This is a genomic window from Pyxidicoccus sp. M15 (assembly GCF_056858435.1).
This window is the reverse complement of sequence record NZ_CM166495.1, coordinates 7,850,431-7,965,062: the sequence shown is the minus strand read 5'-3', so window position 1 is coordinate 7,965,062 and position 114,632 is coordinate 7,850,431. Positions and strand designations below refer to the sequence as shown.

Sequence of the window (114,632 nt, the reverse complement as noted above, 5' to 3'; positions counted from 1 at the left end):
CCTCGCGCACACAGGGCGAGGCCCTCCGCCACCGCCTCCCGGTCCTCCCCGGTGCGGCACACCAGGCAGTCCGCGGCGCCCAGGAGCACCTCCAGGTCCTCCGGCGCCAGCTTCAGGGCCTGTCCGTAGGCACGGCCGGCCTCCTCCAGCCGGCCCAGCTCCACCAGGGCCGCCGCCCGGAAGTGCAGGGCCTCGGGGAGCTCGGGGGCATCCGCCAGCAGCCCCTCCGCTCCGGCCAGGGCCGCCTCGAAGTCGCCCGCCTCGAAGGCGTCCGCCACCGCGTCCAGCCGAGCCTCCATCCCCGCCACCCCCTCTCGCTTCGCGGTCCGCTTCCCCATGGGCCGGCACATATGAAGGCACAGCAAGCGTTGTCAACGACGGCCACGGCTGTTAGCTTCCGCCCCCCGTCCACGAGCGACGGAACGTCCCGTGAACATCCTTGTCGTCGACGACGATCTCGAGCTGTGCACCATGCTCTCTCGCTTCCTGGAGATGCATGGGTACACCGTGTACTCGGCGGCGGATGCCTTGCAGGCGCTCGACATCCTGGAGCGCAACCAGGTGGGCATGGTCATCACCGACTACCTCATGCCCCACCTGGACGGCATCCACTTCACGGAAATGCTCAAGGCGGACCCCCGCTTCCAGGCCGTGCCCGTCCTCCTGATGACGGGCAGCACGGAGGAGGGCATCACCGACCGCGGCCTGCGCAAGGGCGTCGCGCTGACGCTCCGCAAGCCCCTGGACATGGGGCAGCTGCTCACCCTCGTGCGCTTCGCCGAGTAGCCCGGCGGAGAGCCCCGCGCCAGCCTGCCCCGGGGGCCTCTGGCCGCGTCCGCTCGCCCACAGGCCCGCCCTTCCTGGTTGACATCGTTGGGCTGGCCCTTATGTTGGCGCTCGCCAGGGCCGAGTGCTAACGGCCTGTGTTGAATCAACAAAATCCCCCAGTAAATTCAGGAGGTTGCGATGGCAGCGAAGGAGATTTTCTTCCACCAGTCCGCGCGTGAGGCCATCCTGCGCGGTGTCCGGATTCTGTCGGACGCTGTCGCGGTGACCCTCGGCCCCAAGGGCCGCAATGTCGTCATCGAGAAGAGCTTCGGCTCGCCCACCATCACCAAGGACGGCGTCACCGTCGCCAAGGAGATCGACCTCGACAACAAGTTCGAGAACATGGGCGCGCAGATGGTGAAGGAGGTCGCGTCCAAGACCTCCGACAAGGCCGGCGACGGCACCACCACCGCGACGGTGCTGGCGCGCGCCATCTACGAGGAGGGCCTCAAGCTGGTGGCCGCCGGCCACAACCCCATGGACCTCAAGCGCGGCATCGACAAGGCCGTCGAAGTCGTCGTGGCGGAGCTGAAGAAGCTGTCCAAGCCCACCGCCGACAAGAAGGCCATCACCCAGGTGGGGACCATCTCCGCCAACGGCGATGAGACCATCGGCGCCATCATCGCGGACGCGATGGAGAAGGTGGGCAAGGAGGGCGTCATCACCGTCGAGGAGGCCAAGGGCCTGGAGACCAACCTCGACGTGGTGGAGGGCATGCAGTTCGACCGCGGGTACGTCTCTCCGTACTTCGTGACGAACCGCGAGCGCATGGAGGTCGTCGTCGACGACCCCTACATCCTCATCAGCGAGAAGAAGATCTCCTCGATGCAGGACATGATTCCCATCCTCGAGCAGGTGGCCCGCTCCGGCAAGCCGCTGCTCATCATCGCCGACGACATCGAGGGCGAGGCGCTGGCCACCCTGGTGGTGAACAAGATCCGCGGCGTGCTGAACGTGGCCGCGGTGAAGGCCCCGGGCTTCGGTGACCGCCGCAAGGAGATGCTGAAGGACATCGCCACCCTGACGGGCGGCATGGTCGTCAGCGAGGAGCTCGGCCACAAGTACGAGAACCTCACGCTCAACGACCTGGGCCGCGCCAAGCGCATCACGGTGGACAAGGACAACACCACCATCGTCGACGGCGCCGGTGCCAAGGCGGAGATCGAGGGCCGCATCAAGCTCATCCGCTCGCAGATCGACACCGTCACCAGCGACTACGACCGCGAGAAGCTCCAGGAGCGGCTGGCCAAGCTGGTGGGCGGCGTGGCCGTCATCAACGTGGGCGCCGCGACCGAGACGGAGATGAAGGAGAAGAAGGCCCGCGTGGAGGACGCGCTGCACGCGACTCGCGCGGCCGTCGAGGAGGGCATCGTCCCTGGCGGCGGCGTGGCCTACCTGCGCACGCTGCCCGCGCTGGAGAAGCTGAAGCTGGGCGGTGAGCAGGACTTCGGCGTGGACATCATCCGCCGCGCGCTCCAGGAGCCGCTGCGCAAGATTGCTTCCAACGCCGGCGTCGAGGGCGCGGTGGTCATCAACAAGGTCCGCGAGGGCCAGGGCGCGTTCGGCTACAACGCCCGCACCGAGGTGTACGAGGACCTGGAGAAGGCCGGCGTCATCGACCCGACGAAGGTCGAGCGCACCGCGCTGCAGAACGCCGCGTCCGTGGCCTCGCTGCTGCTGACCACCGAGGCGATGATTGCCGACCGCCCCGCGAAGAAGAAGGGCAAGAACGGCGGCGGCGGCGGCGGGATGCCGGACTACGGCGGCGACGACATGGAGTACTGAGCCGCCTCCAGCGGCCCGGGGCCAGGCGCCTCGGGTCCGCCGGGTCGGTGACGGATTCTTGATGGGAAGACGCGGCCCCGGATGCCTCCTCGCGAGGCGCCGGGGCCGTGGCTTTTTTCCGGGGCAGGGGAGGGGGTTGCGTCGTGCTTCAGGGCACCCGGCCCACCGCGCCCCCGGTGCCGCTCTCCTGCGAGGTGTAGAGGAGCGTCTCGCCGTCCACCAGCAGGCCGCCCGGGCCCGTGCCCACGGGGCCCACCGGGTCCGACGTGCCGGGCGCGCAGGGGCGCACGCGGCGCAGGAAGTCCGCGCTGCCGGCGCGGGACTCCTTGAAGTAGACGGTTCCGTCCAGCTCCACCGGGAACATGGGGCCCTGGAGCCCTCCGGCGAGGACCTCGGCCGTGCCTCCGCCGCGTGGCAGCTTGAGGACGCGGCCGGTGCCGCCGCTCCCTTCGGTGATGAGGAAGTGCGTGGGTGTCACTTCCAGGGAGCTGCCCTGCGTCGCCGTCGCATCCCGGCGTTCCGCGGGGGCGCTGCCGTCCAGCGGGACGCGGTAGAGGCCGGGCGCGGCGCCTCCGGTGACGAGGAACCACACGTCCGTGCCGACCACCCGCGCGCCTCGCACCTGGGCCGCTCCCGGGCCGGCGTACAGCTCCTGGCGATTGCTCCCATCCGTGTCCAGGCGGACCAGCCACCGCCTGCCGGTGGCAACCACCAGCACGTCGCGGCCGGAGAGGGTGGCGCGCAGCACGTCGGTGCCTCCGCTGGTGACGTTGCGGTCGGTCGCGTCGATGGGCAGGTCGCCCCGCTTCCCCGTCGCCTTGTCCACGCGCCAGAGCCCGTCCAGGTCGAGCACGTAGACGCTCGTCGCATCCACTGCGATGGCATTGGGTGCGCGGAAGCCCGTGGCAAACGGCGTGGCCGCGCCTCCCGCGCGGGAGCGCTTGAGCACCTGGCCCGCCCCCGGCGGCTTCTGCTCGGTGCTCAGCGAGTGCGACTCGGAGATGTAGAGGTCCGTCTCATCCATCGCGAGCCGGCGGGGCGTGTTCAACCCCGTGGCCAGCTCCGTTCCGGGTTGCGCGGTGGGCGCCTCGCAGGCGCCACCGTCGGCCGTGCCCGCATCCGTGAGTCCACCGTCCACGCCGGTGCCCGCGTCGGAAGGCTCCGTGCCTCCGTCGGGGCCGGTGCCTCCGTCCGGCTCCGTGCCTCCGTCCGCCGTGACGCCCGCGTCGTCGTCGCCGCCCGTCCCGGAGTCCACCGTCCCGCCCGCGTCCGGCCGTCCCGGCTGCGGTGACGACCCCGAGGAGCAGGCCACCGCTAGCATCAGGACGGACAGGAGCGCGCGTTTCATGGGACTTCTCTCTTGAAGGCACGGCTCAGCTCGCGGCTGAGGGCCGTGATGTCGGACAGCAGCTTGGGCAGACACGCGGCGGCACCGGCGCGCAGCGACTCCAGCGCCGTTTCCATCGTGAGGTGCTCGGCCAGCACGACGAAGGGCGCGCCCTGCGCCAGCGCCTTGCCCAGCTCCAGCGCCTTGCGCCCGTACGCCGGCGCGAAGTCCCAGCTCACCACCACGCCCGCCGGCTTCTCCATCGCCATCAGCTCGGCCGAGGGAAGGATGCGCGCCTCCAGCCCCACCAGCGCCAGCGCCTCGGTGATGAGCCGCGCCGTCGTCGGGTTGTCCTCCAGCACGTCCACCCGTCGCACCTCGGACGCGGTCCTCGACGCGAGCGGGGTCGACTGCGCCGACAGCGCAGTGCGCAGGAGCGTGCGCACCTCCCGGATGTCGTCGAAGGGCTTGAGCATGTAGTCCACCACGCCCAGCTCCAACGCCTGCTGCGTCGTCACCAGCGACGGGTAGCCCGTCATCAGGATGACGCGCGAGTTGGAGTAGAGCCGCCGCGCCTGCTGCGCCAGCTCCAGCCCGGACAGCCCCGGCAGGTTCTTGTCCGTGACGATGAGGTCCACCGGCGCCTGGCGCAGCAGGTCCAGCGCCTCCTCGCCACTGGCCGCCTCGATGACCTCGCACTCCTTGCCCATCAGGTCGCGGAAGACCATGCGGATGATGGTCTCGTCGTCCACCACCAGCAGCCGCTGGCGCCGCACGGCCGGCGCGTCCGACGCCGGGAAGAGCACCCGGAACACGGTGGCCGGCGGCGGCACGTCGCGGATGACGCCCGGGGCCGCCAGTCCCACCTGCGCGCGGTGCTCCTGGGCGATGCGCCGGCACACCGCCAGCCCCAGCCCCGTGCCCCGCTTGTTGGCGGTGACGTAGGGCTCGAAGATGCGCTCGCGCAATTCCTCGGGGATGCCCGGGCCCCAGTCCGCCACGTACAGCACCGGCGACGAGCCCTCGCGTGCCAGCACCACCTTCACGCGGCCTCGCCCGGCCATGGCGTCGCGCGCGTTGTTCAGGAGGTTGAGCGTCAGCTGCTCGATGAGCCGCGCGTTGCCCTGGATGGTGATGTCCTCGGGCGCCTCCACCTCCAGGGAGATGCGCGCGGAGTCCGGGTTGATGCTGAAGAGCTTCGCCGCCGCCCAGATGGGGGCGGCCAGGGACAGGCTCTGCTGGGGCGCGGGTCGCTCGCTGGCCAGGCGGATGTAGTCGGAGACGATCTGCTCCATCCGCTCCACCTGCGCCAGCAGGAGCCGCAGCGGGCCGGAGGGGCCGCCGTCCTCGGCCAGCAGCTGTGCGTAGGCCTTCACGCCCAGCAGCGGCTGGCGCAGCTCGTGGAGCACCTCCGCGGCGAGCTGGGTCGATTGGGCGCCCGCACGTTGCAGCGCCGCCGCCGCCGCGCGCGCGGCTGGCAGGTCCCCCGCCTCCAGGGCCTGGAGCAGTTGGGAGAGCGGCGCGGGTGTTTCCATTCCCTGAGCATGGCGGACGTAGCGGCTTCTACGCAACGCGGCCGGAGGGATTCCGTTGACCGGGGCCCCGGGGGGCGCGGATGCTCGCCCGCGTTTCTCGCGCCCGGCCTCGGGAGGGCCTCCATGCCGCAGACCAACCCGTTCCACTCGCTCGTGCCCCGCAAGATGACGGACACCGAGCTGGCTCGCTCCATCCGGTTGAACATCGAGGCGGAGCTGGACGCCATCAACCTCTACGCGGCGCACATCGACGCCACCGACAACGAGGACGCCAAGGCCATCCTCCGCCACGTCATGGACGAGGAGCGCGAGCACGCCGCCCTCTTCTGGCAGCTCATCGCCCGGTTGGATCCTGAGCAGGCCCAGCACGATCGCGAGGCGAACGAGAAGTACCGGCTCATCACCTCGGGCGCGTCGCACGAGGCGGTGGAGTCTGTGGGCAAGGAGGGCGGGGACGCGCGCTCCGTCGAGGAGCCCAGCCTCGTGAAGCAGCTCACCGTGGGCAGCCTGCGCCGCTAGCTACGCACCGGTGCCGCCCTGCCGGCGCTCCGCTGGTGGGGCCTCCAGGTCCATGGCCGCCATGTAGACGACGTTCCGGGTGCCGCGCTTGCCCCGGTACATGGCCCGGTCGGACAAGTCCAGCAGCGTGGCCTTGTCCCGGGCGTGCTCGGGGAAGCTGGCCACGCCGATGCAGGTGGTGATGCCCAGCGACAGCCCCTCGCGCGAGAGGAAGCGGTGCGTCTCCATGGTGCGGCGGATGCGCTCCGCCACCTTGAGGGCCCCGCCCGAGTCGGTGTTGCGCAGCAGCACCACATACTCGTCGCCGCCGTAGCGGGCCACCACGTCCGGGTCTCTCACGCAGCCCTTCACCACGCGCGCCGTCTCCACCAGCAGCTTGGAGCCCACCAGGTGGCCGTGCGTGTCGTTGATGGACTTGAAGTGGTCCAGGTCCAGGAAGAGCAGGCTGAAGGGGCGCTGCGTCTGGAGCGAGTCCTGGACCTCGCGGTCCAGCACCATGTGCAGGTAGCGCGTGTTGAACAGGCGGGTGAGGTCGTCGACGTACGCCAGGTCCTCCACCGCCGCGAAGCGCCCGAGGTTGCGCAGCGCCAGCGCCCAGTTGCGCACCAGGTAGCCGGCCGTCTCGCCCGTCCACTCTGCGCCGGTGCCGCTGAAGAAGAGCACCGCGTGCCCCAGCACCGCCTCGCCCTCCACGGCGGGGATGGAGAGGGCTCGCGGGAAGGACGCGTCCAGCCCCTCGAGCTCGCGAGGGGCTCGCGCGTCCGCCAGGCGGGAGATGAGCGTGGCGACCAGGGACTGCTCCACCTCGGAGGGCAGCCCGCGCGTGCCCTGGAGCCGCAGCCCGGAGGCATCCCGCTCCAGCAGCACCACGGCGGTGGCGGCGGCCATGCCCTGCAGCGCGCTCGCGGTGGCGGTGGCCAGTTTCTCCCGGTCCAGCGTGGTGGCGATGCGCTGCCCGGCCTCCAGCATGGCGACGTGCCGGCGCAGGGACGCGTTCTCCTGCATCAAGTCCCGGGTGGTGAGGGCGCGGCGGACGGCGTGCTGGAGGGCCTCCGGGGCCACGGGCTTGACGAGGTACTCGGCCGCGCCGCTCTTGATGGCGCGCACGGCGGGGTCCACCTTCTCCAGGCCGGTGATGACCACCACCTCCACGCCGGGGTGGCGCTCGCGCACATAGCGCAGCACCTCCATGCCGTCGCCGCCGGGGAGGATGAGGTCCGTCACCACCGCATCGAAGCGGTCCGCCGCGAGGACCTCCCGGGCGTCCTGCAGCGAGCCCACCGCCGTGACGGCGTGCCCCACGGCCGTGAGGTAGTCGCCGTAGAGGGTGCGGGCGATCTTTTCGTCGTCGACGAGGAGAATTCGCGCCATCTGAGAAGGGCTTAGCACCAAGGGATGGAAGGCTGCTAGGGTAGGGCCGTGTCACCCTTCGAAAGCGGACGCCGGCTCTGCCTGCTCGTCGAGGCAGGAGAGACGCGCTACGCGGTGGAGGCCACCTCCGTCATGGAGGTGGCCATGCCCGGTGCCAACGGCGGCAGCCTCCGTGGCGTGCTGGAGGTGAAGGACCTGTCCGCCCTGCTCGGCGGCCCTCCAGAGGAGGGAGCGGGCATGGTGGTGGTGCTCGACGTCAGCCCGACGCTGGCCGTCCGGGTGCGCTCCGTCGTGGAGGTGGCCGACGTCGCCCGCGCGCCCTTCTTCCTTTTGCCGCCTGGACTGGCGGACTCGCTGGCGCCCCTGAGCCGCGGCGCGGTGCTGCACAAGGAGCGGCTCTACCTGGAGCTCATCGCGGAGGCGCTGCCCCACCGGGTGGGCCCCCACCTGTCGCCCGCCCCCCTGCGCCCCGTGCACTGGGCCGAGGCCGCGCCCGAGCGCGCGCTCATCTTCGAGTCCCAGGGGCGCCTGTTCGGCGTGCCGCTGGGCCTGGTGTCGCAGGTGGTGGAGCGGGGGGATGCCTTCAGTGTCCTGCCCGTGCAGAGCGGCCCGGTGGCCGGTATCTTTCCGCATGTCCAGGTGCTCTGGCCCATCTGCTCCGTCCCCGCGCTGCTGGGCGCGGCCCCGGCCGCCGAGTCCTTCTTCATCCTCACCGAGCTGGCCGGCCGGAACGTGGGGCTGACGGCCACCCGGGTGCTTGGCGTGCTGCACCGCTTCGAGCCGGACGAGGCCGTGGGCTCCTTTCGCGCCCCCGGTCTGCCCGGCCCCGTGTTGTTCCTGGACCTGCAGCGCATGTTTTCTTGATCGTCCTGGAGCGCGAACCGTAAGCTGCCCCGCTTGATAGAGTGCCGCGACCTGGCTTTAGCGGCATGAATCCCCAACGAATTCAGAGGGGTAGACGCCCTCCCGAGGCCCGAACCGATGCCCAAGAATCTGCTGGTCGCCGATGACTCGCTCACCATCCGCAAGGTGATCGGGATGATCTTCGCGACCGAGGACTTTCAGGTGACCGCGGTGGACAACGGGCTCGACGCCATCTCCCGTGTCCGCGAGCTGCGCCCGGACGTCGTCCTCGCCGACGTGATGATGCCGGGCAAGAGCGGCTACGAGGTCTGCGAGGCGCTCAAGAGCGACCCGGCCACCCAGGGCATCCCCGTGGTGCTGCTGGCGGGCACCTTCGAGGCGTTCGACGAGAATCGCGCCCGCGCCGCCCGCGCGGATGACCACATCGCCAAGCCCTTCGAGAGCCAGGTGCTGCTCGACAAGGTGAAGGCGCTGGTGGGCCAGAAGTCCAACACCATGCCGGCCTCCATGGCCACGCGGGTGATGCCGCCGTCGGCCCAGCCCGCGGCCCCCGCGCCGACGGCCCAGCCCGCGCCGACCGCGGCCGCCCGTCCGGCGGGGATTCCGCAGGGCACCCAGGGTGGCTTCCCGCGTCCTCCGGGGCCGGGCATGCCGCCGGGGGCTCCGGGCGCGCCGCGTCCTCCGGGCCCCGGCGCTCCGCCTCCGGGCATGGCCCGTCCTCCCGGGCCGGGCATGCCGCCGGGTGCTCCGGGCGCGCCGCGTCCTCCGGGGCCGGGCATGCCTCCGGGCCCCATGGCCCGTCCTCCCGGGCCGGGCATGCCTCCGGGCGCGCCGCGTCCTCCGGGGCCGGGCATGCCGCCTCCGGGCGCCGCCGCGCGTCCGGGCGTGCCGCCTCCGCCGGGGGCTCCCGCGCCGGGCATGCCGCCGCGTCCGGGCGTGCCTCCCGGGCCGGGAGCGCAGCCTCCGGGCATGGCCCGTCCGGGGATTCCGCAGGGCACCCAGTCGGGCTTCCCGCGTCCTCCCCCGGGGGGCGCGCCGCTGCCTCCCGCTCCGGCCGCCGCGCCACAGCCGGCCGCCCGGGCGAGGGATCCATTCGGCCTGGGGGCTCCCGCCGCGCCGCCGGCCGCCGCCCAGCCGTCCATCAGCATCGAGGACTCGCTGCCGGACACCCAGGGCGCTGAAGAAATCTCCCTCGACATGGGGACTCCTCCGGCGCCCGCTCCGGTCGCCGCCCGTCCCACCGCCGCCCCGACCGCGGCGCGCCCCACCGCTTCCGATGGGGGCGAGGCGCAGCTGCGCGAGGCGCTGTCGAAGGCCTCCCGTGAGGTCATCGAGAAGATTGCCTGGGAGGTCGTACCGCAGCTGGCGGAGACCATCATCCGTGAGGAGCTCGAGCGGCTCATCAAGGACCGAGAGACGCAGCACTGAGGCGTTCTACGCCGTACCCTCCTGACCCTCCCGCCGGCCCCGTCCCCGGGGCTGGCCGTCTGCAATGACCGACACCACTGAACTGTCCAAGGCCTACGAGCCGACCGAGGTCGAGGCCCGCTGCTACGCCTTCTGGCTGGAGAAGAACTACTTCCGCGCCGAGGCGACCTCCGACAAGCCGGCCTTCTCCATCGTCCTGCCGCCGCCCAACGTCACGGGCAGCCTGCACATCGGCCACGCGCTCACCGCCACCATCCAGGACATCCTCACCCGCTGGAAGCGGATGAGCGGCTTCAATGCCCTGTGGCTCCCCGGCACGGACCACGCCGGCATCGCCACGCAGATGGTGGTGGAGAAGGAGCTGAAGAAGACCGAGGGCAAGAGCCGGCACGACCTGGGCCGCGCGAAGTTCCTCGAGCGCGTCTGGGAGTGGAAGGGCAAGTACGGCGCCCGCATCGGCGAGCAGCACCGCTACCTGGGCGCGTCCCTGGACTGGAGCCGCGAGCGCTTCACCATGGACGAGCAGTCCTCGGCCGCGGTGCGCGAGGTCTTCGTCCGCCTGTACGAAGAGGGCCTGATGTACCGGGCCCAGAAGCTCATCAACTGGTGCCCCTCGTGCCGCACCGCCCTCAGTGACTTGGAGGTGGAGCACGAGGAGAAGAACGGCTCCATCTGGCACATCCGCTACCCCGTGAAGGACAGCGACCGCACGCTCACCGTGGCCACCACGCGCCCGGAGACGATGCTGGGCGACACCGCGGTGGCCATCCACCCGGAGGACGAGCGCTACACGGGCCTGGCCGGGCAGACGGTGAAGCTGCCGCTGACGGACCGCGAGATTCCCATCATCGCGGACGCGGAGCTGGTGGACCCGAAGTTCGGCACCGGCGTGGTGAAGGTGACGCCCGCGCACGACTTCAATGACTACCAGACGGGCCTGCGGCACAAGCTGCCCATGCTCACCATCCTGGACGACGCGGCCCGGATGACGAAGGACACCGGGAAGTACTCCGGCATGGACCGCTTCGAGGCGCGCAAGCAGGTGCTCGCGGACCTCACGGAGATGGGGCTGCTGGAGAAGGAGGAGCCGCACAAGCTCTCCGTCGGCACCTGCCAGCGCTGCGCCACCGTGGTGGAGCCGCGCCTGTCGCCGCAGTGGTTCGTGAAGATTGAACCGCTCGCGAAGCCGGCGATTGAGGCGGTGGAGCAGGGCCGCACGAAGTTCGTCCCCGAGGCGTGGACGAACACGTACTTCCACTGGATGCGCAACATCCACGACTGGTGCGTCAGCCGCCAGCTGTGGTGGGGCCACCAGATTCCCGCGTACTACTGCACCTCGTGCAGCCCCCGGCAGGGTGATGACACGGACCTGCCGCTGGACGCGCCCACGGTGAAGGTGGGCGGGGTGGACTTCGCGCGCGCGGAGCCCATCGTCGCTCGCGAGCAGCCGAAGTCCTGCCCGAAGTGCGGCGGCACGTCGTTCATCCAGGACTCGGACGTGCTGGACACGTGGTTCTCGTCCGCGCTGTGGCCGTTCTCCACGCTGGGCTGGCCGCGCGAGACGCCCGAGCTGAAGACCTTCTACCCGACGTCCGTCATGGAGACGGGCAGCGACATCATCTTCTTCTGGGTCGCCCGGATGATGATGATGGGCCTGCACTTCATGGGGGATGTGCCCTTCCGCACCGTCTACCTGCACGCGATGGTGCGCGACGAGAAGGGCGAGAAGATGTCCAAGGTGAAGGGGAACGTCATCGATCCCCTGGACATCGTCCTCGGCGCCACGGCAGACAAGCTCCAGCCGACGCTGAAGAACAAGTTCCCCCAGGGCATGCCGCCGTTCGGCGCGGACGCGCTGCGCTTCACGCTCGCGACGCTCACCCAGCAGGGCCGGGACATCAAGCTGTCCATGGACCGGCTGGCTGGCTACAAGGCCTTCTGCAACAAGCTGTGGAACGCCAGCCGCTTCGCCCTGATGAACATGGGCGACTTCCAGCTCGACGCGCGAGCGCTGACGGAGCGCAAGCTGACGCTGGCGGACCGGTGGATTCTCTCCCGGCTGCAGCGCGCCACCACCGAGACGCACAAGGCGCTGGAGGAGTTCGGCTTCGCCGAGGCCGCGTCCACGCTGTACCAGTTCCTCTGGGCCGAGTTCTGCGACTGGTACATCGAGCTGGCCAAGGGCTCGCTGTACGGCGAGGACGCAGAGGCCAAGGACTCCACGCGCGCGGTGCTGGTCTACAGCCTGGACCGCATCCTGCGGCTCCTGCACCCGTTCATGCCGTTCATCACCGAGGAGATCTGGCAGAAGCTGCCGATGTCCCGGCCGACGGACAGCATCATGATTGCCCCGTTCCCGGAGCCGGACGCGGCGCTGGTGGACGAGGCGGCCGAGGCGGAGATGGCGCCCGTCATCGCCGCCATCGAAGGCCTTCGCACCATCCGCGGCGAGAGCAACCTGCCGCCCGCCACGAAGGTGAAGGCGGTGGTGCAGAGCCCGGACGCGCGCACGCGCGAGCTGCTGGAGCGGTGGCGTGCCTACCTCATGCCGCTGGCCGGCCTCTCCGAGGTGCAGGTGGGGGCGCCGGGCGCGAAGCCGCCGCAGGCCGCCGCCTTCGTGGGCCAGAACCTGGAGATCTACGTCCCGCTGGCGGGCCTCGTCGACCTGGACGCGGAGCGCGAGCGGTTGAAGAAGGAGATTGCCCGCGCCGAGCAGGAAGTGGCCGGCGTGCTGCGCAAGCTGGAGAACCCCAACTTCGTGGCCAAGGCGCCGCCGGACGTGGTGGAGAAGGACCGCGCCCGCGTCGAGGAGTTGAAGGAGCGCAAGGCCAAGCTTCAGGACCACCTGCAGCGGATTGCCCCGGAGCCCGCGATGCCCGAGAACACGCCGTCCGAGAGCACCACGTCGTCGTCCCAGGAGACCGTCTCCCCCTCCGCCCCGGCCCAGGTGAAGGCCGCCCCGACGCAGGAAGAGAAGGGCGGTGTGGACCTGGGCCAGGAGTTGAAGGGTGAGATGGGTGAATCGGACGGCGCGCCCGAGGCCGCGGACCCGCAGGTCCAGGACGCGCTCGCGAAGCTGCGCGAGCGCACCAAGGAGGGCCTGTCCGCGGCGGACCACCAGGACCTCGGCGTCGCGTACATGAGCATGGGGCTCGTGGACGACGCGATGCGCGAGTTCAACCGGGCCAAGGAGGGCGCCGCCGAGGCTCCGGCCACCGGCACGGACGAGGACTCCGCTCCGGCGAAGGCGCAGGGCGACAAGCTTGCGAAGCAGGTGCCGGCGGCGAAGCCCGAGCGTCCGGCCTCCGCGAAGAAGACGCCGTCCGCTCCGGCGAAGGTGCAGGGCGACAAGCTGGCGAAGCAGGCCGCGCCCCCGGCGGCTCCGGTGAAGACCGCCGCGGCCCCGGCGAAGAAGGCCCCGGCGCCCGCGAAGAAGGCGGCCCCGGCAAAGAAGGCCGCGGCGCCCGCGAAGAAGGCGGCCCCGGCAAAGAAGGCCCCGGCGTCCGCGAAGAAGGCGGCGGCGAAGAAGGCCCCCGCGAAGAAGGCGGCGGGCAAGGCTCCGGCGAAGAAGGCCGTGGCGAAGAAGGCCCCCGCGAAGAAGGCGGCGGCGAAGAAGGCGGCGGGTCGCAAGGCTCCCGCGAAGAAGGCCTCCGCGAAGAAGGCGGCGGCGAAGAAGGCCACCCGGGCGAAGCCCACGGCACGGGCGAAGGCCCGGCGGTAACTGGAGGCGACGTGCAGCAGGATTACCTCGACCGTCTCATCGCGCTCGCCCTCGATGAGGACCTGGGGGCGGCGGGAGACGTCACCTCGCAGGCCCTCATTCCTCCCGACGCGGAGGGCAGCGCGGAGCTGGTCGCCAAGGAGCAGCTGGTGCTCGCGGGGATGGAGGCCTTCATCCGCGTGTTCCACAAGGTGGACCCCGACGTCGAGGTGGAGCTGATCCGCCGCGACGGCGAGGAAATCAAACCCAAGGTGGTCGCCGCGCGCTGCCACGGGCGGCTGCGCTCGCTGCTCGTGGCGGAGCGCACCGCGCTCAACCTCGTCCAGCGCGCCGCGGGCATCGCCACCCTGGCGCAGCAGGCGATGACGTCCGTGCGGGGGTCCAAGCTGAAGGTGCTGGACACCCGCAAGACGCCTCCGGGCATGCGCACGCTGGCCAAGGACGCCGTCCGCATGGGCGGCGCCTCCAACCACCGCTTCGGCCTCTTCGATGGCGTCCTCATCAAGGACAACCACATCGCGGCGGTGGGCGGCTCCATCTCCGAGGCCCTCCGCCTCGCGAAGCTGCACGGGCCCCGGCTGTGCAAGATTGAAATCGAGGTCACCAACCTCAAGCAGCTCGCCGAGGCCATTGAGCACGGCGCCGACGTGGTGATGCTCGACAACATGGACGACGCGCAGATTCGCGAGGCGGTGAAGCTCACGAATGGCCGCGTTCCGCTCGAGGTCTCCGGCGGCGTCACCCTGGACCGGCTGCCCCGCCTGGCGAAGCTGGGCGTGGACTTCGTGTCCATGGGCGCGCTGACGCACTCCGCGCGAGCCATGGACCTGTCGCTGGAAATCACCGGCACGGCGAAGAAGCCGCGCACCAAGGCGAAGCCAGCGTAGAGCGCATGCGAGGGCGGGGGCCTTGTCCCCCGCCTGACGCGCCCTGTACGCGGCGCAGCTCCTGACGGAAGCATTGCCGAGCGTCCTGTAGCTACGTTGTGATAGTAGCCCGCTCGACACCTTCACGAAATTCAGGAGTTGCAATGAAAGCGATGCTTCGCGGTGCCCTGCTGTGCTCCCTGTTCGTCGTCGTGGGCTGCAAGACGGGGACGGGTGGCACCCGGCCGACGCCTCCTCCCGAGGAGACGGCGCCGTCCGTCGTCGAGTCCTGCGACGAGACGCAGAAGGCCCTCTCCAAGGAGGCGGACACGCGCGCCAGCCCCTACGGCATCGACCAGCACGTCGAGAAGAACTTCAAGGACCGCAAGGTGGCGTGGCTGATGCCGGACGCCATCTACCAGAAGTTCATCGTGCAGACGGGCGCGAAGAACTTCGGCCGGTGCAACGACAGCGGCTGCTTCCAGTTCGCGGCCCCCGCGGCCACCATCCAGGATGCCGTCACGAAGTCGATGGTGGATGGGAAGCATGACCCCGCGGTCATCGGTCAGGCGCTCGGGCTGCCCGCGAAGAACTTCGAGGGCCCGCTGCGGATGGTGACGCTGGACCTGGCGGCAACGAAGTCCTGCGCCCGCCTGCCCGTGGATGAGGACCCGGGCGTGTGGAAGTGCCAGACCCCCGAGGACACGGACTGCTTCAAGTTCGGCGGGTACACCTCCGGCGGCATCCCCGAAATCATGGTCATCAACGCGCCCGTGGACCAGGCCAGCATCTCGGAAGTCCCGTGAGCGACGAGGAGGTGCTCATCCAGAGCCCGCTCCTCTACCGGTTGGTGCGGGCTCCGGATGGGACGCTGATTCTCGAGGTCGTGGTGGGCGGCATCGCCATGTACGAGGTCCGCGTGCGCCTCACTCCGGACGAGGCGGAGTCCTACGCTCGGGAGGGGCGCGCCTTCGCGGACCGCATGGCCCAGGCCATCATGGCCAATCCTCCCTTCGGAGGGCGCTCGGTGCGGAGCACGGAGTCGTGAGCTGACGCGGTCTCCGCCCCTTGCTGCTTCACCGCCTGGAGAGGGGCCCGAATTGGCGCCCCTCTCCGGCTCGGCTCACGGCGAGAAGCGGCCCAGGTAGACGTCCTTGCCACCCGCGCTCGTCTGGCCGGGCAGGGTGCCCATCGTCCCACCCACCAGGTACACGCCGTTGCCAGTCAGCGTGGCCGCGCCCAGCGCCACCTCGTCCGTGGCGGAGCCCAGGTGCTGCGTCCAGCCACGCGTGCCGTCGCTGGTGTAGCGGGTGAGGTACGCGTCGAAGCCGCCCGCGTAACCCGGAGCCAGCGCGCCGGTGCTGGAGCCGGCCAGGTACACGGTGCCCGTGGAGTCGGTGGCCACGCCGTAGCCGAACTCCTCCGCGGCGGTGCCGACCTGCCGGGCCCACTGGCGGTCCCCCGCGCTCGTCCAGCGCGACACGAAGGCATCCGAGCCCCCCTGGTTGTCGTACGCCAGCGCGCCCGTGGTGGAGCCGCCCACGAGGATGGCGCCCGTGCCGTCCACCTCCACGTCCTGCGCCACGTCATTGCCAGGGCTGCCCCACTGGCGCAGCCACGTCAGCGTGCCCGCGGCGCTGTACTTCGCGAGGAACACGTCCTGGCCGCCGCTGCTCGCGGCCCCCTGCATGGCGCCGCCGGTGACGCCCGTCACGTAGACGTTGCCGCCGGAGTCCGCCGCCACGCCGTAGGCGACGTCGTCCGAGGCCGTGCCCAGCATGCGCACCCAGAGGAGGGCGCCCGCCGCGCTGTACTTCGCCACGAAGGCGTCCTTCGCCCCGGCGTTGGTGGCCTGGAGCGAGCCCGTGGTGTAGCCCGCGACGAAGAAGCTGGTTCCGTCCGTGGCCACCGCCCGCACCGAGTCCTCGGCGGCCGTGCCCAGCATGCGCACCCACTCGCGCGTCCCCAGCGAGTTGTACTTCGCGACGAAGCCGTCGGAGGTGCCTCCGAGATACGCCTCATCCGCGAGGGCGCTGCCCGCGTTGCCGCCCATGACGACGGCCGTGGTGGTGGCTGCCACGCCGTAGGCGTGCTCGTCACCCGAGGCGCCCAGCTGCCGGCCCCAGTCCCGACTGCCCGAGGCGCTGTAGTGCCGCAGCACCGCGTCGCGGCCGCCCTGGTTGTCGTAGTCGAACGCGCCCAGCGAGTAGCCCACCACGTAGGCGCCGCCGTTCGGGTCCGCCGTCACCGCATAGCCGTACTCGTCCGAGGACGTGCCGGTCTGCTGCTGCCACAGCAAGTCCCCACCCGTGGGGGGCGGAGTCGTCGTCGTGCAGCGCTCCAGCGCGCCCTTGTCCGGCCCGCTGCCGCAGAAGGTGGCGCCCGTGTTGTTCAGCGCGCTGTCCACCGCGGGCGACGTCGACTGGAGCGTCAGGTCGCCCGCGGACTCCAGCGTGAAGGCCGGTGCCGCCATGGAGCTGGTCGGGTCTCTCAGCGTCAGGCCGCCAATGGCGCACGCGCTGCTGCGCCAGCCGCTCAGGTCCTTGTCCCCCTGGGAGAAGTCACAGGCGAGGTGCGCGGCGGAGCCGTCCGCATGGGAGTAGAGGTTCCCATCGGACTCGAAGTCCACCAGGTAGCGGCCATCCGTCACCAGCCACCGCGAGCCGGCCGCGGACAGCGAGATGACGTTGTTCCAGAAGTCCATGTTGCGCACCGTCCACCCCGCGCCGGAGATGACAACGCCCATGCGGCCCGCCTGGGAGATGGTGTTGTGGAAGAAGTCGCCACCATCCAGCTTCTGGAGGTACATGGCGGTGCCGGAGGTGCTGTTGCTGCCGCAGCCCTTCTCGCCCCAGTACAGGTGGTGGAAGCGGGTGCGGGCGACGACGATGTTGGCCACCGGGTCCGTGGCGCTGTTGCCCACGCCCAGGCCCATGCAGGCGTCGGAGATTTCGGAGTCCTCCACGCGGATGCCCTGGGCGCTGAAGTGGAAGATGGCGGTGCCTCCGCCCCGGAGCGTGCCGCTGGAGTCCTTCGCGGCGCGGAAGCCGTGGTAGCGCTCGCGGCGCATCGTGATGAAGTCGCAGTCCTTGATGTCCGTGGCCTCCTCCACGACGCCCTGGTTGGCGGGGCTGGTGAACATGTCGTTGTCCTCCAGCGTGATGTCCGCGGGCCGCGCTCCGGGCGTGTAGCCGTAGAGGGGACCGGCGCACTGGAGCCCGTCGCCGGTGTTGTCGTGGATGGTGTTGCCCTTCACCAGCACGGAGTGCGAGTCGGACAGGACGACGATGGCGTGGCCGTCATCGCGCTCGCGGCAGTAGCGGCGCAGGACGTTGGACGCGTCGTACTCGGGCTTGCAGAAGCTGCCGGCGGAGCAGTTCGCGTGCGTGGTGCAGGCCACGCCTCGTGCGCTGCCCGCGGTGTGCTCGAAGGTGTTGCGCAGCTCGTTGCCCTGGATGAGGACGTGCTGAGCCTGCACGTTGAGCGCGTCCAGCGAGGCGTCACGCACCAGGCTGTTGCGCAGCGTCAGGTGGTCCGAGCGGAAGAGCACCGCGTGCGTCCGCGCATAGCGGCCGTCCAGCTCCAGGCCGTCGAGAATCCAGTACCGCCGGTTGAGGCGGAAGATGGGTGCGCTGCCGTTGCTCTTGAGCACCGGCTTCGCCTCGCCGGGGGCGCCGCGAATCGTGAGGGGGGCGGCGGCCGTGCCGTCCAGCGCCGAAGCGGAAGCCAGGTCCACCTGCACCGCGTCGTAGGTGCCCGCGTGGACGTAGACGGTGAAGCCGGCAGGCAGGCCGCGCACCGCCCGCACCACCGAGCGCCAGGGTTTTGCCGCGCTGCCGTCGCCGGTGGAGTCGCTACCAGAGACGCTGACGTGGACCACCTTGTCGGCGGGTGACACGTAGTTGGCATAGGCGTTCTGTGACTGCACCGTGGCCGCACTGCGACGGTCCCCGGCCACGATGTCCTTGCTCACGGCCGCAGGGGCCTGGGAGGCAAGGGCCAGCACCGCGAGCGCGAAACTCCGCGCCACATTCCCACGCATTCGGAACTCCCGTTCGTTTTGTTAACTGGAGGATGAAGCGCGGCCAGGGTCGCACTGACCCACTCGGAAATTCCATGTAGGGACCGGGGAGGCAGAGAAGCGCTCGATGGCTCGGGCGGGGGGATGGCGCACACATGGAGAAGGCCTTGATCCACTGGTCCAAGGCTGTCGCCACGTGGATGGAGCGCGCGCTCGCGCTCGCCATCCTCGTCGCGGTCACCGCGTTCGCCTGGCACAGCGCGGGCGCCGTGGTGAGCACGGACTGGGAGAGCGCGGATGCGCTCTACGACGTCATCTACCGCGTGCTCCTGATGGTCATCGGCATCGAGCTGGCGCGCACCCTCATCACCCATGACCTCATGGCCATCCTCGAGCTCCTCGCGTTCGTCATCGCGCGCAAGATGCTCAAGCCCGACCTTCCGGCCCTCGACATCCTCTTGAGTGCGGTGGGCTTCATCTGCCTGCTGGCCGCGCGCCGCTACTTCTCCGCGCCTGCCGCCCCCACGGCACCGCCCGCATCAGGCGGGCCGCGGCGGAGCGCGCCTCCGGATTGATGCGCTGGCTGGGATTCCTGCAATCCGATGGCACCTGAAGCTCACTTGCCGGTGAGCACCTCGGCGCGCGGCTTGCCCTCCGCAGACGCGGGCATGCCCATCTCCATCAGCGCCGCCAGGGTGGGCGCCACGTCGACGGGGTCCATCTCCTCCATGTACACGCCCGGCTTGATGCCCTTGCCCGCGAACACCACGGGCACCTGCGAGTCATACGCGTACGGCGTGCCGTGGCTCGTGCCTTCCGGGGCCGTGTAGAGCAGGGCGAAGGGCTTGAGCATGTACAGCACGTCCCCGCCGCGCTCCGGGTAGTAGCCCTTGCGCAGCGGCCCGAGATGGCCCCCCACGTCCGGCGCGGTGAAGAGGTCGTCCCGCGCCACCGCCAGCACCACCGCCGGCTGCTTCGCCAGCCAGGCCGCCGCCGCGCGCCGCACCGCCGCACCGTCCGTCTTGCCTCCCTCCAACGACTTGCCGGAGAGGTACACGTCCAGCTCCTCCAGCGTGGCCGTCACGTCGCCGCCGAACTGCTTGCGCAGCTCCTGCGTCAGCGCCTGGGCCAGCACCGTCGGGCTGATGCGCTGCGCCGGCAGCCCCTGCGCCGCCCACTGCTCCGGAGGCGCCGCGCCGCCATGGTCCGCCGACAGCGCGATGACCAGGTTGGCCCGGCCTCCCGCCGCGCGCTCGGCCGCGGCGATGAGGTCTCCCAGCGCCTTGTCCAGCCGCAGCACCGAGTCCTGCATCTCCCACGAGTACGGGCCGAACTCGTGGAACACCAGGTCCGTCCCGCTGACGCTCACCGCGAGCAGGTCCGGCACGTCATCCTTGCCCAGTCCCTCGCCGACAATCGCCGCCTTCGCCGCCTCCACCAGCACGTCATGGGCGTCGGGGGACACGCCGAACGCCCGGTAGAAGGTCAGCCCCGGCGACGGCAGCCCTCCGTCCATCGGGTGCGGGAAGGTGCGGCCCAGGCCGTACGCATTCACCTCGTGGGGGCGGTCGTCCTCGCCCACGTACTCCGTGCGCGGCCGCGACAGCTCCCACTTCTTGCCGAAGAAGGACTCCGGCAGCTTCCGCGCGTTCAGCTCCTTCACCCACGCGGGGAACTCCTTCGTGTACCAGGTGCCCGTGACGAACTTCCCCACGCCGTCGTCGAACCACCACGCCTGGCCCAGGCGCCCGGCCAGGGCGATGGCCGCACGGGACTTGAGCGACACCGCCACCGCCTTGCCCCGCTCCTGCGTCGCCACCCGGAGCCGGTCCGCCAGCGTCTCCACCATGAGGTTCGCCGGGCTGGCGTCCTGCCCCGGCGCCAGCGGCACCTCCAGCACCGGGTGCGCCGGGTCCACGAAGGAGTTCACCGGCTTGCCCGTGGCGCGGTCCACCCAGCGGTTGTCGATGATGCCGTGCCGCCATGGGTTGGCGCCCGTGGAGAGGGTGGCGTGGCCGGGCGCGGTGCGGCACTCCGCGTAGCCGTAGCGCGCGTACGGGTAGAAGGCGCCCGCGTTGAGCAATTGCCCCAGGCCCCCCTGGAGCCGGGGCCGGTTGCGCAGCAGCACGTCGCTGCCGAGCGCATCCACGGTGATGAACAGCGTGAGCCGCGGCGGACGGGCCGAGGCGGGCAGGGCGGCCAGGGCCGTCATCAACAGGAGTGCTCGAATCATACGTCGTAGAAGCTGCCCTGGTGCGGTGGTGGGAAGCAACCAACATCCCACGCGACTGCTTGGACGCAGAACACCGCCCTGTTACGGTCGGCGCCCTCATGGTCGAGGCCCGGCTTCGCGTCATCTACGGCGACACCGATCAGATGGGTGTCGTCTACTACGCGAACTATTTCCGCTACTTCGAGTTCGCCCGCAGCGAGTACTTCCGCGCGAAGGGCGGCAGCTATGCCGAGTTGGAGCGCTCCGGCACGCAATTGCCCGTCGCGGAGGCGAGCTGCCAGTACCGCGCCCCCGCCCGTTACGACGACCTGATTGTCATCCGCGTCACGGTGGGCGAGTTGCGCCGCGCGTCCATCGTGTTCACCTACGAGCTTTTCCGCGACGGCGAGCCACGCACGCTGCTGTGCACTGGCCGTACCCTGCATGCCTGCGTGGGGCGCGACGGCAAGCCGGTCCGGATGCCGGACGCCATCGTCCGACTGCTGAAACCCTCGGAGCCGAAGCCGGGCTCCCCCACTTCCACCTGAACCTTCAGGGACACTCAAGGAGCACACACATGGATCGCAACCTGGCAATGGAGGTCGTGCGCGTCACCGAGATGGCGGCCATCGCCTCCGCGCGACTGATGGGCCGCGGCAACAAGGACGAGTCGGACCAGGCCGCCGTGGACGCCATGCGCAAGGCCTTCGACGCGCTGCACATCGACGGCACCGTCGTCATCGGCGAGGGCGAGCGCGACGAGGCGCCCATGCTCTATATCGGCGAGAAGGTGGGCAAGCGAAGCGAGGGCGCTCCCGAGGTGGACATCGCCCTGGACCCGCTCGAGGGCACCAACCTGTGCGCCTACGGCCGGCCGGGCTCCATCTCCGTGGTGGCCATGGCCGGCAAGGGCGGCCTGCTCAACGCGCCCGACACGTACATGGAGAAGATCGCCGTGGGCCCCCGCGCCCGCGGCGCCATCGACCTGCGCAAGTCCCCCACGGAGAACCTGCGCAACATCGCGGAGAAGATGAAGGTCTACGTGGAGGACCTCACCGTGGTGGTGCTGGACCGCGAGCGGCACGCCGACCTCATCAAGGAGGTCCGCGCCGCGGGCGCCCGCATCCGCCTCATCGAGGACGGTGACGTGGCCGGCGCCATCGCCACCTGCTTCGACGACACGGGCGTGGAGGTGCTGATGGGCATCGGTGGAGCCCCCGAGGGCGTCATCGCCGCGGCCGCCATCCGCGCCACCGGCGGCGACATGCAGGGCCGGCTCGTCCCCCGCAACCAGGGCGAAATCGAGCGCGCGAAGAAGATGGGCATCACCGACATGTCCAAGATCTACACGGCCGAGGAGCTGGCGAAGGGCGAGGTGATGTTCGCCGCCTCCGGCGTCACCACCGGCGACTTCCTCAAGGGCGTGCGCTTCTTCGGCGGCGGCTGCGAGACGCACTCGGTGGTGATGCGCAGCAAGACGGGCACCGTGCGCTTCATCCAGTCCCTGCACAAGTTCGACAAGAAGCCGGGGTACGCTTTCTAGGCCACACCCCCACGCTGTCACCTGGAGACGGAGTCACCCATGCCTGGCGCCACGCGGACCATCGTCATCAACGCTCCCGTCGAGAAGGTCTTCGACATCATCACCCAGTACGAGCGCTACCCGGAGTTCCTGCCGGAGGTGAAGGAGGTCCGCGCCGCCAACCGGCAGGGCAACACGCTGGAGCTCCACTACAAGGTCGATGTGATGAAGACGGTGCGCTACTCCATCCGCGTCACGGAGGAGCGCCCCCGCCGCATGGCCTGGACCTTCATCGAGGGTGAGATGATGAAGGACAACAAGGGCAGCTGGGTGCTGGAGCCCGAGGGCGAGGGCAAGACGCGCGCGACCTACAACGTGGAGATGGCCCTGGGCCTGCTGGTGCCCAAGGCCGTCGTCAACGCCCTGGTGGACACCTCGCTCCCCAAGATGCTGGAGGCTTTCAAGCGCCGCGCCGAGGGTGCCTGAGGACCCTTCCAGGTCCCCAAAGACGTCTGACGCAGGCCGTCATGTCCGCCATGAGCAGGCGGGCAGGCGGCCCCCGCGGGCGGGTGCCTTGCCGCCCGAATGCCCCGGGTCTGCCCATGGGTTGGACCGCTTGCGGGCCAATTCGAGGGCATTAGAATGAACATCGTCCCAGGCGGTATTTCGCCCTCCCTGACATTTGCGCCACGGTCGCCCTGGCCTGGATGTCGGGTGGCGGACGAGCAACCGTGCGAGATGGCTGCGACGTACCCGTTCCGGAACCGGGGTTCTTAATTTGCATCTGAGACAGGTGGAAGTGGTATTGGGGCGGGACGGCGGGCGTACATCGGGGTACGTAGGCTGAGGGAGACGGAAGACCCATGCTCGACGCCTTCATCATCGAAGAAATCAAGCGACGTGAGCGCCGCCGGGAGGACCATGAGAGGCCGGTGGTGGAGCTGCCGCTGCCCGCTCCTGACGACCGCCCCCGGCGCCGCACGGAAACCGAGGACGAGAAGCCGCAGCGGGGCGTGGTGGTCATCGACCTGCTGTCCTGATTCCAACGCGCGGCCCGGCGGCCGCGACGTGTGTCACCGAGCCCGCGGTGGGAGTCCTCCCTGAGAGGACAGCCCCCCGCGGGCTTCGCACATCCAGGGCCTGGAGACGGGCACTGCGCCCTCGCGGGCCCGGCCTCCTCACACCGCGGCGAGCGCCAGCAGGTGCCTCGGGTGGTACACGTCCCAGAGGGGGCCCTTCACCGTGGACATCGCCTCCAGCACGCCCTTGCGCCACTCGGCGGGGAGCGCCTCCTCGCCGTGGAAGGCGCCCACCAGCGCACCGGTGATGGCCGCGTGGGCCTCCGTGTCGCCCCCCCGGTGGACGACGTCCAGCAGCGCGGCCTCGGCGCTCGGGGCGTGGAGCAACTCCCAGAAGGCCAGCCGGAAGGCGACGCGCACGGCGTGCAGCGGCCGGTGCAGGTGCAATTCCGGGCCGTAGAGGCACGGGTCCTCCTGGCGGGCCAGCACCAGGTCCTCGCGCAGGAGGGCGGCGGCATGCGTCACCTCCTGCACGTAGTCGCTGGCGGAGCGCCCGAGCGCGGCGCCCGCCACGAGCAGGCCGGACTCCGCGGCGACGAGGAGGTCCTCGGGCTTGAGCTCCGCGCCGCTGGTGACGGCGCGTGCCAGGGCCGCGTTGAAGGCGGCGCAGGCGAGCTGGCAGCGCGGGTCGAAGTGGGTGAGGGCGGAGTCCTCCAGCGAGGCCTGGGTGCGCGCGGCGGTGTCGCCCGCCAGGTACACGCCCAGGGGCGCGGTGCGTGCCAGGCTCCCCGCGCCCGCGGGCTGGCGGAAGGCGCGCAGCCACACGCGGCGGCCGGCGCCCAGCGGCAGGCCCTGCTGACATTCCTCCAGCACGTCCTTCATCGGCTCGCTGACGTCGAAGGCGTGGGGCTGCCAGGCGCGGTAGCGGCGGAGCGCGTCCGCGGCGTCATAGCGCCTCAAATCCCTGAGGCTGTGGGACAGGCAGCAGGCCAGCTGCACCTCCTCCGTCACCTGGCCCTTGCGCAGCTCGTGTGGCCCCCCGCCCAACAGCTTGAGGTAGGGGCCCTCGGCGCGCGCGGGGAAGGGCACCGCCATGAAGGGCCGGTGCGCGGTGGGCACGGAGAGGGCGTTGCCCACGGCCAGGCCCAGCAGCGCGCCCCGGCGACGCTGGGCAAGGAGGGGGTCGGGCCCCTTGGGGGCATTGCGGCGGTTGGGCGGCATTCGACGGGTGGACACTGTAGCAGTGACGGATGCGAGCATGCTTGCCCGCTCCGGAGCCCTCCTCTAGAAAAGCCCGCCTATGACCGAGATTGCTCAGATTCTTGCGCGTGAAGTGCTCGACTCCCGTGGCAACCCCACCGTGGAGGCCGAAGTCCACCTGACGGGCGGCTCGCGCGGCCGCGCGGCGGTGCCCTCCGGGGCATCCACCGGCGAGCACGAAGCCATTGAACTGCGTGACGGCGACAAGGGCCGCTACCTGGGCAAGGGCGTGCGCAAGGCCGTGAAGAACGTCATGGACGTGCTGGCCCCGGCCCTGGTGGGCATGGACGCGGCGGACCAGTTCGCCGTGGACCAGAAGATGCTGGAGCTGGACGGCACGCCCACCAAGGGCAAGCTGGGCGCCAACGCCATCCTCGCGGTGTCCATGGCCTGCGCCCGCGCCGCGGCGGACGCGCACGGCATGCCGCTGTACCGGTACGTGGGCGGCGCCCAGGCGCGCACCCTGCCGGTGCCGCTGATAAACATCCTCAACGGCGGCGCGCACGCGGACACCCGCGTGGACGTGCAGGAGTTCATGGTGGTGCCCGCGGGCGCCACGACGTTCGCCGAGGGACTGCGCTGGGGCGCCGAGGTCTTCCACGCGCTGAAGAAGATCCTCAAGGGCCGCAAGCTGGCCACGGGCGTGGGCGACGAGGGCGGCTATGCCCCGGACCTGCCGGCCAACGAGGAGGCCCTCAAGCTCATCATGGAGGCCATCGACGCCGCGGGCTTCAAGGCCGGCGAGCAGCTGTTCCTCGCGCTGGACGTGGCGGCCAGCGAGTTCTTCGACAAGGGCTCGAAGAAGTACAAGCTCAAGGGCGAGGGCAAGGAGTTCGACTCGTCCGGGATGCTCGACTACTACCGCGGCCTGTCCGAGCGCTACCCCATCATCTCCATCGAAGACGGCATGGCGGAGGATGACTGGGACGGCTGGAAGAAGCTCACCGACGCGCTGGGCAACAAGCTGCAGCTGGTGGGCGACGACCTCTTCGTCACCAACGTGGAGCGGCTGGGGCGCGGCATCGACGGCGGCATCGCCAACTCCATCCTGGTGAAGGTGAACCAGATTGGCTCGCTGACGGAGACGTTCGACGCCGTGCGCATGGCGCACAAGGCGGGCTACACGTCGGTGATGAGCCACCGCTCCGGTGAGACGGAGGACACCACCATCGCGGACCTGTCCGTGGCGCTGGACTGCGGGCAGATCAAGACGGGCTCGGCGTCGCGCTCGGACCGCATCGCCAAGTACAACCAGCTGCTGCGCATCGAGCAGGAGCTGGGCGCGTCCGCGCGCTACGCCGGCCGCTCGGTCTTCCGCTCCCTGGCGCAGAAGAAGTGAGCCCGTGAGCGACAAGCAACCGCGCATCCTCGTCTCCAACGACGACGGCTACTTCTCCGAGGGCCTCAAGGCCCTCGTGGACGCCGTGACACCGCTGGGCGAGGTGTGGGTGGTGGCGCCCGACCGCGAGCAGAGCGCCGCCTCGCACGCCATCTCCCTGCACCGGCCGCTGCGCATCAAGGAGGTGCGCGAGCGGTGGTTCGCCGTGGACGGCACCCCCGCGGACAGCGCTTATCTGGCGATCAACCACCTCCTGAAGGATGATCGCCCGGCTCTCATGGTTTCCGGCATCAACCACGGCGCGAATCTGGCCGAAGACGTCATGTACTCCGGCACGGTGGCGGCGGCGATGGAAGGGGCAATCCTCGGGGTTCCCGCCATCGCCTTCAGCCTCGTGGCCCGGGGGCAGTTCGACTTCGGCCCGGCGGCCCGCTTCGCCCGCTCGCTGGTGGCGAGCGCGCTGGCGCGTCCGCTGCCACCGAGGATGCTCCTCAACGTGAACATCCCCGGTGGGGTGGAGCCGGACGGCTACGTGGTGACGCGCCAGGGCCGGCACACCTACGGGTACGAGGTGGTGGAGAAGGTGGACCCGCGGGGCCGCAAGTACTACTGGATTGGCGGCAGCGAGTACCAGCACGAGGACATCCCGGGCAGTGACTGCAATGCGGTGCACCTGGACCGGCGCATCTCCGTGACGCCGCTGCACTTCGAGCTGACGGACCACGGGCGGCTGGGTGAGCTCGCGGGCTGGACGCTCGAGGGCTACGCGCGGCACGAACCGGACGGTGCCTAGCGTTGAAGTCCTCCGTGGCCAGCCGAGCGGGTGGGGCGCTCCGGGTATTCCTCGTGGCCGTGCTGTTCGCCGGCTGCGCGGGAACCCGGGCGGCCGCTCCCGGTCCGGACACGGCGTGGGCCCCGGCGGAGGACGTGAAGGGCGCGGCGCCCGCCGGGACATCCTCCGGGACGGTGTCGACGGGGAAGGGGGGTGCATTCCCCTTCGCCCTGAGGTCCGCGCACGCGGAGCCGGAGTTGGTGTCCATGCGCCATCGCGTGGCGGCGGGCGAGACGATGTACCGCATCGCGAAGACGTACGGCCTCTCAGTGGAGGAGCTGGGGTCGGCCAACGGCATCAAGGCGCCGTGGACGCTCGCGGTGGGGCAGGAGTTGACCGTCCCCGGGGTGGCGCGGAGTGCCCCGGTGGAGGCGCACGAGGTGCTGGCCGAGGCGGACTCGGAGCCGGTGCGGACGTCCTCGGATGGCGGGTCCCGGCGCAGTGTGGTGGCTCGCCGCGAGGAGCCGCCGTCGCGCTCGCGTCCGGCACCGCGTCCGGGCGTGGGCTCGCGGCCGCGGGTGGCCACGCAGGGCATGTTGGACTGGCCGCTGAGGGGCGTGCTGTACGGGCGGTTCGGGAAGAAGGGCAAGGAGCCGCACGACGGCATCGACCTGGCCGCGCCCGCGGGGAGCCCGGTGAAGACCGCGAAGGAGGGCACGGTGCTCTACGCGGGCGAGCAGCGCGGCTATGGCAACATCGTCATCGTCGAGCACTCGGACCGGCTGATTACGCTGTATGCGCACAACCGGGAGCTGCGCGTGCGCACGGGTCAGCGGGTGCTTCCGGGACAGGTGATTGCCACGGTGGGCGAGTCGGGGAAGACGTCCGGACCGCACCTGCACTTCGAGGTCCGCCTGGACGGCAAGCCGATGGACCCGCTCGACTACCTTGGCCCGATGCCGTCCTCTTGAGGCCGGTGGCGGTGCGCACGTGAGGGGCCGTGCGCTGCTGATCGCCCTGCTGCTCTGCACGGGCTGTGGCCATGCGCGACGTGCGGTGGAGGCTCGGACCTATGTCATCTCCGACGATGCACAGGGAGTCGGCGGCTCTGGAGCTCGGGACTGCCATCAAGAGCAGATCCAGTGTTCCATACCCCCATCGCAAGGGAGATGGTTGGCACCACGCCTACTGCACCCGGACCTGCCGGGAGGCCTACGTACAGTGCGTCCAGGAGCAGGAGCAAGAGGAGCGGAACAGGCCTCGCCATACCCTGGAGTTCCCGGATGTAGACAGGGCGCTTTCGTGGTTGGGGGAGCACAAGGCCGAAGTTGCAGTCGGCACTGTCGTCATCGTTGCGGGTGTCGCCTTCATCGTGGCTACTGGAGGCAGCGGTGCGCTGCTCCTGGTGCCGCTTGCGCTGTGACAGGTGGAAGATGGCCTACGACCCAGATTTCGATGTGGATGCCATCATCCGCATCATCGGCACCATCAACGAGAAATACCCGGATGGCTCTTTGGAGGACGAAGCCCTCCACATCGCCGCGGGGGCGCTGGTCTACCTTCGGGACGGCCAGAAGTTGGATGAGTACCGAGCGTACTTCCGGAAGTACTTCGCTCCCGCTACCAGCGTGGCACTCGTCGCTCAGTCGTTCACGTCCCGAGCAGAGGCCGACGCCTGGCTTGCGAGCGGAGCGGCTCCGGATGGCGCGCTCGTAAGCATCGCGGGTGAGGGCTTCACCGTCGTAAGCCTGCCGGGCCGGTGGGAGTTCCTGCGAACCCCTCTTCCCGAAGAGCTGAGCCCACCCGATTAGCTCGGAGCCCGTGCTCGCGTGTGTCGCGTGGGCGTGCGGACGGCAGCCAGCCTGCCTGCCCGGCGATTTTCGGGAGACCGGCTGAAGTCCGCCTCCTCCCTCTCCGTGGGAGGCCCGGGTAGGGATAGAGTCTCGCGCCGTGCCGCGCTCCCTCACGCTGCTTGTCTCCACCTTCCTCCTCCTGACCACGGCTGCCCGTGCTCAGACTCCGTCCGCCGAGGTCAGTGCCCCGCCCGCGCCCGCCGCCGAGGCGCCGGCTCCCGCGCCGGCCCCGGTGACGCCGCCCGCGGTGGAGACACCGGCCCCCACTCCCGCGCCGCAGCCCGAGCAGGAAGCCCTCGTCGTCGCGGTGCTGACGCTCGAGTCCAACGCGTCCGCCCGTGACTCCGCACCCGGCGTCACCTCCCTCATCGCCTCGCGCCTCGCCGAGTCCCAGCGCCTGCGCGTCCTCTCCCAGCGCGACATCGAGACCGTGCTCGACGCCGAGCGCCAGCGGCAGCTCCTCGGCATCAAGTCCTGCGACCGGGGCGCGTGCCTCCAGGAACTGTCCTCCATCACCGGCGCCCGTTACATCATCACCGGCCGCCTGGACCGCTTCGGCGACCAGTACCTCCTCACCGCCAGCCTCGTGGACACCATCGGCGGCCGCAGCCTCGCCAAGCCCCGCGCCGAGGCCCCCGAGGCCGACACCCTCCTGCGCACCGCCGAGGCCGTCGCCGACGAGCTCCTCGCCGCGCTCGTCCACCCCGAGGAGGCCATTTCGGGCCGGCCCCTGCTGGGCGGCCCCAGGACGGGCGGCGGCGGCTTCGTGCTCGGCCTGCGCATCAACAACAACTTCATCGACAACCTCGCCACCCTCAACCCGGGCGGCGACCTGGAAATCGGCTACTGGTTCCACCCCGAGTGGGTCGGCTTCGCGCAGATTGGCTTCAGCTACGTGCGCTCCAACACCGAGGGCGCCAAGGGCGGCCTCAACGTCCTCCCCAGCCTCGTGGGCCTCCGCCACTACCACAACGTGGCGAAGCCCCTCCGCCCCTACTGGGGCTTCGGCCTGGGCGTGCAGCTGTCCTTCGGCGACTTCGGCATCTTCCAGTCCACCGGCCCGCTGCCCACCGTCGTCGGCTTCGGGGGCCTCGAGTACCTCATCGCCGGACACGTGGGCGTCCAGCTCGAGGTCGGCACCAACGTCGCGCAGGCGGTGATGGGCCTCGCCGAGTCCAAGCTCGGTGACGGCCTCAACCTGGACCTCAACGCGGGCATCGCCTACCACTTCTGAGAGTCGGAGCCTCCATGTCCCCGCGCCTGCGCGTCCTGCCCCTGCTCGTCCTGCTCGCCGCCGCGTGTGACGACGGCCCTCCGCGCGTCAACCCCAAGGACCATGCCGAGGGGCTCTACCTCAAGGGCACCGCCGAGTACCTCCAGGGACAGTTCGAGGCCTCCCTCGCCTCCTTCGAGGCGATGAAGCAGATCCTCCCCAATGACCCGCGCCTGCCCGCCGCCCGGGGCGAGGTCTACCTCTCCATGGGCCGCATCAACGAGGCGGCCACCGAGTTCGAGGCCGCCATCAAGCTGGACCCCAAGCGCTCCACCAACTGGAGCCGCCTGGGCTTCATCCAGGCCCAGCTCGGCAAGGTGCCCGAGGCCCAGAGCTCCCTGCGCAAGGCCATCGCCCTCTACCCGAACGACTACAACGCGCTCGAGTCCCTCGGCGAGCTGCACCTCAAGCAGGGCGAGAAGGACGAGGCCGTGCGCCACTTCATGCTCGCCTCGGCCGCCGCGTTCGGTGAGACGAAGTCCCTGCTCGTGATGCGCGCGCTGGACGTGCTCACGCAGCAGGGGAAGAACGACGAGGTGCTGGCGCTCGCCCACCGCGCGGTGGGCGAGGGCGTGCGCACGGCCGAGGTGCTGTCCACGCTGGGGGATGCCCTCGTCCGCGCGGGCAAGCTCCCCGAGGCCGCCGCGGCCTACAAGGACGCCGCGAGCCGCTCGCGCACGGACCCGACCCTCTGGGAGCTCGTCGGGGAAATCCACATGCGGCTGGACAAGCCCGGTGACGCCATCGCCGCCTACAAGGAGTCGCTCAAAATCAAGAACCGGGCCGTGGTGCATGTCGCGCTCGCGCGCATCCACCTCGCCATGCAGGACCGGCCGGGTGCGCTGGACGAGCTGGACGCGGCCCTGGAGTCCGTCTCCGGCAAGGACACCCGCGAGCTGCGCGAGCTGGCCGACCTGCTCGCGGACCTGGACCGCAAGCCGGACGCGCTGCGAATCCTCGCCAGCCTCAGCTCGGAGCAGGAGCACGTGAAGGACGCCGAGCTGCAGCTCACCACCGCCCGCCTGGCGCGGGAGCTGAAGGACGCCGCCGTGCTCCAGGCCGCGTGCGCCCGCGCCACCTCGGCCGATGCCGGGGTGAAGAAGTGTCCGTGAGCCGCGCGGCACGGAAGCGGCCGGCCACGGTACGAAGCGCCCGGCGCTTCCCGGCGCCATTCGCACGGGGCCTGGAGGCGGCCGCGCACGACACGCGGCGCCCGGCCGCCCTCGACGTTATCCGGACGGTGGCCCTCGCGGGCCGTGTCCCTGGAGAACACCCTTGAAGTCCTCGACTCTTCGGCGCGGCCTCGCCCGCGCGGCCCGCTGGACGGGGGCGCTGGTGGCCCTCGCGCTGGTCGGCACCCTCGCCAGCGCCTGGACGGCCTTCGGTGGCCGTGCGGACGGCGCGCGCCGTGCGCGGATGGAGCGCTCACCGCAGTGGCAGGACGGCGCCTTCGAGAACCCGCAGCCGCTCTACAACGACTTCAAGCGCTCCCTCTCGGCCATGTTCAACGCGAGCCCCGTCGCGAGCCCCACCGAGTTGCCGCTCGCCACCGCCTCCGTCGACCCCCGCCTGTGGCAGACGCCTCCGGCCACGGGCCTGCGCGTCACCTGGTTCGGCCACTCCTCGACGCTCATCGAAGTGGACGGCGCCCGCGTGCTCACGGACCCCATCTGGAGTGACAGGGCCTCGCCGCTCACCTGGGCCGGCCCCAAGCGGTGGTACGCGCCGCCCGTCGCCCTGGAGGCGCTGCCGAAAATCGACGCCGTGGTCATCTCCCATGACCACTACGACCACCTGGACCACCGCACCGTCGTGGCCATGAAGGACTGGGACACCACCTTCATCGTCCCGCTCGGCGTCGGCGCGCACCTCGAGTCCTGGGGCGTGCCGCCCGCGCGCATCGTCGAGCTGGACTGGTGGGAGCGCACGCAGGTGGCCGGGCTCGACATCGTCTGCACGCCGTCCCGGCACGCCTCGGGGCGCACGGGCATCGACAAGGACGCCACGCTGTGGGCCGGCTTCGCGCTGCTCGGCCCGAAGCACCGCGCCTACTACTCGGGGGACACGGGGCTGTTCCCCGCGATGAAGGACATCGGCGCCCGCCTGGGGCCCTTCGACGTCACCCTCATCGAGGTGGGGCAGTACCACAGCGCCTGGCCGGACTGGCACATCGGCCCCGAGCAGGCGGTGCTCGCCCACCAGCAGCTGCGGGGGAAGGTGCTCCTGCCCGTGCACTGGGGGCTGTTCAGCCTCGCGCCCCACGGCTGGACGGAGCCGATGGAGCGCGTGCTCGCGGCCGCCGGCAGGGCCGGTCAGCAGGTGCTCGTCCCGAAGCCGGGGGAGAGCGTGGAGCCGGAGGCACCTCCGGCCCTGTCGCCCTGGTGGCCCTCGCTGCCGTGGCACACGGCGGACGAGGACCCCATCGTCTCCACGAAGCTGGACTGACGCGCTAGACGCGCCCGCCCTGCAGCTTGCGGTACACGCCCACCACCTGGCCCAGAATCATCGTGGACCGGAACTCCGCCCGGCTCACGTAGATGGGCTGCATGGTGGCGTTGGCCGGCTGGAAGCGGATGCGGTCCCCTTCCGGGTAGTAGCGCTTCACCGTGGCCTCGTCCTCGATGAGGGCCACGACGATTTCGCCCGGCTGCGCCGACGGCGTCTTCTTCACGAAGAGGTAGTCGCCGTCGTGGATGCCGTCGTCAATCATCGACTGCCCCTTCACGCGCAGGGCGAAGACCTCGCGGCCATTCACGCCCCCCAAGAGGAAGCTGTCGATCTTGACCGAGTCCTCCATGTGCTCCTGCGCGAGCAGGGGCGCGCCGGCGGCGACCTTGCCCAGCAGGGGCACCTCCACCATGCCGGCTTCCTTCTTGGCGCCCAGGCCGAGCGCCAGCCGCGCCCGCTTGGTGGGCACCAGCGAGCGGCTCTGCTGCTCGCCCCGGTTCAGGTAGCCCTTGCGCTCCAGGGCCTTGAGGTGGTCGTTCACCCCGTTGGTCGAGCGGATGTCCATCTGCTCGCCGATTTCGCGAATGGTCGGCGGGAAGCCCCGCGTCTCCGTCTCCTTGACGATGAAGCTGAGAATCTCGCGCTGGCGTTCCGTGAGCTCTTCCATGCGCTCCCTCCCTCGGCTGTCGTCCTGCCAGGGGCACGGACGTCCAGGCAACAGGCTTTCAGTATCCACTCTCCCTGAACATACGTGTAGAGTCAATTCGTTCAGTGTCCCCCTACGCACCCACCGTGCGTGCTGAGCAGTCGTCTTTCTCACACCTTGAGGCAGGACGGCGATCTCTGCGTACAATTCCGCCCGCTTTGTCCGAGCCCCGCCACACGCTGCTGTTCGTCGATGACGAGGCCGACGTCCTGGACATCCTCACGCGGATGTTCCAGCGCCGGTACCGGGTCCTGACCGCCCCCAACGGGTCGGCTGCGCTCGAAATCCTCCGGCGCGAGACGGTGGACGTGCTCATCACGGACCAGCGGATGCCGGAGATGTCGGGCATCGAGCTGGTGGCCACGGTGCGCGCGGAGGGCTTCGACGTCACCGCGCTGCTGCTCACCGGGTACACGGACCCGGAGGACATCATCGCGGCCATCAACCGCGGCCAGGTGTACCGGTACATCACCAAGCCGTGGGACGTGAACGACCTGGTCATCACCGTGAAGAACGCGGTGGAGTTCACCCAGCTGCGGCGGGACAAGGAGCGGCTCATCCGCCAGCTCCACCAGCGCGTGGAGGCCCTCTTCGTCCTGTACGAGGTGAGCCGCGCCTCCGCCAATGACCCGGCCAGCTACGACAACATCATCGACCGGGTGCTCATCGCCGTGGCGCGGGTGCTGCCGTACGACTGCGGCGCGGCGCTCATCGCCCCGGACTCGTCGGGCAGCGTCACGCTGCGCCTGCGCTGCCACGGCACGGTGGGGGAGGAGGCGCTCCTGGGCGTGAAGGAGTCCATGCTCGGCGCGTACCGCAAGAGCAGCGGCCTGTTGTTGCCGGAGGACCGCGTCATCACCCGCGTGGCCGGCACCACCACCAAGGACGCGGCGGCCACCACCGTCTACCCCAGCCAGCTCACCGTGAACCTGGTGGCCGGCGGGCGCCCGGTGGGCATGCTGTCGCTGTTCAGCCAGAAGCCGGACGCCTTCACCGAGGACGACGGCGTGCTGCTGGACGTGCTCGCCAACCAGACGGCGGACGCCATCCAGTCCCTGCGCTCGGCGGAGGAAGAGGCCCGCCACCGCATGGAGCGGATGGTGGAGTCCATGGCGGACGGCGTGGTCCTCACCGACGAGAAGAACGACATCGTGGTGATGAACCCCGCCGCGCGCCGCCTGCTCCAGGCGGGGGACGATGCGGAGGCGCACACCACGCGGATGATGGAGGAGCGGCTGGGCTTCCAGCCCTTCCACCTGGTGCGCGGCTGGGAGTACAGCGGCAACCAGGTGCTGCGCGAGGAGGTGAAGCTCTTCGATCGCCACGTGCAGGTCACTGTCACGCCGGTGAGCGACGCGCGCGGCACGCTGCGCGGGGTGTGCGTGGTGCTGCGCGACATCACCGAGCAGAAGCGCCTGGAGGAGCGCAAGGACGAGTTCGTCTCCATGGTGAGCCACGAGCTGCGCACGCCGCTCACGTCCATGTCCGGCGCGCTGGACCTGGTGCTCAACTTCATGGCCGGCGACATCAACGAGCGGCAGCGCCGCTACCTGTCGCTGGCGAAGGACTCCACCGAGAAGCTCAACGCCATCGTCGACGACCTGCTCGACTTGTCGAAGTTCGCCAAGGGCCGGCTGCGGATGAACTTCGAGGTGGCGTATCTCGACGAGGTGATTCAGCGCGTCGTCGAGAAGTACCAGCCCGCCTTCGGCGAGAAGCGCATCCTGGTGAAGTCGATTCTGCCGCGGCACCCGCTGCGGGCCATGGCGGACCCCAACCGGTTGAACCAGGTCCTCAACAACCTGCTCAACAACGCGGTGAAGTTCACCCCGGAGGGCGGCGACGTGCGGGTGGAGCTGCACGCCACCTCCAGCCTGCCCGGCTACGTGGTGATTTCCTGCTGGAACAGCGGGGACCCCATCGCCGAGGAGAGCCTGGAGCGCATCTTCGACCGCTTCGAGCAGGCGCGCACCAAGGCCAACCGCACCGTGCGCGGCACCGGCCTGGGCCTGGCCATCTGCCGCAACATCGTGGAGGCCCACGGCGGCCGCATCTGGTGCGAGCCCTGCACGGACGGCGTGCGCTTCATGGCGGTGCTGCCCACCGAGCCGCCACCGGAGCTGCGGGGCGACGACGGGGCGGAGAGCGTGCCGGTGCAGCCGCGCCGCAAGGAGAGCCGGGGCCGGGTGCTGGTCATCGAGGGCGAGCCCGAGGTGGGCTACATCGCCAAGGCCCTGATGATGGGGCGCGGCTACGACGTGCGCCTGGCCTTCAACGCCGAGGAGGGCCTGGCGTCCGCGCGCACCTACCACCCGGACATGCTGCTGGTCTCCGTGCGGCTGCCGGACGTGGACGGGCTGCGGCTGGCGGAAATCCTCCGGCACGACCCGGAGACGCGCCGCGCGCCGCTGCTGGTGACGTCCGCCTTCGACGAGCGCCAGCGCGCCTTCCGCGCCGGGGCGGACGCCTTCCTGGTGCGCCCGCTGGCGCCGGACAAGCTGATGGCCACGGTGGACTCGCTGGTGCGCGGCCGCTCGGGTCCCGCCCACGGGCGCGTGCTGGTGGTGGACGACGACGCGAAGATTGCCGCCATCTGCCGCGAGGTGCTGGAGAACATCGGCTTCGACGTGGCCACCGCGGGCTCCATCGAGGAAGGGCGCCGCTCCCTGCGCGAGCGCCGGCCGGACGTCGTCCTGCTGGACGTGACGCTGCCGGACGGCGACGGCTTCGTCTTCCTGGAGGAGATCAAGGCCGAGCGCGCCAGCGGCCACATCTCCGTCATCTTCATCTCCGCGCGCGCGGAGACGTCCTCCAAGGTGCGCGCCCTCAAGCTGGGCGGCGACGACTACCTCACCAAGCCCTTCGACGCGCTGGAGCTGGGGGCGCGCGTGGAGAGCGTGATGCGGCGCAAGGAGCAGGAGCTGTCCGCGTCGCCCACCACGCAGCTGCCGGGCTCCACCGCGATTGAGCGCGAGGTGCAGCGGCGACTGGTGGCGCGGCGGCCGTTCGCCTTCTGCTACCTCGACCTGGACAACCTCAAGGCCTACAACGACTACTACGGCTTCGCGAAGGCGGACGGCGTGGTGCGCCAGACGGGCGACCTGATGCGCGAAATCTTCGCGCAGGACGGCGTGCCCGGGGACTTCCTGGGCCACGTGGCCGGTGACGACTTCGTGTTCATCACCTCCACGGAGTCGGTGGACCGCATCTGCCAGAAGGCGATTGAGACCTTCGACCGCATCATCCCGCTCTACTACGACAGGCAGGACCGGGAGCGCGGGCACATCGAGGCGGAGGACCGCTTCGGGGAGAAGCGGCACTTCCCCATCATGAGCGTGTCCGTGGTGGCGGTGATGACGGACGGCTCGCAGGACCACGCGGAGCTGGCGCGGCGCGCGGCGGACATGAAGAAGCGGGCCAAGGCGATTGCCGGCTCCGTCTTCCTGCGCAGTGACAGGGAGCGGGTGGTACGCTCCGTGGCCGGATGAGGCTCTACCAACAGCTCGTCCTCTTCATGCTGGCCGCGACGGTGCTTCCCCTCGCCGCGGTGGGCTTCCTGTTGCTTTCGCGCGCCGAGGCCGAGCTGGCCGCCCGCATCGACGCGGAGCAGCGCGCCCAGGCCAGCGCCACCGCGGAGGCGGTGGGCACCTCGCTGATGGAGGTGGTGGACGCGCTGGCCCGCTCGGCGGAGCTGTTCGACTGGCAGACCGCCACCGACGCGGAGACGGCGGGCGGCCTGCGCCTGCTCTACGGCCAGTCCCCGGCGGTGAGCGCGGTGCTGAAGCTGGACGCGGAGGGCCGGCCGGTGGGCACGCCCGTCTTCCGGGCGCAGGCGGCGGATGGACACCCCGCGTTCCAGGCCGAGGGGCTGGAGCGACTGGTGCGCTCGGTGCCGGTGCAGCCGCTGCGCGGCGGCGGCAAGGGCCAGGCGGCGGTGGGCAGCGCGTACCTCCATGGCGACGACGGGCTCGCGGCGGTGGCCGTGGTGGTGAAGCTGGCGGAAGGCGAGGGCGCGCCGTACGCGCTGGCGGAGGTGGTCTTCACGCAGCTGGAGGCGGTGCTGAAGCGCCGCGCGGCCGGGGGCCTGGGGCGCATCGACCTGGTGGACGAGGACCGGCGCGTGCTGGCCAGCTCGGAGCCCCAGCGGCGGATGCAGGTGCTGGCGCCGGAGCTGACCGCGCACCTCGTCACGCCCTCCGCGCCGCTGCCGGACCCCGTGCGCAGCTTCCGCGTGGAGCCGCCCGCGCGGCGGGTGAGCGTGGCGCGGGTGCCGCAGGGCCTGCGCTTCGACGTGGTGGTGGAGGTGGACGAGGCCACCGCCCTGGCGCCGGTGAGCGCCATGCGGCGCACGGTGCTGCTCTCCATCGGCGCGACGTTCATCGTGCTGCTCGGGCTGGGGGCCCTCTTCACCCGCCGCCTCAACCGCCGGCTCGCGGACGTGGTGGAGGGCGCCGAGGCCTACGGGCGCGGCGAGCTGGACAGGCGCGTGACGGTGCGGGGCCAGGACGAGCTGAGCGAGCTGGCCACGACGTTCAACCGCATGGGCGCCGAGCTGGAGTCGGCCCGCGCCCGGCTGATGCGGTGGAACGACGACCTGCGCACCCGCGTGGACGAGGCCACCTCCGACCTGAAGGCCGCCCAGGCCCAGCTGCTGGAGGCGCAGAAGCTGGCGGCGGTGGGGCAGCTCGGCGCGGGCGTGGCGCATGAAATCAACAACCCGCTGGCCGGCATCCTCGGCAACGTGCAGCTGTTGATGCTGGACCGCGGCGCGTCCGACCCGGACCTCGGCACGCTCCAGAAAATCGAGCAGAGCGCCAAGCGCTGCAAGGAAATCACCCAGAACCTGCTGCGCTTCTCCCAGCAGCGCGAGCGCGCGGAGCTGCGGCCGGTGGACCTGAACGCGGTGGTGCGCGACGCGCTCAGCCTCACGGAGCACCAGACGCGCGGCGAGGGCATCACCCTCGTCACGGAGCTGACGCAGGGGCTGGGCCGCGTGCGCGCGGACCCCGGGCACCTGTCCCAGGTGGTGCTGGCGCTCCTGTCCAACGCGCGCACGGCGATGCTGAAGACGCCCGTCAAGCGCCTCACCCTGCGCACCGGCGAGCGCGACGGCCGCGCCTTCGTCGAGGTGGAGGACACGGGCAAGGGCATCTCCCCGGACATCCGCCCGCGCATCTTCGAGCCCTTCTTCACCACCAAGGACGTGTGGTCCAACGTGGGGTTGGGGCTGAGCGTGGTGTGGCGCGTGGTGACGGAGGCCCAGGGCACCATCGACGTGCGCTCGGAAGCAGGGCAGGGAGCCTGTTTCACCGTGACGCTGCCGAAGGCGTGAGCCCCCCATGGGGCTGTGATAGCTAGCGAGGCTGCCCATGGCCCAACCCCGCCGCCAGACGCCCTTCCTCGTCGGCCTCGTGCTGATTCTCGCGGCGTTGCCGGTGGGGTGGTTCATCTTCCTGCGCCAGCCGCCGCCTCCTCCGCCGCCGCCCGGGCCGCCGCCCGCCGTCGTGACGGCTCCGGCCGCGAAGAAGCCGCTGGAGCTGGAAATCACCGAGGTGTCCGGCACCGTGGAGGTGCAGGGCGCGGACGGCCTGTGGCACCCGGCGACGGTGGGGACGGCCCTGCGCCGCAACGAGAAGGTGCGCACCGAGGACGGCTCGTACGCCATGCTCATCGGCGGCGAGGCCGTGGAGGTGCGCATGGACCCCGGCACCGAAATCTCCGTGGAGGAGCTGACGGAGTCCGTGTCCCGCATCCTGCTCGGCAGCGGCATGGCGACGGCCATCGTCCGTCCCGGCCAGCGCCACACCTTCGAGGTGAAGGCGGCCAACGCGGACGCGAAGGCCACCCTCGAGCAGGCCGGCGCCTTCACCATGAGCAACAACGGCAAGGGCACCGTGGCGGTGGGCACGCGCGAGGGCGAGGTGACGCTGCTCGGGCAGGGCAAGGTCGTCATCGTCCGCGCGGGCCAGCAGGCCGTCATCCGCCCCGGCCAGGCCCCGTCCGAGCCCGCGACGGTGCCCAGCAGCCTCCTGCTCAAGGTGGACTGGCCGGCGGACCGCACGCGGCGCGAGCGCGAGCTGCTCGTGCGCGGCCAGACGGCCCCCGGCAGCCGCGTGGAGGTGGACGGCGTCTCGGTGACGCCGGACGCCCAGGGCCACTTCGAGCGCAAGGTGGCGCTGCGCGAGGGCCGCAACACCGTGGACGTCCGCGCCGTCGGAGTGGGAGCGGTCGGAGTGAAGCGTATTGAACAGAGGGACAGGCAGGACGTGGTGGTGGACACCACACCGCCCCCTCTGAAGACGGACACTCAGGACATCTGGAATCAAGCAAACAACGATTCCCGGTAGAAGACCGTGCGGGCAGACGTCCGATCGCCTTGACCCCTGGTGAGACGGCTCCCTAGACTCCTCCGCAGTCGTTCCTGTTCAAGGGCAATCCAGGGCGAAAGTCCTGGTGCGCAAAGCCGCGGGGCCTGAAGTACGGCCGGCCGTGACCGCCGTGGGAAGCCAGTACCGGATATGCCGGGTCCCGTGTGCCTTGTGCAGGCGAGGGTCGTCGTCTCGGTCTCTCCGGGAGGTCGTTTCCGATGCTGCGGACACTGGCCCTGGTTTCTTCGCTGCTCCCCGCGCTGTCTCCCGCCTTTGCGCAGATGGAGGCGCGCCCCATCACCGGCACGCCGAAGGTCGTCAATGGTGGACCGGGGGACCAGACGGACCCCCACGTCAGCGGCGCGCTGGTCGCCTACACGAACGAGGTCCGCGGCACGAGCGAGATTCGCTACCACGACCTGCGGACGGAGCAGGACGCGGCCATCCCCAACAACGGCGCGTTCGACTTCGTGTCGGACGTGAGCGGCGGCACGGTGGTGTTCACCCGCGTCGGCGCCTCCAGCGCCATCTACACCTTCGACGTGGTGGCTCCGGGCGCCACGCCGGTGGAGCTGGCGCCCGAGGAGGGCAGCAGCCGGCGCGCGGCGGTGATTGGCGGCCGCACGGTGGCGTGGCAGGACTTCGGCTTCACCGGCAACACGCTGCAGCCGGAGATTGCCGCGTTCGACCTGGACACGGGCCTGCTCACCCGGCTCACCCAGGACGCGCTGCAGGACCGCACGCCGGCGGTGGCACCCGACGGGAAGACGGTGGTCTGGGCCAAGTGTGACGCCCAGGGCCTGGGCTGCGACATCTGGGAGGCGCGGTGGAACGGCGACGGCTTCACCACCCAGGCGCTCACCGGCACCGGGGGCGAGGAGTCGCAGCCGGACACCAACGGCGAGGTGGTGGTCTACGCCAGCACGCGCACGGTGGACGGTGTCTCGGACCGGGACATCTACTGGAAGCCGGTGGGCGGCGGCGCCGAGCAGCGGCTGGCGCTGCCGGGGCTGGACGCCAACCCGAGCATCAGCGGCTCGCTGGTGGCCTTCGAGCGCAAGGCGCCGGAGAAGAACGACTTCGACATCGTCCTCTATGACCTGAAGTCGCAGACGCTCTACGTGCTGACGAGCGGGCCCGAGAACGAGAACCTCAATGACCTGAGCATGACGGCGGACGGCACGGTGCGCGTGGTGTGGACGGCGCCGGCCAACGGCGACTTCAACGTGCACTCCTTCACCTTCCAGCTTCCGACGGAGCGCCCGTGCCGGCCCTTCGAGGAGGTGGACCGGCTCCCCATCGACGTCTGCTACTCGCCGGAGGACTGGCCGCTGCTGACCACGCTGGAGCTGACGCGGACCACCGGCGCCCCCAACGGCGCCCAGGTCGACTTCGCCGGCCAGGGGATAGGGGTCATCTGCGTGGACAACGGCCTCAACGGCGCGCCGGCCACGTCCGGCAAGGTGTGGCTCAACGGCCACGTGAAGGTGTCGCCCGACCAGTTCCACAAGGACGTGTCCCTCATCGCCAAGGGCATGGTGATGGCCACGGATGGCCACAACACGCTGACCGCGCAGATCTCCGGAAACCCCGGAAGTGCGTTCCGCGTCCGCGTCCATGGAATGCCTCCCGTCTGTGAGGACGCGGAGGAGGCCGCTGCGTCCGAGCCTCCCGGGCCCGACGCGCAGGTCATCCCCGGACAGCACGTCTCGCCCGTGTCGCTCGAGGTGGAGGCGGTGTCATCCATGACCTTTGTTTCAGACGGCGCGGTGCGTGGCGCGGGGCCGCTTCCCGGTGGCTGCAGCACGGGCGGTGGCTCGCTGGCGCTGGCGGGGATGTTGCTGACGGCGGTGTGGCTGGTGAGGCCCCGGCGCGCGTTCTTGATGATCCAACGGAAGGATCTTCGGCGCGGGGGCCGCGCCCTGTAGACTTGGAGCCGCCTGAACCGGTTCCTCCACGTTGCCCTGCTGCTGCTGTGCGCCCCGGCCTGGGCGGACACGCTCGAGCTCCTCGGGCCCTTGTCCGCCGTGGCGCCGGATGGATTCCCCGTGGCGCTGGTGCGCAGGGACGCGTCGGGTGCGCCGGTGCCGCTGAGCGCGCCGTCGGTGGTGGCGGAGGGCGCGGAGCTGCGTGACGGCCCCGAGCAGCCGCCGCTGCGCACCTTCGTGGCGGTGCCGAAGCCGGGTGCGCGCGAGGTGGTGATACGCGCCCGTGTGGACGGACTGGAGACGCAGGCGCGCTACATGGTGGGCCCGCCGGCCACCGAGGTGCGGCTGGCGCTGGAGCCTCCCGCGCCGGTGAAGGGCCGGGACAAGGAAGCGGTGCTCACCGTGCGGATGCAGCGCCCGGACGGCTCCGCGGATGACAGCGGCGCGCCGCCGGTGGTGCGCGCGAGCATCGGCCGGGTGGAGGGACTGGAGCGCACCGGGCCGGGCACCTACCGCGCCCGCTACGTGCTGCCGGACACGCGCTACCCGGAGGTGGCCATCCTGGTGGCGTTCTCCGCGTGGCCCCACCCGCAGTCCATCCAGGGGGCCTACGGCCGCGTGCTGGTGCCGCTCGCCGCGTCGGTGACGCTGCCGGGCACCACGGAGCCGGACGCGCAGATTTCCATCGACATCGCGGGCACGTCCTTCGGCCCGGTGGCGGCGGGGCCGGATGGCCGCTTCCGCCTGCCCATCGTCGTCCCGCCGGGGCACCGCATGGGCGAGGGCCGCGTGGTGGACCGGGTGGGCAACGTGCGGCGGATGCCCGTCGACCTGATGCTGCCGCCCACCGACGGGCTGGCGTGCGTGCTGCAACCGCAGCGGCTGCCGGCGGACGGCGCGTCCAGGGCGCGGCTGGTGTGCGCCACGAGCGACCCGCTCGGCCAGCCGGTGGGGGATGCCAGGGTGACGGCCCAGGCGCGGCACGGAACCCTGAGCGGCCCGGTGCGCGCGGAAGGGGGCCTGCTGGAGTGGCGCTACACCGCGCCCCGCGCGCTGGCCGAGGACGAGCGCATCACCGCCGCGTGGCCCCAGCGCGGCGCCGGCTCGCGCGAGGAGCTGGCGCTGCAGCTGGTGCAGGGGCCGGTGGCGGAGGTGGGGCTGTCCGTGTCCGAGGCGCTGGTGCACCACGGGGCCCGGGCGGACGTGCGGGTGACGGCGCGCGATGCGTTCGGCCGTCCCCGGCCTGGAGCGGTGGTGGAGCCGCGGGCGCCGGTGGGCAGCTTCTCGCCGCCGGTGGAGTCGCCGCCGGGCACCTTCACCACCCTGTGGACGCCGCCTCCGTCGGGCGACGCGGCGGAGGTGGCCGTGGGCGCACGGGCCTGGGGGCCCGCGGGGAACGAGCCCGCGCGCATCTCCGTGTGGAGGGACGGCGGCGCGCTGTACGCGGGCGTCTCGGACCTGGCGGGGCTGCCCGTGCCCGCGCAGCCGCTGCGCGTGGATGGCCAGCCGGTGGTGACGGGCGCGGACGGCACGGTGCGGCTGGGGCCGCCGCGGACCGGGACGCTTCAGGTGTCGCACGGGGTGTGGCCGGGCCTGGCGCGCACCGTCCACGTGCTCGGCGCGGAGGGGCTGGTGTATCCGCTGGAGTCGCCGCTCGTGCCGCCCGCCGTGTCGCAGCCGGTGCGGCTGGCGCCCGAGGTCCCCGTCAACGTGCGGCTGAAGGTGGAGGGCACCCGCGTGACGTACTGGGTGGAGGATGCGCGCGGGCAGGTGCTGGAGGGCCGCCACCTGCACGTGGCGCTGTCCGGCGGTGAGCGCGTGGATGAAGCGGTCCAGGACGGGCGCACCTCCTTCACCGTGCGGGCCCCGGGCCCCGTCGGTGTCTCCGTGGCGGATGTGAGCACGGGCGTGACGGCCCTGGCCGAGGTGCGGCCATGAGGCACGTCGCGCGCCTGCTCGTGGCCGTGCTGGGGGTGCCCCTCGTGTCGGCGGCGCAGGGACTGTCGTCCGACGCGGCGTCGCTCGCGTCCACCCTCGCCGGCCGGGTGTGCCTGGACTCGAATGGCGATGGCCGCTGTGGCGCGGACGAGCCGGGCCTGCCGGACGTGCGGCTGGTGCTCACCACCGGCCGCGAGGTGCGCACGGACGCGCGCGGGCGCTACCACGTCAACGGCGTGGACTCGCGCATGCCGGATGCGACGGGCGGGCTGCACCTGCGCCCGGGCCGTCAGCGGCTGAAGGTGGACCCGCGCACGCTGCCGGCCGCCAGCCGGGTGAGCCCGGAGGCCGCCACGGTGGAGGTGCCGTGGGGCGCCGCCGTCCTCCAGGACTTCGCCGTGCGCAGCGTGGCCACGCAGGCGCCGCCGCTGGCGCTCTCCTACGCGGCCGCGCCGCCGGTGGCCGAGTTGGTGGCGGGCGAGGGCGCCGTCCGCTTCCGCGTGGCCGGCAAGGCGGCGTCCGGAGACCGTGTCACCGTGGCGGGCGTGGCGGCGGAGGTGGACGCTCAGGGTGCGTGGAGCGCGCTCGTCCCGCTGGTGGTGGGGCAGAACACGCTGGCCATCACCGCCACCGCTCCCGACGGCGCGGTGCGCCTCTTCCGCCAGCGCGTGGACGTGGTGCGCCGCGATGACGGCTGGCTGGTGGCGCCGCGTCCCGTGGCGCCGGCGGGCTCGCTCCAGCTGCCGGCCGGACGCGACGAGCAGGTGGCCAGCGGCACCACCCGGCTGCGCGTGGAGGCCCCGGAAGGCACGCGCGTGCGCACGCCGAAGGGCGAGACAGTCGTGGGGCCGGAGGGCAGCGTGGAGGTGCCGGTGACGCTGGAGCCGGGCCGCAACGCGGTGCCGCTCCACCTGGAGGTGCCGGGCGAGCCGCCGCGCGACGAGACGCTGGAGATTGCCGCCGCCGCGAGGCCCTTCGCGGTGGGCCTCCTGGACGTGGAGGCCACCTGGGCCCCCGCGGACGGGGACGTGCAGCTGCGGGGCCGCGGCTCCGCCCACGCGGAATGGCGGCTGGCCGACCTGGAGCTGGTGGGCGAGCTGGACCTGCGCGACACCGACGGCCGCACGCTGAACGGCGCCAGCCTGCCGGACTGGCTGCGCCCGCGCCTGCCCGAGCGCTTCGAGCGCGTGCCGGATATCGACCTCACGCCCGTCGAGTGGGGCGACGACTCGGTGGCGCTGACGCCGAATGCCCCGGAGGGACGCCTGAGGATGGAGGCCCGGCACGAGGACTACGGCCGCGCCGGTCTGGGCACGTACCGGGCCCTGCTGCAGGACGGTGAGGTGGGGCGCTACCACCGGCCGCTCTTCGGCCCGTACGCGGAGCTGAAGACGAAGCCGATGCAGGACTCGACGGCGCGCGCGGGCGTGGACGTGTTTGGCGGGAGCCTCTCGGACCCCAGCCGCCTGCTGACGGCGGTGCCCGCGCACGAGGAGCTGCGCGCCACCGGCGGCAGCCTCTACTACCTGGGCGCGGTGTCGGTGTCGGAGGGCTCCGAGCTGGTGCGCCTGGAGGTGCGCGACGGCGTCACCGGCCTGCCGCTGGCGGAGCGTCACCTGGTGCGCGGGCGCGACTACGACATTGACTACTTCTCCGGCCGCATCCTCCTGGCGCGGCCGCTGTCCTTCATCGCGGGCGAGTCCCTGCTGCGCACGGGCTCGCCCACCGAGGCACCCGAGCCGGTGCTGGTGGTGGACTACGCGGCGCTGCGGCCGGCGGACGCGCAAGACACGGCGGGCGGCGAGCTGTGGGGTGAGTGGCTCGGCGCGCGCCTGGGACTCGCGGCGGTGCGGGAAGGACGCGAGGGCAGGCCCTACACGCTGTACACCGGCCGGGCGCGGGCGACACTCGGCGCGTACACGCTGACGGCGGAGGTCGCCTCCAGTCGGGGCACGGCGGTGGAGTTCGGCCGCTTCGGCGTGTCGGACGACGGCGGCCTCAGCTTCCTGCGGCCCGCGTCGGGACTCGGCACGCAGGGCGAGGCGCTGGGCCTGCGGGTGCGCGGGCCGGGGCCGCTGGGTGGCGGCTCGGTGGACGCGGCCTTCCGCCTGCGCGCGAAGGGTTACTCGGACGGCGCGCACACGGACGCGGCCCTGTTCCGGCAGACGTCGCTGCGCCTGCGCCAGCCCGTGGGCCGTCACCTGCAACTGACGCTGCTGGCGGATGAGCGGCGCTCGGCCGACCCTCGCGCGCCCTTCGCGGACACGCCCTTCACCGCGCGGACGGTGGGCGCGGCCGTGGGCTGGGAGGAGGCGCTCTGGAGCGCGCGGCTGGAGGTGCGTGACTCGCGGCTGGGCGCGGCGGAGGTGGCGGGCGTGGGGCCGGCCCTCTTCGGAGGGCGCACTTCGGCGGGCGTCGCAGGCTCGCTGCGTCTGTTCGGGCGCATGGACGTCAGCGCGGCGCACCGGCAGAAGCTCGCGTTGCACGGCGAGGGGCCGGGGCGGATGGACGACACCTTCACCTCGGCGGGTGTGGACGTGGACGTGGCGAAGGACACCCGCGTGGGCGTGCATGGTGGCTGGGGTCCTGAGCTGGGCCCGCGCGCGTGGGCCAACGTGGAGTCCCGGAGCGGGCAGGAGGTGTACTACGGCGGCTACTCGGTGGACGTGGACGGGCCGGACTTCGGCGCGGGCCGGACGCTGACGGGGGCACGCACCGAGCTGCCGGACAGCGGCACCGCGCTCTTCGTCGAGGACGTGGGCGCGCATGACGCCACCTCGGTGCGGCTGGCGCGCGCGGTGGGACTCCAGCAGCAGGTGACGGGCGGCTTCAGCGTGGGCGCGCGGTACGAGCGCGGCGTGCGCAGCCTGCTCGACGTGGACACCGCGCTGAAGCGCGACGTGGCCGGCGTCTTCGGCCAGCTGGTGCTGGAGCGCCTGCGCCTGGAGGGCCGGGTGGAGCTGCGCCGGGAGGAGGGCACGCCGGAGCGCGGCGCCCCGACGCCGGTGGACCGGTTGCAGACGGTGGTGGCGCTGGCCGCGCAGGCGGAGCTGCACGAGGACGTGACGGCCTCCGGCCGCGTGGACTTCGCCCGCACCGCCGGCGCGGAGGCCCTGGAGGCGAGATTCACGGAGGGCTACGCGGCGGTGGCCTGGCGGCCAGGCCCGTGGCTGGTGGTGGCGCGCTACGGCCTCACCCGTGAGCTGCTGCCCGGCGCGCGCGCCGCGTTTGGCGAGCGGGCGCTGCAGCTCTTCTCGCTGCAGCCGGCCGTCAAGCTGGGAGACCGGCTGTCCGTGGCGGCGGGCCTGCACGCGGGCCGCTCCAGCCTCGCGGACTCCGTGCGCTGGGTGTGGACCGGCACGGTACGCCCCGCGGTACGGGTGGTGGGAGGACTGGAAGTAGGCGCGGAACTCGCACGCAGGACTGCATCCCTGGACGGTGAGAGATTGACGGCGGTGAGGGCGGAGGTGGCATACCGGGTCGATGAGCGACTGCGATTGGCTGCCGGGTACACACTCCTGGGCTTCAGCGGCTTGGGGCTGACGGCCGATTCGTCGGAGAATCAGGACCGGCTCTACCTGCGAGCCGAAGTGGCCTACTAGGAGCCAAGCCGTGCGCGCCGCCATCGTCTTCATCCTCTGCATGGGTCTGGCCACGGCGGCATCCGCCACCACGACGAGGGCCAACCCCGTGGTGGGATTCCCCCAGTACGTGGACGTCTGGCGGCCCGGTGTGTACTCGGTGTCGACGACGCTCAGGGCAGAGCTCTGGGGGTACGACGTCCCCACCGGGGTTTACGTCCTCGCCGCGGAGTTCTTCGAAGCGGACGTGCGCGGCACCTTCCTGTCCCCTTCCGGCTGTTTCGCCGCCGTGAAGCAGCACGGCACGCTGGTCAGCAACGGCAACTGCCTGCCTTCCTCGAACGAGAACATCAGCCAGAATGGTCCGACGACCTCCATCACGGACGGGGTGCAGCGCGCACGCTTCACTCCCTCTGGGATTGGCTACGCCATGATGAAGCGCGACATCACCCAGCTCGAGTTGATGACCACGCTTCCGGAGGATACGGGCACACTGCCCTGGACCCAGCTGGTCTTCGACCCCGCGTACTTCTCCACGGATGGTGTGATGGCGGTGACGGAGACGGACGGCGGGGTCCCCCACGCCGTCTTCCACGTCAGGCCGGGGATGGCGAGATTCCTCTGGTTCCGGGGGCGTGACCTCGTGGCCGAGGTCGACATCCCCGACGGCCTGCCGCCGGTGGCGCCCACGACGGTGGACCTCTTCGCCACGGAGGGGCCCAATCCCGTCGCCATCTACGGAAACGACTCCGGGCTCTTCCGGGGCCAGCTCACGCCGCCAACGGGGGCCGGCCCCATCACTCCGTTCTCGGCTGTGACGATTCTCGACGCCGGGACGAGCGTGCGCATCCTCTCGGTGGACGTGAACACCGGCCAGGGCAGTGTGCATGGCCAGGGCTTCGGCATGGCGGTAGGCCTGGACGACAACGACGAGTTCGTGGCGCTGGGGGCTGTGCCGGCCGACAGCGCGGCCGACGCGGGGACGCTCTGGCGCGTCAATCCGAAGGTCGACGTCGGTCTGTCGCCGACGCCGACGCCGGTGGAGGTGGGCTGTGTGGACTCCACCTTCTGCGCCATCATCGTGAACCGCAATGGCGACTCGGCCTACAACGTCTTCCTCTACAACAATGAGAATGCGCCCGACTTCGTGACAGGGACGCAGCCCCTGTCCATCAACGAGGGAAGTGGCACCGTGCCGCTGCGGGTCCTCGCGACCGATGAGGACGGCGACGCGGTGCGTGTCTCGGTGGATGCCACGGGGGCGGCGGACCTGTTCGACGTGAGCGCCGGGTTGCAGCCGGACACCCTGGACCTGCGAATCACGCCCCGCAGGGACGTCTGCAAGCAGGAGACGCGGGTGCTCAACGTCTTCGCCTCGGATGGCCTGAAGTCCCACGACCAGACCGCGGCGGTGAGCGTCACCCTCAACAACATCCGAGGCCCCGAGGTGCCCGGTGTGGCGCCCGTGAATGCCGCAGTCATCGCGGGCGGAACGCCCCTGAGCTTCTCGGCCACGCCGCCCGGAAGCGGGCCGTGTGACACGGTGGGCTACCGCTGGACGTCGACGACGGCGACGCAGCCGGAGCTCGCCGTGTCCCAGGACGGGGGGACGGCCACCTTCACGCCGCCACCGTTCCTGTGCGACGCGCAGGGCGTCCGCCACACGTACAACGTGCAGGGCCTGGACGAGGGCGGACTGGCGTCCCTCCCCACGAGCTTCTCGGTGGACGTGGCGCCCTGGGGACGTCCGCTGGCGCCCTTCGGGCCGGGCGCGGTGCGGGCGCTGACCTCGGGAGCGGGCTCGGGAAGCGACGTGTCGCCCGAGACGCCCCTGCATCCGTGCACCGGCACACCGGGACTGCCTGAGGTGCAGACGGTGTGGCGGCTGAGCGACTCCGCGGCGGGAGTGCCCGCGGCCTTCACGGTGCGGGACGCGGACGGCGGCACCGTCTCGCTGGAGTCCCCGGTGGTGAGCCCGCGGCTGCGGGTGGAGGCCGCCGCATGCACGCGCGACAGCCTGTCGCTCACCGCCTTCAACCGCATCCGGACCGACGCCGGTGTCGTGCAGGACGGCGACGAGGCCACGGTGCGGGTGGATGCGGTGCCGGCCGTGGAGGACGTCACCGCCGCCCAGCTCCAGCTGACGGCGGTGCCGGCGGACGGGGGACAGGTGGAAATCCAGCTGGGCACGTCCGTGCTCTGCACGGCCGAGTACGCGCTGAAGGCGCAGATGTCCCTGCGAGACCTGGACGGCGCGACGGTGGCCGACGCGGTGGTGGCCGTCCCGGGAAGCTGGACGCCGCCGCTGCCGCCCGCATGCTCGGCCCGGGACTACCTCGTCCACGGCGAGCTCTTCGACGACAGCACCGGCACGCGTCGCAACGGAGGCACGGCCGAGACGCGGGTGTCCGCGCCGGCGCTCCCGACCGAGCTGGGCGCGCTGGAGGGCGAGGCGCTGGTGGCCCGCTGCAACGAGAGCGCGACGGCCACGCTGACGCAGACGATTCCCGCCAACGCGTGCCAGACGGTGGACCTCACCTGGAGGCAGGTGGGCGGGCCCGCGCTCGAGGAGGCGGAGCTGGGCGGTGCGCAAGTCACGGTGGCCACGCGCGACACGGGCCTGGAGGGACTGGTGGGCGAGTCCGTCGTGCTGAGCGTCACCGCGGACGCGGGCGGCGGCAACAGCACGACGACGCAGCACGTGGTGCCCATCACCACGGCGCCCTTCGTGGACGTGACGCACGAGACGGAGTCGCCCGCCGGCTCGGAGACGGGCCTGGTGGGCGTGGTGGTGCAGCTGCGCAACACCTCCGCCTGCCAGGTGGGAAGCCTGCGCCACGTCGAGCAGGTGGACGGCGTGGACTGGGTGCCCGGCAGCGTGAAGGTGGACGGCCGGCCCGTGGTGGAGCAGGCGGTGGAGGGTGGCTTCGCGGTGGACGGCGTGACGCTGCCGGCCAGCGGCGCCAGCGCGCTCACCTACGTGGCGCGTCCCCGGCTACTGACCTCACAGCGCTACGGCGCAGAGGTGTTCCTCAATGGCGTGCGGGTGTCGGGCACGGTTCCGGCCCCGCCGTCCTCCGGGTGCGGGTGCTCGAGCGGGGACGCGGGCTCGGCCGTGCTCGGACTGCTGGCGCTGGCGCGGCTGCTGCGCCGCCGTCGTGGCGGCGCCGCGGACTAGAGGCCGAAGGTGATGCGGTGGCGGCGGCTCGGTGCTTCGGGCCGCTCCTCAAGCACGCCGAGCAACTCCAGCCCGCGCAGCGTGGCCAGGGCCTGGCGCTCGGACAAATCCGTGAGGGCCAGCAGGTCCTCCACCGTCTTGCTGCCATCCGCGTACGCGAGCAGCAGCGCCTGCGGCCCCTGCAGCTTCAATTCGTGCAGGCCGTACGGCGGGTCCGCGGTGGGGAACAGGCGGCGCGAGGGCGGCATGCGCTGGCGCAGGGCCACCAGCGTCTCCGTCTTCTCCACGCCTTCCAGCACCAGGTCGCCGGGGAAGACGGACAGCTTCACCAGGTCCGCGCGCTGGGGCCGCATGGCGCTGAAGCCGTACTGGCCCTCCGTCCACGTGAAGGTGGACCAGAGGATTTCCTTCACCTGCTCCTCCAGCAGCTGCCGGCGCCGCTCCGCGTCCATGAGGCCCAGGCGCAGCATGGCCTCGCCGGTGCGCAGGCCGTGCTCCTTTGCGTACGCGGCCACCTCCGCGAGGCGGGACTCGGGCAGCACGCCCCGGCGGACGCTGAAGCGGCCGAAGCGCTCCTGCGCCAGGTTGGAGGCGGCGTAGACGATTCGGCCGGACTCGAAGTAGACGACCTTGAGGATGGAGCCCTGCTTGAGCTTCAGCTCTCCGTGGTGGCGCGCCTCGTAGTACGCGTTGAGCAGCCGCGCGACGGAGGTGTCCTTGAGCTCTCCCGCGAGCGTCCACTCGGGCAGCGAGCCGCGCGGGGCGGCGGACGGGGACGCGGCGGCGCTCCACACCTTCTCGCGCCGCTGGAAGGGCAGCGGGAGGGCGTGCTCCCCGTCGTCGGGCACCGGCAGCGCCTCGGTCTCCGCCACGGAGTGCAGGGGCGCGGAGACGTCGCCGGACTCGGTGAGGACCTCCTCCAGGACGATGAGGTCCTCGCCGTCGAGCAGCTCGTCGGGCGGCGCGGCCTCCGGCACGGGCGGCGGGGCGCGGGGGACGGGGGTGATGCCGCCGGCCTCCTCCAGGGCGTCCATGACGGCGTTCAGCTCGAAGGGCTTGGCGAAGAAGGCGCGCGCGCCGTGGACCTGGACGGCCTCCTGGGCGAAGCGGTCCCCCTTGTAGACGCCGCTGACGGCGATGGCGGGGATGCCGTGGGCGCGCAGGGCGCTGAGCACCTCGCTGCCGCGGATGTCCGGCAGGAGCAGGTCCACGAGGGCGACGTCCCACTTCGAGCCGGGGCCGAGCGCCTCCAGGGCCGCTTCGCCGGTGTACGCCGCCCGCGCCTCGTGACCGCGGCCCTGGGCCGCGGCGACGATGAGGGAGGCCAGCTCGTGGTTGTCTTCGACGATGAGCAGTCGCGCCATGGACGCGCAGACCATAGCATCCGCGCCATGGACGTTCAGGGCTTCCATCATGTTGCAATCCAGGCGAAGGACCTCGAGCGGGTGACGGCCTTCTACCGGGACCTGCTCGGCTTCCCGGAGCTGACCCGGCACCTGAGGCCGGACGGCTCCCTGAGGAGCATCTGGGTGGGCGTGCCGGGAGGCGGCTTCCTGGCCATCGAGGCGGCGGGCTCGGACCCGGAGTCGCTCCCATTCCGCCACGAGCGGCCGGGCCTGCTGCTGCTGGCCTTCCGGATTCCGAAGGCGGCCCGGGCCGGGGTGGTGGAGACCTTCGCCCGGGCGGGAGTGCCGCTGGAGCACGAGACGCGCTGGTCGGTGTACGTGAGGGACCCGGAGGGCAACCGGGTGGCGCTCAGCCACCACCCGGAGGACTAGCGCCGCCCACACCCGGCGGCGTGCGTGCTTGCGGAGCGGGACGGGGCACGGCTACAAGCTCCAGGCCATGCGCCTGGGTGAACTGCTCGTGAAGGAAGGCCTCGTCACGCCCGAGGGAATCGAGGAGGCACTCGAGGCGCAGGTGGTGCACGGCGGGCGGCTCGGGACGAACCTGGTGGAGCTGGGCCTGTTGTCCGAGCAGGACCTGGCGAAGTCGCTCGGTCAGCTGCACAACACTGCTTTTGCCTCCGGAGAGCTGGTGCCGGACCCGAAGGCGCTGGCGATGGTGTCGGCGAACCACGCGGACGACAAGGAGTACCTGCCCATGCGGGTGGACGCGACGCGGCTGAGCGTCGCCGTGCTCAACCCGCACGACTTCGAGACGCTCGACAAGATTGCCTTCAAGACGGGCAAGCGCGTGGTGCCGGTGGTCATCCCCGAGTTCCGGATGAACCAGATGCTGCGGCGCTACTGCAAGGCGTTCCGCTCGCTGCGCGCCATCGACATGAACGCCATCCGCGCGAGGCCCGCGCCGGGCTCGCAGGCGGCGCTGGCGAAGGCGGCCGACAAGGCGCCGGACCTGATGAGCGAGGAGGAGTTCCAGTCCGTCTACGCGCAGGCGCTGCGCGGCGGGGCGGACTACGAAGGGGACATGGGCGAGGCGGAGGAGGTCATCACCGGCGTGGAGGTGATGGAGCCGCTGCCCGTGCCGGAAGTGCCCGTGGCGCCCCAGGCGCCAGTGACGCAGCGGCCCGCGCCGCAGGTGCCGGCGCAGCCGCAGCCGCCCGTGGTGCCAGCGCAGCCGTTCCCGATGACGCCGCCTCCTGTGACGGTGGGGCCGTCCCAGCCGCAGCGGCCGGCCGCGCCCATGGCGGCGGGGGCCACGGCAACGCCACCTCCCGCGGTGCAGCGGCCTCCGGCGCCGCCGCCGACGCCGCTCACCTTCGCGGAGGCGCAGGCGGAGCTGGCGCGCAGCTCGGACCGCGAGGACGTGGCGCGCACGGTGCTGCGCTTCGCGCTGGGCAAGTGGAAGCGGAACCTGCTGCTGTCGGTGCAGGGCAGCCTGGTGACGGGCTGGCACGGCATGGGAGCCGGCGTGCGCGAGGCGGCGGTGCACCGCATCGGCGTGGCGCTGAGGGAGCAGAGCACCTTCCGGCTCGTGCGGGACACGCGCTCGCACTACATCGGTCCGGTGAAGCGGGACGCGGCGATGGGCGTGTTCTACAAGCTGCTGGGCGGCGGCTTCCCGACGACGGCGGTCATCCTGCCGCTGTTGGTGCGCGGCAAGGTGGTGCACCTCTTGTACGTGGACAACGGGCCGGACCAGCTCACGCCTCCGGACGTGGGCGAGCTGCTCATCCTCTCCCAGAGCGTGGGCCGCTCGTACGAGGCGATGATGCGGCGCCGCAAGAGCGCGTAGGTCCTCGCGCCACGGGCCCGCGCTCATCGAGGTCCCACGAGGAGCCTCCATGGACACGACGGACCAACGTGAGACTCCGAGCACAAGGGACTGGGCTTCCGCGTCGCACTGACTGCCGGGCTGCCTACGGCCTGCGCACGGACCCGCAGCGGTTGCAGCAGGTGCTCAAGAACCTGCTCTCCAACGCCTTCAAGTTCACCGACACCGGCCGCGTGGAGCTGCACGTCAGGCCGGTGGAGGACTGCGGAGCTGACCCCGCGCCGTGTGTCACGGCGCGGGGCTCCGTGGAGGCCCACTACTCCTCGGGGGGCGCCTCGAAGTCCACGTCGAAGGCGACGCGCTGACCGGGCTCCACCTTGAACGTCCGCTGCCAGCGCGAGTTATTCACGACGACGAGGAGCTGGTGCGTGCCCTCGTAGAGGTCCAGTTCCTCCACGGGAGCGGCGCCCACGAGGCGCCCGTCGACGGTGACGATGGCTCCCTTCGGTGCGCGCACGGTGGCGAAGCCCTTGTTGAGGAAGAACTGCTGCCCGCTGCGCCCGCCCGCCGGCACGGTGATGATGCGTGTCACCTGGATGCCGAGCACCGGGTTGCTGAGCGTCAGCACATGCCGGCCCGCGGGCACGGACGCGGAGAGCGGCGTGCGCCCCAGGTACTGGCCCGGGATGGACGCTTCCACGCGCGGCTCGACGGTGAGGTCCAGCATGCCCATCGGGATGCCCGCGTCCACGACGGCCACCTTGGTCACCGCTCCCGCGTCAGCGAGGGCCTCCAACGGCGTCACGGAGGCGGCACCCGCGTCGACCTCCGCCTCGATGTTGGCGGGCAGCCGCTTGAGCACGACCGCCGCCGCGCCGAGCGTCAGCACCAGGCCGACGGCCACCAGGCCCACCCAGGCCCGAGAAGGCTTCGCCGCCGTAGCAGCGGCCGCAACGGGAACAGGAGACGCGGAGGGGCTGCCCGCCGGCAGTCCGCCCGCCGCGGGCGCCGCGCTCGAAGTGGCCGGAGCCACCGTTGCATTCGCGCCCGTCGTACCGGAAGAGGCCGCGGCACTCCCCGAGACTTGTGCATGAGAGCCACTGGCCGGTCCTTGCGCGGACGCGGCGCTCCCGGACAGCTGCGCATGAGCGCCACTGGCGGGGCCCTGCGCGGACGTCGAGGCAGGAGCCACCTGCGCATGGGCGCCGCTGGCCGGGCCCTGTGCGGCAACCGCACCGCCCGGGACCTGGGCATGAGAGCCACTGGCCGGGCCCTGCGCGGACGTCGACGCAGGAGCCACCTGCGCATGAGCGCCACTGGCCGGCCCCTGCGCTTCAGAAGCCACCTGCGCGTTGGAGCCCGTCGACGGACCCGAGGCCGCGGCCTCCGTGGAAGCACCGGCCTCCGAGCCCGTGCTGCTCAGATTCACCGGCCCCGAAACAGAGAGCTGCCCCGGCAGCGCCGGCCACTTCGCGGGCAGCACTCCCGGAGCCAGCGTCCCGCGAGCAAGGAACTCCGCCACCGCCGGAGGCGACACGCCCGCCTTCTGCATCACGTCCGCGATGCCGGCCTCAATCACCCTGCGCCGGGCCGCCCGCGCCTCGTGCTCGGGCGGGAAGTACTTCGCCATGAACTCCGCGAACTGCGCATGCGTGGGCAGCGTGCCCACCGCCTCCACCAGCGCCTCGCGGAACGCGAGCGCCGAGGGGTACCTGTCGTACGCGCGCTTCGTCGTGGCCTTGCGCACCACCGCGTCAATCTTCAGCGGCACGTCCTGCGGCAGCGGCGGCAGCGAGCGGTTCAGCACCGCCTTGTCCGGGTCCGCCGTTTCCTTGAACGGCATCTTCCCCGACAGGCTCTCGTGCAGCACGAGCCCCAGCAGGAACACGTCCGACTGCACGTTGACGGCCTCGCGGCCACCGAGCAGCTGCTCCGGGGCGCTGTACTTGCGCCGGTTCTTCACGCGCTTGCCGTCGCGCTCGCGCGGGGCCACGCCGAGCGCGCCGTAGCCCGTCACCTTCGTCACGCCGCCGAAGGAGATCATCAGCGTCTCCGGGCGGATGTCGCCGTGCACCAGCGGCGTGCCGTCGTCATTGCCGGCGACGTGCGCGTAGTGCAGGCCCATGGCCGCGTCCGCGACGACGAGCGCGGCGAACTGCGGCGGCAGGCGGGGGTGGGCTTCCAGCAGGCGGCGCAGGGGCTCGCCGTCGGCGAACTCGGTGACGCGCGCCACGCCGCCGTCCTGCACGGCCAGGCCGTGGACGCGGAGGATGTTGGGGTGCTCGAAGACGAGCGCGCGTGACGTCTCACGCGTCAGCCGCGCCGTCATCTCCGGGTTCTGGGCAATCTCCTGCGGCGCCCAGATGAGCACCACGGAGCGGGGAGGCGCGCCGTCCTCAAGGGCAAGTCCGAGGAAGGCACGCGAGCCTTCCCCGGCCAGCAGGGGACCGAGGGACTGGTAACGGACGGAACTCATACCCCCCATGGTAGTGCGAGACGCGCTGGTCCAGAAATCCCGGACGACCCACCCCGTGTCCGAAACGCCCTAGAGGCTCTGGCCCTGCTGCTCGAAGGGCAGCGTGATGTGGTACCCGTACCGGCCCCGGCGCACGAGCAGCAACACGCTCCGTCCGCGTCGCGCCGTCAGCAGCGCCTCCCGGAACGCATCCGCCGTGGGCACCGGCTGGTTGTTCACCCGCAGGATGATGTCTCCCGGCTCCAGCCCCACGTCGGCCGCGCCCGAGCCCTGCCGCACGCCGGCCACCGCCAGCACCCCCTTCACCTCCTTCACTCTCAGTCCCAGCCGCTCCCACGCCAGCCCCTCGACCATGCGAGCGGGGAACTCCGACGGCGTCACCTGGAGGGTGCGCATGCCGCCTTCCCGGAAGAGGACCATGGGGAAGGGCGAGCGGGCAGGGTAGCCGCGCACGCGGGTGTCGAAGTCCTCGGCGTCCTGGATGCGCGAGCCGCCCAATTCCGCCACCACGTCCCCGCGCTTCACGCCGGCCTGGGCCGCGGGGCTGCCGGGCTCCACGGACGTCACCAGCGCCCCGTAGGCGCGGTCCCACCCGAGCTGCCGGGCCACGCGCGGCGGCAGGTCCGCCGCGTCGACGCCCACCCACGCCGGGCGCACCTTCCCGAAGCGCGTCAGCTCCTCCACGATGCGCCGCACCTTGTCCGCGGGAATCGCGAAGCCGATGCCCTGCGCGCCGCCGCCGAAGATGGCGGTGTTGATGCCGATGATTTCCCCGTCCACGTTGAGCAGCGGGCCGCCCGAGTTGCCGGGGTTGATGGCCGCATCCGTCTGGACGAAGTCGTTGTAGACGCGCCCGTCCGCGCGGAACGTGCGCCCCACCGCGGACACCACGCCGGCCGTCACCGTCTTGCTCAGGCCGAAGGGGCTGCCAATGGCCACCACCGTCTCGCCAATCATCAGGTCCGAGCTGGTGCCCAGCTTCGCGGTGGGCAGCGGCTCGCGCGCATTCACCTTCAGCACGGCCAGGTCATTGGCCGCGTCGCTGCCGATGACCTCCGCGTCGAACGAGCGCCCGTCCGCCAGCACCACGTGGATGGCGGACGCGCCGCGGATGACGTGGTCGTTGGTGACGATGGTGCCGGACGCGTCGATGATGGCGCCGCTGCCCAGGCCCTCGATTTTCTGCCGCTCCTGCTCGCCGCCGCCCATGCCGCCGAAGAACTCCTCCAGCGGGGAGCGCCGGCCGCGGAAGCGCGACTCCACCTCCTGCTCGGTGCCGATGTAGACGACGGCCGGGGAGACCTTCTGCACCACCTCGACGATGGCGTCCCGGCGCCGGGCCAGGTCCGCGCGCGCGCTCCCCGAGGCCAGCAGGGCCACCCACAGCAGGCTCCACCTCATGACTCCAGGCTTCATTCCAACCCTCCGTGCACCACCAGGGAGTGTCCGGGGCAGGACAGCCCGACTGTCGGGAAGACCGCAGCCCATCCCCGCGTCTCTGGTGGCGATGCTCCGCTCTTCATAAACCAGTCCGCCCATCCGTGAACGATTGCATCTCCAGGATGCACGCGCTGGCCCCGGTGTCGCAGCACCGTCGGGGGAGGCCGTTATCCTGGCAGCGCGCCGTCGAGTCGAGGCGCGCTGTAGCCGAGGGAGTGGAAGAGCATGAGTCTCGTCCTGGTCGCGGACGATGAGCCGGCGGTACTGGAAGTCCTCAGCCAGGTGGTGGAGGACCTGGGCCACGACGTGCTGACGGCCCGGGACGGCGAGGAGGCGCTCGGATTGGCGAGGGCCCGCCGGCCGCAGCTCGTGGTGACGGACCACATGATGCCGCGCCTGAGCGGCGTGGAGCTGTGCCGCCGCATGAAGCAGGAGGCGCAGCTCAAGGACGTGCCCATCATCCTCCTGAGCGCGGTGCTGCCGCAGGGCGCGCCGGAGGCCTCGGCCTTCCTCCACAAGCCCTTCGAAATCACCGACTTCGAGTCGGTCATCCGCCAGTCGCTCGCCGCCGCGCCGCGTCCGGAGCCCGTGGACGTGGGCTCACCGGTGGAGGTGCTGGGGCAGTGGGTGGCGCAGACGCTCCAGGGCCCGCTGGACGCGGCCCGCGCGCAGCTCAAGCAGCTGGAGGCGGTGCCCGCGGTGGACCGCGCGGCGCTGGCGTCCCTGGACGCGCAGCTCCAGTCCATGGAGACGCTGGGGAGAGACCTGAAGGACGTGGCGCGGCTGGCGGCGGGCGGACTGACGCTCCAGTCGGTGGACGCGGACCTGGCGCAGCACCTGCGAGGCGCGGTGGCCACGTGGCGGGCGCACACGCCGGTGACGCTGGTGGCGCCGTCGGAGCCGGTGTCCATGCGGTTCGACCCGGAGCGCATCCGCCAGGTGTTCGACGTGCTGCTGGCCAACGCCGTGAAGCAGGACGGCGGCCGGGGCGAGGTGACGGTGGAGATGCAGGCGTCGCGCTCGCTGGTGACGGTGCAGGTGAAGGACCGGGGGCCCGGCTTCCTGGAGGAGGAGGTACCCCGCCTCTTCGCGCCCTTCCAGACGGGGCCCGCGGGAGCGACGGGCCTGGGGCTCTACGTGGCGTCGGAGCTGGCGCGGCTGCACGGCGGCGCGCTGTCCGCCGTGTCGCGCCCCGGGCATGGCTCCACGTTCAGCCTGCTGTTGCCGCGGGGCGAATGACGCGGGCCCTCAGGCCTTCTGCGACTTCAGCATCCAGCCAATCATCTTGTAGAGCAGGCGGGCGCCGACGTTGCCGTCCCACTCGCCGCCCTCGGGGTCCGGAGACACCTCCATCAGGTCGAAGCCGACGATGGTGCGGCCGGAGCGGACGACGCCGGAGATGAGCGCCACCGTCTCGGGGAAGGACAGGCCGCCGGGCACGGGGGTGCCAGTGTGCGGGCAGAGCACCGGGTCCATGCCGTCGATGTCGAACGACAGGTAGACCTGCTGCGGGAGGAGGGCGACCATCTCATCCACCTGCCGGTTCCAGGGGATGCCGTCGAAGCGCTTGTGCTGGAGGGTGGCGTCGAAGAAGCCGTGGACGCGGCCCTTGGAGTCCTCGATGTAGCGGTACTCCTCCTGGCTCATGTCGCGCAGGCCCACCTGGACGAGCGTCTTCACGCCGGGGATGCGCTCCATGACGTTGTACATGATGGACGCGTGGGACCAGGTGAAGCCCTCGTAGGCCACGCGCAGGTCGGCGTGTGCGTCGAGGTGGAGCACGCCGATTCCGGGATACTTCTCCGCGTGCGCGCGGATGATGCCGTAGGAGCACGAGTGGTCCCCGCCCACCGCGCCCACGCGCTTGCCCTGGTCCAGCCAGTGCTTCGCGGTGCGGTAGACGTGCTCGTTCATCTGGTCACAGAGCGCGTTGACGTCGTTGGCGGCCTTGAGCAGCTCGGCCTCGCCGGAGTGGATGCCGCCGGCCTCGATGACGACCTGGGCGCGCTCCTTGGCGCGGGTGTTCCAGTCGCGCAGCTCCTGGGGCTCGTCGAGCATGGCGATGCCGCGCTCGTAGGGGCGGCCCGTTTCCACGTCGAAGAGGTCCACCTGGCGGCTGGCGTCGAGCACGGCGGCGGGGCCCTCGGAGGTGCCGCCGCCGTAGCTGGTGGTGGCCTCGAAGGGCACGGGGATGAGGACGACGTGGGCCTCGTCGGGCGAGTGCGGGAGGCCGAAGACGCCGGAGTCCGGCTGTGCGGCGGCGCTGGGGTCGAAGTGGGTAGCCATGGCCGCGCAGGATAAGGGGACGGGGCGGGGGCGCAACGGTCTTCAGCTCACCGTGGCTTGGGCCTGCACTCCGACCTCTCCGTGCCCTGCACGGCCAGGCACAACAGATCTTCCGCGCAGTCGTTGTCGAGCTTGCAGCCTGTGCCCACCGGGCAGTCACGGCCGGTGCCCTCGTCCATGCCTTTCACCACGAAGTCGATATTCTTGACGGACTCGACGATGGGTCGATTCGCGAAAGCACCCTCCGAGTCAGCCTTGAGCTCTACGCTGTTGTCGTTCAGCGTGGCTTTTAATTCGAGGTCAGAATTGTTGATGGCCTGGGCGATGTCAGTGGCAACCCTGTACGGGTCGTCGCTGTTGCTGTTGATCTTTATCCGTATGCGATTGGGTGGGACATTGTCCGTTGAGCTGAACTCGAAAAACCTGCGCGTTATTCCGTCACTGACGGCAAGAATCTCGCCATCTTTGATGTGTTTCCCAGGTATTGGAGTGATGACTCCCGTCGCATATTTCATGCCTGGGGCGCGCGAACAGGTGGCATCACACGTTCCACACGCGAGGGAGTTGCCGTCATCGCAGGCCTCCCCGCCTTTGACGTTGATATACCCATCCCCACATCGGGCCACCTGGCATGAGCTGAGGCAGTTGTCTTCATTGATGTCATTGCGATCGTCACACTGCTCTTTGAGTTTTTGATTTACGATGCCATCTCCGCACCGTGGGTGTGTGCAGTTGATGTTGCAGATTTCAGACTCTCCTCCGGTATCGCAATCCTCCTTGCGCCGGCCCTGGGTGTTCACTGTCCCGTCACCGCAGAACGCGAGCTTGCACGTGTTCCGGCAATCATCGTCGTCGACCTCGTTGCCGTCGTCACAGTCCTCACCAAGGTCCAAGAAGCCATTTCTACATGCGACGTTGATGGCGCAGTCATGCGGGCACCCGTCATTGTCGTCGTTGTTGCCGTCATCGCACCGCTCTCCTCGCGCCTCGTCGACGATGGAGTTGCCGCAGCTTTCATTGGACTTGCAGTTGTCGCTGCACCCGTCGCCCGAGCGGGCATTGCCATCGTCGCAGACCTCGCCGAGCACCGCGTCGACAACGGAGTTGCCGCAGCGCTCATTGGACTTGCAGTCTGCGCTGCACCCGTCGCCCGAGCGGGCATTGCCATCGTCGCAGACCTCCCTGAGCGCCGCGTCGACAATGGAGTTGCCGCAGCTTTCATTGGACTTGCAGTCGGCGCTGCACCCGTCGTCCGAGCGGGTGTTGCCGTCGTCGCAGACCTCGCCCAGCGCAACGTCGACAAGGGAGTTTCCGCACTTCTCATTGGACTTGCAGTCGGCGCTGCACCCGTCTCCATCCTCGGTGTTGCCGTCATCGCAGAACTCGTCTGCGGTGAAGTCACGGACATTGTTGCCACAGCCCTCGTTGGACGCGCACGTCCGGCTACAGCCATCGCCATCAATGATGTTTCCGTCGTCACATGCCTCACCATCCTGGATGATGCCGTCGCCACAGTTGCCCTGAATGCACACGGCCTGCCGGGCGGCGCATTTCTGGCCGGAGGGACAGACCAGCCCCTCCGGGCAAAGGGCGCTCTCAGGTTCCATGCATGACAGAAGGGACAGGCAGCAGATCGCGAGCGTGAGGATGCTTCCCACCCGCGCGGTGAACAGGGACTTTCGGCTCATGGGGATCTCCTCAGAAACGGAACGCGCCCAGCGCACCGGCAGTACCGGTGCCGATGAGCGGCGTGACGACCACTTCCTGTCCTACGTCTCGCGGCGATCGGAAGTGCGGCTGGGACCGGTTGAAGTAGAGCATCACCACACCGGTGGTCAGAGCCGCCCCGCCAACGGCATACGCGGCCACGGCCGCCTTCTGCATGCCGGAGCCCTGGCTGTGTAGCCGCATGAGCCCGGCTTCGGCGATGCAGCCGCCGCATTGGTTGACGCCCGCGTCGAAGGCGGTGAACCGCTCTCGTGCCTGCAGATGGAGGAGTCCGCCACCCGCGGCCACGGCCAGGCCCGACCCCATCACCGTCCACGGAACCCAGGTCGACCACCGTCGCCGGTACTCGGTGAGCTCGGCCGCGGTGTACACCTTGAGGGCGAACTGCTCCCGCTTGCCCGGCATGAGCGTCGGCGTCTTCTCGGTGGTCAGGTACCCCTTCTTGAGGGCAACGAGGCTGTGCATGCCGGGGCGCACCAGCCCCTGGAACCGGCCGGGCGCGACGAACAGCAGCTGGCCATCCATCATCACCGTGGTGTCGGCCTGCTCGCAGGAGACATCCAGCCAGGTGAGCTGCTGTTCGAGGAGCTTCTTGTAGTCGAGCGCATGCTCGAACCTGTTCAAGTCCAGGGGCTCCGGCCCATGCCGCATCGCCGCCACCAGGTGCTCGTGGACTTCGACGGGCTGGTCCAGGTTCATCAGCGCCAGCGCCAGGTTGTAGTGGATGGCCGGGTGGTTCCAGAGCTGGAGCGCCTGCCGGTACTGCCGGCTGGCCTCGACGAAGAACGACTCCTTCAGCTGCTCGTTGCCTTCCTGGAACAGGGTCTGCGCGGCCTGCTGCTCCCGGGCAGCGACTCCCAGCGCCCAGGGCCGGTTCTCCCCGGTGGCGAGCACGGTCGGCGCCTGCTGCGCGAGCGCGGAGGTTGCCCACAGCGCCATCCACGCCATCGCCACGCCGGGCAGGACAGAATGCTTCGTTCCTCTCATGGGAGCCTCACTTCAAGAGTTCGATGAACCGACTGCCAAGCGCGGCTTCGATGCGGCGGGCCCGCTCCTGCTCACGGCGCAACAGGAGCTCGGCTTCTTCCCGGGCCTCCCTTGCCGCGGCGGCGCTGTTCTCCGCGCGCACCTTCGCGAACCGGGCCCGCAGCTGTGCCCGCTGGGCCCTCTTCAATGCGGAGCGCAGTGCATCGTTCTTCTGAAAGAGCTCGAGGTTCGTGAGCTCGACCTGGGCATTGGCTGTCTCGGCCTGGTGCTGGGCCTGCCTGCGCTCCAGTTCCTTGGCCTGGACCTCCGCCAGGCGCTGCTTCGCTTCGGCTTCGGCACCTCGTGCCATGGCCTCGGCGGTGCGCGCCGCGGATTCGGCGCGCAGGGCCAGGCGGGCCTGGCGTTCGGCCTCGCGCCGCGCGTTGCCGATGACGACCAGGGCCACCGCCGCCGAAACGACCAGCAGCAGGAGAAGGGCCGTCGTCCCCCCGAGCACCGCGCGCCGAAGCCTCGCCGCCCGCGCCGAGCCCGCGAAGACCGCGTCGAGGAAGGCCTGCTGGAGCTGTGGCAGCTCTCCCCGGTAGCGCCGCTGGAAGCGCCGCGCTTCATCCACCATCTCCCCGCGCCAGAGCAGGCCGCTGTCGCGGCTCTTGGCCTCCCATTGACGTGCGGCATTGCGGAGCTGCTCCAGGAAGGCCGCGTGCTCCTGCCCCTCCTCGAGCCAGCGGAGGAGGGTGGGCCAGCCAAGGATGAGGGACTCGTGCACCAGCTCCACCGAAGCGCCGCTGGAGCCGCCTCCCGTCTGGATGACCAGCAGTCGCGCCTGCACGAGGTGGTCGACCAGGCGCTGCACGTCCTCGCCATCCCGGGACAGCTCGCGCAGCTCCTCCAGGGAGACGATGGCGCGCGTGCGCTCCGGGGTGACGAGGCGGAGGAACACGGCCCGCGCCAGCAGGTGCTCCTGGGAAGACAGCCCGGCGAGGACACCGTCGGCATGGGTGGCGAGCGCGCCGGTGATGCCTCCGAGCTTCTGATACGCGCTCTCGGTGAGCAGCCGGTGGGGCGTGTCCCGGGCTTCCCAGAGCCGGGTGGCGGCGAACTGCAGCAGGGGCAGCGCGCCCGGCGCGGACTCCAGGTGCCCGAGCATCTGGTCGACCATGGCCGGAGTCTCGAAGCGGTACCCGGCCAGCTCCGCCGGCTGCACGAGCGCGTCACGAAGCCCCTCGCGCTGGGGGCTGCCGAGGAAGAAGAGGCCCTGTCCCAGCTCGGCCATGAAGCGCTCGTCCTCGGAGGCGCGGTCGAGGAAGTCCGAGCGGAGGGAGAGGACGACGCGGATGGGGGAGGTGGCATCGTCCGCGATGCCGGAGAGGCAGGCGGTGAAGGCCCGGCGCTCGCTGGCGTCGGGCACCAGGGTGTACAGCTCCTCGAACTGGTCGACGAAGAGGAGGATGCGCCGGCGCTCGCGACGGGCCCGGCTGCGCAGCACCGCGCCGACGTAGCCGGGCTGCTCTCGCAGGTGGTCGGTGAGCTGCTGCTGCTTGCGGATGTCCTCCTCCACGGAGGGAGAGGAGGTGACGAAGGGCGCCACCAGGCTGGCCAGGGCCGCCAGGGGATGGCGGCCGGGGCGGATGATGAAGGACTCCCAGGGCACGCCGGAGCGCTTGAGGACGGGCATCAGGCCGGCGCGGATGAACGAGGACTTGCCCGCGCCCGAGGGGCCGACGACGGCCAGCAGCGGCCGGTCCTGGATGCGGTGGACCAGCGCGGCGGTCTCCCGGGAGCGGCCGAAGAAGCGGTTCGCGTCCGCCTCCTGGAAGGAGCTGAGGCCCGCGTAGGGGTTCTCGTCGAGGCGGAGCTCCCGGGTGTAGCGCCCGGGCAGGAAGGGCTCCAGGGCGCGCAGCAGCGAAACGGCGTCCGGGAAGCGCTCCTCCTTGTGTTTGAGCAGGCAGCGGTCCACCACGGCGGCCAGCTCCACGGGCATGTCCGGCGCCACGTCGCGCAGGCGCGGCATGGGCTCGTCGAGCACCCCGGTGACCATGAGCTGCGGTCCGGAGAGAGGCTCCAGCGGATGCCGGCCCGCGAGCATGCGGAACAGCATGATGCCCACCGCCCAGATGTCCGTCCGGTGGTCGATGGCGACGCCATTGCCCCACTGCTCCGGAGACATGTACGGCAGCGTGCCGAGCAGGGCGCCCTGGCGGGTGAGGTTGCCGGCGTCCTCGCGTGAGCCGCTGGCCGGGCCCGAGTGGAGCTCCGCGAGGAGCGCCCTGGGCGAGGTCTCCCCGTGGGCCTCGTCGGTCTGGAGCACCTTGGCGATACCGAAGTCCAGCACCTTGATGGTGCCCGAGTCGGTGACGAGGATGTTCTCGGGCTTGAGGTCCCGGTGGACGATCTTCTGCGCGTGCGCGCAGGCCAGGGCGCGCACCACGGGGACCATCAATTCCACGGCCCGCGCCGGTGGCAGGCGGAGGCCCCCCTTGATGAGCCTGTTGAGGGGCTGGCCCTGGAGGAACTCCAGCACCATGTATGGGCTTGCTCCGAGCTCGCCGACCTCGTGGATGATGACGATGTTCTCGTGGCTGCACTGCGCGGTGGCGCGCGCCTCGATGAGGAACCGGCGGGTGAACTGCGGATCCTGCGTGTGCAGGAGCTTGATGGCCACGCGGCGGCCGAGCCGCGTGTCACGCGCGAGGAAGACGGTGCCCATGCCGCCCATGCCGAGCTGGCGGATGAGCTCGTAGTGATGGATGCGCGTGCCGGGCCCGAGCTGAGCGGGGTCCGTCAGGGGCTTGCTGGGCGCAGGAGTGCCGCGAGGGGCCATGGCCTCGTTCGTATTCATAGCGGGTGGGTCCCCTTCGGAGCGCACGACGCCTGGAAGGGTTTGAGGGTTGTCGGCGCCTCGGTGAGGGGAGGCCAAGGCCGGAGGTCATGGGGCTGCGGGGATGACCTGGGAGCTGCTACGCCTCATGATGGCAACGCTTGCTTCCTTGCCTAACTGAACGCAGGGGTGGGGCAGTGTTGCCTGCGTGGCCTCACGAGCCCGCGGCGCTGCCGGAAATCGGGGGTGAACGTCTACGTAAAGACCCTTCCAACCGAGCAATGACAGCCATGGGTGCTCGCCCATGAGCAGACATTTCGTCGCCCTGGAGGGGGCGTAGTCTCACGCGCGTCGCATGCCCACTCCTGGGGTCTTTCCATCATCCGTCGAGGGGGTCACATGCGTGGTGTCGACAATGCCGTAAAGGCTGCTTTGAACTCAGTGAACTCGTACAGCGACGCCGAGACCCAGCTCCTGAATGCTGCATCAACGGAGGAGCGCCCCAGGCTCGAGGCGCAGTTGAAGCTGCAGAAGCAGGCGGAGGTGACCGCGTTCGTCTCCAACATGCTCAAGAAGCTGCACGAGATGTCGATGTCCGTCATCAACAACATCAAGTAGGCCCGGCGCTCACTCCCACCGCACCACGAGCTTGCCTACGGAGTCGTTGCGCTCCATGCGCTCCAACCCCTGGCGCAGCTCCGCCATGGGCAGCACCGCATCCACCACCGGCTTCAGCGCGCCGGTGCGGAACAGGGGCAGCAGGTGGCGCTCCGCGCTCTGCGTCAGCGCCATCTTCTCCTCCAGCGGACGGCTGCGCAGCACGGTGCCGGTGACGCGCAGCCGCTTCATCAGCATCATCCCCAGGTTCACCTCGGTGCTGATTCCCGCCACCAGGCCGACGAGCATCATCCGCCCGCGCGGCGCCAGCGCGCTCATCGACTCCGTCAGGTAGTCGCCCCCCACCAGGTCCAGGCACAGGTCCGCGCCCCGGCCGCCCGTCTCCGCGCGCACTGCGTCCGCGAAGCTCGGCGGTGAGGACTGGCACAGCACCGTGCGCGCCACGCCCCACTCGGAGGCCCGCGCCAGCTTGGCCGCGCTGCGCCCCGTGCCCACCACGCGCGCGCCCGAGGCCCGGCACAAGAGCGCCGCCGCCGAGCCCACGCCGCTGGCCACCGCGTGAATCAGCACCGTTTCCCCGGGCTTCATTTCCCCCTGGAGCACCAGCGCGTCGTACGCCGTCAGGTACGCCTCCGGCAGCGCCGCCGCGTCCGCGAAGTCCATGCCCTCCGGCATGGGCAGCGCCTCGCGCTCGTGCGTGATGAGCGACTCCGCCCACGCGCCGCCGCCCACCAGTCCCATCACCCGGTCGCCGACCTTGAAGCGCCGCGTGCGCGGGCCCACGGCCGTCACCTCGCCCGCGTACTCCAGGCCCGGCACGTCCGGCGGCACGTCCGGCGGCGCGGCGTAGAGGCCGCGAATCTGCAAGAGGTCCGCCCGGTTCAGCGCGGAGGCGCGCACGCGCACGCGCAGCTCGCCGGGGCCCGGCTCGGGCTCGGGGCGCTCCTCCAGGGCAAGCACTTCGGGACCACCGGGCTCGGTGATGCGCTGGACCTTCATGGCGGGGACCTCCTCGGGAGCTGGAGGCCGGGCACGAAACATCCTGGCCCGCGCGAGCGTCAACGCTTATCTAGTGAACACGCCCATCATGCCCGCCTCGAAGTGTGCCATCTGCCAGAAGCCCGTTCCTCCCCGCGCGGAGAACGCCTCCTTCCCCTTCTGCTCCCGCCGCTGCCGCGCCGTGGACCTCGGCCGCTGGCTGGGCGAGGAGTACCGCGTGCCCGACCGCCAGGCGGATGAGCAGGAGGACGAGCTGCCCTCCGCCCACCATCCCGACCGGCAGGGCGGAGACGCGTGAGCGGCTTCGTCGACCTGCACTGCCACCTGCTGCCCGGGGTGGATGACGGCGCCCGCTCCCTCGAGGATGCACTGGAGATGGCGCGCGCCCTGGTCGACCTCGGCTTCTCCACCGTCGCCCCCAGCCCCCACGCCCGTCCCGAGTACGCCCCCGTCGACGTGGTGCACGCGAAGCGCGCGGAGCTGGCCGCCGCCCTGGAGCGCGAGCGCATCCCCCTGACGCTGGGGCGCAACGCGGAGAACGTGCTCGACGACGCCTTCCTGCGCGGCCTGGGCACACCGTCCGCTCGCACGCTGGGCCCCGGGCGCTACGCACTGGTGGAATTGCCCTACACCGCCCCCGTGCCGGCCCTCCCGGACATCCTCTTCCGCATCCGGACCAAGGGCGTGGTGCCGCTGCTGGCGCACCCGGAGCGCTGCCTGGAGTTCGAGCGCAAGGGCCGCGCGGCGGAGGCCGTCCGGGCGGGGGCGCTGCTCCAGCTCGACGTGGGGGCCCTCACCGGCCGCTATGGCCCCAATCCGAAGAAGCTCGCCCGCGCCTTCCTGGATGAAGGCCTCTACGCGGTGGCCGCCACGGACCTGCACGCCCCGGTGGGGGCCCGGGACTGGGTGGGGCGCTCGCTGGCGGAGCTGAAGAGCAGGGCAGGGGAGCAGGCCTTCGGCCGCCTCATGCGCGACAACCCGTCCCGGCTGCTCGCGGGAGAGTCGCTGGAGTCCGACCCGGACTGACGGTATACCCGGCCGCCGTGAAACGCGCCGTCAAGCTGCTGGCCAGTCTGCTGGTCACCTTCCTCTTCATGTGGTGGGCCTTCCGGGACACGGACTGGGCCACCCAGGTTGCCAGCCTCAAGGCGGCCAACTACGCGTGGGTGGTGCCGTACTTCGGCTGCCTCCTCGTCATCCACCTGTTCCGCACGCTGCGGTGGGGGTGCCTGCTGTCGGGCCTGGAGAAGGTGCCCTTCCGCAAGCTCAACGAGGCCTCCGGCATCGGCTTCATGATGCTGCTGGTGCTGCCCTTCCGCCTGGGCGAGTTCGCCCGGCCCTTCCTCATCGCCCAGCGCAGCTCCATCCGCCGCAGCGCCGCCATGACGTCCGTGGTGCTGGAGCGAATCGTGGATGGCCTCTTCGTCGCGGCGATGATGCGCGCGCTGCTCTTCTTCGTCCCCACCGACACGCCCGAGGTCCGCTACGTCAAGTGGGGCTCCTGGTTGCTGTTCGGCGTGTTCGGCGGAGGGCTCGCGTTCCTCCTCTTCGGCCTCTGGCAGCAGGAGCGCACGGTGCGCCTGGTGCGCGCCACGGTGGGGCGCTTCGCCCCCGGCGTGGCCCATAAAGTCGCGGACATCGTCGACACCTTCGTCGGCGCCATGCGGCAGTTGCCCAACGGCAGGCAGATAGCGCTCTTCTTCCTCTACACGGCGCTGTACTGGGGGGTGAATGGGTTCGGCATGGCCATGCTCGCCAACGCCTTCGACTGCTCGGGTGCGGCGGTGGGCACGGTCTGCCAGCCGATGAGCCTGTCCTTCTTCCAGGCCTACGTCGTGCTCGGCGTGCTGGTGGTGGGGCTGATGATTCCCGCGGCGCCGGGGATGATGGGCACCTTCCAGGCCGCCACCAAGGTGGGCCTCGGCCTCTTCCTGCCGGCGGCGGTGGTGAACGCCAGCGGGCTCGCCTACGCCAACGTCATGTGGCTGTGCCAGACGGTGCAGCAGGTGGCGCTGGGCCTCATCCTGCTCTCCGTCGGCCACATGTCCTTCAAGGACATCGCCGGCAAGCTGGACAAGGAAGGCGAGGCCACGGCGCCCTCCGCCTGAGGGCTCCCTCAAACGCCACGGGGCCGCGGCGAGAGCTCGCGCGCGGCCCCGGGACTGTCGAAGCGGAGGGTGACTACGGCGCCGGCGTGGTGGCCTGCTCGGACTTCTCGGGCGCCGCTTCCTTGCCCGTCACCATGCCCTTCACCTTCTTCACGGCGGAGGCCGGGTCGATGTTGCCCTTGTAGGTGCCGAAGGGCGTTTCGATTTCCTGCTCGCGCTTCTCCTTGGACGCGTAGCCCTCGGGCGCGCAGAGCGCCCTCGAGGTGTCGCGCACGGAGACGATGGGCGTGTCCACCGCGGTGGTGTCCTCGGAGGTGGCCTTGGAGACCAGCTTGTCCTCGCGCATGAGCACGCAGCGGTCCTCGCCGTAGTACCAGGCGGTGGACTGGTCGGGGAACTCCTGCGCGCGCGAGGGGCCCGTGCCCATCGCCTCCACGACCTGCTGGGACGACATGCCAGGGTAGAGCTTGTCGAAGCCACCCGAGGTCGCACAGCCGGCGGCGGCGAAGGCCAGGGCGGCCGTCAGGAAGGAAAGACGCATGGGGTGTGGGGACTCCTGTGAAAAGGGAGCCCCCAGCGTACCCTGTCTCGCGGACCGGTCTCCAGGGAGGGGCCGGCCGCGGGGCTCACAGCTCCTGGTCGAGCCAGCGGACGATGGCGTCGCGGATGGAGGCTGGCCGCTCGGAGGCCAGGCGGGTGCGCGGCGTGCGCACGGCGTCCGAGTCGCGCACGAGCGCGGCGGGGGCGGGCTCGCGGGTGCGCGGCGACGAGCGGGGCGCGAGGGCGACGGCGCTCATGACTGGCCTTCCTCCTTGGCGGTGCCGCGGCCGTACTTGCCGAGCAGGTCATCCACCGCCTCGCGGAGGTACTCGCTCTGGTGGATGCGGGTGCGCCGGGCCAGCTCGCGGAGCTTCTGGACCTGCTCCTCCGGAACCAGGACGTGGGTGGAGACGATGTCGGCCTCGGGGCCGCGCGCGTCGACTTGCGCCTCGGCGGCCGCCGGCGACGATGGAGCCTCGGGGCTCAGGGGGCTGGCGCTTCCATCCTGCATCGGACTTCCTCCGGGCGTGGCTGCTACAGGCCGCTACCGACCTGTCCGCGGCATTAGGCGGGCGGTCCGGACTTCCGTCAAAAAAAGCGTCGGAGGGCGGACAGGGCGCGGGAGCGACAGCGGCCTCTTTCCTCGTGAGGAACCGCTGTAGGAGACTCTCGCCTCCTCCATGCATCTTCGTTCCTTCGTCCTGATGGCGTGCTGTGCCCTGTCCGGCGCGCCCCTTGCCTCGGCCCTCGCACAACAGTCCCCCGCGGCGGAGCCGCTCCCCGGCACCCCTCCCGCGCAGGAGGGGGCCTTGGAGCCGGAGGCGGGCGTGGAGCCCGTGATTCCCCGGACGGTGGTGACGGCCACGCGGAGTCCCCAGTCGACGGACAGCCAGCCGCGCGCCATGTCGGTGGTGACGCGCGAGGATTTGTCGCACCGGCCCGCGCGCACCACGCCCGAGGCGCTCTTCGAGGCGGAGGGCGTCTTCCTCCAGAAGACGAACCACGGCGGCGGCGCGCCCATCATCCGCGGCCTGTACGGGCAGCACGTGTTGCTGCTGGTGGACGGCGTGCGGCTGAACAACGGCACGGTGCGCTCGGGGCCCAACCAGTACCTCAACACGGTGGACCCGTTCCTCGTGGAGCAATTGGAGGTGGTGCGAGGGCCGGGCTCGGTGCTGTACGGCTCGGACGCGCTGGGCGGCGTCGTCAACGTGCGCACCTTCTGGCCGCGCTTCGCGTCGGAGGCCGAGCCCATTGGCGCCGTGCGAGCGATGGCGGGCAGCGCGGACACGAGCCTCCAGGGACACGTGCGCGCGGGCGTGTCGCTCCAGGACACGGCGGTGGCCGGTGCCTTCTCGCTGCGCGACTTCAACGACTTGCGCGGCGGAGACCGCGTGGGTGTGCAGCGCTACACGGGCTACCAGGAGGGGGATGCGGCGCTGAAGGTGCGCCAGCGCCTGCGGCCGGGGCTCCAGCTGTACCTCCAGTACCAGGGCGTGCGGCAGTCGGACGCGCCGAGGTTGGACCGCTCGGTGCCGGGAGACTTCCGGCGCTTCAGCGACCAGGTGCGCGACTTCGGGCACGCGCGGCTGGAGCAGACGGGTACGGGCTGGCTGCGGCGCGGCGCGGTGGAAGTCAGCGTGACGCGGCAGGGAGAGCAGGTGGACCGCTTCCGCGTGTCGCGCGACAGGCTGGAGCGGGACGACGTGAAGGTGTGGACGGTGGGCGTGCGCGCGGAGGGCGAGGCGCCGCCGGTGTCCGCGCTGCCCGGCACACCGGTGCCCCTCTTCGGCGTGGAGGTCTTCCACGACAAGGCATCGAGCTCCTTCGGACGCAGCGCGCTGTCCGGGCCCGAGCTGGACTTCTCGCCCCGGCCGGAGGACGCGCGCTACCCGGGGACGCCCACCGCGCTGGCGGCCGGAGTCTTCGGCCTGCTGTCGAGCGATGTGGCGCGGCCGTTCTCGTACCACGCGGGCCTGCGGGCGCAGCTGCACAGCGTGTCGCTGCCCGAGGACGGGCGGCTCGCGGCGCTGTTCCCCGACGCGAGCGTGCCGCTGCCGGTGCTGCCCGCCACCACGCAGCGCGCGATGGGCCTGGCCGGTGAGCTGGGCGTGCGGCAGCGGGTGGCGGAGGGCGTCTCGGTGCTGCTCAACCTGGGCTCCGGGTTCCGGGCGCCGAACATCGACGACTACCTGCGGCTGGGCGCGGAGGGCCCGGGCTACCTCGTTCCTGGAAGGGATTTGCACCCCGAGCAGTCCTATACGGCAGAGGTGGGCACGCGCGTGGACCGGGGGCCGGTGGGCGCGCAGGTCTTCTATGCATTCACGGTGGTGGACGGGCTGGTGGGCAATGTCCCGACGCTGCTGGACGGGCAGGAGCTCAACCCGGACGGGTTGCCGTACCTCACGCGGCAGAACCGCGAGCGGGCGGTCATCCACGCGCTGGAGGCGGCGGTGTCCGTGAAGGTGCTGCCGTCGGTGACGCTGGCGACGCACGCCACGTACACGCACACGCAGCAGAAGCGCAGGGACCTCACGGCGGAGGGCGAGCCGCTCATCCTCGAGCCGCTGTCCCGCACACCGCCGCTCAACGGGCTGGTGCGTGCGACGTGGGAGCCGGGGAAGGTGTTCTTCCTGGAGGGGTCCGCGCGCTGGGCGCTGGCGCAGGATGCCTTCTCCGCGGCGGACCTGCTGGACATCCGCACCTGCGCGGAGGTGCCGGACTGCGCGCGCACGCCGGGCTTCATCGTCTTCAGCGCGAGGGCGGGGGCGAAGCTGGGCAGGCACCTGTCGGCGGCGCTCACCCTGCAGAACCTGTTCGATGCGACGTACCGCACCCATGGCTCCGGCGTGGATGAGCCGGGCCGTTCCGCGGTGCTCGCCCTGGAGGCCTCGCTGTGATGCGCCGGATGGTGATGTCGTGGCTGTGTGTGGGGGCGTTGAACCTGGGGTGTGCCCAGGGGCTGGGAGATGCGTGTGACGCGCGGACGGCGTGCCCGGAGGACCTGGTGTGCAGCTTCCCCAGCGGGGACGACGGCCCGGCGCCCCGAGGCATCTGTGACTACCCGCTGCGCGGCGAAGGCGAGGAGTGCACGGTGGCGGCGGAGTGCGAGGAGGCACTGACGTGCTCCAGCCACTTCACCCCGGGGGACCGGTACGGGACGTGCGTGAAGCCGCGCGCGGACGGTGAGGTGTGCTTCACGGACAGGGACTGCGAGAGCGGCACCTGCGCCGGGGCTTCGGGCTCCGCGCTGGACGGGGTCTGCGCGGCGGAGGACTGAAGACAAACCCCGCCCCCGGAAAGCAGCCGGGGACGGGGCAGGGTGCTCAGAGGGATGTGGCGCGTGCCGGCTACCGGCCGTCGAGCCTGCCGTCCAGGTTCCGGTCGATGGCGATGCGCATACCGGAGCCTGGCGGAACGGCGGTGAACGTCACCTCCTGGCCCGCCGTGTTCGCCAGCGCGCGCAGGGCCGTGGTGGTGAGGTTCGCGGCGCCGTCGTCCGGCTTCCACGTCCCCGTGGCGCGGTCATACAGGAAGCCCTTCACCCGGCCGGCCACCGCCACCTTCGCGACCAGGTCGGCCTCGTACGTCGAGCCGCCGAGGATCTTCGACGCGAACGGCGCCCGGGCGCGGGCAATCAGCAGGTCGATGCGCGCACCGACGGCGGAGGCGTTGGTGTTCGTGAGGGTGATCTGCTGGCCGACGATGGGCGCCAGGTCGGTATCGGCCGCCAGCATGAAGTCCTCCACGTTGCGGCGCTGGGTGTCGCTCTGGAAGCCCACCAGCGGTCCACCGATGCTGGTGTTGGTGAACACGACGGCGCTGAAGAAGCGGAACAGCGTGTCCACCGCGCCGTCGTTCGTGAAGCCGAAGCCGCGAATCTGGTCTCCCATCTGCCCCGACTCGGGGTGCGTGAAGAAGCTGTTGTCCGGGAAGCCGAACATGCCGACCTTCGTGTACATGTTCCGCACGTGGGGAATCTTCACGATCTGGGTGATGCCCTCGAAGCTCGCCTTGCCGTCCGTGCCGAAGAAGCCCTGCGCCCCGTCGATGGTATGGCAGCCGTTGCAGTTGAAGCCGTTGTCGGCGCCAATCGCGATGCCATCCACGCGGCGGCTGCCGAAGTAGAAGTCCTTGCCGGCCTGCTGTGAGGCGGTGAGCGAGTTGTCCAGCCGGCGGACGGGGCTCGGCGGCAGCTGCACCTGGAGCTGGAAGGCGGTGAACTTGTCCATCTCCGCCTCGGTCGGCATGGATGCGCGGCCCAGCAGCCCCTCGAAGGCCACGATGAAGTTCTTGAACGACAGCTCCTCGTCGTACGCGTCGGCGCCGAAGAAGCCGTTCGCGCGGTCCCCACGCCAGTGCATGGCGCCCTGGTGCGTCATCCCGCGAAGGGTCTGCGTCGTCATGGGGCCCTTCATCGGGTGGAAGGAGTTCTGGTCGCCGGTGCCGTTGACATCCGAGCCCGGGTGACCGGTGAACGCGCGGAACAGGCCAATCTCGAGGCTGCTCGCGAGCCGCTTCTCGATGGGGTTGGACGTCACGACGTCATCCGGGTTGCCCAGGTCCCAAGCGAGCTCGTCCTTGTCGCCGAAGATGTGGCAGCTGGCGCAGGACGACTCACCGTTGGCCGACGAGAAGGTGGCGTCGTAGAGGAACGGGCGGCCCTGCACGACGGAGGCGGGCTCCGGGTTGTACAGCGGCGCCGAGGCCACCTGTCCCCGGGTGGCGAGGTCGATGACCTTCACCGCGTTGTCGAAGCGGGTCATCACGTAGAGGCGGTTGCGCGCCTCGTCCAGCACGAGGCCGCTGGGGCCGCCGCCGCTGACGGGGATGTAGTTGGCGCTCGCGGTGCGCGGGTCGAAGGTGTTGCTCTCCAGCGCGGCCGTGTCGAAGACGCCGACCTTGCTGGAGCTGAACGCGGCCACGTACAGCTTCGTGCCGTCCGAGGAGACGACCATCTCCGTCGGCGTGGAGAGGCTGTGGTTCCTCGCGGTGGGGTCGAAGCCGGGCTTCCCGGCCAGCTTCGAGTAGTCGATGTGCTTGTTGAGGTGGCGCGGGGAGACGGCGCCACCGGAGATGACGGTGATGCGCATCTTCGCGAGGTTGCCCTGCACCGTGCTGCCACCGAACTCACCCGGGCCCTCGAAGCGGACCAGGTTGTTGGCGTCGCTGTTGGACGCATAGATGGCGCCCGACCTCGGGTTGGTGGCGAGGTTGAAGATGGTGGTGCCCACGCCCGTGTAGAAGGCCGTCTCCGTCAGACGGTCCGCGTCGATGGCGAAGACGTCCTTGTCCGGCAGCCGCAGGCGCACGCTGTTGTTGAAGTTGCGGCCAAGCGTGTCCTGCCACTGCCCGGCGGAGGCGTTCCACTTGACGATGAGGCCGGTCTCCGGCGCCTTCTTGCCCTCGATGTTCGTGGACGGTCCGGGCAGGCCGCCCGGGACGAGGTTGTTCCCCCAGGGGAAGGTGTCGGGGAAGACGAGACAGAAGCCCGACTCGTTGAAGCCGTCGCAGACGCCTTCCAGGTTGACGGTGGTCGTCTGGTTGCCGGACTGGGCGATGGCCGCGTAGACGGTCTTCTTGTCCGGGCTGACGGCCAGGCCGCGCGGCGTGTCGCCGAAGAGCGTGACGATGCGCAGGGGCGTGCCGCCGAGCGTCGTCCCCAGGGCGGCGGGGTTGAAGACCCAGACGTCCGCGCGGCCCACACTGGCCGTGGTGAGCTTCGGGTCTCCCGCGCCGGGGACGCTGGCGATGGACGCGTCCGTGCGGTGCTGGCCGCGGTGCGCGGTGGTGATGAACGCGTAGCCGTTGGTGCCGGCGAAGACGATGTCGCGCGGCTCATCGCCTACGAGCAGGGTGCGCACCACGCGAGGTGTGCCGCTCAGGCTCACCACGCTGATGCTGTCCGAGAGGTGGTTGACCACCCAGACCTCCGTGTTGCTGCGCACGGCGACGGAGACGGGCTCCAGGCCCACCGGCACCTCGGCGGTGAGCGTGAGCCCGGCGCTGCTCACCGAGAAGACCTCCAGACGGTTGTCCGGCGTGTTGACGGCGAACAGCTTCGTCCCGTCCGGAGAGAGGGCCATCGGGCGGACGTGCGCGCTGTCGAACTCGATGAACGAGGGCGATTGGGCGGCGGCGGTGAAGGCCGTCAACAACGACACCGCGACGCACAATGAAACAGCGCGAGCGCGCCAGCGGCTCCTGCTCGCGCCCACTTGCTGGGTACCCACCATATGGACCTCCTCGGGACGGGGAAGCGTTGCAGTCCCGGAATTACCAGCGGGTCCCGCGACATCGCCCCCACCGAAGGGAGGGGAAACGCCCCTCCCTCCGCGCGAAGGACTGCTGACACGCCGCGTCGCATGCCGCTGGGGTGAGACGGTTACCGTGAGGACGCGGGTTTACCGGTGCGTGACGCGTCGCGGTGTGGACTTCACGACACTCACGGTGTGGTCTCCGCATTCTGGCCAGGGCTGATTAGCGCGTCTTCCGTGTCTACTTGGTGACGCAACCGGCCGAAGGGGAACGTGCGAATGCCGAGCCTTCGAAACGCAGCAGGGAGCCGCCGTGCGTCAGCGTCAGAGACGGCGGGCGCGGGGGAGGAGCCGGCCCCCACCTCGGGTGAGCTGCACTCGCATCTGCTGCCGACGAAGCTCTCCCCGCCGCAGACGGCGTCCGTGCTGGTGACGCGCAGCGCCGCGCTGCGGAGAATCGACCAGGGCATCAGCGGCAAGCTGGTGCTGGTGACGGCGCCGCTCGGCTCGGGCAAGACGACGCTGCTGACGCAGTGGTGCCGGGACGCCCGCGCGTCGCACCTGCTCGCGTGGCTGTCGCTCGACGAGCAGGACAACGTGCCCGAGCGGTTCTTCTCGTACCTGGTCGGGGCGATTCGCCGGGCCGCTCCGGACTTCGACGCGTACAGCGCGAGCGAGCCGGACCACGCGACGTCCGTCCTCCTGCGGAGCCTGTGGAACCTGGGACGCGAGCTCGTCGTGGTGCTGGACGACTTCCACGTGCTGCGCGAGCGCTCGCTGGTGCGGGCCTTCTCCTACCTGCTCGACCACTCACCGCCGCACGTGCACTGGGTCGTCTCGTCGCGACACCTGCCCGAGCTGGACCTGGCGAAGCTGAAGCTCACCGAGCAGCTCGTGACGCTCGACGCGCGTGACTTGAGCCTGGACGGCGAGGCCATCCGCGAGCTGGGCCAGCGCATGTGTGGGGCCGCGCTCACGGCGGAGGACGTGGACTACCTGCGCTCGCGCACGGAAGGGTGGGTGGCGGGAGTGAAGCTGGCGCTGCTGTCTGCGGGCGAGCACGCGAGCGTGAGCGATGCGCTGCGGAAGGCCATCGGCTCCAACCACGACGTGGCGAGGTACCTCGCGGACGCGGTGCTGCGCGAGCAGGCCGACGAGGTGCGCGAGTTCCTGGTGCTCAGCTCGGTGGTGGAGCACGTCAACGGGGAGCTGTGCAACGCGCTGCTGGGCATCACCCACGGCCCGGCGCTGCTGGCGAACCTGGAGCGGGCGCAGCTGTTCATCCAGCCGCTCGACACCGAGCACCAGTGGTATCGCTACCATCCGCTGTTCCTCGACGTGCTGCGAGCCCAGCTCGCGTGCGACTTCGGAGACCGCGTCCCCCGGCTGCACCGCGCGGCGAGCGCGTGGTTCGCCGAGCATCAATTGCCGGACGAGGCGCTGACGCACGCGTTCGCCTCGGGAGACCGGGGCTGGTGTCTCGAGCTCACCGCGCGCTGCGTGGAGGCGTGGATGCGCGAGGGGGAGATTGCCTCCGTGCTCCACTGGACGGCGAAGCTGACGGCGGAGGAGGTCATCCGCTCGCCGGCCCTCTGCGTGGGACACATCGCGTGTCTCATCCTGTCCCGTCGCTTCGCGCATGCGACGTCGGCGCTGCAGGACGCGCAGCACCGCCTCGAGACGGCGCACGAGAAGTCCGACCCGGAGCGTGAGCGGCTGTCGAAGCGGCTCGCCCACCTCGTGCTGCTCCACGCCGTCCTGTCGGACTCGGCCTCGGGCTCCGGCGTCGAGCTGGACGCGTCACCGGGCTCCGAGGAGCCGGACGTCTTCATGGCGGGAGCGGTGCTGGCGGCGAAGGCGTACCAGGCGCTCCGGATGAACCGGTTCGATGCGATGCGCCGGCTCGCGCTGAGCGCGCGGGAGACGCTGCAGGGGCTCAACAATCCCTTCCTGGTGGGCTACACGGACTCCCTCGTCGCGCTGGCGGACCGGGCGCAGGGGAAGATGAAGGACGCGGCGGAGCGATGCGAGGAGTCCTTCGCGCGCGCGAGCCGCGGAAGGCGCAACCCGGTGTGGGTGAACGCGGCGACGGCGCTGGCCAACGCCCGCTACGAGCAGAACCGGCTCGACGAGGCCGAGGCGCTCTGCGTCGAGGTGCTTCCGCTGTTGTCGCAGGCGCCCGTGTTCGAGACCTTCTCGCTCGCATACTTCATGCTGGCCCGCATCAAGACGATTCGCGGGAAGTACGCGGAGGCCTACCGGCTCCTGGACTACCTCCACAGCGTCCTCGAGGTGAGTCACCAGACGCGCTTCCTCGCGCACGTCTGCGGCGAGAAGATCCGCCTCTTCCTGGTGGAGCAGTCGCCCGCGCGCATGCGAGTCGTCGCGCAGGAGTTCGAGCTGGGCGAGCGGATGCGGCGGGGGGAGTGGAGCGAGAAGCGCTTCTACGAGGAGACATGGGAGCGGCTCGGGCTGGCGCAGGCCTGGGTGCTGATGGCGCGTGGGCGGCACGGCAAGGCACACGCGATTCTGGAGACGCTGCGCGCCAGCGCGCACGACGTGGGCTACGTGTCCCGGGAGACGGCGCTGCTGGCGGCGATTGCGGTGTGCCACTGGCGGGCCGGAGATGCGCCGGCGGCCTTCGCCGCGCTGAACCGGGGCTTCGCGCTGGTGCAGCGGTTCGGCTTCGGGCGCAGCGTGTTCGACGAGACGCCGGGCCTGCAGGAGGTCATCGTCGCGGCCGCCACCCAGCGGAAGCTGAGCTACGCGATGCCCGCCCGGTACACCGAGCGGTTCCAGGACCTGCTGTCGGCCGGGGACAGCGCGCCGGCCGAGTTCGCGGCGCCTCCCAGTGCGCCCCTGGAGCCCCTCACCGAGCGCGAGCTCCAGATGCTCAAGCTGCTCGCGCAGGGGCTGAGCAACCAGGAGATCAGCGAGCGCTCCAACGTGGCGCTCTCCACGACCAAGTGGCACCTGCGGAACGTGTTCGCCAAGCTGGAGGTGACGACGCGGACCGCGGCCATCGTGAAGGCCCAGGAGCGGCTGCAGCGGAACCTGTGAGGGGCCCGGAAAAAGAAAACCCCCGATTCTCCAAGGAGAACCGGGGGTTACCTGTGGCCAGGGTCGGACTTGAACCGACTACCTGCGGATTATGAGACCGCCGCTCTAACCAGGTGAGCTACCTGGCCGCAAAGTGACGCCCGTATAGCGGGACAGGGACGCCGCTGCAAGGGGCTTCGATAGGGGGGAACCTGCGATCGAGCCCCCCTTGTCCCTTACGGCAGGTCTCAAATGTTCCTGACCGCGAGTGAGGCTTCCCTGGTGGCAGGGCTCACCGACACCCGCCCCATGCCAGGACCGCCTGTTGACCGCCGACGGGCAGGACGGAGCCTCGCCTGTCTACATGGACCCCGAGCGGGTGGGGCGGTGGCTCGAACACCTCAGGCGCCAGGGCCGGACGGAACGTGACTGGACGAACGTCCGGAACCACCTCGCGCAGTGGGCGGAGGCGCTCTTCGAGAAGGACCCGCGGGGCCTCCGGCTCCACGACCTCAAGCAGGTTCTGAACGGCTGGTACGACGCCGCGAGGAGGAGGTGCTCACGATGGCCGAGGACCCCATGGGTCTTGGCGGCTGCCCCTGTCGGTGGGTTCTGGCCGCTGCCCTGCCGCGCCCCCGAGCATGACGCCCTTTCCCGCTGGGGGGCTTCTTGAAAGTGCATCGTGCCGTGGTGCTGGTGCTGGTGCTGCTGGCCTTGGTGACAGGCTGCGCCTCGGGGCGCGTGGTGCGCCTGGAGACGGCCCGGGGTCCTCCGCTCGTCTTCAAGCCAAGCAGTGACGAGGCCGAGCCGGTGGAGTTGGAGCGGCGCGAGTTCAAGGAAGCCGTAGCTCGACTGGCGCGGGAGAGGCGGCCCTCGGCCAACCCGCAGGGGGCGGCTCGGCAGCTCTTCGGCGTGGACGCCCGCAGCGGTGCATACCTCTTCGACCCGCGCACCCACCGTATGACTCCACTGGAGGGCTCCGCACTGGCGTCCGAGGCGCTAGAAGCGGAGGCGGAATTGACGCGGACCTATCTGCGCTGGTGCGAGCGCACCGGGAGGACGGGCGACTGTCTGCGCCTGCTGGTGGAGAGCCCCGTCGTCAACGAGGACGGCCGTTTCGCTCTGGCCCTGGCCCTGGCCAAGGGCGCCGTGCTCGACGAGATGCTGGAAGCGTTCAAGGACATGGCCGATCCACACGCCATGGTGGCGGCCGTTCTCTGGACCTGGACGACGTACATGGTCCTCCTCTCCATTCCCGACGTGACGGTCTCGAAGGGTCTCGCGGCGGCGATGACCGCCACACTCATCTCCTACGTGGGCGTTGACACCTTCTGGGGCCTCGTCGTGGGTTTCAAGCGGCTGATGGACGAGGCGGACCGGGCCGCCTCGTTCAACGAGCTGCGCGAGGCGGGGGAGCGCTACGGCAAGGTGATGGGCCGCAACGCGGCGCGTGCGTTCGCCATGCTGGCCACGGTGGCTCTCGGCAACACGGCGACGGGGTTGGGGGCGAAGGTGCCGACGCTGCCCGGCGCGATGCAGGCGGCGGCGCAGGCGGAGACGCAGCTAGGAATCAGCCTCGCGGCAGTGGGGGAGGTAGAGACGGTGGTCGTGAGTGCCGCGACCGTCACCATCACCCTCGCCCCCAATGCGGTCGCGATGTCGGCCGGAGGTGGCCAAGACAACGAGCCTGCCTCAGGTGAGTTGACAAGAGGCGCATCGGATATTCACGTCGACAGGGTGGTCAACAGCAACATGCCGCACGCGGCGGAACGTGCGGTTGAACGGGCTGGTTTCTCAAGCGTGCAGGATGCCCGCGCGGCCTTGCAGGAGTTCGGCCGGCAGATCGAGAAGTCGGGGCTTCCGACCGGAACCATTCGAGACACGGCCCACGTGGACCGTGTCATCGTTCCTGGTTTTGGCCGAGGAGGTGCGGTCGTCTATCAGTTCAGGGATGGTGTATTGAAGCTGAAGACCGTTTTGCAGTGGAGGCCGTAATGGGGCAGACGGATTCCAAGAAGACGCTCGGGCGCTTCGAGCTGCGAGTCTCCGAGGACGATCAGGACGTGGCCTATTTGCGCCTCCCGAGCCACCCCGGTGAAACCTGCAAGATGTCGAAGTCGCTCAGGCTGGCCGAACTCCTGGGTTCCTACACGGGCCCCGATGTGGTGCTCGACTTCGACCAGGATGGAGTCTTGGTCGGAATCGAGATCCTGGCGTGATGCCTTGCCGCTTGTCAGCGCTCGCCCCGTTCTTTGGGGCAGGTTTGTACAGATTCTGTACGGACCGAGTGAGCTACCTGGCCGCAAAGTGACGCCCGTATAGCGGGACAGGGACGCCCCGCCGCAAAGGGCTTCGATAGGGGGAAACCGGGGTTCGTGAGCCCTTGTTCCTTCCGGAGCGACCTCCTTGGCGCAGTTCCCTGGCCGGAAGGGCGGCCTGGCACTCTCCCGGACCACACGGCCTGGACTCGAGCCCCAGACCGGGGCTGCAAGAAACCTGACTTCCCGCCCGAGGACCGCGCAGCCCTCGTCCCGGGGAAATGTGCCCAAGGTGCGCCGGCGGGTTCCCGTGAAGCGCCCCGTGGACCTGGCTGCGCGCGGCGCGGAAAGATGAGCCCCATGCCGAGCGAACGCCCCAGCCGCACCGCGACGAAGATTGCTGGCTTCATGCTGCTGCTCGACTCCGTGCCCCGGCTCGCGCCCGTGCTGCCCCCGGGCGCGGCGTCAGCGGCAGAGACCATCCTGCGAGCCTCCGGTGCGGTCCGGCGACTGCACGTCGAGCTGCAGCGAACACGCCTGACGGTGCGGTTCTATGAAGCCACCGAAGGGCTCCTCGGGCGGGGGCAGCTCCTCTGGTTCGGGGTGCGCAAGCGCTGGATGCATGAGGTCGTCGAGCAGGCCATCGCCGAGGGAGCGCGCCAGGTGCTCGTGGTCGGCGCCGGGTTCGATCCCCTGGCCGTGAGCGTGGCCCGTCGTCACCCGGGCGTGAAGTGCGTCGAGGTCGATGCGCCGGCCACGGCGGAGCCCAAGCGCGCGGGCATCCTGCGTGGAGGGCTCGCGTGTACGAACCACGTCGTCCTCGCGGCGGACCTCGCGACGAAGCCGCTGGAGGTGCTCCTGGGGGAGGCGGGCTGGCGCGCGGACGTCCGGAGCGTCGTCGTGGCCGAGGGGCTCCTCATGTATCTGGCGCCCGCGCAGGTCTCCGCGTTCTTCGCCCAGGTGCGCGCCTGCACCGGCCCTGGAAGCCGGCTCGCCTTCAGCTCCATGGATGCGGACGAGGAAGGCCAGCCTCGGCTGCTCTTCGCTGGGAGTCTGCTCGGGCGGGCCATCCGGTTTGGACTCCGATTCGCGGGCGAGCCCCTTCGGTGGGGAATCACTCCCTCCGCGGTCCCTCCGTTTCTCACGACGGCCGGCTACCGCGTCCTGGACCAGCCAACCCCGCGGATGCTCCGTGAGCGCTTTCTCACGCCCCACGGGCTCGCCGACGAGCCGCTCGCGCCGTACGAGCATCTCGTTCTCGCCGAGGTCCGGTGACAGCGCGGGATGAAGGCGCCGACGCGCCTTCCTCGATGCGTGGGGCAGGGCGCGCGAGCATCAAGTCATCACTTCGCGGCTTCGAGAGAAAATCAGCCCCGTTCTCTGGACTGCACCGATGCAGAGGAAGTCGCCGGAGTCGAAGCCGACATGGAGGACTCGCTGGGCGGCATCCCCAAGGAGCGTCGGCCCCATGAGCTTTGCGAGGTGCCTGACAGCGAGCGCGCCGTACGCCAGGCACAAGGGGTATTCGGCGTCGTTCCCAAGGCCGTTCTCGCGCCCGTAGGCCACGCGATAGATGGCATCAAGGACGGTAGAGCTCGCGTCGGGCGTGTCATCGCCCCAGCGCTGCCTGAAGAGCCAGTCGGGGTCTTTCGCACTGTAGGGTGCCCCGATGAGATGGAGGTCCGCGGTAACGCGGTCCTGCACGACCGGGTTGAAGAGGCCGAACCACAGCCCCGTCACCGGAGCTGGAGGTGGCATGGACCGCATGACGGTTTCGAGCCACCGCTGGAGCTGTTGGAGATCGCCCTCAATGTCCAGCGAACGAAGAGCGGACCAGTCCGGGTGAGGGCGTGCGGTTTCGCAGAATTGAATGACGTGCAGGAGTCCTTCCGTGACGGGGACGTCCGACTTCACAGCGCGCTCGATTTCACTGAAGAGCCTACCGACATTGTAGGAGACCATGGAGTCGCTCCATCTGTGGGGCCTCCATCCGATATCCGGAACCGGGTTGGAGTCCTGGGGGACAGCAATCCTCCAAGCCTATCTCACCAGGCGGGAGAAACGTGCACTACCTGCCAAGTCGAGGCTTGATGCCAGAAAGGGGCGGTCCTCATCGCCCGCCCACTGGGGGTGGGAGTCCGCACGGTGTACGAGTGCCGCCACCGCTGGCGACGTGACGGGCTGCCGGGGATGAAGGACGCCACGAGGACAGGCCGTCCTCCGCTGGCCAATGCGACGTACGTCCGGGCGCTGGTCGCCGCCGTAGGACGCGCAAGGCCGGTTCAGGACGGAGGCCGGCGAGGCAGCTCGTGCTTTCGTCCTGGGGCACCGGTCGATAGCTGGCCGTGTATCACGGAGACGCAGGAGCGGCCGGAACTGCCGCGCTCTCAGCGCTTTCCGGTGACGGTGCTGCCACCGCACAAGTCAAGCCCGGAGTGCGCATATGCAGGATATGCACGTGCGTAAGGGCGCGAGCAGTGGCAGGCGCGGATCCGGACACGCACCATTGGTGGGTAACCCAGGAGGCCCCCATGGCTTGTCGTACTGATGTGACGTCGGAGAACCTTATCAAGGATGGACCGCAGCGGCCCATTCTGAAGTGCGGACACCGTGTTGCCCGGTTGGGGCAAGCTCACTATTGCGAGATGGTTGGTTGTGAAACCGCGCTGTTCGGTGGGGATGGGCCTGTCATTCCGCCCGACCTGGATGCGGAGGCCGCAGCTGGCCTACGGCTCTTCATCGCCGTGCACCGCGCCGTCGAGATCCACCATGCGAGCGCAATCACACATATCCGGGCCGCGATGGCGTCGTTGACCGCAGGCGGCCGGGCTGCGGACATCAGCCTCCAGTACGCGGCGCTGGCCCTGGGAGGGGCCGCTCGGGCCGTGCTGGACCTGTACCACCTGCCTCCAGCCGTCTTCGCCCGCTTCCGGGAGAGCCTCCGCCCCGCGTCGGGGGCTGAGTCTCAGTCCGCGCGCGTGCTGGAGCGGCTGATGGGCCAGGACCCCCAAGCGCCCCATGTGACGCGCGGCAACGTCACCCTGAGTTGGCTGGCGTACATCCGCTCCGGAAGCCAGACCTGCGACCTCCTGACCGAGGAGGTCGCGGCGGCCGTTGCCCAACCGACGCTGCCGGAGGTGCTGGAGTCTGTGCGCCAGCAGTTGACGTCCGAGCAGGTCGGCGCCTTGGCGGACGCGTGGGGACAGCTGGCCGGCCGGTACGACGACCTCCTGTCGGCCCATATCGAAGTCGTCGGCTTCCAGATCGGAAACGCCTCGGGAACCGGCGTCCGGGCGGGACTTGAGCAGCTCAGGGAGATCCGGCGGCGCTGGCGTAGTCGCGCTTGGCCGTACCGGGCCCTCGGCACGGCCCTTTGAGCGTGAAGGCAGGCATTCGTGGACCCGGGGCGTACCGGACGCCCCGGGTCGACTTCCACTCGCAGGTGGAACAGCATTCCCTGGTCCCACGCTATATTTCACCTTGCCCGGTCATCGCGGTGAGGTGGAACCATGGAAGCACAGCGCCCTACAGAGGAAGCCCCCGTCACCTCGGGCGCGGAGAGGGATTGGCCGGCGCGGCCCCCCACCCACGACCGGTATGCCGCCTTCTGGGAGGTCATCGTCCCCGAGCTCCGGGCAGCAGTCGCGGATGAAATCAAGGAGCGGCTTGCCCGCGAGCCATCTCTCCTCCAGAACCAAGTGGAGGCACTCAAGAAGTGGCTGGACGCGGTCAAGGCCACGCTTGAGGTCTTCCCACCACGGAGCCGAGAGGGCTTCAACAGCCTCCTGAGCGCGGTGCCCAACCTGATTTCCTCCTCCATTTCCCAGCCGGAAATCATCGCAACCCTACTGACGTCGTTTTCTCTGTTCCGCCGCAGGCCGTACCGGCGGACCTTCGTCTTCGAGCAGTTCCGCAGCGAGTTGCTCCCCCAGGAACTCATCCAATCCACGATTCTGGGGCTTGAGGCGCCCCTGACCATCGGTGAGGTGGCATTCGCCGCCTTTGCAAGTGATTACAGCAGCCACGCCGAAGGCGTGCTCGTGGTTGACGGGCAGAACAACCTCCGGCGGACCTATGTCCTCATAGACTTGGTCGCTGGCCTGCGGAGTAACATCCTCCTGCCACTGCGCACGCGGGGGAGCCCGCGTCCGGCGCTGCTTGCGCTCGTGGGAGTCTCCTTTCCCGTTCCAGGCATTTTCACCGAGGCCATGCTGCACCGGCTGGCCGTGGTGTGCCGTAAGTACGAAGAGTTCTTTCGGGTGGTCGTCGAGAACGAGCGCGACGAGGAACTCGTCTACCTCCGGGAGCGCTTCAATGCGTTGGGCACCATCGAGCCGGGCGGCATCGCCGGGCTCTTCGTCCCCGATGCAAGCAGTCCAGCAGAGCGGCCCATGTTGCCAGCATGTGGCGTGGTGGAGTGCAACGCTAGGCCCGGCAGGCCGCTGGAGGTGGAGCGAGTACACATCTGCCTCTCTCCCAAGCACGAACGGCTGTTCCTGTTGACGGAGGCCGAGTTGGCGTTCTTCGGGTTCGAGGACCGCCAGTTGAACCTTGGCAGGCTGGAGGGCGGAATCGTCCGGCTGGGCGAGATGCCGAAACGGCAACTCCGCCTCGTTGGCCGACTCAGCGCGGAGGGGGAAGCGCAGCCTCCGGATTGTATTGGGATGTTCCTTGAGCTTCTGGACATGATTTTCGAGGGGGCCCACGGCGCTCCGGAGTCACTCCACCCGGCGGCCGTCGAGCACTTCCGCATCGAGGTGGTTCGCGAGATTGCGAGGTCCGCGCTGGACTACGTGGTGTCTGCGCAAGCGGCGGACTTTCAGCGCTTCAAGAGCGCACTGTCCATCCTCACCGCCTCCACCCGCGTGTCGGACTCCGTGGACTTCGCCAGCGCCGCCAGCATCATCCAGACGATGCAGCAGTGGTTCGCGCAGTTCAGGGAGGAGCCGGGGCTGCTGGCGGTGACCATGAACCGCTACCGGCTGGTGCCCCAGGGCCGCCATGCCTCGTTCCTGGATTGCTTCATCATCGAAGAGGACGGCGGGAGCCCCCGGTTGAGCGAAATCGCGGATAGCGTGCCCCAGGACGGATACGTCGCGCGCGCAATCCACGAACTCTCCTCTCCGCATGGCTTCATTTCCTGGTGCCGGGCAATGACGGCCCTCGTGGACGCCCTCCACGACCAGAACAAGGGGAGCAGGAACTTCGACGCGAAGTTCACTCTCAAGGCGTTCCGCCTCGAACCGCTGGATCGCAAGGTGAAGGCGGTCGGACGCGAGCGGCTTCCCGTCATCACGTCGCTGCTGCTGCCGGACCACAGCCAGCTTCACATCTCCGTCAAGGGACGGAAGGTGACCATCAGCGTCCTGTACGGGAAGTCCAAGCTCAGCTCCAGGTGGAGGTGGGAGCAGGCGCCCATGCCACTGGGGCTCGCCATCCGCTCCGTTCCTTCGGAGGCCACGTTGGGGCGGGTGGCGCTGGAAGGGGCGCTACCCAGGACGCCAAGGGTTTCCTTCAGCGCCAAGCGGCGGAATGCGCTGCGCGACCTCTCCTTCGTCACCGACGACGCGGCGGACCGCTCCATGGCCCTGGAGCAGTTGCTGAAGTCAGTGAGGCAGGCCGCGCCAGGCTTCCTGGAGGGGTTGGACTCCGTCAGCGTAATTCCCCTGGACCCGGTCGACAACGAGGCAGTACCAAACCTGAATCATTGGGCCGACGGCAGCGGAACGCGGTGGTTGTTGCTGGCCGGGAGTCTCCACCACTTCTGGACGAAGCAGGCTCAGGATGGATACTCGGACCCGCTCCGTAAGCGGTTCCACGCGCTCGTGGAGGCCGGCCAGGGGCTGTGCCTGCAGCACAAGCGCATGGGGATCCGCCAGAGCCATGATCTGCTCGCGCTCGCGGTTCTGCACGAGCTCAAGCCGGAGAAAATCGAGGAACTGGACGAACTGGCCAGGGGGAGCAGGAAGGCTCATGGCTTGAGGGAACTCTCCGACGTGCTCCGGAACATCCAGGCGCTCGCCAGGTCCCTGCATGCGCTGCCGATTTGCATTACACCGGGCACCCTTCAGGCGCGCCTCGGGCCCGCTGTCGAGTTGGGGGTGCGGCTCGCGGAGCGCAAGTCCGGAGAGCCGACGAAGAAGCTGAAGGCTCTTCTCCCACCGCGCTTGTGCGCGCAGCGAGGGGCTCTGCCGGGGGAGAGCCAAGCCGAGCACATCGACCTTCTAGTGGCCAACATGATCGCGAACGGCATGGTCGCCGCAGTGAGGACGCCGGAGCCGAAGGTGTCCGTGACGGTCGATGAGGCCACCCTCAAGGTGGAGAATTCGTGCTGGAAGAAGGACCTGGACACACTGGAAAAGCGCTTGCATTTCGGTGGGCCGAATGCTTCCGGCCTTGAGTTCATGCGGGCGTTCGCGAAGTGTCTGGGTCTGGAGGTGAGCCTCGACAAGCATCCCATGGTGAACACGGATCTGTGGTGGGTGTCTCTCAAGCTGAGCCCGAGGCAGCATGATCCTGATTGTTGATGACAGTCTCGCGGATGCGGCACGCGTCAGGGCCGCCCTCGTTCGGCGAGGACTTGATGAGCGTTGCGTGAGGATGGCCTCTTCGGCCGAGGAAGGAGAACGCATCCTGGAGTACTCCCGGGATGTGAGCCTGCTCATCGCGGACTGGAACTTGAAAGGGGAGTTCAGGGCGGACGGGCGGGAACTGTTGGAATGGGCCCGTGGCCGGAACAAGGGGCTCTGGACCCTGCTGGTGTCGAGCCTGCCGGACGTCATCTCCAGGGCGAGGACGTGGCGCGCGAACGGCTCTGTCGTGCCGCATGAGGCTGTGAGCAAGCTGGATGCGGACTGGGAGGACGCCTGCGCCGAGTGGGCTGCCAGCCTCGTTGCTCGCGAGGGAATGAACGGCCCGGAGAGTTTCGTTTCCGAGCCCGGCTTGAGGCGATGTGAGCGCGTTTATGTCTATGCGCCAGACTGGGAAGCGCATTCTGGCCTCCCTCGACCTTTCCGGGTGCCACCTGACCTGTGCAGGGATGACTTCCCGGTGGTGATGTACGGCGGCTGGTTCATCAAGCTGAGCGGTAAATTCGATAAGCCTGTGCCCATGCTGCTGGCGCGCTGGTGTTACCTCGGGAGGAGTGCTGCGTCGCGCGGAGAGACTTCATTCGATTTCAGGGACCTTTTCTGGTGGAGGAAGGAGGACGGGAAACTGGCTCCCGACGAAGTCCTGAAGCAAGCCAGCCTATACAATGTGGCTTCTGAGCTGCGCAATCAGGCGGGAGTCTTCAACAGGCAGATCATGCCCGCGCTGGGCACGCAAAGCGCATGCAATGAAATTCCGACCATTGCCCGCACGACGACTGTGCATACAAATTCCAGGCTGGGGCTCTACGCCACTGCAGATGCCGGCTCGGTGAAGTGCCCTCCCGATTTAATGAGACCAGCAGGGGTTTTGCCTGGCTTGTTCCGGCGGTTGCACGTCCTGCTCGGAAGGAACGGGGGAGCGCTTTTCGAGACGTGGCGTAAGTCGCTGGAGTCCCGCCAGGTTTCTCTCATTGATCAGGGCTCCACCCCGATTACGCGTCGAAGCCCGCTGAAACGATAAGTGGAGTTCCGTGGCGGAGGCCCCGGCCATGCAGGGGGCTGAACTGGACTACATCCGGACGCTCTGTGGTCAGGCGGGAACGGCGGGCGGCTCTGGCGGCCTCGGGCGTCGCGGGGCCCTGCCCCACCTCGCGGCGTTTTCACAGGAAGCCGCCGGCCGGGTAGCCGAGTAGCTTCAGCAGGACGCTGGTGACCAGTCTGCACACCTTTAGCGCCGCGATTCACGTCACCACATCCGCGCCTGTGCCAGTGGACCACATGATGGGCAGCAGGCTTGGCATCGCCCTCGTGGGTGGTGCGAGTGGGTATGGATGGGGGCAGCTGACACGCGGCTCTGTCATCCCCGGTGAGCTTCATCCGCTCCGGGCACGGGAATCTCCTCGCCACGCAGGCGTGCCCGGAACACCGCGGCCCGCATCAGGAAGAGGGTGGTGACCGGCACGGTGAGCGCGATGAACACCGCGATGAGCACCGTATGAACGTAGAGCTGGCCGCGTGCGAAGGAGATCTGCACCACCGCCGCGAGCGTGAAGCCCCAGGTTCCCAGCGTCGCGCCCAGGGTGGGCGCGTGGACGCGCTGAAAGAAGGTCTTCAAGCGCAGCAGCCCGAACGAGCCAATCAGCGCCGCCAGCGCGCCCACCACCACGAGCATCGCGCTCAACGCGTCCACCCAGAGAGGCACCGACCCATTCATTCGATGATCTCCCCGCGCAGGAGGAACTTGGACATCGCGGCGGAGCCCACGAACCCGAAGAGGGCAATCAGGAGCGCCGCCTCGAAGTAGGAGCTGCTGCGGTAGATGAGCCCCAGCGCGAGGATGACCAGCATGGCGTTCAGGTACAGGCAGTCGAACGCCAGGACTCGGTCCTCCGCCCTGGGCCCGAGAATCATCCGTGCCAGCGCCAGCACCATCCCGAGTGCAAGACAGCCCAGGGCGAAGGCCAGCGCCCAGGAGAGCAGGGGGCTCATTCGAAGATCTCCTTGAGCGGACGCTCGTAGCGCTGCTTGATGAGCGCTATCAGCTCCGCCTCGCTCTGGATGGCGAGCACATGCAGCAGCAGGACCCGATTGTCCGCCGACAGCTGCGCCCAGGCAGTGCCCGGCGTGAATGTGACGATCATCGACAGCACGGCCAACGCGTTCGGATCCCGCAGCTCGAGCGGAATGAAGACGAACCCGGAGCGAATGTCGCTCGAGCGCTGGGTGAGGATGGCCCACGTCACCTGGCCGTTCGACCGCAGCATCTCGAACACCACCCGGCAGAAGAGGCGTGCCATGACGAAGGGCTTGCGCAACCGCACGGGAGCGGGCCTGAGCCGGGCGGTCACCGCGGGCCAGAACAGCGCCAGGGCAACACCCAGCACCAGCGTTCCCGCGCTCACCGACTGCATGAGCAATATCCAGAGCAGGAACAGCGCCACCGAGAGCACCGGGGAGGGAATGAGCCGTCTCATGGCCCGGCCTCCCACGCCGTCGCCGACGGCCGCACCTCTGCTCCGAGGACCGCCTGGATATACTCGCTCCGCTCATAGAGCGACTGCGCCGTCGCGCGCGCGAGCTCCAGCGTGGGCCCTGCCGCAATCGTCAGGACTCCGCACGCGGCGAGGAGCGCGACCAGGGGGAGTCCCTCCGGAGCCCGGACCCGGGGCGGCTCTCGCCGCATCTCCGACCAGAAGGTCCGGATGCCTGTCCGCGTGAGCGCGATGAGGGTGAGCAGTCCGCAGCCCAGCAGCACGCCGGTGAACAGCCAGGTCCGAAGGGCGACTGGCGCGCTCGCTCCACCCGACCCGAGCGCCGCCGACAGCATGCCGAGCTTGGCGATGAAGGTCGGCAGGGGAGGCATGCCCGAGGTGAGCAACATGCACGCGATGAAGGCCAGGCCCATCAAAGCCGTGGAGGCGGGGAACGGCAGGGCGACGAGCGGCTCCTCCTCGTCGTCGAGGTTGACCTCCTGGGCTTCGAGCGTCGCGCTGAGGAAGGGCGCCTCGTCCACGAGAGTCGAGCCCGCGCGCCAGCGCTCGATGAGGTCCACGAGCAGGAAGAACGCGCTGGAGGCCAGCGTGGAGCCCACCAGGTAGAACACCGCGGCACCGAGGGCGGCCTGCTCGCCCAGCCCCAGCGCGGCCAGGAGCGTCCCGGCGGAGACCATCACCCCCGTCGCCGCCTGGACCGCGAGCCGCTGCGAGGCGAGCATCCCCAGGGCCGCGAGCACGGCGGAGACCGCTCCGAACACGAACAGTCCGTCCGCGCCGAACCCCGCCAGCGGCCCCCCGGCGAACATCAGCGTCCACAGGCGGATCAGCGCGTAGACGCCGACCTTCGTGAGCACCGCGAACATCGCCGCCACGGGCGGGGTCGCCGACGCATAGGCGGGGACGAGCCAGAAGTTGAGCGGCCAGGCCGCCGCCTTGGCCAGGAAGGCCACCGCGAGGATGGCGGCTCCCGCGTCGATGAGATGCCGGTTGGCCACCTGCCCCTCCGACAGTCGCGCGGAGAGCTCCGCCATGTTGAGCGTCCCCGTGACGCCGTAGATGACCGACACGCCGATGAGGAAGAGTGACGAGGCGGCGAGGTTCACCGCCACGTAGTGCACGCCCGCGCGGACCCTCGGCTTTCCGGAGCCATGCAGCAGCAGGCCGTACGAGGCGGCGAGCAGGATTTCGAAGAAGACGAAGAGGTTGAAGACATCCGCCGTCAGGAACGCGCCCGACAGCCCCATGAGCTGCAGTTGGAAGAGCGGGTGGAAGTGAACGCCCGCGCGGTGCCAGCGCGCGGAGGCGAAGGAGAGCGCGCAGGCGCCCAGGAGCCAGGTCAGCACCAGCATTCCCGCCGAGAGGCGGTCCACCGCGAGCGTGATGCCGAACGGCGCGGGCCAGTTGCCGGGCAGATAGGCCACGACGCCGTACGCGTCCACCCATGCGAGGAGCACCGCGGAGACGGCGAGCCCCAGGAGCGCGGAGCTCATCCCCAGCACCAGCTTGGCGGTGCGCTTCCCCTCGCCCAGGAGGAGCATCACCGCCGCGCTCAGCATGGGCAGGAGGATGGGGACCACCATCAGGTGGGGCATCAGCCCCTGGAGGAGCGCTTTCATTCTTCCGTGCCGTCCACGTGGTCGGTCCCGGTCATCCCGCGTGAGGCCAGGGTGATGACCAGGAGGAGTGCCGTCATCGCGAAGCCGATGACGATGGCGGTCAGCACGAGCGCCTGGGGGACCGGGTCTGTGTAGTGGGCGAGGTCCGGGGGGACGCCGTCCGCGAGGATGGGCTCCTTGTCGATGGCCAGGCCGCCGATGCTGAAGATGAAGAGGTTGACCGCGTAGGCGAGGAGCGACAGGCCGATGACCAGCTGGAACGTGCGGGGCCGCAGCAGGAGCCAGACGCCCGCGCCGGTCAGGATGCCGATGGCGATTGCGAGCACCACCTCCATCAGTCTTCTCCCGACGCCCGGTGCGCGCGGATGGACTGGTGCGCGAGCGCCACGAGGATGAGCAACGAGGAGCCCAGCACCAGGCAGAACACGCCCAGGTCGAAGAACACCGCGCTGCCGATGTGGAGCTCGCCCAGCACCGGCACGCTCAGATGGAAGGTGTGCGAGGTGAGGAGCGGATACCCCGCCAGGAAGGAACCCGCGGCCGTGCCGAGCACCAGCAGGAGCCCGACGCCTATCAACGTGCGCGGTGCGAGTCGCAGCCGCTGCTCGACCCACTCCGTCCCGGAGATGAGGTACTGGAGCAGGAAGCCCACCGACATCACCAGGCCCGCGACGAAGCCGCCGCCCGGCGCGTTGTGCCCGCGCAGGAAGAAGAACGTCGCCACGACTCCCGAGACGGGCAGGAGCAGGCGGACCAGCACCGCTGGAACCATCAGGTAGCCCACCGCCGTGTCATGCGCCAGGCGCGGGTTCACGAGGTCTGTCTGCAGGTCTCTCGGCAGCGCCTGCTGCTGTGGAGGGAGCGCCATCACCTCGGGCGCCGGCCGGAAGCGCCGCAGGAGCGCGTAGACCGTGAGCGCGACGAGCGAGAGCACCACCCCCTCCCCGAAGGTGTCGAACCCTCGGAAGTCCACCAGCATCACGTTCACCACGTTCCGCCCGCCTCCGCCGCTCAGTGAGTTCTCGAGGAAGAACGAAGTGCGCTCGGGAAGCTCGCGCGTCATCACCGCGTAGGCGAGGACCGCCATCCCGCCGCCCGCGCCCACCGCGACGAGGAAGTCACGGGCCCGCCGGCCCCTGGCGCGCCGCAGGGTGTGCGCGTCGTACACGCCGCGAGCCGGCTCCCGCGCCGGGAGCCACCGGAGCCCGAGCAGGATGAGCAGCGTCGTCACCACCTCGACGGTGAGCTGGGTGAGCGCCAGGTCCGGAGCGGAGAACCAGATGAACGTGATGCAGCACACCGCGCCCGCGGTCCCCGAGAGCATGAGCGCGGCGAGCCGGTGGAACTTCGCCTGCCAGGCCGCCCCCACCGCCGCGGCGCCTCCGGTCACCCACAGCGCGATGAACACCGGTGAGAGCGGCACCAGCGGACGATCTCCCTGGCCGATGCCCCCCCACAGCGCCGTGACGCCGACCAGCAGCGTGACGAGCACCATCGCCAGCAATTGTCGCTGGAGCCCCGCGGTGAGCAGCCAGCGGCGCAGCCACCGGCTCGCCGCGGTGAGCCACGCCAGCAGTGACGTGAAGAGCCTCGCGCCATCCCACCGCTCCGCGAAGCGGACGCCGAGGCCCATCCGCCCCGCCTCCAGCCAGCGGCTCCCCCTGTACAACAGCACACCACCGCCGAGCGCCAGCGCACTCATGAGGAGCGGGGGCGTGAACCCATGCCAGAGCTTGAGGCTGTAGGGCGGGGGCTGTCCGCCGACGACCGGCCAGGACGCGGCGTCGAGGACGGGCCCAATCGACACCGCTGGCACGATGCCCACCACCAGGCACGCGAGGACCAGCACCTCGACGGGGACGCGCATCCACCTGGGGGGCTCCTCCGGGACACGCGGGGTGTTCAGCGCGCTGGCGGGCCCGAAGAACACCTTCACCGAGAACCGGAGCGAGTACGCGACGCTCCCCATGCCCGCCAGGGTCGCCGCGATGGGCAGGCCCCACTCCACGGCGGGGTGGGCGTCGATGAAGACGGTCTCCGCGAAGAACATCTCCTTGGACAGGAAGCCATTGAGCAGGGGGACTCCCGCCATCGCCGCCGTGGCGACGAGCGCGAGCGTGCTGGTGATGGGCATCAGGCGGAAGAGTCCCGACAGCCGCCGGAGGTCCCGCGTCCCCGTCTCGTGGTCGATGATTCCCACCGCCATGAACAGCGACGCCTTGAAGGCCGCGTGGTTCATGAGGTGGAACACCGCCGCCACCGCCGCGAGCGGGCTGTTGAGCCCCAGCAGCAGCACCACCAGCCCCAGGTGGGAGATGGTGGAGTAGGCGAGCAGCCCCTTCAAATCTCGCTGGAACAGCGCCGTCCACGCGCCGAGCAGCAGCGTGACAAGCCCCGCCGAGCCGGTGAGCCAGAACCAGGTCTCCGTCCCCGACAGCGCCGGCCACAGCCGCGCCAGCAGGAACACGCCCAGCTTCACCATGGTCGCCGAGTGCAGGTACGCCGACACCGGCGTCGGGGCCGCCATCGCGTTCGGGAGCCAGAAGTGGAAGGGGAACTGGGCGCTCTTGGTGAACACGCCCAGCAGGAGGAGGCAGAGCGCCACCGGGTAGAGCGGGTGCGCCTGGATGGCCTGCGCGCTCCCGAGCACTGCGTCCAACTCGTAGCTGCCGGCCACCTTGCCGAGCACCAGCACCCCGGCGAGGAGGCACAGGCCGCCCATGCCCGTGACGGTGAGCGCCATCCGGGCCCCGCGCTGCGCGTCCTTCCGATGGTTCCAGTAGCCGATGAGCAGGAACGAGAAGACGGAGGTCAGCTCCCAGAAGAAGGCCAGCTGCAGCAGGTTTCCGGAGAGGACCACGCCCAGCATCGCCCCCATGAAGGCCAGGAGGAAGGCGAAGAACCTCGGCACGGGGTCCTGCGGCGAGAGGTAGTACCGCGCATACAGCACCACCAGCGCGCCGATGCCCAGGACGAGCACGCAGAACGTCCACGTGAGGCCGTCGAGCCGCAGCACGAGGTCGAGCCCGAGCGAGGGTATCCACGCGAAGCGCTCGACACGCAGGCTTCCGCCCTGGACGTCCGGGAAATGGAGCGCCACGCCCACCAGGCCCACCAGCGTGGTGATGCCCGCGAGCCCCGCCGCGCGGTTGCGGGCGCTCGTGGGCAGCAGTGCCGCGATGACACTGGAGACCCAGGGAATGACCAGCAGCGCGAGGAGCGACATCAGGAGGACGGGGGGGGAGGGGCCCGTCCCATCGCCGCGGAGAGCGTCACGGGGATGCGCAGCGGATGAAAGGCGCGGGGCCTGGCCTGCCCAGCCCCGTGCGAGGCACGGTGGTCCTGAGTCATGCCGGGAATTGAGCCAGCCTGCTCCTTCCCATGTCACGCCTCACGAGGAAGGCGGCGCTCGCATGGCGTTGGATACGAGACGGATGGAGCGGCCGTCGCCGCTCGCGAGCCGTGCGCTGCTGTCGGCCGGGCTACGCCGTCAGTCCCAGACGAACAGCCACTTCACGGCCTTCCCCAGGCCGTAGAACACCCAGCCCACGGGGCCGGGGCGCACGGGCCGGCGGAACTCCAGGCTCACCGTGGCCAGCGTCACCTGGTTGTCCAGCGACTCCAGCCGCGCCTTGAGGGACTCGTACTCCGCGGTGACGCGCTCCAGCTCCTTCTCCACCCGGAGCGTGTCCTCCACCGTGACGGCCCGCTGCAAGAGCTCCAGGTACCGCTCGCGGACGCGCTCCAGGTTGGCCAGCCGGACCTTCAGGTCCTGGTGCGCCTCCGTCACGTCGTCGGCCGTCACCGACTGCTCGGCGACGTGGCCCAGCGCGGGGACGGCCCCGAGGAACACGTCCAGGCGCTCCGCCGGCACCCGCACCGTGGCGGACTCGGAGGTGACGCGCTGGGCGTAGCCCCCGTGCGTCTTCGCCAGGGACACCGCCTGCGCGGGGCCCTGCTCGGGGTCCGCGCGCTCCACCTCCAGCAGGGCCGTGCGGATGATGGAGCGGTTCGCCTCGACCGACCCCGGAGCCTCCGCCGAGACGGACATCAGCCCGTCCCGGGAGCGGACCGACGGCGCCGTGCGAGAGCAGGCGGTGAGGACGAGGAGCGAGGCGAGGAGGAGGGGACGCACGGCGTTCCTTTCAGGTGAGGGCACAGGCGGCAGGTGCCCTCCAGGACGCGCGCGCCGGGCTCGCGGTTCCTTGCTTCCGCACGAGCCCGGGGGATTTCACTTCGGTTCCGCGAGACGGCGGGTCTCCCTATCAGGAGGCCCGGACCGAGGGGACGACCGCGGGAGTCGCGACGTCACCCTCGTAATAGATGCTGGCGCTGCCCTTCTCATAGACGACGAGCACCCGATCACTCTGCTCCAGCAGATCGGAAGCCTTCTCCGTGGCCTTGCGAACCAGGGCGTCGAACTCTCCCGAGCGCTGCTTGCTACCCGCCCGGACTGTCACGACTGGCATGCGGTGTCCCGCTCCTTGTGTCCCGCGGCGGGTGGCGCCAGGAAGCACCTGGTCCCGAGCCCATCCGCGAGTAACGGACGTGTCATAGCCAACGGAACACTTCGTTGACAAGCGCCCCGCACCGTGGCGGGAAGGGACTCCCATGAACCGCAAGCTCCCCGTTTTGCTGGTTTTTTCGCTTGGTCTTGCTTCCATCGCGCACGCGCAGTCGGAGCGGCCCCCCGAGCACGTGTCGCCGACGCCCGCGTGGCTGCCCCGGGGGCTCTTCCTGGGCACCACTGTGCGTCAGGGCGCCGTCACCCCGCGGGTGAAGGTGCAGTGGCAGCTGACCTTCTTCCAGGACCGCAACGACGCCTTCGCGCTGCTGCTGGAGGGAGGGCTGGGGTGGGCCGTCGCCTTCCCGGAGCCGGAGGCGGGCTCGCCCCAGACGCAGCTCGGCTCCTACTACGAGCACACCGCCCAGGTGGGCGTCGGCTACCGCAACCAGCGGGAGCGCGGCGCGCACTGGGGCTTCCAGGTGACGGGCGGCCCCGTCTTCTACGGCGCCCACTTCGACGGGGGCCTCCCGGCGGACCACCGCACGGCCGGCATCATCGAGGGCCGCATCCACGTGGGCTACCAGTGGGGCGCAACGGGGGTGGGGGCCGCGGTGGGCTACTCCGAGCCCTTTGGTCTCAAGAAGCGCAGCCTCGGGCGTTCCTTCGTGGGAGGCCCGATGTTCGGGTTGTTCATGGATTGGCGCTAGACTCCAGGTAAGGTTCGCGGGCGGGCTGCCCGCACCCTCCGTATGTCCGAGCTGCTCAGCGCCCATGTGTCGCGGTACCTGCGTAACCGCGGCGAGTTCGAGCGGGGCCTGCCGCCCGCGCTGCTCGTCTTCACCCCCTCCCCGCTGGCGCGGGGGACGCTGGGGGAGGAGGAGTACCGGATGAAGACGGTGACGAACGCGGGGGCGCCCACGCTGGGGGCGAGCGAGTCGCTGGCCTTCCCGGTCGTGAAGTCCCGGACGAATGCCTTCGGCCGGGGAATCACGGTGGGGCGTACGGGCAACAACGACGTGGTGCTGGACGACGGCAGTGTGTCCCGGTTTCACGCGTGGTTCTCCCGGGAGGAGGGGCAGGAGGGCTTCCTCCTGACGGATGCCGGCTCCAAGAATGGCTCCTGGGTGGGCGGGGCACGACTCACCCCCCGTCGGGCGGTGTCGGTGGAGGACGGCGCCCGGTTGCGTTTCGGTCAGGTGGAGGTGGCCTTCTACACGGCCAGCGGCTTTGTCCGGATGCTGGCCGTGAGGATGGCTCCCTGAGCCTTGCCACGTCTTCGGCGGCCTGCGTAACGTGCGGCGTCGCCTTCTGTCACACACGGGAGTGTTCGCGGTGGCCTTGACCACAGAAGCCTTCGGACTGACCGACGTCGGCCGCAAGCGGCAGCACAACGAAGACGCGATGCTGGTGGACTCACCGCTCGGCCTCTACGTCGTCGCCGACGGCATGGGCGGCCACGCGGCCGGTGAGGTCGCCAGCGCCCGGGCCACGGAAGTGGTCAAGCAGCACATCACCGCCAACCGGCACCTGCTGAAGGACCTGGGGAACAACCCCACGGCGGACAGCCGCTCGGCGGCCGCGGCGCTGGTGGAGGTGGCCGTGCAGCGCGCCTGCGCGGACATCTACCGCATGGCCATGCAGGACGCGTCCAAGCGCGGCATGGGGACGACGTTCGTGTGCCTGGCGGTGGGAGGCAACAAGGGCGTCATCGGCCACGTGGGCGACAGCCGCGTGTACCTGGTGCGCCACGGCCAGTGCCACCGGCTCACCGAGGACCACACGCTGGTGGCCGCGCAGCTCAAGGCCGGCACGATTACGAAGGAGCAGGCCGCCGCGTCGCAGTACCGCAACGTGATTACGCGCGCGGTGGGCATCCAGGAGTCGGTCCAGGTGGACACGCTCATCGTGGACCTGGTGCCCGGCGACATGTTCATCCTCTGCTCGGACGGCCTGCACGGCTACGTCGAGGACGAGGAAATCCTCCCGCTGGTGTCGGGCATGGCGCCGGCGGACCTGCCCAAGCGGCTCATCGACATCGCCAACGAGCGCGGCGGCAAGGACAACATCACCGCGGTGGTGGTGAAGGTGGCCGGCGAGGGCGCCGCGGTCAGCGAGGAGACGAGCGAGGCGCAGTCGCGCATGGAGGCGCTGCGCAAGATTCCGCTCTTCCGTCACCTCACGTACAAGGAGCAGACGGCGGTGCTGTCCATCGCCACGACGCGCACGTACCCGGCGGGCCGGGAAATCGTCGTGGAGGGGCAGCCGGGTGAGGAGCTCTTCGTCGTCATCCGCGGCCGGGTGGCCATCGAGAAGAACGGGGTGGAGATTGCCGAGCTGCGCGCCGGCGGCCACTTCGGGGAGATGGGGCTCATCGACAACGCGCCGCGCTCGGCGACGGTGCGGGCCACGGAGCCCACGCGCACCATGGTCATCTCCCGGCCGGATTTGATGGGGCTGATGAAGCGCGAGTCCATCCTCGCGGTGAAGATGCTCTGGAGCTTCGTCCAGGTGCTCAGCGACCGGCTGCGCGCCACCAACTCCGAGCTGAGCGAGGCCCGTCAGGAGCTCGCCGTGGCCCAGGCCATCCAGCCGTTCGCGGAGGAGTAGGCGTCGTGAGCATGGCATTCATGCTTACGAACATGGACGCCATGTCGTCAGCGCTGCGTGCCATGCAGGAGAGAACGCGCTAACTGGAAGAACGCTCCGGGAGCGTCCGGGAAAGGACGCGTCCGGAATTTCCACCGGGAATTGCCCGTTCCGGGCCCGACCGCGGGCTATGGTCCTCGCGGCGTGCGCATGCGCAACTGGACTCTCATAGGGTTGACGGCGGCCCTGCTGGTGGCGGGAGCCGCCTGGTTCGCCTCGGGCCAGGCCTCCAGTGCCCGAACGCCCGGCACCTCCTCCGAGACGCCGAAGTCGGCGGCCCTGCCCACGTTCTCCGCGGTGGACGTTTCGTCCGGCGCCAACGAGGGCCTCGCCCTGTCGGGACGGGTGCTGGACTCCGCGGGACGTCCGGTGGAGGGCGCCGAGGTGTACCTGGCCGCCAGCGCGGAGAAGACGCTCGCGGACGTGCGCTGTGACGAGTGCGGGCAGGCCCTGCTGTCCTGCCAGGCGCGAGAGACTTCGCTGCAGACGCTGGCCTTCTTCGAGCACCAGCACGGCTTTCTCACCCCGCGCGCCACCGCGACGACGGACGCGCAGGGACGCTTCCGCTTCGAGCACCTGGCGGGCGTGTCCTTCTCCGTCTGGGCGAAGGCGCCCGGGCTGGGCGTGGCGCTCCGAGAGCGGGCCGCCCCCGGAGACCCGGTGGTGCTCTTCCTCCCGCCGCTGCGGAGCATCGGCGGACAGGTGGTGGACGACGCGGGCCAGCCCGTGCGAGGCGCGCGCGTCCACGCGGTGTCGCGCCGCGTGCCGCTGCCCTTCGAGGCGACGGCGGGCGCGGACGGTGTCTTCTCCCTGGAGGGACTGGGAGAAGGGCCCTTCTACGTGCTGGCCACGGCAGAGGGCTTCCTGCCCGCGGTGGAGTCGCAGGTGGAGGCGGGCCCGCAGCCGGTGCGCCTGAAGCTGACGCCCGCGCGCACGCTGGAGGTGCGCGTCACCCGCAACGGCGCGCCCGCCGCGGCCACGGTGCGGCTGCGCGCGGACCACCTGTCCCGTGCGCTCAGCACCCAGGGTGAGCCGCTGCGCTTCACCGGCCTGTACCCGGACGCGGTGGTGGTGACGGCGGAGGCGCCCGGACTGGGGGCCGCGCCGCGCACGCTGACGCTGGACGCGCGCGTCACCCAGGTGACGCTGGAATTGGAGGTCGCCGGCAAGCTGCTCGTCACCGTGGTGGACGAGCAGGGCGAGCCGGTGCCCCAGCCGGAGTTGCTGCTGCGCACGGCGCGGGGCGAGCTCATCCGCAAGGAGCGAGGCAGCACGGGCGCGCTGGTGGAATTGGGCCCCCTGGCCGCGGGCGACTACGTGCTGGAGGGCCACGCGGAGGGCTTCCGAGACGCGCAGTTGCCCGCGAAGGTGGTGGAAGGCGAGACGTCGCTCGAGCTGGAGATGGAGCGCGCCGTCCTCATCAGCGGGCAGGTGCTGGACCAGTACGGCCGGCCCGCGCCGAGCGTCTCCGTGCTGGTGCAGCCCACCGGCGAGTCGGTGCTGGCGGACGCGGACGGGCGCTTCGTGGCGCAGGTGCCCACCGCGGGCCTGTACGAGCTGCACGCGCACCACTCGGAGTGGGGCGGCGGGCAGCTCAAGGTGACGGCCCCCGCCAGCGGGGTGCAGCTGGCGCTGGAGCCTCGCGCGGCGCTGGAGGTGACGGTGTCCTCCGCCGGCCGCCGCGTGGAGGGCGCGGACGCGGTGCTGTGGGTGGAGCAGGAGGGCATCTTCCGGAGCGACCGCTCCTCGGGCCCGGACGGCATGGTGCCCATGCGCGGCATGCCGGCGGGGACGTACTGGATGGTGGCCTCGCACCCGGACTACCTGCCCTCGGACCGCAAGCAGGTGACGCTGGAGGACGGGCAGACGCTGAAGCTCGAGGTGGAGCTGAAGCCCGGCGCACCGCTGTCGGGTGACGTGGTGGACGGGCAGGGCGCCCCGGTGGAGGGGGCCACGCTGGTGGTGGTGCCCCGTGGCTCCGAGCCGGTGAAGAGCGACGCGCGCGGCCACTTCGAGTTCCGCTCGCTGCGGCCGGACCGGGGCTACCGCCTGGAGGCGAGGCACCCGGGCTACGACCAGGTGGAGCGCGCCGAGGGCAAGGCCGGCGGCCCGCCCGTGCGCGTGGTGCTCAAGCGCCGCGACGTCTTCCGCGGGCGCGTCGTGGGGAGCGACGGCGCGCCGGTGCGCCGCTACCGCGTGGACGAGCACGAGGTGAACAGCCCGGACGGCCGCTTCGAGCTGCCGCTGGCCGCCGCGGGCGAGCGCATCATCGCCGCGGTGGACGCGCCGGGATACGAGCCGATGATGGTGGACCGCCCGGTGGCGCCGGACCTGGGAGACCTGGTGCTGGAGAAGCTGCCCAGCATCTCCGGCGTCGTGCGAGACGCGGGCGGCGGGACGGTGGCGGACGCGGTGGTGACGTGCGACGTGTGCGACGAGTCCGTGATGTCGGGCCCGGACGGCGCCTTCACGCTGGCCAGTCCGCCGTACGTGCCGCGCTTCACCGTGTCCGCGCGCAAGGGCCGGCTGAGCGGGACGCAGTCGCTGGAGCGTGGCGCCCGCGGCCCGGTGGAGCTGACGCTGCGACAGGCGACGCGGCTGAGCGGCCGGGTGTACCTGGCGAACGGGAGCCCCGCGGCGGGAGTCAACGTGGAGGCGGTGAACGCGGACCGCAGCGAGCCGCTCACCATCGTCACCGGCCCGGACGGCAGCTACAGCGTGGAGACGTCTCCGGGCAGCTACCGCTTCGCGCTTGGCGCCAACCGCGAGTTCTCCGGTGAGCCGACGCTGGTGGTGCAGGTGGCCGGCACGGAGATGCACCTGGACCTGGGGCCCGCGCCGGGCACCGCCGCCCTCACCGTGCAGCTCAAGCCCGAGCGCGGCAAGGCGCTCTGGGTGGTGGCGGGGGAGGTGGGCGACGTGGGCAACCCGCCGTCCACGGCGATGATGCGCTCGCGCTGGGCGCAGCTCGTGTACCAGCCGAGGAGTGAGACGGTGATGCTCAACGGCCTGCCCCCGGGCCGGTACACGCTGGTGTGGGGCCACTTCCACGTGGAGACGCCCGGTGGGCCGGAGGTGCGCGTGGTGGACGTGCCCTCGCGTGGCGAGGTGGCGCTGGGGCGTTGAGGCGGTGGCAGCGCCGTGCGGCGCGGGTTGCGAGCCGGCGGGCGTGCGCATTAGGAAGCCCGCATGGACGTGACGGCACTGAAGGGCCGCCGGGTGGTCGTCGGCGTGGGCGGCGGCATCGCGGCGTACAAGGCGTGCGACCTGGTGCGCGAGCTGGGACGGGCCGGGGCGGAGGTGCGCGTGGCCATGACGGAGTCCGCGCGGCAGTTCGTCACCCCGCTCACCTTCCAGGCCCTCAGCGGCCACCCCGTCCTCACGGACTACTTCGACCCGGCCCAGGAGGGGAACTTCGGGCACCTGGACCTGGCGCGCTGGGCGGAGGCCTTCGTGGTGGCTCCGGCCACGGCGGACCTGCTGGCGCGCATCCGCGCGGGCATGGCGAACGACGCGGTGACGACGTCGCTGCTGGCCTTCCGCGGGCCGGTGGTGCTGGCCCCGGCGATGAACGTGGCCATGTGGGACAACGCGATGACGCAGGAGAACGTGGCGGCGCTGCTGGCGCACCCGCGCTTCAGCCAGGTGGGGCCGGGTGCGGGGCTGCTGGCCTGCGGTGACGTGGGCGAGGGGCGCCTCGCGGACGTGCCGAGGATTGCGGAGGCGGTGGCGGCGCGCTTCGGTGCCGGGCCGCTGGCGGGGAAGAAGGTGCTGCTGACGGCGGGCCCCACGCGCGAGTTCCTGGACCCGGTGCGCTTCATCTCGAATCCGTCCACGGGGAAGATGGGGCTGGCGCTCGCGCACGCGGCGCGGAGCCTGGGCGCCGAGGTGACGGTGGTGCTGGGCCCGGTGGGTCCGGTGGAGCGCGGCGGGCTGACGGTGGTGGACGTGGTGAGCGCGGACGACATGGCGCGCGAGGTGCTCTCGCGCGTGGAGGCGGTGGACGCGTTCATCGCCACCGCGGCGGTGAGCGACTGGCGTCCGGAGACGCGCGCGCCGCAGAAGGTGAAGAAGGGGACGTCCGCCACGCCGGAGTCGCTGCGGCTGGTGCGCACGCCGGACGTGCTGGCGGAGGCGTCGCGGAAGGTGGCGGGGAGCGCGAAGCGGCCGCTCCTGGTGGGCTTCGCGGCGGAGACGGAGCGCGTGGTGGAGCACGCGCGGGAGAAGTTGGAGCGCAAGGGGCTGGACGCCATCGTCGCCAACGACGTGACGGCGCCCGGCGCGGGCTTCGGCACGGACACCAACCGCGTGACGCTGCTCACGCGCGCGGGCCTCCAGCAGGACATGCAGGGCAGCAAGCACGAAGTGGCCCGCGCCATCGTCGAAATGCTCCTGGTTCCCCGTCGGTAGGCTCCGGGCCCGCGGCGCGTCCGTCCACTCCGTGACGAAGAACCCGGGACGTTCCACCCACACTGTGATCCCCTGGAAGCGGCCGGAGCGGGCGACTCCGGGAGTGACGCCGGGCTCGGCCCCGAGGTAAGCGTACTGACGAGGCCGCCGGTCGCTTCCTTGCGCTGGACTCCTTCCTCCGCTACCGATCCAGTCAACGTGAACGACGACTTGCCCGACTCCTCGCAGGAACTGAGCGCCGTGCTGGACGAGGTGCGCCGCCACCTGCTCTGGCAGGAGGAGGCTTCCGGCCGCGTCCTGATGATTGACGCGAAGGCGGCGTCCGAGCTCCAGCGCTCCGCGCCCTCGCTGCGCTCGCTCCTGGCCCGGGGCAACGGGACGCCGGAAGCCGCGGCGCCTGCCCGTCCGCCGCCCGCCGCCCGGCCTCCGAGCGCGCCTCCGATGGCGAGGCCCCCGCTTGCTCCCGAGAGCACGGGGACGCCAGTGGCTCCCGCCGCCGCGGGCCTGACGGGCCGTGGTGGGCCCGCCGCGTCGCCGATGGCCGCGCAGGGCCCCGCCGCTTCGAACGGCCACACCGGCGCGCCGATGCGCCCCGCCGTCACGGGGCCCACCGTGTCGCCGCTGTCCGCCCGGGCTCCGGCCTCGCGTCCCGCCCCGGTGGGCGGTGCGGGCCTGCTCCTGGACGTGCCGCAGCAGGCGCCCCGTCCGTCCGGACAGCTTCCGGGGATGGCGAACGGCGAGCGCCCGACGCTGGACCAGATTCGCCGCGAGCTGGGCGACTGCCAGCGCTGCAAGCTGTGCAGCACGCGCAAGAACATCGTCTTCGGTTCGGGCAACCCGCGCGCGGAGCTGGTCTTCGTGGGCGAGGGCCCGGGCGAGCACGAGGACCTCCAGGGCGTCCCCTTCGTCGGCGCGGCGGGTGAGCTGCTGACGAAGATGATCGAGGCGATGGGCTTCCGGCGCGACGACGTCTACATCTGCAACGTCGTGAAGTGCCGGCCGCCCGGCAACCGCAACCCGGAGCCGGATGAAATCGCGTCCTGCGAGCCCTTCCTGCGCGCGCAGCTCGCGGCCATCCAGCCGAAGGTGGTGGTGGCGCTGGGCAAGTTCGCGGCGCAGACGCTGCTGCGCGACAGCACGCCGATTACGCGCATGCGCGGCAACTGGCGCACGTACGAGGGCATCCAGCTCATGCCCACCTTCCACCCCGCGTACCTGCTGCGCAGCCCGGCGGAGAAGCGCAAGGCGTGGGAGGACCTGCAGGCGGTGATGAAGGTCCTCGGCAAGCAACCCGGCTCGCGCGCCTAGCGGCGGGCCCTCGGAGGGGGCAACTCATGAAGGGACAGCTGGAGACGCGCGAGCTTCAATCGCCCGCGCTGGAGGCCAACCCGCTGGGCGACCCGGCCCGGCGCAAGCTCACCGTGTACCTGCCGCCGGGCTACGGCGAGGGAGACCGGCGCTACCCCGTCGTCTACTTCCTGCACGCCTTCGGCAACAGCGGCGGCACGTGGACGAACGCCGCGGGCTTCGGCCCCACCGTGCCCGAGCGGATGGACGCGCTCATCGAGTCCGGCGCGCTGCCCCCCGCCATCGGCGTGTTCCCCGACGGGTGGACCTCGCTCGGCGGCAGCCAGTGGGTGAACAGCGACGCCATTGGCCGCTACCGCGACTACCTGGCCAAGGACGTGCTGGGCTTCGTGGACCGCACGTACCGCACGCTGCCCAAGGCGGCCTCGCGCGCGGTGGTGGGCCACAGCTCCGGCGGCTACGGCGCGCTCGTCATGGGCCGCTACCACCCGGAGCTCTTCTCGCACCTGGGCGCGCACGCGGCGGACTCGTATTTCGAGTACTGCTACCTGCCGGACCTGCCCAAGGCGGCGGCCTCGCTGCTGAAGTCGGGCGGCGTGGACGCGTGGCACGGGGAGTTCCGCAAGCGCGTGCGCGAGACGAAGATGCGCGGCGACGACTTCCCGGTGGTGAACACGCTGGCGATGGCGGCCGCGTACTCGCCGAAGAAGGGCGAGCCGCTGAACGTGGAGCTGCCCTTCGACGCGCAGACGGGCCGCATCAAGCTGGATGTGTGGAACCGCTGGCTGGTGCACGACCCGGTGCGCTTCGTGCCCAAGTTCCTGGACTCGTTCCGCAAGCTCAAGACGGTGTTCCTCGACTGCGGCACCCGCGACGAGTTCAACATCCGCTGGGGCACGCGCATGCTCGCGGAGGACCTCAAGGGCGCCGGCGTCGAGCTGGTGCACGAGGAGTTCGAGGACGGGCACTCCGGCGTGTCCTACCGCTTCGAGCGCTCGCTGGCGGTGCTGGTGCCGAAGCTGGCGCGGGACTGAGCCGTCCGCGCGGAGGCGGGGCGCACGGGCTTCAGCACCCGTGCGACGGGTAGTTGGCGGGCCAGAGGAGCAGCACGCCCTGGTCGTCCACCAGTCGCACCCAGGCGCGATGCTGGACCTGCTGGCTTTCCTCGTCGAACGCGAGCACCTCCGCGAAGTTCCCCTCGCGTCTGCCGAGGCTGACGCGCTCATAGTGCAGGGAGACGTACACTTCGCTCGCGTCATCCCGGGGCTCCTCGCGGAAGACGAGGGGCGGCTGGTCCTTGCGGCGGAGCTCGTCGAACTCGACGCCCCTGTCCTCGAAGGCCTCCATCGTGCGCAGGCTCTCGATGGTGACCCACACCGCCTTCTCATCGTCCGCTCCGCCATCGCGGAGCCAGCCCTTCTTCCCGGTCCGGATGTCGAGGATGACGTGGGCGTACTGGACGGACACGCCGTGCTCGTTGGCGCGCTCGTGCGCGAAGGCGGGGTAGCAATCATCCTGCGAACCACTGGGGTCGCCCCAGCGGCTCAGCGGCGCCGTCTTCGCGCGCGGGATGGAACCGGCCGGCTGGAAGCCGAGGCTCCGGCGCTCGTACAGGGGCACGTCGGACACGCCGTTCAGGGGGAAGGTGGCGCAGACCACGTGCGTGACGCCACGCAGGTGGGCGTCGGGAATGTCGGTGCGCTGCACGAAGTCCTCCGGGGAGATGAGGTCGGCACCGGCACGGCCCGACAGCGGGAGGAGCGCCAGGGTGAGGGCGCTCGCGAGGAGGACCCGGGCGCGGAAGGTGGGGTGGAAGTCCATGCCGGCCCTCACTGCATCGCCCGGGCCAGTCCGTGCGGTACGGCGATTCCCTCGGAACCTCGCGGCCTTGGCGGGAGGAGTGGACTGCCACCGTGGCTGGCGGGCCACGGGGAGTGTGGCAGTGGCGCCGGACGGCCAATGTGGGATGGAAAAGGGGCGGAGTCACGTGGCGCTGGCCCGTGCCCGGGAAGGGCGGCGGCCCGGGGCCGAACGGCCACTCCGGGACGGAAGGGGGCGGGGTGGGGTGACGTGGTGCTGGCCTTTGCCCGGTGGGAGCGGGTAGACGCAGCACCGTGCGCGCCTCGCGGCATGGCGCTCGGACCTTCAGGGAGACGGGAACATGGGCATCGACCTCTACGGGCTGTCTCGCGTCGTCGGAGAGACTGGCGTGCTGCCGCAGCGCGCGCGGAAGCTGGACCCCTCGCTGCCATGCCGCGAGGCGGAAATGCTCATCGACGTGGAGAGCCTCAACATCGACGCGGCCTCCTTCAAGCAGATCAAGGGCGAGGTGGGCGGGGACCCGGCGCGCATCGGCGCGCGCATCCAGGAAATCGTCCGCGAGCGGGGGAAGATGCAGAACCCCGTGACGGGCTCGGGCGGCATGTTGATTGGCCGTGTGAAGGAGCTGGGCCCACAGCACCCCGCGCGCGAGCTGCTCAAGGTGGGCGACCGCATCGCCACGCTGGTGAGCCTCACGCTGACGCCGCTGGTGATTGAAGAGGTGAAGGCGGTGCACGCGGACATCGACCGCGTGGACATCCGGGGGCACGCGCTGCTGTTCGCCAGCGGCATCTACGCGAAGCTGCCGTCGGACATGCCGGACACGCTGGCCCTGGCGGCGCTGGACGTCTGCGGGGCGCCCGCGCTGGTGGCGCGGCACGTGCGGCCGGGGATGACGGTGGCGGTGCTGGGCGCGGGCAAGAGCGGCGCGCTGTGTCTGGCACAGGCCCGGCGCAACCTGGAGAGCCGAGGCAAGCTGATTGCCCTGGACGTGTCGCAGGGGGCGCTCGACATGCTGTCGTCCATTGGCCTGTGTGACGTGGCGCTGAAGGTGGACGCGACGCAGGGCGTGGACGTGATGGAGGCGGTGGGCCGGGCCACGGGCGGCCAGCTCTGCGACCTGGTGGTCAACTGCGCCAGTGTGGGCAACACGGAGATGGCCACCATCCTGTCCGTGAAGGACGGCGGCACGGCCATCTTCTTCTCCATGGCCACCAGCTTCACCGCCGCGGCGCTGGGCGCGGAGGGCGTGGGCAAGGACGTCACCATGGTGGTGGGCAACGGCTACGTGCCCAACCACGCCGCGCTGACGCTCGATTTGCTGCGCACCGAGCCGGCGCTGCTCCAGCTCTTCGCCACCCGGTACGTCTGAGGCGTCGGTCTCCGCCTGGACGCGGCGCACGGCGGTACGGGACTCCACGCGGAGCACCGCCGCGACCGATGGAGGGGCGTGCGCCCCATCCTGGAGCCACGACGCCTCACCGCGCCGATGCGGAGGGCTCCGAAGGTGCGGGCGCAACGGGTGCAGCGGGCGCCTGCGTCGCCGCCCAGTCCTGTGCGGACCGGCCGCTCGCATCGCGCACCTCGGGTGACGCGCCCTGCTTGCGCAATTGCTCCACCACCTCCTTGCGGCCGAAGAGGGAGGCGAACATCAGCGCCGTCTGGCCGAAGCGGTTGGTCTGGTCCACCGCGCACTGCTGCTGGTTGAGCAGCCCGACGATGTCCGCATAGCCCTTGAAGGCCGCGCCCATCAGCGCGGTGTTGCCGCGGTTGTCGCCCGCGCAGGCATCCGCGCCCGCGGCGAGCAGCGCGCGCACCGTGTCCGTGTGGCCGTGGTACGCGGCGAGGATGAGCGGCGAGAAGCCCCGCGCATCGCGGGCCTCCACGGGCGTGCCGGCCTTGATGAGCCCGGTGACGACCTCCACGTCCCCGGCGCGAGCGGCCTCGAGCAGGTAGCGCTCCGCCTCGCTCGTGGCCAGCAGCCGGCCCTGGGGCGCGGGCGCCGAGCGGAGGGACAGCCACGACGCGGTGAGCACCGCGCACACCAGCACCACCAGACCGAGCGTTCCGAGCAGCAGCTTGCGAACCATGGAGTCCTCCAGAAGTCGCGCTCCACGTGAGAGAGAGCCGGGATGAGGCTTACCCGGGTGTGTCCACCACGGCCCTCTCTCAGGCAGAGCAGCGGGAAACAGCGGGCCCCGGCCGGAACAGCGCGCCGGGGCCCGGTACGTCAGGGACGTTCAGCGAGACGCCAGCGGAGCCACGGCCGCCTTCGCGTCGTCCACCTTCACGCCCACCAGCTTCGCCAGGCGCGTGCCGTAGTCGGCGTTGGCCATGAAGAAGTGCCCCACCATGCGGGCCTTCACGCGCGCATCCTTCACCTGGCCCAGGTCCGCGGCGATGTTCTTCACCAGCCGCTCCTTCGCCGCCGCGTCGAGCGCGGAGTAGAAGGCGCCCGCCTGGGAGAAGTTGTCCGTCTTCTCGATGCCGCGCTGCTGCGTCGTCCCGTTCAGCGGAGCGCTCGACAGCAGGTAGGGCTGCGCGTCCTGCGTCTCACGGGTGACGCTCGGCTCGTAGTTCACATCCGACTTCGTGTTGGCGAAGTTCATCGAGCCCGCCTGGCTGTTGTTGTTCACCGGGGCCTTGGCGCGGTTGACGGGCAGCGACTGGTAGTTGGCGCCGATGCGGTAGCGCTGCGTGTCCGCGTAGGAGAAGAGGCGGCCCTGCAGCAGCCGGTCCTCGGAGGGCTCGATGCCCGGGGGCATGACGCCGGGGGAGAACGCCGCCTGCTCGGTCTCCTCGAAGAAGTTGTCCGGCATCTTGTTCAGCGTGAACTTCCCCAGCTTGACGGCGGGCACCTTGTCCTCGGGCCACACCTTCGTCGCGTCGAGTGGGTCGAAGCTGAACTTCTCCAGGTCCTTCGGGTCCAGCACCTGCACCGACAGCTCCCACGAGGGGAGCTTCCCGGCGCCGATGGAGGCGTACAGGTCCGTGGTGGAGTGCTGGAAGTCCTGCGCGACGGTGCGGGCGACCTCCTCGGGGGTGTTGAGGCCCTTCACGCCCTGCTGCGAGGCCCAGTTGAACTTGACGTACTTGTACTCGCCCTTCGCGTTGACGAACTTGAACGAGTGCACGCCGTGCCCGTTCATCTGCCGGTAGCTCGCCGGGATGCCCAGGTCCGAGTACACCTGCGTGAGCATGTGGGTCGACTCGGGCTGGTGCGAGAAGAAGTCGAAGAAGCGATTCGGGTCCTGCTTGTTCGTAATCGGCGACGGCTTGAGCGAGTGCACCATGTCCGGGAACTTGATGGCGTCCCGGATGAAGAAGACGGGCAGGTTGTTGCCCACCAGGTCCCAGTTGCCCTCGTCCGTGTAGAACTTCAGCGCGAAGCCACGAGGGTCTCTCAGCGTCTCCGGCGAGCCCGACGGGTGGATGACCGTGGAGAAGCGCACGAACATCGGCGTCTTCTTGCCCTTGGCGGAGAAGATGGACGCGCGGGTGAGGTGGGAGAAGTTGTCGTAGCTCTCGAAGGTGCCGTAGGCGCCGGTGCCACGCGCGTGGACGACGCGCTCGGGGATGCGCTCACGGTCGAACCGGGCCAGCTTCTCGATGAGGTGGAAGTCCTCCAGCAGCACGCCGCCGCGCGGGCCGGCCGTCTTGGAGCTCTGATTGGTCCCCACCGGGGAGCCGGAGTCGGTGGTGAGAGGGGGCGGTGTCTCGGCCAGGGCCGGACCGCCAAGCAGGGTCGCCGTCAGCAGCAGGGAGCGGAATTGCACGGGGTCTTCCTCGTTGTCGGGGTGAGACGCCGCGCTCCACAGCACGGCCCGTGCCGAGTGCGCACCCTCAGTGTTATCAATGGCTTGAAATCAATTTTGAGCCCAATCCACCCAAATGCCGGTGATTCACCGGCCCCTCGGTGAGGCTTCACACCGCTCAGCCGGTGCACGCGCTCAGAACCGATAATGCGGTGCGCCAGGGGCGCTGCGGGTGCGCTTCGCCGCTTCCGGTGGGCGCTTGGGCGGGTAAGGTGCGCGCATGCCAGGCCCGTTCATTGAAGACGCGCAGATCGACCACGCGCGCAAGCTGGCGGAGGAGATCGTCAACCCGATCTTCGACCTCATCCGCCGCAACACCACCGTATCCACCGAGCGCACCGTGCTGCGCTTCTTCGGCATCTCCGGAGCAGGCGCGCGCGGCGTGCCGCTCGCCAACCTGATGGTCGACAAGCTCAAGGCCGCCGGGGTGCTCAACAAGGGCGCCGCCTACTGGTACGGCCGCGCGCTGCACCTGGGCGCCAAGAGCCCGCTGGAGGCCGTGGAGAAGCTCACGGCGCTGCCCACGGACAAGCTCGGTACGCTGCCGCCCGAGCAGGAGCAGAACCTGCGCGAGGAGGTCCGCGCCGAGGCCCGCGCCGCGATGGAGGACATGAAGTCCCGCATCGCCCAGCGCGAGGAGCTCCGCAAGCAGTTCCCCATGTCGCCCGCGCCGCACAAGTACGTCATCGTCGCCACGGGCAACATCTATGACGACGTGGACCAGGCCCGGGCCGCCGCCCAGGCCGGCGCGGACGTCATCGCCGTCATCCGGTCCACCGCGCAGTCGCTCTTGGACTACGTGCCCCACGGCGCCACCACCGAGGGCTACGGCGGCACGTACGCCACCCAGGAGAACTTCCGCATCATGCGCGAGGCCCTGGACGAGGAGAGCCGCAAGCTCAAGCGCTACATCCAGCTCACCAACTACTCGTCCGGCCTGTGCATGTCGGAGATCGCCTTCTGCGCGGCCTACGAGAAGCTGGACATGCTCCTCAACGACGCGATGTACGGAATCCTCTTCCGCGACATCAACATGCGGCGCACCTTCATCGACCAGTATTTCAGCCGCCGCATCTGCGCCATGGCCGGCATCATCATCAACACCGGCGAGGACAACTACATCACCACCGCGGACGCGTACGACGCGGCCCACACCGTCATCGCCAGCCAGTTCATCAACGAGTGCTTCGCCAAGCGCGCGGGCCTCAAGGACTGGCAGCTGGGCATCGGCCACTCGTACGAAATCGACCCGTACCGCGACGACACGCTGCTCCTGGAGCTGTCGCAGGCCATGCTGGTGCGCCGCTGCTTCCCGGACGCGCCGCTGAAGTACATGCCGCCCACCAAGCACAAGGAGACGGACATCTTCTTCAGCCACGCGTACGACGTGATGGCGGACCTGGTGGCCATCTGGACGCGGCAGGGCATCCAGCTGCTCGGCATGATGACCGAGGCCATGCACACGCCGCTCCTGGCGGACCGCTACGTGGCGCTCAAGTCCGCGTCCTACATCCACCGCGCCGCGCGCGGCATCGACGAGGAGTTCACCGTCCGCGAGGATGGGAAGATCGCCAACCGGGCCCGCGAGGTGTTCGGCCAGGCGATGAAGCTCCTGCAGGAGTGCCGTGACGAGGGCATGGTGGCGGCCATCGGCAAGGGCCACTTCGGCGACGTGAAGCGCGAAGAGACTGGCGGCAAGGGCCTGGATGGAGTGCTGGAGAAGGCCCCGGATTACTTCAACCCGTTCCTGGAACTCCTGGAGGCTGCGTGATGCTGGGTACGATTCTCGCCGTGGTGGTGGCTGCTGGTGGCTCCGCGGATGCACTGGCGCAGTTCCAGGTGAAGAACGTGTCCCTCCAGGTGCCGGCGGCCTGGACCCGCTCGACGGAGGACGGCACGAACAAGTTCTCCGCGCCCAGCGGTGACGCCTACTTCCTGGTGGACGTGGGCGCGGTGCAGACCGCGGGCATGAAGGCCGACACGTGCGTGGACAAGATCGTCAAGTCCATTGGCGGCGCCAACTGGGCGCGCATGAAGGTGGGCGGGCAGCCGGCGGCGAAGCGGCTGGACACGGACACCGCGCCCTCCGGCGGGGCGGTGGACACGGTGACGTACGTCGGATGTGACGGCCGCACCACCTGGTCCGTCGTCTTCTACCTGGAGCAGGGGAAGAAGGAGCGGTTCGGTCCGCTGGCGGAGAAGGTGGGCACCAGCGTGAAGCTGCAGCGGTTCGGGGGGAAATGAGCCGATGGTGAAGCCGAGCAAGCAGATCATCCGTCCCTACGGCGACCGGCGCGACGACGGCGTGGTGCAGCTGTCGTTCACCCTGCCGGTGCCGCTGTCGGAAAAGGCCAAGGAGGCCGCCGCCGTCTTCGCGAAGAAGATGGGGTTCTCCGACGTGAAGGTGGCCGCCGCCGAGCGCGCCGCGGACAACTACACGTTCTTCGTCATCTACGCCCGCTCGGGCATGTACCTGGACTACGCCGAAATCGACGTGCCCGAGGTCATCGTCAAGAAGATGTCCTTCGACGACCTCAACGCCTTCATCAAGGAGAAGGTGGGCCGGCGCATCGTCGTGTTCGGGGCCTGCACGGGCACGGACACGCACACGGTGGGCATCGACGCCATCCTGAACATGAAGGGCTACGCGGGCGACTACGGCCTGGAGCGCTACCCCGGCTTCGAGGCGTACAACCTGGGCAGCCAGGTGCCCAACGAGGACCTCATCAAGAAGGCGCTGGCGAAGAACGCCGACGCGATTCTCGTGAGCCAGGTCGTCACGCAGCGCGACGTGCACAAGGACAACTCGCGCCAGTTCATCGACGCGGCGAAGGCGGCGGGCATCCACGGCAAGGTCCAGCTGCTCCTGGGCGGGCCTCGCGTGGACCACAAGCTGGCGCTGGAGCTGGGCTTCGACGCCGGCTTCGGCCCGGGCACCAAGCCGTCGGACGTGGCCAACTACATCGTCCATGCGCTCCTGAAGAAGGAAGGCAAGGAGCCGCACGGCATGCACTACCAGGGAGAGCCCAAGTGAGCACGGGGACCAAGGCCATCATCCGCCTGCGCATGAGCAGCCACGACGCGCACTACGGCGGCAACCTGGTGGACGGCGCGCGCATGCTGGGCCTCTTCGGCGACGTGGCCACGGAGCTGTGCATCCGCAGCGACGGCGACGAGGGGCTGTTCCGCGCCTACGACTCGGTGGAGTTCCTCGCGCCCGTGTACGCCGGGGACTTCATCGAGGCGGAAGGGGAGATTGTCAGCGCGGGCAACACGTCGCGGAAGATGCGCTTCGAGGCGCGCAAGGTCATCCGGCCGCGCCCGGACGTGAACGATTCGGCGGCGGACCTGTTGCAGGAGCCGGTGGTGGTGTGCCGTGCTTCGGGCACCTGCGTGGTTCCCAAGGACAAGCAGCGAGGCCAGCGATGAGCACTCCCATGGTCATCACCGCGGCGATGGTGGGCGCGGAGACGACGCGCGAGCAGACGCCGCACCTGCCGATTACGGCCGAGGAGATTGCCGAGGACGCCGTGCGCTGCCGCGAGGCCGGCGCCGCCATGGTGCACATCCACGTGCGCACGGCGGATGGCAAGCCCTCGCAGGACGCGGAGCTGTTTCGCGCCGCCATCCGCGCCATCCGCAAGCGTACGGACGTGCTCATCCAGACGTCCACGGGCGGCGCGGTGGGCATGACGGTGGACGAGCGCTGCGGCCCGCTGACGCTCACCGGGGCGGACAGGCCGGACATGGCCACGCTGACCACCGGCACGGTGAACTTCGGCGAGGACGTGTTCTGGAACCCGCGCTCGCTCGTGCGGGACATCGCGAAGCGCATCCGCGCGCTCGGCCTGCGGCCGGAGCTGGAGTGCTTCGACGTGGGCATGATTGACGAGGCCCGCTACCTGGCGAAGGAGGGGCTGGTGGACCTGCCGGCGCACTTCGACTTCGTGCTGGGCGTGCCGGGCACGCTGCAGCCCCGGCCCGAGGTGCTGGACTTCATGATTGCCTCGCTGCCGGAGGGCTCCACCTGGACGGTGGCGGGCGTGGGCCGGCACCAGCTGCCCTACGTGGACGAGGCGGCGAAGCGCGGCGGCAACGCGCGTGTGGGCCTGGAGGACAACATCTACATGTCCAAGGGCGTGCTCGCGAAGGGCAACTGGGAGCTGGTCGCCGAGGCCGCCAGGCGCGCCCGGGCGAACGGCCGCGAGCCGGCCACGCCCGAGCAGGCCCGCAAGCTGCTGCGCCTCACCTGAGCCGCGCTCGGACCCGGGCCACAGCCGGCCCGGGTCCTCACCTCGAATCATCGTCAGGAGCCACGGTCCCGCTCGCGTTGGAGCTCCCGGACACGCCACGGGTGTGCCCGGCTCCAGCGCACGCGGGGCTCACGGAAGGACTAGCGAATGGACACGGAGCTGAAGGGAAGGGGCGTACTCGTCACGGGCGGCGCGGGGGGCATCGGCACGGCGTTGACTCGCGCCTTCGCCGAGGAGGGCGCGAAGGTGGCGGTGCACTACCACTCCAACGGGACGGGAGCGGAGGCGCTGGCGCGCGAGGTGGGCGGCGCGGCGGTGCGCGCGGACCTGACGGTGGAGGCGGACGTGGACGCGCTGGTGCCCGCGGCGCTGTCCGCGCTGGGGCGGCTGGACGTGCTGGTGTGCAACGCGGGCGTATGGCCGAAGCCCGACGAGCCGGTGTGGCAGATGTCGCTGGAGCGCTGGCGCCGCACGCTGGCGGAGAACCTGGACAGCGTGTTCCTGAGCTGCCGTGCCTTCCTGCGGCACGTGGCCACCACGGGCACCGGCAACATCGTCATCATCAGCTCCACGGCGGGGCTGTTCGGCGAGGCGGGGCACTCGGACTACGCGGCCGCGAAGGGCGCGCTGGCGGGCGGCTTCGTCAAGAGCCTGAAGAACGAGCTGGGACGCATTGCCCCGCTGGGCCGCGTCAACGTGGTGTGCCCGGGGTGGACGGCGGTGGAGCGGCACGGCGACAAGATGAACGACCCGGCCTTCGTGAAGCGGGTGACGCGCA

General features: G+C 70.4%; 92 protein-coding genes and 1 tRNA gene (2 of these 93 only partly in view). 60 read left to right on the top strand and 33 right to left on the bottom strand.

Annotation, left to right across the window (positions count from 1 at the left end; translation table 11 throughout):
* Positions 1 to 338 carry the start of a metallopeptidase family protein gene (locus tag ACX9TP_RS29325; protein ID WP_482973935.1) on the bottom strand. The gene continues 736 nt to the left of window position 1, outside the view, so only the first 338 of its 1,074 coding nucleotides appear in the window; it begins with the start codon at positions 336 to 338; its stop codon lies off the left edge, out of view.
* Positions 339 to 429: 91 nt separating this feature from the next.
* Here ACX9TP_RS29325 and ACX9TP_RS29320 point away from each other — a divergent pair, with 91 nt between their 5' ends.
* A complete protein-coding gene (locus ACX9TP_RS29320) occupies positions 430 to 786 on the top strand; it encodes a response regulator (RefSeq protein WP_164000776.1) in 357 nt (118 codons plus the stop codon).
* 180 nt (positions 787 to 966) lie between these two features.
* Positions 967 to 2,613 carry a chaperonin GroEL gene (gene groL, locus ACX9TP_RS29315; protein ID WP_482973934.1) on the top strand — a complete coding sequence of 549 codons (1,647 nt, stop codon included), beginning with the start codon at positions 967 to 969 and terminating at the stop codon, positions 2,611 to 2,613.
* A 148-nt stretch (positions 2,614 to 2,761) separates the two neighbouring features.
* Here groL and sinM read toward each other — a convergent pair whose 3' ends face one another.
* Together sinM and sinK are read right to left on the bottom strand one after the other, a co-directional pair.
* On the bottom strand, positions 2,762 to 3,961 hold the full coding sequence (gene sinM / locus ACX9TP_RS29310; protein WP_482973933.1) for a signal integration modulator SinM: 1,200 nt from the start codon (positions 3,959 to 3,961) through the stop codon (positions 2,762 to 2,764).
* Positions 3,958 to 5,475 carry a hybrid histidine protein kinase/response regulator SinK gene (gene sinK, locus ACX9TP_RS29305; protein WP_482973932.1) on the bottom strand — a complete coding sequence of 506 codons (1,518 nt, stop codon included), beginning with the start codon at positions 5,473 to 5,475 and terminating at the stop codon, positions 3,958 to 3,960. The genes sinM and sinK overlap by 4 nt, the downstream gene beginning before the upstream one ends.
* Before the next feature lie 123 nt (positions 5,476 to 5,598).
* Between sinK and ACX9TP_RS29300 the strand changes: the two genes are divergently transcribed.
* Positions 5,599 to 5,994: a demethoxyubiquinone hydroxylase family protein gene (locus tag ACX9TP_RS29300; RefSeq protein ID WP_482973931.1), complete on the top strand. Its 396-nt coding sequence runs from the start codon at positions 5,599 to 5,601 to the stop codon at positions 5,992 to 5,994.
* Here ACX9TP_RS29300 and ACX9TP_RS29295 read toward each other — a convergent pair whose 3' ends face one another.
* Positions 5,995 to 7,365, bottom strand: coding sequence for a GGDEF domain-containing response regulator (locus ACX9TP_RS29295; protein WP_482973930.1), 1,371 nt, complete (start codon positions 7,363 to 7,365; stop codon positions 5,995 to 5,997). It lies immediately after the preceding gene.
* 48 nt (positions 7,366 to 7,413) lie between these two features.
* On the opposite strand from ACX9TP_RS29295, the gene ACX9TP_RS29290 reads away from it, so the two are divergent.
* From ACX9TP_RS29290 to ACX9TP_RS29265, 6 genes are all read left to right on the top strand, one after another.
* Positions 7,414 to 8,229 carry a chemotaxis protein CheW gene (locus ACX9TP_RS29290; RefSeq protein WP_482973929.1) on the top strand — a complete coding sequence of 272 codons (816 nt, stop codon included), beginning with the start codon at positions 7,414 to 7,416 and terminating at the stop codon, positions 8,227 to 8,229.
* Positions 8,230 to 8,346: 117 nt separating this feature from the next.
* Entirely contained in the window at positions 8,347 to 9,657 is a 1,311-nt protein-coding gene (locus ACX9TP_RS29285; RefSeq protein ID WP_482973928.1) for a response regulator, read from the top strand.
* A gap of 64 nt (positions 9,658 to 9,721) precedes the next feature.
* The gene (locus ACX9TP_RS29280) at positions 9,722 to 13,378 is read left to right on the top strand and encodes a valine--tRNA ligase (protein ID WP_482973927.1); all 3,657 of its coding nucleotides are present in this window, start codon (positions 9,722 to 9,724) and stop codon (positions 13,376 to 13,378) included.
* Positions 13,379 to 13,389: 11 nt separating this feature from the next.
* A complete protein-coding gene (gene nadC / locus ACX9TP_RS29275) occupies positions 13,390 to 14,265 on the top strand; it encodes a carboxylating nicotinate-nucleotide diphosphorylase (RefSeq protein ID WP_482973926.1) in 876 nt (291 codons plus the stop codon).
* Positions 14,266 to 14,408: 143 nt separating this feature from the next.
* Positions 14,409 to 15,050, top strand: coding sequence for a hypothetical protein (locus ACX9TP_RS29270; RefSeq protein WP_482973925.1), 642 nt, complete (start codon positions 14,409 to 14,411; stop codon positions 15,048 to 15,050).
* Positions 15,047 to 15,292, top strand: a complete 246-nt coding sequence (locus tag ACX9TP_RS29265) for a hypothetical protein (protein ID WP_482973924.1) — start codon at positions 15,047 to 15,049, stop codon at positions 15,290 to 15,292. Before ACX9TP_RS29270 ends, ACX9TP_RS29265 begins: the two co-directional genes overlap by 4 nt.
* Positions 15,293 to 15,367: 75 nt before the next feature.
* Here the strand turns inward: ACX9TP_RS29265 and ACX9TP_RS29260 are convergent, their stop codons facing one another.
* A complete protein-coding gene (locus ACX9TP_RS29260) occupies positions 15,368 to 18,286 on the bottom strand; it encodes an SBBP repeat-containing protein (RefSeq protein ID WP_482973923.1) in 2,919 nt (972 codons plus the stop codon).
* A gap of 134 nt (positions 18,287 to 18,420) precedes the next feature.
* Here ACX9TP_RS29260 and ACX9TP_RS29255 point away from each other — a divergent pair, with 134 nt between their 5' ends.
* Complete coding sequence (locus tag ACX9TP_RS29255; RefSeq protein WP_482973922.1) at positions 18,421 to 18,840, top strand: hypothetical protein; 420 nt, start codon at positions 18,421 to 18,423, stop codon at positions 18,838 to 18,840.
* Between the two features lie 41 nt (positions 18,841 to 18,881).
* Here ACX9TP_RS29255 and ACX9TP_RS29250 read toward each other — a convergent pair whose 3' ends face one another.
* Entirely contained in the window at positions 18,882 to 20,498 is a 1,617-nt protein-coding gene (locus ACX9TP_RS29250) for an alkaline phosphatase family protein (protein ID WP_482973921.1), read from the bottom strand.
* 98 nt (positions 20,499 to 20,596) lie between these two features.
* On the opposite strand from ACX9TP_RS29250, the gene ACX9TP_RS29245 reads away from it, so the two are divergent.
* The 4 genes from ACX9TP_RS29245 (at position 20,597) to ACX9TP_RS29230 (ending at position 23,039) form a co-directional block, all read left to right on the top strand.
* Complete coding sequence (locus ACX9TP_RS29245) at positions 20,597 to 21,025, top strand: acyl-CoA thioesterase (RefSeq protein ID WP_482973920.1); 429 nt, start codon at positions 20,597 to 20,599, stop codon at positions 21,023 to 21,025.
* Between the two features lie 29 nt (positions 21,026 to 21,054).
* A complete protein-coding gene (gene glpX, locus ACX9TP_RS29240; RefSeq protein WP_482973919.1) occupies positions 21,055 to 22,020 on the top strand; it encodes a class II fructose-bisphosphatase in 966 nt (321 codons plus the stop codon).
* 39 nt (positions 22,021 to 22,059) lie between these two features.
* Positions 22,060 to 22,485, top strand: a complete 426-nt coding sequence (locus ACX9TP_RS29235) for a type II toxin-antitoxin system RatA family toxin (protein ID WP_482973918.1) — start codon at positions 22,060 to 22,062, stop codon at positions 22,483 to 22,485.
* 377 nt (positions 22,486 to 22,862) lie between these two features.
* Positions 22,863 to 23,039 (top strand): hypothetical protein, encoded by a 177-nt coding sequence (locus ACX9TP_RS29230; protein ID WP_205520329.1) that lies wholly within the window; start codon positions 22,863 to 22,865, stop codon positions 23,037 to 23,039.
* Positions 23,040 to 23,177: 138 nt separating this feature from the next.
* Here ACX9TP_RS29230 and ACX9TP_RS29225 read toward each other — a convergent pair whose 3' ends face one another.
* Positions 23,178 to 24,239 carry an ADP-ribosylglycohydrolase family protein gene (locus tag ACX9TP_RS29225; protein WP_482982237.1) on the bottom strand — a complete coding sequence of 354 codons (1,062 nt, stop codon included), beginning with the start codon at positions 24,237 to 24,239 and terminating at the stop codon, positions 23,178 to 23,180.
* Between the two features lie 79 nt (positions 24,240 to 24,318).
* Between ACX9TP_RS29225 and eno the strand changes: the two genes are divergently transcribed.
* From eno to ACX9TP_RS29185, 8 genes are all read left to right on the top strand, one after another.
* Positions 24,319 to 25,617 (top strand): phosphopyruvate hydratase, encoded by a 1,299-nt coding sequence (gene eno, locus ACX9TP_RS29220; protein ID WP_482973917.1) that lies wholly within the window; start codon positions 24,319 to 24,321, stop codon positions 25,615 to 25,617.
* A gap of 4 nt (positions 25,618 to 25,621) precedes the next feature.
* Complete coding sequence (gene surE, locus ACX9TP_RS29215; protein WP_482973916.1) at positions 25,622 to 26,410, top strand: 5'/3'-nucleotidase SurE; 789 nt, start codon at positions 25,622 to 25,624, stop codon at positions 26,408 to 26,410.
* A gap of 14 nt (positions 26,411 to 26,424) precedes the next feature.
* The gene (locus tag ACX9TP_RS29210; protein ID WP_482973915.1) at positions 26,425 to 27,360 is read left to right on the top strand and encodes a peptidoglycan DD-metalloendopeptidase family protein; all 936 of its coding nucleotides are present in this window, start codon (positions 26,425 to 26,427) and stop codon (positions 27,358 to 27,360) included.
* A 101-nt stretch (positions 27,361 to 27,461) separates the two neighbouring features.
* Positions 27,462 to 27,812 (top strand): hypothetical protein, encoded by a 351-nt coding sequence (locus tag ACX9TP_RS29205; protein ID WP_482973914.1) that lies wholly within the window; start codon positions 27,462 to 27,464, stop codon positions 27,810 to 27,812.
* Between the two features lie 10 nt (positions 27,813 to 27,822).
* Positions 27,823 to 28,200 carry a hypothetical protein gene (locus ACX9TP_RS29200; RefSeq protein WP_482973913.1) on the top strand — a complete coding sequence of 126 codons (378 nt, stop codon included), beginning with the start codon at positions 27,823 to 27,825 and terminating at the stop codon, positions 28,198 to 28,200.
* Positions 28,201 to 28,339: 139 nt separating this feature from the next.
* Positions 28,340 to 29,476 (top strand): hypothetical protein, encoded by a 1,137-nt coding sequence (locus ACX9TP_RS29195; protein WP_482973912.1) that lies wholly within the window; start codon positions 28,340 to 28,342, stop codon positions 29,474 to 29,476.
* A 14-nt stretch (positions 29,477 to 29,490) separates the two neighbouring features.
* Positions 29,491 to 30,627: a tetratricopeptide repeat protein gene (locus tag ACX9TP_RS29190; protein ID WP_482973911.1), complete on the top strand. Its 1,137-nt coding sequence runs from the start codon at positions 29,491 to 29,493 to the stop codon at positions 30,625 to 30,627.
* 163 nt (positions 30,628 to 30,790) lie between these two features.
* Positions 30,791 to 31,960 carry an MBL fold metallo-hydrolase gene (locus ACX9TP_RS29185; protein WP_482973910.1) on the top strand — a complete coding sequence of 390 codons (1,170 nt, stop codon included), beginning with the start codon at positions 30,791 to 30,793 and terminating at the stop codon, positions 31,958 to 31,960.
* Between the two features lie 4 nt (positions 31,961 to 31,964).
* On the opposite strand, the gene lexA is transcribed toward ACX9TP_RS29185, so the two are convergent.
* On the bottom strand, positions 31,965 to 32,630 hold the full coding sequence (gene lexA, locus ACX9TP_RS29180; protein WP_482973909.1) for a transcriptional repressor LexA: 666 nt from the start codon (positions 32,628 to 32,630) through the stop codon (positions 31,965 to 31,967).
* Between the two features lie 197 nt (positions 32,631 to 32,827).
* Here lexA and ACX9TP_RS29175 point away from each other — a divergent pair, with 197 nt between their 5' ends.
* The 7 genes from ACX9TP_RS29175 (at position 32,828) to ACX9TP_RS29145 (ending at position 49,662) form a co-directional block, all read left to right on the top strand.
* Complete coding sequence (locus tag ACX9TP_RS29175; protein ID WP_482973908.1) at positions 32,828 to 36,157, top strand: response regulator; 3,330 nt, start codon at positions 32,828 to 32,830, stop codon at positions 36,155 to 36,157.
* Positions 36,154 to 38,001 (top strand): sensor histidine kinase, encoded by a 1,848-nt coding sequence (locus ACX9TP_RS29170; protein WP_482973907.1) that lies wholly within the window; start codon positions 36,154 to 36,156, stop codon positions 37,999 to 38,001. The genes ACX9TP_RS29175 and ACX9TP_RS29170 overlap by 4 nt, the downstream gene beginning before the upstream one ends.
* Positions 38,002 to 38,038: 37 nt before the next feature.
* The gene (locus ACX9TP_RS29165; protein ID WP_482973906.1) at positions 38,039 to 39,016 is read left to right on the top strand and encodes a FecR domain-containing protein; all 978 of its coding nucleotides are present in this window, start codon (positions 38,039 to 38,041) and stop codon (positions 39,014 to 39,016) included.
* A gap of 239 nt (positions 39,017 to 39,255) precedes the next feature.
* Entirely contained in the window at positions 39,256 to 40,965 is a 1,710-nt protein-coding gene (locus ACX9TP_RS29160) for a TolB family protein (protein WP_482973905.1), read from the top strand.
* 36 nt (positions 40,966 to 41,001) lie between these two features.
* Entirely contained in the window at positions 41,002 to 42,903 is a 1,902-nt protein-coding gene (locus tag ACX9TP_RS29155) for a serine/threonine-protein kinase (RefSeq protein ID WP_482982236.1), read from the top strand.
* The gene (locus ACX9TP_RS29150; protein ID WP_482973904.1) at positions 42,900 to 46,505 is read left to right on the top strand and encodes a flagellar motor protein; all 3,606 of its coding nucleotides are present in this window, start codon (positions 42,900 to 42,902) and stop codon (positions 46,503 to 46,505) included. The genes ACX9TP_RS29155 and ACX9TP_RS29150 overlap by 4 nt, the downstream gene beginning before the upstream one ends.
* 10 nt (positions 46,506 to 46,515) lie before the next feature.
* Complete coding sequence (locus ACX9TP_RS29145; RefSeq protein ID WP_482973903.1) at positions 46,516 to 49,662, top strand: MYXO-CTERM sorting domain-containing protein; 3,147 nt, start codon at positions 46,516 to 46,518, stop codon at positions 49,660 to 49,662.
* On the opposite strand, the gene ACX9TP_RS29140 is transcribed toward ACX9TP_RS29145, so the two are convergent.
* Positions 49,659 to 51,041, bottom strand: a complete 1,383-nt coding sequence (locus tag ACX9TP_RS29140; protein WP_482973902.1) for a DUF4388 domain-containing protein — start codon at positions 51,039 to 51,041, stop codon at positions 49,659 to 49,661. The two genes, ACX9TP_RS29145 and ACX9TP_RS29140, sit on opposite strands and share 4 nt — an antisense overlap.
* A 12-nt stretch (positions 51,042 to 51,053) precedes the next feature.
* Here ACX9TP_RS29140 and ACX9TP_RS29135 point away from each other — a divergent pair, with 12 nt between their 5' ends.
* The 3 genes from ACX9TP_RS29135 to ACX9TP_RS29125 all read left to right on the top strand — a co-directional run bounded on the left by ACX9TP_RS29135 (position 51,054) and on the right by ACX9TP_RS29125 (position 53,204).
* Complete coding sequence (locus ACX9TP_RS29135) at positions 51,054 to 51,440, top strand: VOC family protein (RefSeq protein ID WP_164000834.1); 387 nt, start codon at positions 51,054 to 51,056, stop codon at positions 51,438 to 51,440.
* 67 nt (positions 51,441 to 51,507) lie between these two features.
* Positions 51,508 to 52,860, top strand: coding sequence for a cyclic di-GMP-binding domain-containing protein, MshE-related (locus ACX9TP_RS29130; protein WP_482973901.1), 1,353 nt, complete (start codon positions 51,508 to 51,510; stop codon positions 52,858 to 52,860).
* Between the two features lie 152 nt (positions 52,861 to 53,012).
* Positions 53,013 to 53,204: a hypothetical protein gene (locus ACX9TP_RS29125; RefSeq protein WP_482973900.1), complete on the top strand. Its 192-nt coding sequence runs from the start codon at positions 53,013 to 53,015 to the stop codon at positions 53,202 to 53,204.
* Here ACX9TP_RS29125 and ACX9TP_RS29120 read toward each other — a convergent pair.
* Together ACX9TP_RS29120 and ACX9TP_RS29115 are read right to left on the bottom strand one after the other, a co-directional pair.
* Complete coding sequence (locus ACX9TP_RS29120; protein WP_482973899.1) at positions 53,156 to 55,315, bottom strand: protein kinase domain-containing protein; 2,160 nt, start codon at positions 55,313 to 55,315, stop codon at positions 53,156 to 53,158. The two genes, ACX9TP_RS29125 and ACX9TP_RS29120, sit on opposite strands and share 49 nt — an antisense overlap.
* 69 nt (positions 55,316 to 55,384) lie before the next feature.
* The gene (locus tag ACX9TP_RS29115) at positions 55,385 to 56,731 is read right to left on the bottom strand and encodes a trypsin-like peptidase domain-containing protein (RefSeq protein ID WP_482973898.1); all 1,347 of its coding nucleotides are present in this window, start codon (positions 56,729 to 56,731) and stop codon (positions 55,385 to 55,387) included.
* A 249-nt stretch (positions 56,732 to 56,980) separates the two neighbouring features.
* On the opposite strand from ACX9TP_RS29115, the gene ACX9TP_RS29110 reads away from it, so the two are divergent.
* Positions 56,981 to 57,994 carry an ATP-binding response regulator gene (locus ACX9TP_RS29110; protein WP_482973897.1) on the top strand — a complete coding sequence of 338 codons (1,014 nt, stop codon included), beginning with the start codon at positions 56,981 to 56,983 and terminating at the stop codon, positions 57,992 to 57,994.
* Between the two features lie 9 nt (positions 57,995 to 58,003).
* Here ACX9TP_RS29110 and ACX9TP_RS29105 read toward each other — a convergent pair whose 3' ends face one another.
* The 4 genes from ACX9TP_RS29105 to ACX9TP_RS29090 are packed head-to-tail and all read right to left on the bottom strand — an operon-like array spanning position 58,004 to position 64,595.
* A complete protein-coding gene (locus ACX9TP_RS29105; protein WP_482973896.1) occupies positions 58,004 to 59,041 on the bottom strand; it encodes an agmatinase family protein in 1,038 nt (345 codons plus the stop codon).
* 47 nt (positions 59,042 to 59,088) lie between these two features.
* Positions 59,089 to 60,729, bottom strand: a complete 1,641-nt coding sequence (locus tag ACX9TP_RS29100) for a DUF4215 domain-containing protein (protein WP_482973895.1) — start codon at positions 60,727 to 60,729, stop codon at positions 59,089 to 59,091.
* Positions 60,730 to 60,739: 10 nt separating this feature from the next.
* Complete coding sequence (locus ACX9TP_RS29095; protein WP_482973894.1) at positions 60,740 to 61,756, bottom strand: hypothetical protein; 1,017 nt, start codon at positions 61,754 to 61,756, stop codon at positions 60,740 to 60,742.
* Between the two features lie 7 nt (positions 61,757 to 61,763).
* Positions 61,764 to 64,595, bottom strand: a complete 2,832-nt coding sequence (locus ACX9TP_RS29090; RefSeq protein WP_482973893.1) for a serine/threonine-protein kinase — start codon at positions 64,593 to 64,595, stop codon at positions 61,764 to 61,766.
* A 411-nt stretch (positions 64,596 to 65,006) separates the two neighbouring features.
* Between ACX9TP_RS29090 and ACX9TP_RS29085 the strand changes: the two genes are divergently transcribed.
* Entirely contained in the window at positions 65,007 to 65,192 is a 186-nt protein-coding gene (locus ACX9TP_RS29085; RefSeq protein ID WP_482973892.1) for a hypothetical protein, read from the top strand.
* Between the two features lie 9 nt (positions 65,193 to 65,201).
* Here the strand turns inward: ACX9TP_RS29085 and ACX9TP_RS29080 are convergent, their stop codons facing one another.
* Positions 65,202 to 66,191 carry an NAD(P)H-quinone oxidoreductase gene (locus tag ACX9TP_RS29080; protein WP_482973891.1) on the bottom strand — a complete coding sequence of 330 codons (990 nt, stop codon included), beginning with the start codon at positions 66,189 to 66,191 and terminating at the stop codon, positions 65,202 to 65,204.
* Positions 66,192 to 66,279: 88 nt separating this feature from the next.
* On the opposite strand from ACX9TP_RS29080, the gene ACX9TP_RS29075 reads away from it, so the two are divergent.
* The 3 genes from ACX9TP_RS29075 to ACX9TP_RS29065 are packed head-to-tail and all read left to right on the top strand — an operon-like array spanning position 66,280 to position 68,299.
* Positions 66,280 to 66,489, top strand: coding sequence for a DNA gyrase inhibitor YacG (locus ACX9TP_RS29075; protein WP_482973890.1), 210 nt, complete (start codon positions 66,280 to 66,282; stop codon positions 66,487 to 66,489).
* Positions 66,486 to 67,217 (top strand): tyrosine-protein phosphatase, encoded by a 732-nt coding sequence (locus tag ACX9TP_RS29070; protein WP_482973889.1) that lies wholly within the window; start codon positions 66,486 to 66,488, stop codon positions 67,215 to 67,217. The genes ACX9TP_RS29075 and ACX9TP_RS29070 overlap by 4 nt, the downstream gene beginning before the upstream one ends.
* 17 nt (positions 67,218 to 67,234) lie before the next feature.
* Positions 67,235 to 68,299 carry a lysylphosphatidylglycerol synthase transmembrane domain-containing protein gene (locus tag ACX9TP_RS29065; RefSeq protein WP_482973888.1) on the top strand — a complete coding sequence of 355 codons (1,065 nt, stop codon included), beginning with the start codon at positions 67,235 to 67,237 and terminating at the stop codon, positions 68,297 to 68,299.
* A gap of 73 nt (positions 68,300 to 68,372) precedes the next feature.
* Here the strand turns inward: ACX9TP_RS29065 and ACX9TP_RS29060 are convergent, their stop codons facing one another.
* From ACX9TP_RS29060 to ACX9TP_RS29050, 3 genes are all read right to left on the bottom strand, one after another.
* Positions 68,373 to 68,840, bottom strand: coding sequence for a hypothetical protein (locus ACX9TP_RS29060; RefSeq protein WP_482973887.1), 468 nt, complete (start codon positions 68,838 to 68,840; stop codon positions 68,373 to 68,375).
* Between the two features lie 85 nt (positions 68,841 to 68,925).
* Positions 68,926 to 69,096 (bottom strand): hypothetical protein, encoded by a 171-nt coding sequence (locus ACX9TP_RS29055; RefSeq protein ID WP_482973886.1) that lies wholly within the window; start codon positions 69,094 to 69,096, stop codon positions 68,926 to 68,928.
* On the bottom strand, positions 69,093 to 69,350 hold the full coding sequence (locus tag ACX9TP_RS29050) for a ribbon-helix-helix domain-containing protein (protein WP_482973885.1): 258 nt from the start codon (positions 69,348 to 69,350) through the stop codon (positions 69,093 to 69,095). The genes ACX9TP_RS29055 and ACX9TP_RS29050 overlap by 4 nt, the downstream gene beginning before the upstream one ends.
* Positions 69,351 to 69,519: 169 nt before the next feature.
* Here ACX9TP_RS29050 and ACX9TP_RS29045 point away from each other — a divergent pair, with 169 nt between their 5' ends.
* A complete protein-coding gene (locus tag ACX9TP_RS29045; RefSeq protein WP_482973884.1) occupies positions 69,520 to 71,739 on the top strand; it encodes a TonB-dependent receptor plug domain-containing protein in 2,220 nt (739 codons plus the stop codon).
* Positions 71,739 to 72,119 (top strand): hypothetical protein, encoded by a 381-nt coding sequence (locus tag ACX9TP_RS29040; RefSeq protein ID WP_482973883.1) that lies wholly within the window; start codon positions 71,739 to 71,741, stop codon positions 72,117 to 72,119. The genes ACX9TP_RS29045 and ACX9TP_RS29040 overlap by 1 nt, the downstream gene beginning before the upstream one ends.
* Before the next feature lie 70 nt (positions 72,120 to 72,189).
* Here ACX9TP_RS29040 and ACX9TP_RS29035 read toward each other — a convergent pair whose 3' ends face one another.
* Positions 72,190 to 75,075 carry a YncE family protein gene (locus tag ACX9TP_RS29035; RefSeq protein ID WP_482973882.1) on the bottom strand — a complete coding sequence of 962 codons (2,886 nt, stop codon included), beginning with the start codon at positions 75,073 to 75,075 and terminating at the stop codon, positions 72,190 to 72,192.
* Positions 75,076 to 75,375: 300 nt separating this feature from the next.
* On the opposite strand from ACX9TP_RS29035, the gene ACX9TP_RS29030 reads away from it, so the two are divergent.
* Positions 75,376 to 78,156, top strand: coding sequence for a winged helix-turn-helix domain-containing protein (locus tag ACX9TP_RS29030; RefSeq protein WP_482973881.1), 2,781 nt, complete (start codon positions 75,376 to 75,378; stop codon positions 78,154 to 78,156).
* A gap of 54 nt (positions 78,157 to 78,210) precedes the next feature.
* Here ACX9TP_RS29030 and ACX9TP_RS29025 read toward each other — a convergent pair.
* Positions 78,211 to 78,284, bottom strand: a tRNA-Ile gene (locus tag ACX9TP_RS29025).
* Between the two features lie 520 nt (positions 78,285 to 78,804).
* Between ACX9TP_RS29025 and sitA5 the strand changes: the two genes are divergently transcribed.
* The 3 genes from sitA5 (at position 78,805) to ACX9TP_RS29010 (ending at position 81,668) form a co-directional block, all read left to right on the top strand.
* On the top strand, positions 78,805 to 80,130 hold the full coding sequence (sitA5, locus tag ACX9TP_RS29020) for a SitA5 family polymorphic toxin (RefSeq protein ID WP_482973880.1): 1,326 nt from the start codon (positions 78,805 to 78,807) through the stop codon (positions 80,128 to 80,130).
* Positions 80,130 to 80,354, top strand: a complete 225-nt coding sequence (locus ACX9TP_RS29015) for a DUF2283 domain-containing protein (RefSeq protein WP_482973879.1) — start codon at positions 80,130 to 80,132, stop codon at positions 80,352 to 80,354. The genes sitA5 and ACX9TP_RS29015 overlap by 1 nt, the downstream gene beginning before the upstream one ends.
* Before the next feature lie 399 nt (positions 80,355 to 80,753).
* Positions 80,754 to 81,668 (top strand): class I SAM-dependent methyltransferase, encoded by a 915-nt coding sequence (locus ACX9TP_RS29010; RefSeq protein ID WP_482973878.1) that lies wholly within the window; start codon positions 80,754 to 80,756, stop codon positions 81,666 to 81,668.
* 60 nt (positions 81,669 to 81,728) lie between these two features.
* Here ACX9TP_RS29010 and ACX9TP_RS29005 read toward each other — a convergent pair whose 3' ends face one another.
* Complete coding sequence (locus ACX9TP_RS29005; protein ID WP_482973877.1) at positions 81,729 to 82,355, bottom strand: hypothetical protein; 627 nt, start codon at positions 82,353 to 82,355, stop codon at positions 81,729 to 81,731.
* A 569-nt stretch (positions 82,356 to 82,924) separates the two neighbouring features.
* Between ACX9TP_RS29005 and ACX9TP_RS29000 the strand changes: the two genes are divergently transcribed.
* The 3 genes from ACX9TP_RS29000 to ACX9TP_RS28990 all read left to right on the top strand — a co-directional run bounded on the left by ACX9TP_RS29000 (position 82,925) and on the right by ACX9TP_RS28990 (position 88,004).
* Positions 82,925 to 83,770: a hypothetical protein gene (locus tag ACX9TP_RS29000; RefSeq protein ID WP_482973876.1), complete on the top strand. Its 846-nt coding sequence runs from the start codon at positions 82,925 to 82,927 to the stop codon at positions 83,768 to 83,770.
* 132 nt (positions 83,771 to 83,902) lie between these two features.
* On the top strand, positions 83,903 to 86,920 hold the full coding sequence (locus tag ACX9TP_RS28995; RefSeq protein ID WP_482973875.1) for a hypothetical protein: 3,018 nt from the start codon (positions 83,903 to 83,905) through the stop codon (positions 86,918 to 86,920).
* The gene (locus ACX9TP_RS28990) at positions 86,904 to 88,004 is read left to right on the top strand and encodes a response regulator (protein ID WP_482973874.1); all 1,101 of its coding nucleotides are present in this window, start codon (positions 86,904 to 86,906) and stop codon (positions 88,002 to 88,004) included. The genes ACX9TP_RS28995 and ACX9TP_RS28990 overlap by 17 nt, the downstream gene beginning before the upstream one ends.
* Positions 88,005 to 88,340: 336 nt before the next feature.
* Here ACX9TP_RS28990 and mnhG read toward each other — a convergent pair whose 3' ends face one another.
* From mnhG to ACX9TP_RS28950, 8 genes are all read right to left on the bottom strand, one after another.
* Positions 88,341 to 88,697, bottom strand: coding sequence for a monovalent cation/H(+) antiporter subunit G (gene mnhG / locus ACX9TP_RS28985; RefSeq protein ID WP_482973873.1), 357 nt, complete (start codon positions 88,695 to 88,697; stop codon positions 88,341 to 88,343).
* Positions 88,694 to 88,972: a K+/H+ antiporter subunit F gene (locus ACX9TP_RS28980; RefSeq protein ID WP_482973872.1), complete on the bottom strand. Its 279-nt coding sequence runs from the start codon at positions 88,970 to 88,972 to the stop codon at positions 88,694 to 88,696. The genes mnhG and ACX9TP_RS28980 overlap by 4 nt, the downstream gene beginning before the upstream one ends.
* Positions 88,969 to 89,457, bottom strand: coding sequence for a Na+/H+ antiporter subunit E (locus ACX9TP_RS28975; protein ID WP_482973871.1), 489 nt, complete (start codon positions 89,455 to 89,457; stop codon positions 88,969 to 88,971). Before ACX9TP_RS28975 ends, ACX9TP_RS28980 begins: the two co-directional genes overlap by 4 nt.
* A complete protein-coding gene (locus tag ACX9TP_RS28970) occupies positions 89,454 to 91,094 on the bottom strand; it encodes a monovalent cation/H+ antiporter subunit D (protein WP_482973870.1) in 1,641 nt (546 codons plus the stop codon). The genes ACX9TP_RS28975 and ACX9TP_RS28970 overlap by 4 nt, the downstream gene beginning before the upstream one ends.
* Positions 91,091 to 91,429: a Na+/H+ antiporter subunit C gene (locus ACX9TP_RS28965; RefSeq protein ID WP_482973869.1), complete on the bottom strand. Its 339-nt coding sequence runs from the start codon at positions 91,427 to 91,429 to the stop codon at positions 91,091 to 91,093. The genes ACX9TP_RS28970 and ACX9TP_RS28965 overlap by 4 nt, the downstream gene beginning before the upstream one ends.
* A complete protein-coding gene (locus ACX9TP_RS28960) occupies positions 91,429 to 94,320 on the bottom strand; it encodes a monovalent cation/H+ antiporter subunit A (RefSeq protein WP_482973868.1) in 2,892 nt (963 codons plus the stop codon). Before ACX9TP_RS28960 ends, ACX9TP_RS28965 begins: the two co-directional genes overlap by 1 nt.
* Positions 94,321 to 94,584: 264 nt before the next feature.
* Entirely contained in the window at positions 94,585 to 95,229 is a 645-nt protein-coding gene (locus tag ACX9TP_RS28955) for a DUF4349 domain-containing protein (protein ID WP_482973867.1), read from the bottom strand.
* 130 nt (positions 95,230 to 95,359) lie between these two features.
* Positions 95,360 to 95,563 (bottom strand): hypothetical protein, encoded by a 204-nt coding sequence (locus ACX9TP_RS28950; RefSeq protein ID WP_267861676.1) that lies wholly within the window; start codon positions 95,561 to 95,563, stop codon positions 95,360 to 95,362.
* Positions 95,564 to 95,705: 142 nt separating this feature from the next.
* Here ACX9TP_RS28950 and ACX9TP_RS28945 point away from each other — a divergent pair, with 142 nt between their 5' ends.
* From ACX9TP_RS28945 to ACX9TP_RS28915, 7 genes are all read left to right on the top strand, one after another.
* The gene (locus tag ACX9TP_RS28945) at positions 95,706 to 96,308 is read left to right on the top strand and encodes a hypothetical protein (RefSeq protein ID WP_482973866.1); all 603 of its coding nucleotides are present in this window, start codon (positions 95,706 to 95,708) and stop codon (positions 96,306 to 96,308) included.
* Between the two features lie 42 nt (positions 96,309 to 96,350).
* A complete protein-coding gene (locus ACX9TP_RS28940) occupies positions 96,351 to 96,863 on the top strand; it encodes an FHA domain-containing protein (RefSeq protein WP_482973865.1) in 513 nt (170 codons plus the stop codon).
* 61 nt (positions 96,864 to 96,924) lie between these two features.
* Positions 96,925 to 98,208 carry a Stp1/IreP family PP2C-type Ser/Thr phosphatase gene (locus tag ACX9TP_RS28935; protein ID WP_482982235.1) on the top strand — a complete coding sequence of 428 codons (1,284 nt, stop codon included), beginning with the start codon at positions 96,925 to 96,927 and terminating at the stop codon, positions 98,206 to 98,208.
* Between the two features lie 189 nt (positions 98,209 to 98,397).
* Positions 98,398 to 101,373 (top strand): carboxypeptidase regulatory-like domain-containing protein, encoded by a 2,976-nt coding sequence (locus ACX9TP_RS28930; RefSeq protein ID WP_482973864.1) that lies wholly within the window; start codon positions 98,398 to 98,400, stop codon positions 101,371 to 101,373.
* Between the two features lie 63 nt (positions 101,374 to 101,436).
* A complete protein-coding gene (gene coaBC / locus ACX9TP_RS28925) occupies positions 101,437 to 102,657 on the top strand; it encodes a bifunctional phosphopantothenoylcysteine decarboxylase/phosphopantothenate--cysteine ligase CoaBC (RefSeq protein WP_482973863.1) in 1,221 nt (406 codons plus the stop codon).
* A gap of 198 nt (positions 102,658 to 102,855) precedes the next feature.
* The gene (locus ACX9TP_RS28920; protein WP_482973862.1) at positions 102,856 to 103,965 is read left to right on the top strand and encodes a uracil-DNA glycosylase; all 1,110 of its coding nucleotides are present in this window, start codon (positions 102,856 to 102,858) and stop codon (positions 103,963 to 103,965) included.
* 26 nt (positions 103,966 to 103,991) lie between these two features.
* Positions 103,992 to 104,999, top strand: coding sequence for an alpha/beta hydrolase (locus tag ACX9TP_RS28915; RefSeq protein WP_482973861.1), 1,008 nt, complete (start codon positions 103,992 to 103,994; stop codon positions 104,997 to 104,999).
* Positions 105,000 to 105,030: 31 nt separating this feature from the next.
* Here ACX9TP_RS28915 and ACX9TP_RS28910 read toward each other — a convergent pair whose 3' ends face one another.
* Entirely contained in the window at positions 105,031 to 105,786 is a 756-nt protein-coding gene (locus ACX9TP_RS28910) for a hypothetical protein (RefSeq protein WP_482973860.1), read from the bottom strand.
* Between the two features lie 340 nt (positions 105,787 to 106,126).
* Here ACX9TP_RS28910 and kdd point away from each other — a divergent pair, with 340 nt between their 5' ends.
* The gene (gene kdd / locus ACX9TP_RS28905) at positions 106,127 to 107,158 is read left to right on the top strand and encodes an L-erythro-3,5-diaminohexanoate dehydrogenase (RefSeq protein WP_482973859.1); all 1,032 of its coding nucleotides are present in this window, start codon (positions 106,127 to 106,129) and stop codon (positions 107,156 to 107,158) included.
* 106 nt (positions 107,159 to 107,264) lie between these two features.
* Here the strand turns inward: kdd and ACX9TP_RS28900 are convergent, their stop codons facing one another.
* Both ACX9TP_RS28900 and ACX9TP_RS28895 read right to left on the bottom strand, forming a co-directional pair.
* A complete protein-coding gene (locus ACX9TP_RS28900; protein ID WP_482973858.1) occupies positions 107,265 to 107,876 on the bottom strand; it encodes an ankyrin repeat domain-containing protein in 612 nt (203 codons plus the stop codon).
* Between the two features lie 150 nt (positions 107,877 to 108,026).
* Entirely contained in the window at positions 108,027 to 109,562 is a 1,536-nt protein-coding gene (locus ACX9TP_RS28895; RefSeq protein WP_482973857.1) for a catalase, read from the bottom strand.
* 259 nt (positions 109,563 to 109,821) lie between these two features.
* Between ACX9TP_RS28895 and kamD the strand changes: the two genes are divergently transcribed.
* The 6 genes from kamD to ACX9TP_RS28865 form a co-directional block, all read left to right on the top strand.
* Positions 109,822 to 111,372 carry a lysine 5,6-aminomutase subunit alpha gene (gene kamD, locus ACX9TP_RS28890; RefSeq protein ID WP_482973856.1) on the top strand — a complete coding sequence of 517 codons (1,551 nt, stop codon included), beginning with the start codon at positions 109,822 to 109,824 and terminating at the stop codon, positions 111,370 to 111,372.
* Complete coding sequence (locus ACX9TP_RS28885; protein WP_482973855.1) at positions 111,369 to 111,845, top strand: hypothetical protein; 477 nt, start codon at positions 111,369 to 111,371, stop codon at positions 111,843 to 111,845. The genes kamD and ACX9TP_RS28885 overlap by 4 nt, the downstream gene beginning before the upstream one ends.
* Positions 111,846 to 111,849: 4 nt before the next feature.
* A complete protein-coding gene (gene kamE, locus ACX9TP_RS28880) occupies positions 111,850 to 112,635 on the top strand; it encodes a lysine 5,6-aminomutase subunit beta (RefSeq protein ID WP_482973854.1) in 786 nt (261 codons plus the stop codon).
* Complete coding sequence (gene kal / locus ACX9TP_RS28875) at positions 112,632 to 113,030, top strand: 3-aminobutyryl-CoA ammonia lyase (protein WP_253979786.1); 399 nt, start codon at positions 112,632 to 112,634, stop codon at positions 113,028 to 113,030. The genes kamE and kal overlap by 4 nt, the downstream gene beginning before the upstream one ends.
* Positions 113,027 to 113,854 (top strand): 3-keto-5-aminohexanoate cleavage enzyme, encoded by an 828-nt coding sequence (gene kce / locus ACX9TP_RS28870; protein ID WP_482973853.1) that lies wholly within the window; start codon positions 113,027 to 113,029, stop codon positions 113,852 to 113,854. The genes kal and kce overlap by 4 nt, the downstream gene beginning before the upstream one ends.
* A 147-nt stretch (positions 113,855 to 114,001) precedes the next feature.
* Positions 114,002 to 114,632, top strand: partial view of an SDR family NAD(P)-dependent oxidoreductase gene (locus tag ACX9TP_RS28865; protein ID WP_482973852.1) — the 5' portion only. It continues 146 nt past the right edge of the window; only the first 631 of its 777 coding nucleotides appear in the window; the start codon lies at positions 114,002 to 114,004; the stop codon falls past the right edge of the window.

Coding starts and splice junctions, on each gene's coding strand:
- ACX9TP_RS29270 (WP_482973925.1), top strand. CDS start 14,409: ATGAAAGCGATGCTTCGCGGTGCCCTGCTGTGCTCCCTGTTCGTCGTC.
- ACX9TP_RS29130 (WP_482973901.1), top strand. CDS start 51,508: ATGCGCCTGGGTGAACTGCTCGTGAAGGAAGGCCTCGTCACGCCCGAG.
- glpX (WP_482973919.1), top strand. CDS start 21,055: ATGGATCGCAACCTGGCAATGGAGGTCGTGCGCGTCACCGAGATGGCG.
- ACX9TP_RS29000 (WP_482973876.1), top strand. CDS start 82,925: ATGGCTTGTCGTACTGATGTGACGTCGGAGAACCTTATCAAGGATGGA.
- kamE (WP_482973854.1), top strand. CDS start 111,850: ATGGTGAAGCCGAGCAAGCAGATCATCCGTCCCTACGGCGACCGGCGC.
- ACX9TP_RS29055 (WP_482973886.1), bottom strand. CDS start 69,096: ATGAGCGCCGTCGCCCTCGCGCCCCGCTCGTCGCCGCGCACCCGCGAG.
- eno (WP_482973917.1), top strand. CDS start 24,319: ATGACCGAGATTGCTCAGATTCTTGCGCGTGAAGTGCTCGACTCCCGT.
- ACX9TP_RS29050 (WP_482973885.1), bottom strand. CDS start 69,350: ATGCAGGATGGAAGCGCCAGCCCCCTGAGCCCCGAGGCTCCATCGTCG.
- ACX9TP_RS29205 (WP_482973914.1), top strand. CDS start 27,462: ATGTCATCTCCGACGATGCACAGGGAGTCGGCGGCTCTGGAGCTCGGG.
- kce (WP_482973853.1), top strand. CDS start 113,027: ATGAGCACTCCCATGGTCATCACCGCGGCGATGGTGGGCGCGGAGACG.
- lexA (WP_482973909.1), bottom strand. CDS start 32,630: ATGGAAGAGCTCACGGAACGCCAGCGCGAGATTCTCAGCTTCATCGTC.
- ACX9TP_RS29255 (WP_482973922.1), top strand. CDS start 18,421: ATGGAGAAGGCCTTGATCCACTGGTCCAAGGCTGTCGCCACGTGGATG.
- ACX9TP_RS29150 (WP_482973904.1), top strand. CDS start 42,900: ATGAGGCACGTCGCGCGCCTGCTCGTGGCCGTGCTGGGGGTGCCCCTC.
- ACX9TP_RS29135 (WP_164000834.1), top strand. CDS start 51,054: ATGGACGTTCAGGGCTTCCATCATGTTGCAATCCAGGCGAAGGACCTC.
- ACX9TP_RS29280 (WP_482973927.1), top strand. CDS start 9,722: ATGACCGACACCACTGAACTGTCCAAGGCCTACGAGCCGACCGAGGTC.
- groL (WP_482973934.1), top strand. CDS start 967: ATGGCAGCGAAGGAGATTTTCTTCCACCAGTCCGCGCGTGAGGCCATC.
- ACX9TP_RS28990 (WP_482973874.1), top strand. CDS start 86,904: ATGATCCTGATTGTTGATGACAGTCTCGCGGATGCGGCACGCGTCAGG.
- ACX9TP_RS29045 (WP_482973884.1), top strand. CDS start 69,520: ATGCATCTTCGTTCCTTCGTCCTGATGGCGTGCTGTGCCCTGTCCGGC.
- ACX9TP_RS28915 (WP_482973861.1), top strand. CDS start 103,992: ATGAAGGGACAGCTGGAGACGCGCGAGCTTCAATCGCCCGCGCTGGAG.
- kdd (WP_482973859.1), top strand. CDS start 106,127: ATGGGCATCGACCTCTACGGGCTGTCTCGCGTCGTCGGAGAGACTGGC.
- mnhG (WP_482973873.1), bottom strand. CDS start 88,697: ATGAATGGGTCGGTGCCTCTCTGGGTGGACGCGTTGAGCGCGATGCTC.
- ACX9TP_RS29035 (WP_482973882.1), bottom strand. CDS start 75,075: ATGGTGGGTACCCAGCAAGTGGGCGCGAGCAGGAGCCGCTGGCGCGCT.
- ACX9TP_RS29160 (WP_482973905.1), top strand. CDS start 39,256: ATGCTGCGGACACTGGCCCTGGTTTCTTCGCTGCTCCCCGCGCTGTCT.
- ACX9TP_RS28940 (WP_482973865.1), top strand. CDS start 96,351: ATGTCCGAGCTGCTCAGCGCCCATGTGTCGCGGTACCTGCGTAACCGC.
- ACX9TP_RS28910 (WP_482973860.1), bottom strand. CDS start 105,786: ATGGACTTCCACCCCACCTTCCGCGCCCGGGTCCTCCTCGCGAGCGCC.
- ACX9TP_RS29010 (WP_482973878.1), top strand. CDS start 80,754: ATGCCGAGCGAACGCCCCAGCCGCACCGCGACGAAGATTGCTGGCTTC.
- ACX9TP_RS29005 (WP_482973877.1), bottom strand. CDS start 82,355: ATGGTCTCCTACAATGTCGGTAGGCTCTTCAGTGAAATCGAGCGCGCT.
- ACX9TP_RS29030 (WP_482973881.1), top strand. CDS start 75,376: ATGCCGAGCCTTCGAAACGCAGCAGGGAGCCGCCGTGCGTCAGCGTCA.
- ACX9TP_RS29245 (WP_482973920.1), top strand. CDS start 20,597: ATGGTCGAGGCCCGGCTTCGCGTCATCTACGGCGACACCGATCAGATG.
- ACX9TP_RS28945 (WP_482973866.1), top strand. CDS start 95,706: ATGAACCGCAAGCTCCCCGTTTTGCTGGTTTTTTCGCTTGGTCTTGCT.
- ACX9TP_RS29190 (WP_482973911.1), top strand. CDS start 29,491: ATGTCCCCGCGCCTGCGCGTCCTGCCCCTGCTCGTCCTGCTCGCCGCC.
- ACX9TP_RS28970 (WP_482973870.1), bottom strand. CDS start 91,094: ATGAAAGCGCTCCTCCAGGGGCTGATGCCCCACCTGATGGTGGTCCCC.
- ACX9TP_RS29225 (WP_482982237.1), bottom strand. CDS start 24,239: ATGCCGCCCAACCGCCGCAATGCCCCCAAGGGGCCCGACCCCCTCCTT.
- ACX9TP_RS29170 (WP_482973907.1), top strand. CDS start 36,154: ATGAGGCTCTACCAACAGCTCGTCCTCTTCATGCTGGCCGCGACGGTG.
- ACX9TP_RS29080 (WP_482973891.1), bottom strand. CDS start 66,191: ATGAAGGTCCAGCGCATCACCGAGCCCGGTGGTCCCGAAGTGCTTGCC.
- ACX9TP_RS29100 (WP_482973895.1), bottom strand. CDS start 60,729: ATGAGCCGAAAGTCCCTGTTCACCGCGCGGGTGGGAAGCATCCTCACG.
- ACX9TP_RS29140 (WP_482973902.1), bottom strand. CDS start 51,041: ATGGTCTGCGCGTCCATGGCGCGACTGCTCATCGTCGAAGACAACCAC.
- ACX9TP_RS28900 (WP_482973858.1), bottom strand. CDS start 107,876: ATGGTTCGCAAGCTGCTGCTCGGAACGCTCGGTCTGGTGGTGCTGGTG.
- ACX9TP_RS29040 (WP_482973883.1), top strand. CDS start 71,739: ATGCGCCGGATGGTGATGTCGTGGCTGTGTGTGGGGGCGTTGAACCTG.
- ACX9TP_RS29260 (WP_482973923.1), bottom strand. CDS start 18,286: ATGCGTGGGAATGTGGCGCGGAGTTTCGCGCTCGCGGTGCTGGCCCTT.
- ACX9TP_RS28975 (WP_482973871.1), bottom strand. CDS start 89,457: ATGAGACGGCTCATTCCCTCCCCGGTGCTCTCGGTGGCGCTGTTCCTG.
- ACX9TP_RS29060 (WP_482973887.1), bottom strand. CDS start 68,840: ATGCGTCTTTCCTTCCTGACGGCCGCCCTGGCCTTCGCCGCCGCCGGC.
- ACX9TP_RS29015 (WP_482973879.1), top strand. CDS start 80,130: ATGGGGCAGACGGATTCCAAGAAGACGCTCGGGCGCTTCGAGCTGCGA.
- sinK (WP_482973932.1), bottom strand. CDS start 5,475: ATGGAAACACCCGCGCCGCTCTCCCAACTGCTCCAGGCCCTGGAGGCG.
- kamD (WP_482973856.1), top strand. CDS start 109,822: ATGCCAGGCCCGTTCATTGAAGACGCGCAGATCGACCACGCGCGCAAG.
- ACX9TP_RS29235 (WP_482973918.1), top strand. CDS start 22,060: ATGCCTGGCGCCACGCGGACCATCGTCATCAACGCTCCCGTCGAGAAG.
- ACX9TP_RS28965 (WP_482973869.1), bottom strand. CDS start 91,429: ATGGAGGTGGTGCTCGCAATCGCCATCGGCATCCTGACCGGCGCGGGC.
- ACX9TP_RS29090 (WP_482973893.1), bottom strand. CDS start 64,595: ATGAATACGAACGAGGCCATGGCCCCTCGCGGCACTCCTGCGCCCAGC.
- ACX9TP_RS29115 (WP_482973898.1), bottom strand. CDS start 56,731: ATGAAGCCTGGAGTCATGAGGTGGAGCCTGCTGTGGGTGGCCCTGCTG.
- ACX9TP_RS29165 (WP_482973906.1), top strand. CDS start 38,039: ATGGCCCAACCCCGCCGCCAGACGCCCTTCCTCGTCGGCCTCGTGCTG.
- ACX9TP_RS29295 (WP_482973930.1), bottom strand. CDS start 7,365: ATGGCGCGAATTCTCCTCGTCGACGACGAAAAGATCGCCCGCACCCTC.
- ACX9TP_RS29095 (WP_482973894.1), bottom strand. CDS start 61,756: ATGAGAGGAACGAAGCATTCTGTCCTGCCCGGCGTGGCGATGGCGTGG.
- ACX9TP_RS28930 (WP_482973864.1), top strand. CDS start 98,398: ATGCGCAACTGGACTCTCATAGGGTTGACGGCGGCCCTGCTGGTGGCG.
- ACX9TP_RS28980 (WP_482973872.1), bottom strand. CDS start 88,972: ATGAGCCCCCTGCTCTCCTGGGCGCTGGCCTTCGCCCTGGGCTGTCTT.
- sinM (WP_482973933.1), bottom strand. CDS start 3,961: ATGAAACGCGCGCTCCTGTCCGTCCTGATGCTAGCGGTGGCCTGCTCC.
- ACX9TP_RS29105 (WP_482973896.1), bottom strand. CDS start 59,041: ATGGCTACCCACTTCGACCCCAGCGCCGCCGCACAGCCGGACTCCGGC.
- ACX9TP_RS28950 (WP_267861676.1), bottom strand. CDS start 95,563: ATGCCAGTCGTGACAGTCCGGGCGGGTAGCAAGCAGCGCTCGGGAGAG.
- ACX9TP_RS29075 (WP_482973890.1), top strand. CDS start 66,280: ATGCCCGCCTCGAAGTGTGCCATCTGCCAGAAGCCCGTTCCTCCCCGC.
- ACX9TP_RS29285 (WP_482973928.1), top strand. CDS start 8,347: ATGCCCAAGAATCTGCTGGTCGCCGATGACTCGCTCACCATCCGCAAG.
- ACX9TP_RS28960 (WP_482973868.1), bottom strand. CDS start 94,320: ATGTCGCTCCTCGCGCTGCTGGTCATTCCCTGGGTCTCCAGTGTCATC.
- ACX9TP_RS29230 (WP_205520329.1), top strand. CDS start 22,863: ATGCTCGACGCCTTCATCATCGAAGAAATCAAGCGACGTGAGCGCCGC.
- ACX9TP_RS29300 (WP_482973931.1), top strand. CDS start 5,599: ATGCCGCAGACCAACCCGTTCCACTCGCTCGTGCCCCGCAAGATGACG.
- ACX9TP_RS29120 (WP_482973899.1), bottom strand. CDS start 55,315: ATGAGTTCCGTCCGTTACCAGTCCCTCGGTCCCCTGCTGGCCGGGGAA.
- coaBC (WP_482973863.1), top strand. CDS start 101,437: ATGGACGTGACGGCACTGAAGGGCCGCCGGGTGGTCGTCGGCGTGGGC.
- ACX9TP_RS29110 (WP_482973897.1), top strand. CDS start 56,981: ATGAGTCTCGTCCTGGTCGCGGACGATGAGCCGGCGGTACTGGAAGTC.
- ACX9TP_RS28995 (WP_482973875.1), top strand. CDS start 83,903: ATGGAAGCACAGCGCCCTACAGAGGAAGCCCCCGTCACCTCGGGCGCG.
- ACX9TP_RS29250 (WP_482973921.1), bottom strand. CDS start 20,498: ATGATTCGAGCACTCCTGTTGATGACGGCCCTGGCCGCCCTGCCCGCC.
- ACX9TP_RS29200 (WP_482973913.1), top strand. CDS start 27,823: ATGGCCTACGACCCAGATTTCGATGTGGATGCCATCATCCGCATCATC.